115 protein-coding genes, 3 tRNA genes and 4 pseudogenes are annotated in these 113,860 nt (G+C 51.0%); 54 read left to right on the plus strand and 68 right to left on the minus strand.

The window, feature by feature from the left end:
- Positions 1-267 precede the first annotated feature (267 nt).
- The 16 genes from HV314_RS15145 to HV314_RS15215 all read right to left on the minus strand — a co-directional run bounded on the left by HV314_RS15145 (position 268) and on the right by HV314_RS15215 (position 8,569).
- Complete coding sequence (locus HV314_RS15145) at positions 268-1,098, minus strand: antitermination protein (RefSeq protein ID WP_057064561.1); 831 nt, start codon at positions 1,096-1,098, stop codon at positions 268-270.
- Positions 1,095-1,235, minus strand: coding sequence for a YlcG family protein (locus HV314_RS15150; RefSeq protein WP_001568781.1), 141 nt, complete (start codon positions 1,233-1,235; stop codon positions 1,095-1,097). Before HV314_RS15150 ends, HV314_RS15145 begins: the two co-directional genes overlap by 4 nt.
- Complete coding sequence (locus HV314_RS15155; protein WP_128612441.1) at positions 1,232-1,840, minus strand: recombination protein NinG; 609 nt, start codon at positions 1,838-1,840, stop codon at positions 1,232-1,234. Before HV314_RS15155 ends, HV314_RS15150 begins: the two co-directional genes overlap by 4 nt.
- A 2-nt stretch (positions 1,841-1,842) precedes the next feature.
- Positions 1,843-2,049 (minus strand): hypothetical protein, encoded by a 207-nt coding sequence (locus tag HV314_RS15160; protein ID WP_048233510.1) that lies wholly within the window; start codon positions 2,047-2,049, stop codon positions 1,843-1,845.
- Positions 2,049-2,651, minus strand: a complete 603-nt coding sequence (locus HV314_RS15165; RefSeq protein WP_181546030.1) for a DUF1367 family protein — start codon at positions 2,649-2,651, stop codon at positions 2,049-2,051. The genes HV314_RS15160 and HV314_RS15165 overlap by 1 nt, the downstream gene beginning before the upstream one ends.
- 139 nt (positions 2,652-2,790) lie before the next feature.
- Complete coding sequence (locus HV314_RS27400; RefSeq protein ID WP_071524449.1) at positions 2,791-2,958, minus strand: hypothetical protein; 168 nt, start codon at positions 2,956-2,958, stop codon at positions 2,791-2,793.
- Positions 2,959-3,327: 369 nt separating this feature from the next.
- Positions 3,328-3,867: a hypothetical protein gene (locus HV314_RS15170; RefSeq protein ID WP_442778811.1), complete on the minus strand. Its 540-nt coding sequence runs from the start codon at positions 3,865-3,867 to the stop codon at positions 3,328-3,330.
- A gap of 10 nt (positions 3,868-3,877) precedes the next feature.
- Positions 3,878-4,153, minus strand: a complete 276-nt coding sequence (locus tag HV314_RS15175) for a hypothetical protein (RefSeq protein WP_181546032.1) — start codon at positions 4,151-4,153, stop codon at positions 3,878-3,880.
- A gap of 1 nt (position 4,154) precedes the next feature.
- Entirely contained in the window at positions 4,155-4,757 is a 603-nt protein-coding gene (locus tag HV314_RS15180) for an ead/Ea22-like family protein (protein WP_181546034.1), read from the minus strand.
- Positions 4,754-5,035, minus strand: coding sequence for an antitoxin (locus HV314_RS15185; protein WP_086550266.1), 282 nt, complete (start codon positions 5,033-5,035; stop codon positions 4,754-4,756). The genes HV314_RS15180 and HV314_RS15185 overlap by 4 nt, the downstream gene beginning before the upstream one ends.
- Positions 5,032-5,574: a hypothetical protein gene (locus HV314_RS15190; RefSeq protein ID WP_181548131.1), complete on the minus strand. Its 543-nt coding sequence runs from the start codon at positions 5,572-5,574 to the stop codon at positions 5,032-5,034. Before HV314_RS15190 ends, HV314_RS15185 begins: the two co-directional genes overlap by 4 nt.
- Positions 5,571-5,882, minus strand: a complete 312-nt coding sequence (locus tag HV314_RS15195) for a hypothetical protein (RefSeq protein ID WP_075847203.1) — start codon at positions 5,880-5,882, stop codon at positions 5,571-5,573. Before HV314_RS15195 ends, HV314_RS15190 begins: the two co-directional genes overlap by 4 nt.
- An 18-nt stretch (positions 5,883-5,900) precedes the next feature.
- A complete protein-coding gene (locus HV314_RS15200) occupies positions 5,901-6,650 on the minus strand; it encodes an ATP-binding protein (protein ID WP_075847201.1) in 750 nt (249 codons plus the stop codon).
- A 2-nt stretch (positions 6,651-6,652) separates the two neighbouring features.
- Positions 6,653-7,579 (minus strand): DnaT-like ssDNA-binding domain-containing protein, encoded by a 927-nt coding sequence (locus tag HV314_RS15205; RefSeq protein WP_326928831.1) that lies wholly within the window; start codon positions 7,577-7,579, stop codon positions 6,653-6,655.
- Between the two features lie 188 nt (positions 7,580-7,767).
- Positions 7,768-8,307, minus strand: coding sequence for a toxin YdaT domain-containing protein (locus tag HV314_RS15210; RefSeq protein WP_119174322.1), 540 nt, complete (start codon positions 8,305-8,307; stop codon positions 7,768-7,770).
- Between the two features lie 31 nt (positions 8,308-8,338).
- Positions 8,339-8,569, minus strand: a complete 231-nt coding sequence (locus tag HV314_RS15215) for a transcriptional regulator (protein WP_016156233.1) — start codon at positions 8,567-8,569, stop codon at positions 8,339-8,341.
- A gap of 129 nt (positions 8,570-8,698) precedes the next feature.
- Between HV314_RS15215 and HV314_RS15220 the strand changes: the two genes are divergently transcribed.
- From HV314_RS15220 to HV314_RS15230, 3 genes are all read left to right on the plus strand, one after another.
- Positions 8,699-9,382, plus strand: coding sequence for a LexA family transcriptional regulator (locus HV314_RS15220; RefSeq protein WP_119174323.1), 684 nt, complete (start codon positions 8,699-8,701; stop codon positions 9,380-9,382).
- Positions 9,383-9,526: 144 nt separating this feature from the next.
- Positions 9,527-10,351, plus strand: a complete 825-nt coding sequence (locus tag HV314_RS15225) for a hypothetical protein (RefSeq protein WP_119174324.1) — start codon at positions 9,527-9,529, stop codon at positions 10,349-10,351.
- Positions 10,348-11,166 (plus strand): DUF3037 domain-containing protein, encoded by an 819-nt coding sequence (locus tag HV314_RS15230; protein WP_119174325.1) that lies wholly within the window; start codon positions 10,348-10,350, stop codon positions 11,164-11,166. The genes HV314_RS15225 and HV314_RS15230 overlap by 4 nt, the downstream gene beginning before the upstream one ends.
- Positions 11,167-11,203: 37 nt before the next feature.
- Here HV314_RS15230 and HV314_RS15235 read toward each other — a convergent pair whose 3' ends face one another.
- Positions 11,204-11,410, minus strand: coding sequence for a hypothetical protein (locus HV314_RS15235; RefSeq protein WP_029139561.1), 207 nt, complete (start codon positions 11,408-11,410; stop codon positions 11,204-11,206).
- Positions 11,411-11,648: 238 nt separating this feature from the next.
- Between HV314_RS15235 and HV314_RS15240 the strand changes: the two genes are divergently transcribed.
- The 11 genes from HV314_RS15240 to HV314_RS15285 all read left to right on the plus strand — a co-directional run bounded on the left by HV314_RS15240 (position 11,649) and on the right by HV314_RS15285 (position 19,152).
- Entirely contained in the window at positions 11,649-11,921 is a 273-nt protein-coding gene (locus tag HV314_RS15240; protein ID WP_181546036.1) for a hypothetical protein, read from the plus strand.
- Complete coding sequence (locus tag HV314_RS27405; RefSeq protein WP_275149545.1) at positions 11,914-12,039, plus strand: hypothetical protein; 126 nt, start codon at positions 11,914-11,916, stop codon at positions 12,037-12,039. Before HV314_RS15240 ends, HV314_RS27405 begins: the two co-directional genes overlap by 8 nt.
- The gene (locus tag HV314_RS15245; RefSeq protein ID WP_181546038.1) at positions 12,036-12,221 is read left to right on the plus strand and encodes a YebW family protein; all 186 of its coding nucleotides are present in this window, start codon (positions 12,036-12,038) and stop codon (positions 12,219-12,221) included. Before HV314_RS27405 ends, HV314_RS15245 begins: the two co-directional genes overlap by 4 nt.
- A gap of 9 nt (positions 12,222-12,230) precedes the next feature.
- Positions 12,231-12,389, plus strand: a complete 159-nt coding sequence (locus HV314_RS15250) for a YdaE family protein (protein WP_181546040.1) — start codon at positions 12,231-12,233, stop codon at positions 12,387-12,389.
- A 139-nt stretch (positions 12,390-12,528) separates the two neighbouring features.
- Complete coding sequence (locus HV314_RS15255) at positions 12,529-15,357, plus strand: RecE family exodeoxyribonuclease (RefSeq protein WP_181546042.1); 2,829 nt, start codon at positions 12,529-12,531, stop codon at positions 15,355-15,357.
- Between the two features lie 11 nt (positions 15,358-15,368).
- The gene (locus HV314_RS15260) at positions 15,369-16,454 is read left to right on the plus strand and encodes a RecT family recombinase (RefSeq protein ID WP_151532624.1); all 1,086 of its coding nucleotides are present in this window, start codon (positions 15,369-15,371) and stop codon (positions 16,452-16,454) included.
- A 34-nt stretch (positions 16,455-16,488) separates the two neighbouring features.
- Positions 16,489-16,833, plus strand: coding sequence for a hypothetical protein (locus tag HV314_RS15265; RefSeq protein WP_151532623.1), 345 nt, complete (start codon positions 16,489-16,491; stop codon positions 16,831-16,833).
- The gene (locus HV314_RS15270; protein WP_151532622.1) at positions 16,826-17,533 is read left to right on the plus strand and encodes a hypothetical protein; all 708 of its coding nucleotides are present in this window, start codon (positions 16,826-16,828) and stop codon (positions 17,531-17,533) included. Before HV314_RS15265 ends, HV314_RS15270 begins: the two co-directional genes overlap by 8 nt.
- Positions 17,520-17,762, plus strand: coding sequence for a DUF4060 family protein (locus HV314_RS15275; RefSeq protein WP_001237028.1), 243 nt, complete (start codon positions 17,520-17,522; stop codon positions 17,760-17,762). Before HV314_RS15270 ends, HV314_RS15275 begins: the two co-directional genes overlap by 14 nt.
- A 63-nt stretch (positions 17,763-17,825) precedes the next feature.
- Entirely contained in the window at positions 17,826-18,098 is a 273-nt protein-coding gene (locus HV314_RS15280; RefSeq protein WP_151532621.1) for an excisionase, read from the plus strand.
- Positions 18,067-19,152, plus strand: a complete 1,086-nt coding sequence (locus HV314_RS15285; RefSeq protein ID WP_001129310.1) for a tyrosine-type recombinase/integrase — start codon at positions 18,067-18,069, stop codon at positions 19,150-19,152. Before HV314_RS15280 ends, HV314_RS15285 begins: the two co-directional genes overlap by 32 nt.
- A 336-nt stretch (positions 19,153-19,488) precedes the next feature.
- Here the strand turns inward: HV314_RS15285 and HV314_RS15290 are convergent, their stop codons facing one another.
- Genes HV314_RS15290 through yobA form a run of 3 tightly spaced genes read right to left on the minus strand, consistent with a single transcriptional unit; the run spans position 19,489 to position 21,098 of the window.
- Positions 19,489-19,827, minus strand: coding sequence for a YebY family protein (locus tag HV314_RS15290; RefSeq protein ID WP_181546044.1), 339 nt, complete (start codon positions 19,825-19,827; stop codon positions 19,489-19,491).
- Positions 19,828-19,847: 20 nt separating this feature from the next.
- Positions 19,848-20,720 (minus strand): copper homeostasis membrane protein CopD, encoded by an 873-nt coding sequence (copD, locus tag HV314_RS15295; protein ID WP_181546046.1) that lies wholly within the window; start codon positions 20,718-20,720, stop codon positions 19,848-19,850.
- 3 nt (positions 20,721-20,723) lie between these two features.
- Complete coding sequence (gene yobA, locus HV314_RS15300) at positions 20,724-21,098, minus strand: CopC domain-containing protein YobA (RefSeq protein ID WP_080858671.1); 375 nt, start codon at positions 21,096-21,098, stop codon at positions 20,724-20,726.
- A 143-nt stretch (positions 21,099-21,241) separates the two neighbouring features.
- Here yobA and HV314_RS15305 point away from each other — a divergent pair, with 143 nt between their 5' ends.
- The 3 genes from HV314_RS15305 (at position 21,242) to exoX (ending at position 22,921) form a co-directional block, all read left to right on the plus strand.
- On the plus strand, positions 21,242-21,472 hold the full coding sequence (locus HV314_RS15305) for a DNA polymerase III subunit theta (RefSeq protein ID WP_003034925.1): 231 nt from the start codon (positions 21,242-21,244) through the stop codon (positions 21,470-21,472).
- A gap of 106 nt (positions 21,473-21,578) precedes the next feature.
- Entirely contained in the window at positions 21,579-22,235 is a 657-nt protein-coding gene (locus HV314_RS15310; protein ID WP_016156222.1) for a carbon-nitrogen hydrolase family protein, read from the plus strand.
- A 23-nt stretch (positions 22,236-22,258) separates the two neighbouring features.
- Positions 22,259-22,921: an exodeoxyribonuclease X gene (exoX, locus tag HV314_RS15315; protein WP_016152773.1), complete on the plus strand. Its 663-nt coding sequence runs from the start codon at positions 22,259-22,261 to the stop codon at positions 22,919-22,921.
- On the opposite strand, the gene ptrB is transcribed toward exoX, so the two are convergent.
- The 4 genes from ptrB to yebG form a co-directional block, all read right to left on the minus strand.
- Positions 22,903-24,978: an oligopeptidase B gene (ptrB, locus tag HV314_RS15320; protein WP_181546048.1), complete on the minus strand. Its 2,076-nt coding sequence runs from the start codon at positions 24,976-24,978 to the stop codon at positions 22,903-22,905. The genes exoX and ptrB overlap by 19 nt on opposite strands.
- A gap of 86 nt (positions 24,979-25,064) precedes the next feature.
- The gene (locus tag HV314_RS15325) at positions 25,065-25,724 is read right to left on the minus strand and encodes a tellurite resistance TerB family protein (RefSeq protein WP_016156220.1); all 660 of its coding nucleotides are present in this window, start codon (positions 25,722-25,724) and stop codon (positions 25,065-25,067) included.
- Between the two features lie 101 nt (positions 25,725-25,825).
- Positions 25,826-26,179, minus strand: coding sequence for a protein YebF (yebF, locus tag HV314_RS15330; protein WP_016152770.1), 354 nt, complete (start codon positions 26,177-26,179; stop codon positions 25,826-25,828).
- A gap of 121 nt (positions 26,180-26,300) precedes the next feature.
- A complete protein-coding gene (yebG, locus tag HV314_RS15335; protein ID WP_181546050.1) occupies positions 26,301-26,591 on the minus strand; it encodes a DNA damage-inducible protein YebG in 291 nt (96 codons plus the stop codon).
- A 132-nt stretch (positions 26,592-26,723) separates the two neighbouring features.
- On the opposite strand from yebG, the gene purT reads away from it, so the two are divergent.
- A complete protein-coding gene (gene purT / locus HV314_RS15340; protein WP_181546052.1) occupies positions 26,724-27,902 on the plus strand; it encodes a formate-dependent phosphoribosylglycinamide formyltransferase in 1,179 nt (392 codons plus the stop codon).
- Between the two features lie 66 nt (positions 27,903-27,968).
- Here the strand turns inward: purT and kdgA are convergent, their stop codons facing one another.
- Together kdgA and HV314_RS15350 are read right to left on the minus strand one after the other, a co-directional pair.
- Positions 27,969-28,610, minus strand: a complete 642-nt coding sequence (kdgA, locus tag HV314_RS15345) for a bifunctional 4-hydroxy-2-oxoglutarate aldolase/2-dehydro-3-deoxy-phosphogluconate aldolase (RefSeq protein WP_181546054.1) — start codon at positions 28,608-28,610, stop codon at positions 27,969-27,971.
- Positions 28,611-28,644: 34 nt separating this feature from the next.
- Positions 28,645-29,760 (minus strand): annotated as a pseudogene (locus tag HV314_RS15350) (dihydroxy-acid dehydratase domain-containing protein); the annotation flags it as partial.
- On the opposite strand from HV314_RS15350, the pseudogene HV314_RS27635 reads away from it, so the two are divergent.
- Positions 29,746-29,826 (plus strand): annotated as a pseudogene (locus HV314_RS27635) (hypothetical protein); the annotation flags it as partial. The pseudogenes HV314_RS15350 and HV314_RS27635 overlap by 15 nt on opposite strands.
- Positions 29,823-30,974 carry an IS30-like element IS30 family transposase gene (locus HV314_RS15355; RefSeq protein WP_001254932.1) on the plus strand — a complete coding sequence of 384 codons (1,152 nt, stop codon included), beginning with the start codon at positions 29,823-29,825 and terminating at the stop codon, positions 30,972-30,974. The pseudogene HV314_RS27635 and the gene HV314_RS15355, both read left to right, overlap by 4 nt.
- Here the strand turns inward: HV314_RS15355 and HV314_RS15360 are convergent.
- Both HV314_RS15360 and zwf read right to left on the minus strand, forming a co-directional pair.
- Positions 30,975-31,679, minus strand: a pseudogene (locus HV314_RS15360) (dihydroxy-acid dehydratase domain-containing protein); the annotation flags it as partial.
- Between the two features lie 232 nt (positions 31,680-31,911).
- Positions 31,912-33,387 carry a glucose-6-phosphate dehydrogenase gene (zwf, locus tag HV314_RS15365; RefSeq protein WP_003034896.1) on the minus strand — a complete coding sequence of 492 codons (1,476 nt, stop codon included), beginning with the start codon at positions 33,385-33,387 and terminating at the stop codon, positions 31,912-31,914.
- Between the two features lie 368 nt (positions 33,388-33,755).
- On the opposite strand from zwf, the gene HV314_RS15370 reads away from it, so the two are divergent.
- Together HV314_RS15370 and pyk are read left to right on the plus strand one after the other, a co-directional pair.
- On the plus strand, positions 33,756-34,625 hold the full coding sequence (locus HV314_RS15370; RefSeq protein ID WP_019076523.1) for a MurR/RpiR family transcriptional regulator: 870 nt from the start codon (positions 33,756-33,758) through the stop codon (positions 34,623-34,625).
- Between the two features lie 118 nt (positions 34,626-34,743).
- Positions 34,744-36,186, plus strand: a complete 1,443-nt coding sequence (gene pyk, locus HV314_RS15375) for a pyruvate kinase (protein ID WP_046276423.1) — start codon at positions 34,744-34,746, stop codon at positions 36,184-36,186.
- A 45-nt stretch (positions 36,187-36,231) separates the two neighbouring features.
- On the opposite strand, the gene lpxM is transcribed toward pyk, so the two are convergent.
- From lpxM to znuA, 3 genes are all read right to left on the minus strand, one after another.
- A complete protein-coding gene (lpxM, locus tag HV314_RS15380) occupies positions 36,232-37,203 on the minus strand; it encodes a lauroyl-Kdo(2)-lipid IV(A) myristoyltransferase (protein ID WP_181546056.1) in 972 nt (323 codons plus the stop codon).
- 119 nt (positions 37,204-37,322) lie between these two features.
- Entirely contained in the window at positions 37,323-38,642 is a 1,320-nt protein-coding gene (mepM, locus tag HV314_RS15385; protein ID WP_016152763.1) for a murein DD-endopeptidase MepM, read from the minus strand.
- Positions 38,643-38,657: 15 nt separating this feature from the next.
- Entirely contained in the window at positions 38,658-39,602 is a 945-nt protein-coding gene (gene znuA / locus HV314_RS15390) for a zinc ABC transporter substrate-binding protein ZnuA (protein WP_019076521.1), read from the minus strand.
- A gap of 78 nt (positions 39,603-39,680) precedes the next feature.
- Between znuA and znuC the strand changes: the two genes are divergently transcribed.
- The 5 genes from znuC to roxA all read left to right on the plus strand — a co-directional run bounded on the left by znuC (position 39,681) and on the right by roxA (position 44,720).
- Positions 39,681-40,436: a zinc ABC transporter ATP-binding protein ZnuC gene (znuC, locus tag HV314_RS15395; RefSeq protein WP_016152761.1), complete on the plus strand. Its 756-nt coding sequence runs from the start codon at positions 39,681-39,683 to the stop codon at positions 40,434-40,436.
- A complete protein-coding gene (znuB, locus tag HV314_RS15400) occupies positions 40,433-41,218 on the plus strand; it encodes a zinc ABC transporter permease subunit ZnuB (protein WP_016152760.1) in 786 nt (261 codons plus the stop codon). Before znuC ends, znuB begins: the two co-directional genes overlap by 4 nt.
- A 153-nt stretch (positions 41,219-41,371) precedes the next feature.
- Positions 41,372-42,043 (plus strand): two-component system response regulator PhoP, encoded by a 672-nt coding sequence (gene phoP, locus HV314_RS15405; protein WP_003846709.1) that lies wholly within the window; start codon positions 41,372-41,374, stop codon positions 42,041-42,043.
- Positions 42,043-43,506 carry a two-component system sensor histidine kinase PhoQ gene (gene phoQ, locus HV314_RS15410; protein WP_016152698.1) on the plus strand — a complete coding sequence of 488 codons (1,464 nt, stop codon included), beginning with the start codon at positions 42,043-42,045 and terminating at the stop codon, positions 43,504-43,506. The genes phoP and phoQ overlap by 1 nt, the downstream gene beginning before the upstream one ends.
- 92 nt (positions 43,507-43,598) lie before the next feature.
- Complete coding sequence (gene roxA / locus HV314_RS15415; RefSeq protein ID WP_016152697.1) at positions 43,599-44,720, plus strand: [50S ribosomal protein L16]-arginine 3-hydroxylase; 1,122 nt, start codon at positions 43,599-43,601, stop codon at positions 44,718-44,720.
- 104 nt (positions 44,721-44,824) lie between these two features.
- Here roxA and pepT read toward each other — a convergent pair whose 3' ends face one another.
- On the minus strand, positions 44,825-46,051 hold the full coding sequence (gene pepT, locus HV314_RS15420) for a peptidase T (RefSeq protein WP_016152696.1): 1,227 nt from the start codon (positions 46,049-46,051) through the stop codon (positions 44,825-44,827).
- 250 nt (positions 46,052-46,301) lie between these two features.
- Here pepT and potA point away from each other — a divergent pair, with 250 nt between their 5' ends.
- Positions 46,302-47,438, plus strand: a complete 1,137-nt coding sequence (gene potA / locus HV314_RS15425) for a spermidine/putrescine ABC transporter ATP-binding protein PotA (protein WP_016152695.1) — start codon at positions 46,302-46,304, stop codon at positions 47,436-47,438.
- Positions 47,422-48,285, plus strand: coding sequence for a spermidine/putrescine ABC transporter permease PotB (gene potB / locus HV314_RS15430; RefSeq protein ID WP_181546058.1), 864 nt, complete (start codon positions 47,422-47,424; stop codon positions 48,283-48,285). The genes potA and potB overlap by 17 nt, the downstream gene beginning before the upstream one ends.
- Before the next feature lie 502 nt (positions 48,286-48,787).
- On the opposite strand, the gene HV314_RS27640 is transcribed toward potB, so the two are convergent.
- On the minus strand, positions 48,788-48,964 hold the full coding sequence (locus tag HV314_RS27640) for a YnfU family zinc-binding protein (protein ID WP_213083733.1): 177 nt from the start codon (positions 48,962-48,964) through the stop codon (positions 48,788-48,790).
- 153 nt (positions 48,965-49,117) lie between these two features.
- Here HV314_RS27640 and HV314_RS15435 point away from each other — a divergent pair, with 153 nt between their 5' ends.
- Positions 49,118-49,351, plus strand: coding sequence for a hypothetical protein (locus HV314_RS15435; protein WP_029139493.1), 234 nt, complete (start codon positions 49,118-49,120; stop codon positions 49,349-49,351).
- Positions 49,352-49,370: 19 nt separating this feature from the next.
- On the opposite strand, the gene HV314_RS15440 is transcribed toward HV314_RS15435, so the two are convergent.
- Positions 49,371-57,953 carry a GH36-type glycosyl hydrolase domain-containing protein gene (locus HV314_RS15440; protein ID WP_181546060.1) on the minus strand — a complete coding sequence of 2,861 codons (8,583 nt, stop codon included), beginning with the start codon at positions 57,951-57,953 and terminating at the stop codon, positions 49,371-49,373.
- Between the two features lie 156 nt (positions 57,954-58,109).
- On the minus strand, positions 58,110-58,274 hold the full coding sequence (locus tag HV314_RS15445) for a YnfU family zinc-binding protein (protein ID WP_175299807.1): 165 nt from the start codon (positions 58,272-58,274) through the stop codon (positions 58,110-58,112).
- Between the two features lie 318 nt (positions 58,275-58,592).
- On the opposite strand from HV314_RS15445, the gene HV314_RS27645 reads away from it, so the two are divergent.
- Positions 58,593-58,709, plus strand: coding sequence for a YnaM/YnfT family protein (locus tag HV314_RS27645; protein ID WP_350185928.1), 117 nt, complete (start codon positions 58,593-58,595; stop codon positions 58,707-58,709).
- 261 nt (positions 58,710-58,970) lie between these two features.
- Here HV314_RS27645 and HV314_RS15450 read toward each other — a convergent pair whose 3' ends face one another.
- The 4 genes from HV314_RS15450 to cspE (HV314_RS15465) all read right to left on the minus strand — a co-directional run bounded on the left by HV314_RS15450 (position 58,971) and on the right by cspE (HV314_RS15465) (position 60,066).
- A complete protein-coding gene (locus HV314_RS15450) occupies positions 58,971-59,144 on the minus strand; it encodes a GnsA/GnsB family addiction module toxin (RefSeq protein WP_016152691.1) in 174 nt (57 codons plus the stop codon).
- Between the two features lie 206 nt (positions 59,145-59,350).
- Positions 59,351-59,581 (minus strand): hypothetical protein, encoded by a 231-nt coding sequence (locus tag HV314_RS15455; RefSeq protein WP_019076503.1) that lies wholly within the window; start codon positions 59,579-59,581, stop codon positions 59,351-59,353.
- 73 nt (positions 59,582-59,654) lie between these two features.
- Complete coding sequence (gene ymcF, locus HV314_RS15460; RefSeq protein ID WP_181548109.1) at positions 59,655-59,843, minus strand: cold shock small protein YmcF; 189 nt, start codon at positions 59,841-59,843, stop codon at positions 59,655-59,657.
- Between the two features lie 10 nt (positions 59,844-59,853).
- Complete coding sequence (cspE, locus tag HV314_RS15465; protein ID WP_181546062.1) at positions 59,854-60,066, minus strand: transcription antiterminator/RNA stability regulator CspE; 213 nt, start codon at positions 60,064-60,066, stop codon at positions 59,854-59,856.
- A gap of 1,340 nt (positions 60,067-61,406) precedes the next feature.
- On the opposite strand from cspE (HV314_RS15465), the gene HV314_RS15470 reads away from it, so the two are divergent.
- Complete coding sequence (locus HV314_RS15470) at positions 61,407-62,492, plus strand: FUSC family protein (protein WP_047359316.1); 1,086 nt, start codon at positions 61,407-61,409, stop codon at positions 62,490-62,492.
- A 203-nt stretch (positions 62,493-62,695) separates the two neighbouring features.
- On the opposite strand, the gene HV314_RS15475 is transcribed toward HV314_RS15470, so the two are convergent.
- The 3 genes from HV314_RS15475 to cspE (HV314_RS15485) all read right to left on the minus strand — a co-directional run bounded on the left by HV314_RS15475 (position 62,696) and on the right by cspE (HV314_RS15485) (position 64,038).
- Positions 62,696-62,866 (minus strand): hypothetical protein, encoded by a 171-nt coding sequence (locus HV314_RS15475; RefSeq protein ID WP_223307937.1) that lies wholly within the window; start codon positions 62,864-62,866, stop codon positions 62,696-62,698.
- 342 nt (positions 62,867-63,208) lie between these two features.
- Positions 63,209-63,397 (minus strand): cold shock small protein YmcF, encoded by a 189-nt coding sequence (gene ymcF, locus HV314_RS15480; protein WP_094761497.1) that lies wholly within the window; start codon positions 63,395-63,397, stop codon positions 63,209-63,211.
- A gap of 428 nt (positions 63,398-63,825) precedes the next feature.
- The gene (gene cspE, locus HV314_RS15485; RefSeq protein ID WP_005127641.1) at positions 63,826-64,038 is read right to left on the minus strand and encodes a transcription antiterminator/RNA stability regulator CspE; all 213 of its coding nucleotides are present in this window, start codon (positions 64,036-64,038) and stop codon (positions 63,826-63,828) included.
- 552 nt (positions 64,039-64,590) lie between these two features.
- Between cspE (HV314_RS15485) and HV314_RS15490 the strand changes: the two genes are divergently transcribed.
- Positions 64,591-64,803 (plus strand): KTSC domain-containing protein, encoded by a 213-nt coding sequence (locus HV314_RS15490; protein ID WP_016152687.1) that lies wholly within the window; start codon positions 64,591-64,593, stop codon positions 64,801-64,803.
- Positions 64,804-64,942: 139 nt separating this feature from the next.
- Here the strand turns inward: HV314_RS15490 and HV314_RS15495 are convergent.
- Positions 64,943-65,050 (minus strand): annotated as a pseudogene (locus HV314_RS15495) (antitermination protein Q); the annotation flags it as partial.
- Between the two features lie 238 nt (positions 65,051-65,288).
- Here HV314_RS15495 and potC point away from each other — a divergent pair.
- Both potC and potD read left to right on the plus strand, forming a co-directional pair.
- On the plus strand, positions 65,289-66,068 hold the full coding sequence (potC, locus tag HV314_RS15500) for a spermidine/putrescine ABC transporter permease PotC (RefSeq protein WP_003030794.1): 780 nt from the start codon (positions 65,289-65,291) through the stop codon (positions 66,066-66,068).
- Between the two features lie 27 nt (positions 66,069-66,095).
- Positions 66,096-67,142 carry a spermidine/putrescine ABC transporter substrate-binding protein PotD gene (gene potD, locus HV314_RS15505; protein WP_046274797.1) on the plus strand — a complete coding sequence of 349 codons (1,047 nt, stop codon included), beginning with the start codon at positions 66,096-66,098 and terminating at the stop codon, positions 67,140-67,142.
- Between the two features lie 51 nt (positions 67,143-67,193).
- Here the strand turns inward: potD and cobB are convergent, their stop codons facing one another.
- The 5 genes from cobB to lolC form a co-directional block, all read right to left on the minus strand.
- Complete coding sequence (cobB, locus tag HV314_RS15510; protein WP_016152685.1) at positions 67,194-68,015, minus strand: Sir2 family NAD+-dependent deacetylase; 822 nt, start codon at positions 68,013-68,015, stop codon at positions 67,194-67,196.
- A gap of 15 nt (positions 68,016-68,030) precedes the next feature.
- Complete coding sequence (gene nagK, locus HV314_RS15515; protein WP_016152684.1) at positions 68,031-68,942, minus strand: N-acetylglucosamine kinase; 912 nt, start codon at positions 68,940-68,942, stop codon at positions 68,031-68,033.
- A 141-nt stretch (positions 68,943-69,083) separates the two neighbouring features.
- Positions 69,084-70,328: a lipoprotein-releasing ABC transporter permease subunit LolE gene (gene lolE / locus HV314_RS15520; RefSeq protein WP_181546064.1), complete on the minus strand. Its 1,245-nt coding sequence runs from the start codon at positions 70,326-70,328 to the stop codon at positions 69,084-69,086.
- Positions 70,328-71,029: a lipoprotein-releasing ABC transporter ATP-binding protein LolD gene (gene lolD / locus HV314_RS15525; protein WP_003832278.1), complete on the minus strand. Its 702-nt coding sequence runs from the start codon at positions 71,027-71,029 to the stop codon at positions 70,328-70,330. Before lolD ends, lolE begins: the two co-directional genes overlap by 1 nt.
- Complete coding sequence (gene lolC, locus HV314_RS15530; RefSeq protein ID WP_003030806.1) at positions 71,022-72,221, minus strand: lipoprotein-releasing ABC transporter permease subunit LolC; 1,200 nt, start codon at positions 72,219-72,221, stop codon at positions 71,022-71,024. The genes lolD and lolC overlap by 8 nt, the downstream gene beginning before the upstream one ends.
- A gap of 261 nt (positions 72,222-72,482) precedes the next feature.
- On the opposite strand from lolC, the gene HV314_RS15535 reads away from it, so the two are divergent.
- The 3 genes from HV314_RS15535 to ldtC all read left to right on the plus strand — a co-directional run bounded on the left by HV314_RS15535 (position 72,483) and on the right by ldtC (position 78,226).
- Positions 72,483-73,547, plus strand: a complete 1,065-nt coding sequence (locus HV314_RS15535) for an acyltransferase family protein (protein WP_181546066.1) — start codon at positions 72,483-72,485, stop codon at positions 73,545-73,547.
- 118 nt (positions 73,548-73,665) lie between these two features.
- Positions 73,666-77,112, plus strand: a complete 3,447-nt coding sequence (gene mfd / locus HV314_RS15540) for a transcription-repair coupling factor (RefSeq protein ID WP_016152681.1) — start codon at positions 73,666-73,668, stop codon at positions 77,110-77,112.
- Positions 77,113-77,260: 148 nt separating this feature from the next.
- Positions 77,261-78,226 (plus strand): L,D-transpeptidase LdtC, encoded by a 966-nt coding sequence (gene ldtC, locus HV314_RS15545; protein WP_016156209.1) that lies wholly within the window; start codon positions 77,261-77,263, stop codon positions 78,224-78,226.
- Positions 78,227-78,310: 84 nt separating this feature from the next.
- Here the strand turns inward: ldtC and bhsA are convergent, their stop codons facing one another.
- Complete coding sequence (gene bhsA, locus HV314_RS15550; RefSeq protein WP_029139491.1) at positions 78,311-78,568, minus strand: multiple stress resistance protein BhsA; 258 nt, start codon at positions 78,566-78,568, stop codon at positions 78,311-78,313.
- 243 nt (positions 78,569-78,811) lie between these two features.
- On the opposite strand from bhsA, the gene comR reads away from it, so the two are divergent.
- Positions 78,812-79,447: a TetR family copper-responsive transcriptional repressor ComR gene (comR, locus tag HV314_RS15555; RefSeq protein WP_016156207.1), complete on the plus strand. Its 636-nt coding sequence runs from the start codon at positions 78,812-78,814 to the stop codon at positions 79,445-79,447.
- A 255-nt stretch (positions 79,448-79,702) separates the two neighbouring features.
- Positions 79,703-81,883, plus strand: a complete 2,181-nt coding sequence (locus tag HV314_RS15560) for a TonB-dependent siderophore receptor (RefSeq protein WP_181546068.1) — start codon at positions 79,703-79,705, stop codon at positions 81,881-81,883.
- Positions 81,884-81,940: 57 nt separating this feature from the next.
- On the opposite strand, the gene HV314_RS15565 is transcribed toward HV314_RS15560, so the two are convergent.
- The 8 genes from HV314_RS15565 to hinT all read right to left on the minus strand — a co-directional run bounded on the left by HV314_RS15565 (position 81,941) and on the right by hinT (position 87,985).
- Entirely contained in the window at positions 81,941-82,480 is a 540-nt protein-coding gene (locus tag HV314_RS15565) for a glycine zipper 2TM domain-containing protein (RefSeq protein ID WP_003030814.1), read from the minus strand.
- A 167-nt stretch (positions 82,481-82,647) separates the two neighbouring features.
- Entirely contained in the window at positions 82,648-83,952 is a 1,305-nt protein-coding gene (ndh, locus tag HV314_RS15570; protein ID WP_016152676.1) for an NADH-quinone dehydrogenase, read from the minus strand.
- A 236-nt stretch (positions 83,953-84,188) separates the two neighbouring features.
- On the minus strand, positions 84,189-84,731 hold the full coding sequence (gene ycfP / locus HV314_RS15575) for an alpha/beta hydrolase YcfP (protein ID WP_003030817.1): 543 nt from the start codon (positions 84,729-84,731) through the stop codon (positions 84,189-84,191).
- Between the two features lie 21 nt (positions 84,732-84,752).
- A complete protein-coding gene (nagZ, locus tag HV314_RS15580; RefSeq protein ID WP_047359323.1) occupies positions 84,753-85,778 on the minus strand; it encodes a beta-N-acetylhexosaminidase in 1,026 nt (341 codons plus the stop codon).
- Between the two features lie 10 nt (positions 85,779-85,788).
- A complete protein-coding gene (gene thiK / locus HV314_RS15585) occupies positions 85,789-86,613 on the minus strand; it encodes a thiamine kinase (RefSeq protein WP_181546070.1) in 825 nt (274 codons plus the stop codon).
- A complete protein-coding gene (lpoB, locus tag HV314_RS15590; RefSeq protein WP_016152673.1) occupies positions 86,594-87,235 on the minus strand; it encodes a penicillin-binding protein activator LpoB in 642 nt (213 codons plus the stop codon). Before lpoB ends, thiK begins: the two co-directional genes overlap by 20 nt.
- A 13-nt stretch (positions 87,236-87,248) precedes the next feature.
- Entirely contained in the window at positions 87,249-87,623 is a 375-nt protein-coding gene (locus HV314_RS15595; RefSeq protein ID WP_019076489.1) for a YcfL family protein, read from the minus strand.
- A gap of 2 nt (positions 87,624-87,625) precedes the next feature.
- Positions 87,626-87,985, minus strand: coding sequence for a purine nucleoside phosphoramidase (gene hinT / locus HV314_RS15600; protein WP_016156204.1), 360 nt, complete (start codon positions 87,983-87,985; stop codon positions 87,626-87,628).
- 348 nt (positions 87,986-88,333) lie between these two features.
- Between hinT and fhuE the strand changes: the two genes are divergently transcribed.
- A complete protein-coding gene (gene fhuE, locus HV314_RS15605; RefSeq protein WP_181546072.1) occupies positions 88,334-90,520 on the plus strand; it encodes a ferric-rhodotorulic acid/ferric-coprogen receptor FhuE in 2,187 nt (728 codons plus the stop codon).
- Positions 90,521-90,617: 97 nt separating this feature from the next.
- Here fhuE and HV314_RS15610 read toward each other — a convergent pair.
- Positions 90,618-90,693 (minus strand) — tRNA-Asn (locus tag HV314_RS15610).
- Positions 90,694-90,853: 160 nt separating this feature from the next.
- On the opposite strand from HV314_RS15610, the gene HV314_RS15615 reads away from it, so the two are divergent.
- Both HV314_RS15615 and HV314_RS15620 read left to right on the plus strand, forming a co-directional pair.
- Positions 90,854-92,341: an EmmdR/YeeO family multidrug/toxin efflux MATE transporter gene (locus HV314_RS15615; RefSeq protein ID WP_049040618.1), complete on the plus strand. Its 1,488-nt coding sequence runs from the start codon at positions 90,854-90,856 to the stop codon at positions 92,339-92,341.
- A 99-nt stretch (positions 92,342-92,440) separates the two neighbouring features.
- Positions 92,441-92,516 (plus strand) — tRNA-Asn (locus tag HV314_RS15620).
- Between the two features lie 42 nt (positions 92,517-92,558).
- Here the strand turns inward: HV314_RS15620 and cbl are convergent.
- Positions 92,559-93,509, minus strand: a complete 951-nt coding sequence (gene cbl, locus HV314_RS15625) for an HTH-type transcriptional regulator Cbl (protein WP_181546074.1) — start codon at positions 93,507-93,509, stop codon at positions 92,559-92,561.
- 101 nt (positions 93,510-93,610) lie between these two features.
- A complete protein-coding gene (gene nac / locus HV314_RS15630; RefSeq protein ID WP_016156200.1) occupies positions 93,611-94,528 on the minus strand; it encodes a nitrogen assimilation transcriptional regulator NAC in 918 nt (305 codons plus the stop codon).
- 60 nt (positions 94,529-94,588) lie between these two features.
- Here nac and HV314_RS15635 point away from each other — a divergent pair, with 60 nt between their 5' ends.
- From HV314_RS15635 to HV314_RS15655, 5 genes are all read left to right on the plus strand, one after another.
- Positions 94,589-94,741, plus strand: a complete 153-nt coding sequence (locus HV314_RS15635; protein ID WP_181546076.1) for a hypothetical protein — start codon at positions 94,589-94,591, stop codon at positions 94,739-94,741.
- A 113-nt stretch (positions 94,742-94,854) separates the two neighbouring features.
- Positions 94,855-94,930, plus strand: a tRNA-Asn gene (locus tag HV314_RS15640).
- Positions 94,931-95,143: 213 nt separating this feature from the next.
- Positions 95,144-96,460 (plus strand): shikimate transporter, encoded by a 1,317-nt coding sequence (gene shiA / locus HV314_RS15645; protein WP_181546078.1) that lies wholly within the window; start codon positions 95,144-95,146, stop codon positions 96,458-96,460.
- Between the two features lie 118 nt (positions 96,461-96,578).
- Positions 96,579-98,033, plus strand: a complete 1,455-nt coding sequence (locus tag HV314_RS15650) for an AMP nucleosidase (RefSeq protein WP_016152657.1) — start codon at positions 96,579-96,581, stop codon at positions 98,031-98,033.
- A 15-nt stretch (positions 98,034-98,048) separates the two neighbouring features.
- Positions 98,049-99,827, plus strand: a complete 1,779-nt coding sequence (locus HV314_RS15655) for an aminopeptidase P family protein (protein WP_181546080.1) — start codon at positions 98,049-98,051, stop codon at positions 99,825-99,827.
- Between the two features lie 55 nt (positions 99,828-99,882).
- Here HV314_RS15655 and ptsG read toward each other — a convergent pair whose 3' ends face one another.
- The 6 genes from ptsG to pabC all read right to left on the minus strand — a co-directional run bounded on the left by ptsG (position 99,883) and on the right by pabC (position 105,883).
- Positions 99,883-101,316: a PTS glucose transporter subunit IIBC gene (ptsG, locus tag HV314_RS15660; RefSeq protein ID WP_181546082.1), complete on the minus strand. Its 1,434-nt coding sequence runs from the start codon at positions 101,314-101,316 to the stop codon at positions 99,883-99,885.
- A 293-nt stretch (positions 101,317-101,609) separates the two neighbouring features.
- Positions 101,610-102,407: a metal-dependent hydrolase gene (locus HV314_RS15665; protein WP_181546084.1), complete on the minus strand. Its 798-nt coding sequence runs from the start codon at positions 102,405-102,407 to the stop codon at positions 101,610-101,612.
- A 10-nt stretch (positions 102,408-102,417) separates the two neighbouring features.
- Positions 102,418-103,422, minus strand: coding sequence for a DNA polymerase III subunit delta' (gene holB / locus HV314_RS15670; RefSeq protein WP_016152653.1), 1,005 nt, complete (start codon positions 103,420-103,422; stop codon positions 102,418-102,420).
- A complete protein-coding gene (tmk, locus tag HV314_RS15675; protein WP_016156195.1) occupies positions 103,419-104,060 on the minus strand; it encodes a dTMP kinase in 642 nt (213 codons plus the stop codon). The genes holB and tmk overlap by 4 nt, the downstream gene beginning before the upstream one ends.
- Positions 104,050-105,072, minus strand: a complete 1,023-nt coding sequence (yceG, locus tag HV314_RS15680; protein ID WP_046274793.1) for a cell division protein YceG — start codon at positions 105,070-105,072, stop codon at positions 104,050-104,052. Before yceG ends, tmk begins: the two co-directional genes overlap by 11 nt.
- A 1-nt stretch (position 105,073) precedes the next feature.
- Positions 105,074-105,883 carry an aminodeoxychorismate lyase gene (gene pabC / locus HV314_RS15685; protein WP_181546086.1) on the minus strand — a complete coding sequence of 270 codons (810 nt, stop codon included), beginning with the start codon at positions 105,881-105,883 and terminating at the stop codon, positions 105,074-105,076.
- A gap of 343 nt (positions 105,884-106,226) precedes the next feature.
- Between pabC and HV314_RS15690 the strand changes: the two genes are divergently transcribed.
- The 6 genes from HV314_RS15690 to HV314_RS15715 all read left to right on the plus strand — a co-directional run bounded on the left by HV314_RS15690 (position 106,227) and on the right by HV314_RS15715 (position 112,234).
- Positions 106,227-106,769, plus strand: a complete 543-nt coding sequence (locus HV314_RS15690) for a fimbrial protein (RefSeq protein WP_047359328.1) — start codon at positions 106,227-106,229, stop codon at positions 106,767-106,769.
- 77 nt (positions 106,770-106,846) lie between these two features.
- Positions 106,847-107,518, plus strand: a complete 672-nt coding sequence (locus HV314_RS15695; RefSeq protein ID WP_046274796.1) for a fimbrial biogenesis chaperone — start codon at positions 106,847-106,849, stop codon at positions 107,516-107,518.
- A gap of 40 nt (positions 107,519-107,558) precedes the next feature.
- Entirely contained in the window at positions 107,559-110,132 is a 2,574-nt protein-coding gene (locus tag HV314_RS15700; protein WP_115190700.1) for a fimbria/pilus outer membrane usher protein, read from the plus strand.
- Positions 110,133-110,145: 13 nt separating this feature from the next.
- Entirely contained in the window at positions 110,146-111,153 is a 1,008-nt protein-coding gene (locus tag HV314_RS15705) for a fimbrial protein (RefSeq protein WP_181546087.1), read from the plus strand.
- Between the two features lie 11 nt (positions 111,154-111,164).
- Complete coding sequence (locus HV314_RS15710) at positions 111,165-111,698, plus strand: fimbrial protein (RefSeq protein WP_151222765.1); 534 nt, start codon at positions 111,165-111,167, stop codon at positions 111,696-111,698.
- 14 nt (positions 111,699-111,712) lie between these two features.
- Positions 111,713-112,234 carry a fimbrial protein gene (locus HV314_RS15715; protein WP_181546089.1) on the plus strand — a complete coding sequence of 174 codons (522 nt, stop codon included), beginning with the start codon at positions 111,713-111,715 and terminating at the stop codon, positions 112,232-112,234.
- Between the two features lie 56 nt (positions 112,235-112,290).
- Here HV314_RS15715 and fabF read toward each other — a convergent pair whose 3' ends face one another.
- Together fabF and acpP are read right to left on the minus strand one after the other, a co-directional pair.
- Positions 112,291-113,532 carry a beta-ketoacyl-ACP synthase II gene (gene fabF, locus HV314_RS15720; protein ID WP_016152642.1) on the minus strand — a complete coding sequence of 414 codons (1,242 nt, stop codon included), beginning with the start codon at positions 113,530-113,532 and terminating at the stop codon, positions 112,291-112,293.
- Between the two features lie 85 nt (positions 113,533-113,617).
- Entirely contained in the window at positions 113,618-113,854 is a 237-nt protein-coding gene (gene acpP / locus HV314_RS15725; RefSeq protein ID WP_000103754.1) for an acyl carrier protein, read from the minus strand.
- Positions 113,855-113,860: the final 6 nt, after the last annotated feature.

Raw genomic sequence — 113,860 nt, forward strand, 5'->3', positions numbered from 1 at the left:
AACCGCTGACATCACGGGAAGCAGCGGCTAATAGGCACGGTCAAAGTTTTACTTATAGTTATTCGTCAAATATTGCATGAATGAAAAAACACATCAAACGCAAAAATTGAACACTTTTGGACAATGAGCTGAACACTCACGCTCCAGAAACGCAAAAGCCCCACGGTGTTATCCGCGGGGCTTGAAACGAAGGCATTAACCCATCGTTGGGATAAAATTAACACAGATTCGGGAAAAGTAAATAGCTGGAATTAACTTCCATAACCGTTATCGTGTTATTTGTTTCAGTTGGTTTTCTGCCCATGCCTCTTCAATATCGAATTTCGTAATCAGCTGATCATAGAACGGTTTAACGGACTTCTTCCACGTATCCAGGCTGATTACATCCGTAATCTGGCAAACAGCTGCGTGGGCCTCAGTTGACGGGATGCGCTCATATCCGCGACCGCCACAGCGCTTGCAGGTGCTGAATACTGGAACGCCTTGCTGCTTCGTTTCCTTCTGATTCACCGCTTTCCCACGGCCACGGCAATCACTACATGCGCAACTGATGGCTTTTTTCCCTTTGCACTGAGGACAGAGAACGCGCGTTATCTCTTTTACCTCACGCCTGTTTTGGTGCTGCGAAGGTATCACCTTCAAACCAAACGCTTTTGATGCCTTAATGATTTCTTTTGCATGTGCCGGCGTATTGGTTTTCATACTGAATACCTCAGCATCAATAAAGCCCTCACCGTTGCAGCAATCGCACCGTTTTACACTGGCTGCGCTGCGGGAATAATCCTCAAATGCGAAGGTGGCCAACTGGTGCATCACCTGAGGCTTAACCCCGAAATCCAACTTACGCAGCGCGGCAACCTTGTCACATTTGGTCATCGCGTACTCAGCCAGCAGTCCGATAGCCCGATCCCGGTCGTTATTGCTTATGCCCATCTTGCCGAGGAAAGCACTGTACCCCATAGCAGCGCGTTCCTGAGTCATGCCTATTGCCGCCATGATGTCGGTACCGGTCAGTGAATCGGAGGCGGTAGCGCGCGGAGAATCGCTAATCAGCGTGGATTTTGCGAAGTGGTATTTCACTGTGTTTTCAAGGTTCATAGCGCTTCTCCAGCATAAGTTTTCACGTAATTCTTCAGTATTCGGTAGTCCGTCAGCACAGAGCCGGGAAAGTGATATAAGCGCAATCGTTGCCAACGAACGCGGAGGTGATCGGCAAAATAGGATTCAAATGTCATGCAGCCTCCCTGCTCTTAATTAATCCACGGCGAAGCGCGCTGTAGTGCTTCCTAATGGTTTCGAGTTCTTCGATGGTGTATCGGTGTGGGACGTTATTGTTTTCGAGTGCCTCGACGCGCTCAGGCCCAATTTTCTCGATAAGGCCAAGGCGGTACTGCTGCTGATTGCCCGACAACTGCACGTTACAGTGGTGGCACTGTTTACTGATATTGTCTTCGTGATAGCGAAGATGTGATGCCTTACCGCGTGAGCGGTAGTGACCTGCTTCCCACTGGACGGTTTCGAACGTCCCGCAGCTGATGCATGGCTGATTGGCATCACGCTCGCGAATATAGTCATTGACGACACGCTGCGTTAAATCCTCCCAGTGCTTCAGCGGCTTAACCGCTGCTTTGCGCTGGCGCCAGGCTGCGCGCTCCTTTTTCTCAGCGGCACGCTGTTTGGCAGACTCTTTGCGCTGCGCATCTTCCCGAGCCTTTCTTGTCTGCTCTTTACCGACTGCGCTGGCACACTCATAACCACACACAGTTTGCGTATCGCGCACAGGATGGAACCACTGGCGGCATTCTTTGTTGGCGCACTTCCGGCGCGGTAACTTAGCCATAATCACCCCCAGACCTTTTGTCGAAAGGTTCTTGGTGTACGCGCCGGATGCTCGCATTCAGGTAATTTTGCACTGACAGTCCAGGTTATGTTGTCGCGATTAAGGCTGCGTTCTACCGTGGCGCCACGGCGGCGGTAACTTGCCACCAGTTCGTCGGCCTGCTCGGTTGTGCATTCGTGATGGTGGAACCAGGAAAATTTCATCGCCATCACCCCGCAAAGCTCATAAGCTGTGCAGCGGCGTTTTCCGCTTCTCGCTGCGTCTTGAATGCCCGGGACAATACCCAGCGCCACAGAACATCGAGCGCTGCTTTGTACAACTGCTGGAACTCGGTTTCGTCCATGTTGGCAAAGGCTATGCTGCGGGGGTGTTTACGAAGAGTTCCGTCAGGTAGTTGAATTGCGTCGTAGTGGCCGGCCTCGACAATTACCCAGGCACGGTACGCGTCAAAGGATTTACACAGGCTGATCCCATTGGTAATTCGGCGACTGGCTACCTGCTCCAGATACTGCTCGGCAGCATCCAGCAGTGCGCCTTCGTTTCCACCAAATGCCGCGAGGAATTTAGCGTACCCGGTCACCAATTTACGTTCGTTGGAAGAAATTGCCCCGCCGGTGGGTTCCCAGTATTCGAAACCGAGATTGAGTAACGCGAAGAAGCGACGATGAAAGGCCGGGTTGCGTACCTGACGAAATTCGGCTACCAGTACGGCGCCGAGTTTGATTTTTGATTGCAGAACATCGCTGGTCTCCGGCGTCGCGGGGATCAGGATTCCTGATTGATGCTTAATGAGGTGTAGTTCGTGCGCCATGGTTCTCTCCGTGGCGCATCAAGTCGTCAGTTGTTCAGGCTGACACTGACATTATGTACAGTTGATAATGGAAAATCAATGCAAGAAAAAACCCGCCGTAGCGGGTTTAATTTTGATGGTGAGTGCTATTTATTGATAACTATTTCTGGCAAACCTTCTTGGACTTGCTGATAGAGCCATCATTACAAACAAATTTTTCACCCGAACAATGCGATATTCCGCCTTTCTTACCTGAGCATGGCTTGTTTGCTGCCGTTGCTGTAAGTGAAAAAAGTGACACCAATAAAACAACAAGAACTTTCTTCATATCCCTATTCCCATCAGTAAAAGTAAGTGAATCGTAGCAGGGATCGATGAAGCGAAAAAGAAAACCCGCCGTAGCGAGTTATATTGTCGATATGGGAATTCACATATCGCTTGTATGGCAGGTTATATCAATCACCAGAGTCTACGAGCTTTTGCATAGCACCTGCGTAACGGGACATGCCGATTTCCAATGCTAACCTCACGTCCTGCTGAGGTGCTGCTGCGAGCATAGCCCTGTATGTCGGGTTAATGGCATCATGTTCGTTCATTGCTGCCCATCCTGCTTTATTCATAGCCTCCGTTGGCTCTTTTGGAACCAACTGCCAACCATCCGGAGTTACCGGAGAGTTGCCAGCCTGGAGAATAGATTTCAGCGCTGCCCTTGGCATTGCCGACCAGGCAAGAAATACGTCTGACCTGTCGACATCTTCTGTCGGGAGAGTTTTTCTATTTCGTCCAGCGCATCACTTAGCTTCTGAAATGCGTCGTCTGGAACAACGTGGCACTCTTCGCCATCAACATCTTGCTGACAGCTATCATCTGCGAGTTCGAATGCGGCCCCGCAAACATTGAGCAGCATTTCAATAACGCGACGGTGTTCTGCTGTTACGCAATTCTCCGGCACCACCTGCGCTGGCGGGGTAGTGTAGAGTGGAATTACCGCATCTCCCATTGGCTGAGACAGACACTTAAGGTGAAGCTCACCCATCTTTGCATAAGCCAGAGTTTCCTCAGCGGCATAAAGCACAGGCTCAGCATTCAGGACTTCATCAATCACCTTGACAGCATCAGCCATTGCGTAGCCGAGATTACCGCCGTCACTTTGCGCTGATGCTTTGCTGAGTACTTCGCGTATCTGGTGCAGGCGATCGAGTGATACAGGACCGTGCGCCGGGTGGTTAGTTGTCATGGGTTAGTCCTCACCAGAGATACTGTAGACAGGTTGCTTTGAATGCTCCGCGAACACCTTCACGCGATTCGTAGTAGTAGGTTGAGTAGCCAGCGCGCGGAACTGCCTTCACCCACTTGTAGGCGCAAAACTCGGCCTTATCGAAGCGTTCTCGCTCATATTCTTCAATCTCACCCTGGCGAATGGCTTCGTCGATAAGCTCAGCCTTACTGACTTCTGCGTGGGCCATGAGCGTTACGCATTCGTCACTCTTCAGTAGTTGCACTACAAAGTTAACGTTTTCCATCTCACTCCCCCTTCACGCCAATGCCAACGGCGGCGCGTTCAGCTTCACTTTGTTCCCAAAACCACTTGTGAAGCGCCATCAACTCTTCGTCAATAGGTGCATATTCGCGGTCGAAATATGCCTGTGCATCCTTTTCATCTTCGCTGGGTAACTCGCCTGGCCCCCACAGCGTGTTATAAATCCATGCCAACGCGGTCGTTGCATTACCGGTAGCCTGCCACTCAATAATCGCAGCTTGCATGACCAGAATGTTTTTCCCGATTAACAGGTCCAGTTCTTTGTGTCGGTTGCGGATGTATGCATTCTCTATCTGTAATTCAGTATTGCGCTTCTCTGTGGATTCCAGCTCATCCAGTAGCGCCAGCACATCAGAGTCGCCTGATTCGAATATCGTTACGCGTGATGCTGAGTAATGAGCATCACCCGGGCTTCTTCCTGGCGCATAATGCGCTCCGTTATCGTCGTAAGTACAACCTGAACATGCGTACATAACAGCACCGGCAGATGCCCTTGCTATCGTCATAACAGCGTCGCAAATATGGCATTTCGGTACTGGTTGCAGTGAATAGCGTTCACGCAGTGCCTGTTTGTCGATGTTGCTCATTGGGCTGCCTCCTGGAGACCGATAGCCTCTGCAATTTGAGCTAATACTTCTGCTGATTCTCCGCTTTCCCCAACCGGTTTATTCATCCAGTCAAACGATACCAAGCGACCCGCTTCGACTACTCCGATATTGAAGTCATCACTGCCTTGCATCTTAAAGCCGTGCTTAATGGCCTTGTCACGTTTGTCGAATTCGACACAATCAGATGTGTACTCGATTCCACCTCCGTTTTCGTTGCACCAAAGGTATTGCTGAATGACGATGTATGACTTACTCATAGCGCTGCTCCCTGTCGTAACTGGGCGGCGAACGATGCGGAGTCCTCGGCATGTTGTTCAAGCCAATCAACAAGAGAACCCATGTCCGTTACTGCCGGATTATCCAAAATGCTTTCGTAAACTCGCTTAGATTCCTGCGCCCGCGCTTCAGCCAGGACAGCTTCGGTTGCCGGGGTTGTGTCGAGAGCCATGTCAAGATGACGCCACATATCCCAGACGCCGCCCGTGCCAATGGTTTTCTTCGAAGGAGTAATGCAGGCGATAAATTCGTTATCAGCGCCTTTGTTCATCATGTATTCAGACACCAAACATGATGACGCAGCCTTCAGCGCCGCATTCTCCGCCGCCAACTCCCTGCACTTGCTCTCTGCGTTAGCGAGCTGTACTGCCGTGGATGCTTCTGATGCTTGCCATGCCCACCATGCAACCTGCATATCCCAGGCCATGTACTCGCCATCAGAGTTTTTGCATACCCGGTAATCAATCAAGTCGCCGAAACGAGCCTTAATGGCTTGCTCAAATTTTTCTCTGCTGCTCATGCTGATGCCCTCCCGTAAAACGCCAGAACCCGCTGCATAGCCGGACTTGTGCGGCAAACTGAAGTAACCATGTTTTTTCTCGTGTTCTGTTTGATCTGCTTAATGTTCAACTCCCCGCCGGGCTGAAGTGAATAGACCGGGCGATGCGGTTCGCCAGTACGGATAACTACCGCTTTGCGTGTCAGGTGAAGCAGCAGGTTATGTGCTTTCTTGCAGTCGCATCCCAGAAGGTGCTGAACCTGACGAGGCGTTATGGTCTGGTTAACCCGAAGGAAATCGACGATTGCCCACAGTGATTTGCTTGCCATAGTGATTTTCCCTCGAGGTTATTTAACGATCCGGAGATGGCTAACGTTCTTGCGGTAGCTGCCCCAGTCAAAGTTCACCCACATCCCGCCATCCATCTGGAGGCGATCGATAACCCGTGCACCCAACGCGCCGAGAAGTTCGTCGTGGTTCAGATTCGTCAGAACACCAACCGGACGCATCGACGACAGCCGACGGTCGATAACCTGATTCAGGATGACTTTCTCACCGCTGCTTCCGCGCTGAATACCGACCTCGTCCAGTACCAGCAAATCGACTTTGCAGAGGTCATCCAGAAGTGAAGCCTCTGACTGGCCACCGTCGTAGCACTCGCGAACACGCAGCATCAGGTCAGGGATTGTCACCACCAGCACTGATTGGCCACCGGACAGGAGATGATTTCCGATCGCTGCCGCCAGATGGTTTTTCCCGGTACCAGGACCGCCACTGAACACGAAGCTCGCAAAGCCAGCCCCAAAGTTCTGCGCGTAGCTTTTCGCCATGGTGTAGGCCTTTCGCTGTTGCTCTCCGGATACTTCGTAGTTGGCGAACGTGCAGCTGCGGTGCAGGCTTTGAATTCCTGAGCGGCCGAAGATTTTCTCTGTGCGCGCTTTCTGATTCAGCTTGTCCAACTCTTCGCAATGTTTCAGGCCTTCTTCCCGCTGCCACGCCAGCAGCTCTGCTGCGCTGGTGAACTTCGGCTGAACGCCTGGCGGAATGAGTTTTTTCAGGCGCTCAAGAGCGCTGCCGGAATTAACAATGTTTTTCACCGTTACCCCCTGAATCCGGTTGGGATGGTTTTATCTGGCTCAGAAATTCGGTTGGGATCTCGCTGTCCAACATGGACGGTCCTTTGGCCGTGACCACGCGATTGCAACAGACTGTTGGCAAAGGTCTGCTCCCAAGCCAACTGGTGTTTAACCTTGCCGTCAGGTATCCAGTAATCACGGAATTGCTGAAGTTCTTCAGCGGTGTAACCCGGCTCAGTGCCGACGTTCTTACCCCAGAGCGCAGCCTGACGCACGAAGTCTGGAGACGGGGTCCATGAGTCAGTGATCGGAAATTTACCCAATGGGCCAAAATCCAGACCGGGCCCCAAATCCTCGTTCTGAGGTTTGGGAGGGATAGCTGGCAGAGGTGGGTGATTTCCAGAAATATCATCCCCAGAATGACTTCCGCCCGCGCGTTCTCTCTCTGGGTTTAGATCTTCTCTTCTCTTCTCTTCTCTGCGGTTACGCGTTACGTTACTAATAACGTTACTCGTTACGTTACTTTCCTGGAGTTTTTTTCGTTCACGAAACTCCTTCTGGCGCTGCGCATTTGTCTTGGCCGTAGCTGAGCGCATATCACCTGACGTATTGTATTCATTGAAGTTTGGAAGAATGACGCAGTTATTCTCCGCATCATAAATGGCCCAGCCTACGGTTGATAATGCAGCCCCAAAACCGGGTACTCCGACAATATCATCGATATCAGACAGGTCTGCATTTTCAAATACACCGTTACGCGAGTGTTCATTTGCCGCAGACCAAAACGTTACTAGTAACGACACCGTAACGTTACGGGTTACGTTACGCGTTACAACGTCTGATAACGTGGTGTTATGCGAAAGTGTGAACATTTTTCCCACCTCCGGTGAACGCTCCAGTATTCGCGCAATTCCGTTCACCTTCGGGCTGGTGACCAGTGATGTACGCATCTTTATCCAGTCCCCGGCCATTAAGTCCTCCTGAAGAATAATTAAGGGAAGATTTATCCAGTCGCGGTCCGACACGCTGGCAAAACAATTTGTGGTTAGGCATACTTACCCCGCAATGATTTCGCAATGAATTGCACCAGAAAGCCGTTGGTGTTCGCGCACCGCGGCTTTCGCCATTTTTGAACCGGTCATATAGCCCCCAGCATCATCTGCACCATCTCCATCAGTGGACCGGTTAACCCAGGGTCAACGCGATACATCTCCACGATCCCCTCGCTCAACTCTTTCAGCTTCTGATGACGTGGCGCATCCATTGCGACGGCAATCTTCGCTTCGCTGGTTTCTTTCTCCAGCCTTGCCAGGCGGGCCATAACGTTATCTTCTGGTAGCAGGCGGTTGCGGAACTCAATCGGCAGAACCGCGAGGATTGCCGGAGTCAGCTGGCGGACGTTCTCGCGGTATCTTTCACTGTTGAAATGGTTATCCAGGAAGCGGAAAAACTTCTGACGCTGTCGGCTGAGATCATCAGGGAAAGTGATCTCGTCCCCCCCTTGCGCCAGGTACTCTTCGATGATCAGAGCAGAAACGACATCCTGACCATCTACACCCGCCCATGAGCGAACGGCATCACGAATATCTTCATGGCTAGGTCCCTTGCACGCTTGAGCACGATTTATCACCGCCTGCTGCGGCGATCCTGTATCCTGGTAAAACGTAAGTGATTGCATAGTGCAGTCCCTTGATGGTTAGCGCCGCCGGTCAGGCGGCTGAATGTGGATGCGGAAACAATTCAGGAAGGTCGGGACGGAATTCATGAGCTTGAATCTGTCCTTCGCTTGCCTTTACCAAAACAGGAACATGGATCGGGGAGATTTGTTTTTTCCCATTTAACCAGTCACAGACCGTGGATTGGGCCTTACCACATCGCTTCGCTAGCTCTTTCTGACTACCGGCGATTGCAATCGCTTTTTCTACAGCAGGGTTTTTCATAATCGCTCCTTCTATCAATTTAGGTTGATTATGTTTATCGCTTTAACGAATGTCAATCGCCTATGCGATTTTTTGCTTATTAATCGCTGTGGCGATAATATTTATGAAGGTTAATAGGGGGTATCTTTAATGAGTTTTTCTGAGCGATTAGATCGCGCAATGAATGAGGCGGGTTATACACAGGGCAAGCTAGCTAAGGCAGTTGGCATGGCACAGTCAAGTGTTAACAAGCTGCTAAATGGTGCATCAAGCTCAAGAAAAACGGTCGAGATAGCTTCTGTTCTCAATGTTCGCCCTGAATGGCTTTCCACGGGATCCGGACCGATGCGTAACGATGGCCAGCTACCGCCTCCCATTACAGCGACAAAAGAAGACTCAAACATATTCAGAGTTGACGTACTTGACCTGACATTTAGCGCGGGCCCAGGTTCTTTCATGATCTCTGAGTTCGTGGAGGTGCTGCATGCCATCGAGTTCACTACCGAACATGCGCGATCGCTTTTTGGAAACCGCGCTCAGGATGACGTAAAAGTAATGACGGTAGACGGGGATAGCATGAACCCAACCATACGGTCTGGTGACCGCCTGTTCTTCGATATCTCAGTAAGAAATTTTAAGGTGGATGGCGTTTATGCTTTTGTGTTCGGCCAGCACTTCCACGTAAAGCGGTTGCAGATGCAGGGGTTACAGCTGGCGGTGTTATCAGATAACCCTGCGTATAAAGATTGGTATGTGACAGAAGAGACACAGGATCAGCTGTATATCATGGGCAAAGCGTTGATCCACGAGTCGATAGCTTATAACAAGCTTTGAGTCAGCAGCACGCAACCTAGCTACAGGAAGCATGGGTAAGGCTGTTGTTCGGGGCTTGCAGCCAAGAAGGGCAATAAAGCTTAAGTTCATCGCTGCAATGAAGCGACCGGTGGAATTTATCACTAATCAATTAGTGGAATAAAAATGGAAGAAGACTCGCAACCTGAAAAGAACATTACCATTCAAGAACCCTTGTTTAGTCTTGAGATTGTGGACTATAAGCCAGCAATGGGCACAGCTCACCTAAGGCATACAGTTATGGCCTCAGACGGTTTAGAGTATGCAATAAAAGGGGTTTCTGATGGTGATGCATCCGCTTTGACAGGGATTCCCCACCCAAAGCAAATTCCAGCATCAGAGTGGCTATGTACTAAACTTGCTGAATTTAGTGGGCTTCCGACACCGGCCTGTAGGGTTTTGATTGACCCAGATACAGGAGAGCATTTTTTTGGATCAAAATATGACCTGGCTGCCATGAGTAAGCCACAAGAAGAAATTAACTTTGCCGCTGAATTGATGTCAGGACCTTCTATTCTACGGAAGCAAGTATGGTCAGTTTACGCCTTCGATCAGTTCGTATTTAATATTGATAGGCATATTGGTAACTATCTGTACACTAAGAACCGATATGGAAGCCTGACTATCCAAGCCTTCGATTTCAGCCTTGCCGCTATGGTTATGGGTTGGCCGAACAAAACCGACGCAGCCCTAATACCAATGGGATACAACACTACAAACTGCTGGCAGGCGGTCAAACAGTTGACATATAATGATGTTTCGTGTAAAGCACCTGCGGAAGCTGTGTTGGATAAACTATCCAGAATCAGCGCTAGCACGATAGAACGGATTTTTGAAGACATGCCGGAAGCATGGATCAATCCTTTGCAGAGGGATGCTCTGTTAACCTGGTGGTCAAGCGACGGCAGAATGAAACGAATCGACACTGTTAGAGGGGAGGTGCTGAAATGAATACATATAAATACAGTATTGTCAGAATAACACCGAACCCTGTCCGCGCCGAGACAATCAACGTTGGCCTTGTCGTCATGAAGCCATCTGGTCCTGATGTGCGCGTCATAGAAACCCCTGCCAAACTAAAAGCTATTACAAATGATTTTGGGCTTGAAGCATTAGAGAATAGCCAGAAGCAGCTGGAGACTATTTTAACTTCTGGCTTAAGCATCGAGCAGGCTTCTCTCTTTTTCCAAGGTAGCTTTGCCTTGTCAAGCGTAGGCACATTTCATGCTGCCAACGAACGCGAGTATGAGTTAAAAATCAATGAGTTAAATAAATTATTCATAACACCTGAGCGCGCGAAGAAAAGAACTGAAGTTTCTCAAAAAAGAATTATTACCGAACTTAAGGATAGGTTTGAAAAAGAAGGAGTTATGGGTAAGAACCTCAAGGAAATTAGCGAGCATAAAGTGGTTCAGGGGTATCCGCTTTCTGAATCTGAAGGTCTTTATGCTGAACTCTTACTAAAAAATGGAATTTATCATTTAACTGAAACCTTAGATCTACGGATTTCCAATAACCGCCAAAAAATGGGTGAGTCAGCGTTTAAAGCTGTGACAATAAACGCAGCTAAGACCAAATGGAATAACTGCGTTAAGACTTTTGTGGTTTTTGCTGCTGATACACCTCAGGAAAAAGCACACTCTCAGCAGCTCAACTTGGTTGGAGGTTATGCTGACAATGTCTTCAACTTGCTAAGCAGCGAAGACATGGCTAAATACTACGATCATATGTTAGTCGCTGCTGGGAAAAGCCTGAATTTTAACTAACAAACTATTGCCAACACCCGGCCACCCCGCCGGGTTTTTACTGCCCTTTCCTCACGAACTCCGCCGCATCCCGCAATACACCTTTGTGAATCATATTGCCCACGGTTTTTCGCTTCGCTTCCAGTCGATCGACAATTGCCTCACAGTCAATCACCACACCGTCGATTATCAACTCAACAACCGCCCCACCAATCTCACCAGCTATGAAAGCTGCGCGATCTTCCAGCAATTCATCACGTGACATATCCATACCTAAGCCCATAGCAATACCCTGTTTGGTGTTTTTTTGAGCATATTACGCATTTCATACAAAAATAAATCGCTTTATAAATCAAATAATAATCGACAAAATCACAATATTATCGTTTAAGCGATTGATAAAATAAATCGCCTTAGCTATCATCATCCCATCGCGAAACACTAAGCGCATCAAGTTCAAACGTTCCGCCAGCCTGGCGACAAGGGCAAACGAGGGGATTGAGATGAAAATTGATTTAGACATCAAAGCTCAGGGAGTTGACGTTTCAACCAGCGGCTATCGCGATTTTGTTAACGCCGAAATTCGCGGTGTTGAGCTTGAAGATCTGCTGGAAGGGATTGAAGACAATGACCTGTTCTTCGCTATTGATCTGGAAGATTACATCGACTGGGCTGATACCAACAGCAAGTTGGCGGATATTCTTGGCCGTCTGTCTGCCGATGAAATCATTGACTGGCTTCGTGATAACGGGCACCTGGAGACTGATAATGATTGATTTTGCACGTAAACCGGCCCGACAGCAGGCCGTTCGCGGGAATGCTTTTACGGCACCATTTCGATTCTTTTGGCATGTCATGAAAGGTTGTATCACCAAAAAGGAAACCAGCAAATGAGTACGCTTTTCGCACTCGTTCTGACTGTCGCAATGACCAACGGTGATTATCACGACGTGATTCTCGGCGTCTATGACAACCAGCAGGAATGCCAGTCAGCTGCTATTGAACAGAAAGTTAACGGTGAATGCTGGCCTGTTGATGGAATCATTCGCAATGGTGAATGGCCAGCATCGCATTAAGGAGGGCAAATGCAGACCAAATGCGGTTATTGCGGCAAACCGGTTGAACCGGAAGAAGTAATCAAAAGCACCCTTCTCTATCGCAACGGCTCACAGCTGGCGCGCAAAGAGAAAGAGTATTGTTCCAAACGTTGCGCTTCTTACGACCAGATGGCGCACGAAGGCTAACGTAAAACCCGCGCAAGGCGGGATCTACGTCCGGTGCCACCGACCAAAGTTACACCGGAAACAACATCAAAACCAAAGTTAACCCAATGGGCGCTATCAATGGTCCGGGGATTCTAACACCCAAAAATGAGGATCTCACATGGAATTCTTTAATGTGGTTAAAGCCACTCAGAAATCCGGAAAGAAAGATGCAGTGGTCTGGTTCACTGCAAAAACTGAGGCTCGCGCCAACCTGCAGCTGGACGTTGCGCTGGAAGATGCTGGCATCGAAACCGGCCGCGGCAAGGATTACGCCAAACCAATTCGCACTGATTTCCCTGTGTACAACGACCTGCCAGAAGAAGGCGAGGTTGATTTCACCTGGTGCGATCGTTACGAACTGGCCGAAGACCAGCGCACCTGGAATGTTAAACCACAGGCTGAAGATGAGTCTGTCGACGACGCGGATACTGAAGACAGCGCCGCAGAAGAATCTCAGCAGACAGAGCAGCCAAACCTGATCGTCGTTGCCACCCTGCCATTTCGTCAGCGCGTACTGGCTCAGTTCATCGGTGATGGTGAGTATCTCTATCACGTCGATGCCGCGCAGAAAAATGAGATTGTCCGCCTTGAGATGGACACTGATGACACGTACATCCAGAACCTGCTGCTAGCTGCTGAGAATGTGGAATCATTCAAAGAAGCCATTGAGCACGATATTCATAAAGTCGTGAATGCCGTTAAGAAAGTCTTCCCTGTCGACGGTAAAAAACCGGAGCTGGCAACAGTTATCCAGTTCCTGACGGTGTGGTTCAAAACTGAATACATCGATCGCGGCCTGCTGGTCAAGGAATGGCAGAAAGGCAATCGTGTAACAACCATTAATCGCACACCTTCAGGTGCGAACGCCGGCGGCGGAATTATCTCTGACCGTAAATTCCCGCAAACCATTCTCGGTCTGGAGCATGAGATTGCTCTGGCGCTACGTGCCCGTGACCGCGAATTTGATATTTACAACGTCCCTCTGGATATAGAACTGCAGGCAAAATCCATTATGAATAAGATGGACGATCCCGAATGGTTGGCGACTCGAGAGAGGTTCGTTTCAATTCCTGGTGGCCTGGGCTACTCACGTGCCTGCATCATCGCAACAGTAAAAACCACACCAGAAGGACTTTATGCTGATCCTGTAAAACACCAAGAATATTTGAATAGAGTACTGACGGAAACCGACCACGCCAACCCAGATCCATTGCTCGTTGATATAGCCTGCGGTCGTTCGTCTATGCCTGTACCTATGAAACAGGAAAAAGTAACGGCCGAAGAGGTAAACAAAATTCTTGCAGCTTCCCGCGGCGAATATGTCGAGGAGATTAGTGACCCTACAGACCCGAAATGGATCACAGAAGACCTCGCATTAACCGCCCAACAAATAGATGACCGTTCACCACTTAATGAGGAAACCACCAGCAATGTGCAGATGGAAGAAACTGTCAGTGATGAAGAACAGGCTGGTGATGAAGTGCAGTCAGGCGAAAGCAGTCTGGAAACTGGTGAAGAGTCACATACCGGCCAGCAAGCCGATGTAAACCAGAATGCAGATTCTGTCGCCCAAAACAGCGATTCTGTAAACCAAACCGAACCAGTTGCGGCACAAATCGAGCCAGAATCTCATTCTGACGAACCGGCTGTTGTTTACCCTGCTTACTTTGAGCCAGGCCGCTATGAAGGGTTGCCGAACGAGGTTTATCACGCGGCAAACGGTATCAGCTCTACCCAGGTGAAAGACGCACGTGTTTCGCTGATGTACTTCAATGCGCGCCACGTAGAGAAAACCATTATCAAAGAACGCTCTCCTGTTCTGGACATGGGTAACCTGGTACATGCGCTGGCGTTACAGCCAGAGCAGCTCGATGAAGAATTTAGCGTTGAACCCGTAATTCCGGAAGGCGCATTTACCACCACGGCAACGATCCGCGCGTTTATTGATGAGTACAACGCCAGCCTGCCAGCGCAACTGAGCGCTGACGATATCAAAGCTTTGCTAGAGGAATACAACGCCGCTCTGCCTGCTCAGATATCGTTGGGCGGTTCAGTCGAGGAAACTGGCCAGAGCTACATGTCACTGCCAGAAGAGTACCAGCGTATCGAAGCGGACCAAAAGCAGACCGCTACGGCGATGAAAGCATGCATCAAAGAATACAACGCCACTCTGCCTGCTCAGGTGAAAACCAGCGGTAGCCGTGATGCATTACTCGAGCAACTGGCAATCATCAATCCTGACCTGGTTGCACAGGAGGTGCAGAAGCCCCAACCGCTGAAAGTGTCCGGTACTAAAGCAGATCTGATACAGGCCGTGAAGTCTGTTAATTCGGACGCCGTCTTCACCGACGAACTGCTGGATGCGTGGCGCGAGAACCCGCAAGGGAAAGTGCTGGTCACCCGCCAGCAACTGAATACCGCGCTGGCCATTCAGAAAGCCCTGCTCCAGCACCCAACTGCAGGCATGCTGCTCCAGCATCCGAGCCGCGCCGTTGAGGTGAGCTACTTTGGTTTTGACGACGAAACCGGTCTGGAAGTCCGCGTTCGTCCCGACCTTGAGATCGATCTAGACGGCGTTCGCATCGGTACCGATCTGAAAACCATCAGTATGTGGAACATTAAGCAGGAAGGTTTGCGCGCCAAACTGCACCGGGAAATCATCGACCGTGACTACCACCTGAGCGCCGCCATGTATTGCGAGACCGCAGCGCTGGATCAGTTCTTCTGGATTTTCGTCAACAAAGACGTGAACTACCACTGGATCGCCATCATTGAGGCATCAACCGAACTGCTGGAACTGGGCATGCTCGAGTACCGCAAGGCGATGCGTGCTATCGCTACCGGCTTTGACACTGGCGAGTGGCCAGCGCCGATCACCGCTGATTACACCGACGAACTGAACGACTTCGACCTGCGCCGCCTTGAAGCGCTGCGTACTCAGGCATAAGGGGAATGAAGATGCAAAACACTAACGTAACTGTAGCTGACCAGAACGCAGTGATTAACTCCAACGTGGCCCTGTTTGATTCCCAGTATCTGAACGCCATCAGTGCGTTTGCTCAAATAATGGCGCAGGGTGCAGCGACAGTCCCCAGACACCTGCAGGGAAATCAGGCTGACTGCATGGCAGTAGCGATGCAGGCGGCACAATGGCAGATGAATCCCTTTGCAGTAGCGCAGAAAACGCACCTGATTAACGGCGTTCTCGGATACGAAGCGCAACTGGTAAATGCCGTTATTTCACGCAGCGGCGTGCTGGCAAACCGCTTTGAATACGAGTGGTACGGACCATGGGAAAAAGTAGTCGGGAAATTCCAGATTCGTAAAGGCGACAAAGGAGAATACCGTGTTCCTGGCTGGACCCTTGCTGACGAAACGGGCATTGGCATCATCATCCGCGCAACGCTGAAAGGTGAAGATCAACCGAGGGAACTTGATCTGCTACTAGCACAGGCCAGGACTCGTAATTCAACGCTTTGGGCTGACGACCCTCGCCAGCAGCTCGCTTATCTCGCCGTGAAACGCTGGGCAAGACTGTTCTGCCCGGATGTAATTCTCGGCGTATATACCCCTGATGAACTGGATGATCGCCGTGAAGAGCGAGAAGTTAACCCAGCTCCAGTGCAACACGTTAGCCTGTCTGAAATTTCAGGTGACACCGTCACAACCACGCAGAGCGCGCAGGAATCGTCAGCAAATATCGACTCACTGGCTGATGATTTCCGCGAACGCATTGATGCTGCACAGGATGTAGACAGCGCAAAAGCGGTTCGGGCGGATATCGAAAGCGCGAAGGCTACGCTCGGTTCCGCCCTGTTCACTGAACTGAAGAACAAGGCAGTGAAGCGCTACTACCTGGTTGATTCACGTAACAAGGTTGAGGCCGCGATCAACTCCCTGCCGTCTCCGGATGAACCGGGCGCAGCAGAACGATTCGCCGAAGTTGAGCGCGTGCTGGCAACCAATAAGCGTCACATGGGCGACGAGCTGCACGATCAGTTCAGCATCACCCTGGCGGATATGAAACCGGAATACGTGGCCTAAGGGAGGCGGGAGGGTTCGCCCTCCCGGTAACGACATGAGTAAATCTTTAAACGCACGCTGCATTCGTCGCTGGGAAATTGAGTTCAAAGGCCGTTGCGATTCGAAAGTAAGCCCTTGGTGGCGCAAACACCACCTCCGCGGTTACATCCGGGAATGCGCCCTGACAACTGCCGATTGCATGGTTGAGCGTATGGCTGAGGACAACGCTCTGGTTGATTTTCAAGGTAATGGTCGCGGCTGGTCACCTGAGTTTTCAGCGTGGTACGGCGAGCGCCGTGCGCAGTATAGAAAAGAAGCGTTGAGCTACCTCAATGAAGATGCCAGCAACGACGAGATCGACGAAGAGATTCAGAACGAGCTGGAGGCCTGGAATGACTGAGCGTGGAATGATTTTTAACGGTGAAATGGTTCGCGCCATTCTCGACGGTCGTAAAACCCAGACGCGGCGTGTGATCAAACTCTTCCATGAGCGCGGCATGCTGAATCCGGTAGTTCGCGGGCGCAATGGCGAAATTTCATCCGTCTCTTGCAGGCTTGCTCCGATGCTGTGCCCGTTCGGTCAGCCGGGTGATCGTATCTGGGTTCGGGAGACATGGGGCGTAGTCAGCCACGAACTGGATGAAGATGGCCGCATCCAGCCATGGAACCCTGACCGCTCTGCTACAGCGATTCACGAAATGCCGTTTGGCAATGGCTATTACTCTGGTCACGCCATCTATGCCGCGGATGGGGAATTTACCTGGGGTGATGACGATGGCTATGAGGATGGTCGTTCGTGTTGGAAACCGTCTATCCACATGCCACGCGCAGCCTGCCGCATCCTACTGGAGATTACCGACGTGCGAGTGGAAAGGTTGAACAGCATCAGCCAAGAAGATGCGCAGGCTGAAGGCATGGAACTTACCGGATGGCGGCCAACCTACTCAGACCCCGATAGCGGCGGCGATGTTTGGACTCCATATGACAATTTTGCACAGTTATGGTCGTCCATCTACGGCGAAGGCAGCTGGTTGGCTAATCCGTTGGTCTGGGTTATTGAGTTTAAGCGTATCGAAGGAGGTGACCATGCGACTAATTAACCGTGGAAATCAGCAATCCCCATTAGCGCGCCAGGCATGCGACATCGCACTAGCAACCCACCAACAACGATACGGCGACTATGGCCGCAGCAAGATGAAAGAGACGTACACGGTGAGAGTTGAAGGCGTGAAGGTCTGGGTGGAAGTAGTGAACCGCAAGGCCAGCTACGTGGCCACGGCGATGACAGGTATGCGCCGACTGCGTGCGCTGCCGGGTCAGGTTTCTTGATAACGATATTTCATTAACAGTTTTCCGGCAGCTCTATAATGAGTTGCCGGATCCGGAGGTAGTATGGCCAAGCTTCTTAATCTGCAGGAATGGGCGAATTCAACTTACTCAACCCCGCCGTCTCTTTCAACACTTCGCCGCTGGGCGCGGGAGGGGCGCATTTACCCTGCTCCGGAACTTCACGGCAAAGAATATAAGGTTAAGCCTGACGCCATCTATGTGGATCCGAGCAAGAAGAACCTTCGCCCCAAATCAAAACGCTTAGCGCTGCCAACTGGCGGCACTCTACTGGAGAGACTGACTCATGGCGAAAAGGCCAGTACGTTACGACGCTAACCTGCCCCGTAACCTGACCTATCGTAAAAGAGACAGGCTTTATAGCTGGCGAAACCCGATTACCGGTCAAGAATTATCTCTTGGCCGGATCGACAGAAAGGACGCCATTTCTCAGGCCATCGAGGCCAACAACTACATCGACCAGAATTACCTTCCGTCAGCGCTGCTGGACCGTATAAAGGAAACACCAACATTTACGGTGAAAGCGTGGCTCGAGCGCTACGAAGTAATTCTTGAGCGAAGAGAATTGAAACCCAACACGATGAAGGTCAGGCGCAATCAGATCGCCACTATCAGTGATGAATTCGGACGTATGCCGCTATCGGCGGTCAGCACAAAGGACGTATCTACTTTCCTGGAGAGTTACATACTCTGCGATAAGAAGAGCATGGCCTCAGGCCTGCGATCGGTATTGTTGGATATTTTCAGGGAGGCGATCGTCGAGGGACATATTGAAAGGAACCCGGCAGAGCCGACAAGGACGCCGACACCAAAAGTGAAGCGAGAGCGTCTTTTGCTCGAGCAGTTTGAGATAATAAGGGATGCCGCAACTGCTCATTCTGGATGGGCTGCAAATGCATGTGACCTGGCGCTGGTCACCGGGCAGAGAAGAGAGGACGTATCGCTGTTCAGATTCAGCGATATCAGAGATGGAAGATTGTTTGTCACGCAGGAAAAGACAGGTCACAAATTGGCGTTGCCACTTGATTTGCGACTGGACTCTGCTGATTTGGTATTGCAGGATGTTATCGACCGTTGTCGTAAAAACAACCCGTCAGACTTCATGCTTTATTCTGCGGTAAGGCGTGGTGGCAGGAAGCCTGGTCCGTTAACTCCGGACGGAATCACCCAAGCATTTTCTGATATCAGGGATTCTACAGAGTTAAAGTTTGGCCCCAACCCTCCCCCATTCCATGAGATCAGGAGCTTGGCGAGCAGACTGTATGAAAGGGAGCGCGGAGAGGATTTCGCACAGAGACTGTTGGGGCATAAAAATTTAACAATGACCAAAAAATACCTGGACGCACGCGGTGCAGAATATGTTATGGTTTAGACAGGATATGGAAATTTCGAGTAATTTTCGTGGGATTTCGTGATAGCACCGAAAAAACCCAACGAAAACAAGCACATAAAAAGAGACCGAATACGATTCCTGTATTCGGTCCAGGGAAATGGCTCTTGGGAGAGAGCCGTGCGCTAAAAGTTGGCATTAATGCAGGCTAAGTTACCCTGCTATTTAAGAATAGATGACAGCGCCAGGTTTTCCAGTCCGCGACTAAAGTGGCCTGAAAAAAAGGACGATTGTCACACATCCAAACGTAAAAACCGCAAGTTCTCCTGAGCGAGCCTTGCGGTTTTTTATTGGAAATCAGAACGCTACATCTGACAATTAGCAGAGCTTTTCTGCACGCTCAACAAACGGTGCGAGGCTCATTTTTTCGCCCGGTTTCGCCGGGTCGTCAATCTGGATAATCTCGATTGGCTTCGCCGTAGTTTTCCCACTCTCTACCTGCTGTCTGGCAACATCATTCAATGGGTATTGCACCAGCGTACTGGGATTGATGACATACAGCGCGTTACCCGGACGGCAGGTCAGCATCACCTCTTCCCGATTAAACGCCCACTTATCTTTGCCAACCTCAAAACGGCTGACGGTGATGACCTGTGGCGCAGCCAGCGCGGCCCCTGAACTTGCCAGTAGTAATAACGAGATAAAGATTTTTTTCATGCGTTTTGCCAATCCATCAATCAGAAAGGTTCGAGGGTTGCAAACAGGCTGACAATCGCCAGCACAACGGCCCCAATTCCCCATTCCAGCTTAGTCATCCAAACAAAATAGAGTGTCATACTGCTGTTATCCTGCCGCATGCGTGGTACCAGAACATACCGATTCACCAGCGCAATCGCCACCATTAGCATCACCAGAGCACCTTTTAACAAAAGCAGTTGCCCGTAAGCCATGTGCCAGGGAACAGAAAAACCAACAATAAACAGCGCATTCATGATACCGGTAAGTAAAACTCCGATAACGAAAAGATGCCCGTAGCGGGAGAAACGCATCATAGTATTGATGGCCTGTTCCCGCCAGCGGCCTTGCGCCATTTGCATACAGTAAAGTACGGGCAGCAAACCGCCGAACCAGGCGGCAGCGCATACCAAATGCAAGGCGTGGTTAACCTGCTGGATTGCACCAGCGATACCGCTATGCAGCGTCGCGTGTCCGACGCCAGCCAGCAAAATAAACTGCGCAATCGTCAGCATTAACAGCAGTCGCGGCATGCTGCGCGGTACTATAATTACCACCACCAGCGTGACCAGCGCGAGGATAATCTGCCATAACCAGACGCCGCCAAACTGCGTTTGCAACACGGCACCCCATATGTCACTAGAAATAACATCCCGCCAGCCTGAGCCCATTAAACCACCCTGGATCGCCAGCATCAGCGTCGCGCTAATAAAGCTCCACGCTGCGGCATGTCGTTGCAGACGCAAAAAACGACGCATCATTAAACGACGAACCGAAACGGGAGCCAGCCATGCGCCGTAGAGCGCACAGCCAAACACCAGCATCAACGTGGTAAAATGGATAAACCGTAGTGCAACCCAGGTAAATTCCAGCATCGGTTATTTCACGCTAAAGGTATATTGCCCCTTTGTCTTATGACCATCCACGGAGACGACGTGCCAGTCGACAGTATATTTTCCGGCCTTAAGCGTTTGAGCAAGTGGAATAATCAGTTGTGTTTTGTCCTGTTCACTGCGCGATGCCTTACCCGTTTTGATCTGTTCTTTGTTTGGGCCTGTCAGCGTTGCGCCGCTGAATCCCGGCTCGACACCTTCAGAGAAATTCAGCGTCAACGCCTGAGGAGATACCGCAACATCGGCATTAGCCGCCGGGCTTTGTTTTGTCAGGTGAGCATGAGCCAGGGCGGCGGGAGTTGCCAGAAGGCTGGCGAGTACGATGAGAGCGTTGCGAAGCTTAGATGCAGATGAAGCCATTTCAACTATTCCTTTTTGTTATGTCTAATCTATAGAGAATAACCTTCTACAATGATCGAGTCGAGAATCATCATTTCGGTCTTGCCATTAATGCACACTCTTAGTAACTTTGCGCGCCGAAAGACAGAGAAAAGGAGAAGCCCATGAACATCAATCTGGCCAAACTTGAGCAAGCTGAAATGGATAAGGTCAATGTTGACCTGGCCGCGGCGGGTGTCGCATTTAAGGAGCGATACAACATGCCGGTTGTTGCCGAAGTCGTTGAGCGTGAACAGCCCGAACATTTACGCGACTGGTTTCGGGAAAGACTGATCGCGCACCGTCTGGCATCCGTTTCCCTTTCACGTTTACCCTACGAGCCTAAAGTTAAATAAAACTTATATTACGTTACGATTCCTTACATGATGCCTGCTACAGTATAAGTATATTCTTAATCTATACTTTAAAGATGGTTGTAGACACTATGAAAAGGAAATCATTATGTCACACTGGAAAATCGCAGCAGCACAGTACGAACCTCTTCAAACCTCAGTTACCGAACATGTCGCGCATCACCTGCAATTCATTCAGGCAGCCGCTCAATGCCAATGTGAATTGCTGGTTTTCCCCTCCCTTTCCCTGTTGGGTTGTGTTGATGAGAATGACGCGCTCCCTGCCCCACCCGATGAAGCGTTGTTAGAACCTCTCGCGCATGCTGCCGTGACTTATCGCATGACGATTATCGCGGGGCTATCGGTAGAACATAACAATCGGTTCGTAAAAGGTATCGCGCTTTTCTCTCCCTGGATGACCTCCCCCTTAACGTTTCACCAGAGCCACGGGGCCTGTATCGCCAGACAGCAAAATGCCATCAGCGTTGTGGATAGCCAGCCGGAAGGTATCGATATCGACCCGGCGTACTCGCTATTCACCAGCAGTCAGTCTGTCAGTGAGCCCGAATTGCTCTCCTCCACATCTCGTCTACAGAGTTTCTCGCATAAATTTGCCATCGCGGTATTAATGGCCAATGCGCGTGGCAGCAGCGCGTTATGGGATGAGCAAGGTCGATTGATTGTTCGCGCAGACAGCGGTTCCTTACTCTTAACCGGTCAACGCACGCCACGGGGTTGGCAAGGTGATATCATTCCTTTACGCTAATCGTTTTGGGTCAGGAGCATGGCATGTTGCGCATAATAGATACAGAAACCTGTGGTCTGCAGGGAGGCATTGTTGAGATTGCTTCTGTCGATGTGGTTGACGGAAAAATAGTCAATCCTATGAGCCACCTGGTGCGTCCTGACCGCCCCATCAGCCCTCAGGCGATGGCAATTCATCGCATTACGGAAGCGATGGTGGCCGATAAGCCGTGGATTGAAGATGTCATCCCCCAATATTACGGCAGCGAATGGTACGTGGCGCACAATGCAAGTTTTGATCGCCGCGTATTACCCGACATGCCCGGGGAGTGGATTTGCACCATGAAACTCTCCCGTCGTTTGTGGCCAGGAATCAAATACAGCAACATGGCGCTGTATAAATCCCGCAAGCTGAGCGTTCAGACACCAGCTGGCCTGCATCATCACCGTGCCCTATACGACTGCTACATCACCGCGGCACTGCTGATCGACATCATACAAACGTCAGGCTGGTCAGCAGAACAGATGGTCGATATTACCGGCCGTCCTGCGTTACTTACTACTTTCACTTTCGGCAAGTATCGCGGAAAACCTGTATCAGAAGTGGCTGAACGCGATCCGGGCTATCTGCGCTGGTTATTTAATAACCTCGACAGTATGAGCCCGGAGCTGCGCTTAACGCTGAAACACTATCTGGATAACGCCTGAGCAGATGCCTGTCCAGGCAGTGTCCCCTGCGCCAGTCCGATCAAAAACGCGTATTCCAGGGCCACGCCTTCGTATGATTTAAAACGCCCGGATTTTCCGCCATGCCCGGAATCCATATCCGTGCAGAGTAACAGCAGACGATCGTCCGTTTTCAGCTCGCGCAGTTTTGCCACCCATTTTGCCGGTTCCCAGTATTGCACCTGGGAGTCGTGTAATCCCGTCGTAACCAGCAGATGAGGATAAGCTTGCGCTGTAACATTGTCATACGGGCTGTAGCTTTTCATGTAGGTGTAATACTCTTCGTCCTGCGGATTCCCCCACTCTTCAAACTCACCGGTCGTCAGGGGAATGGACTCATCCAGCATCGTGGTCACCACATCGACAAAAGGCACCTGCGCAATGACGCCATGGAAGAGTTCCGGGCGCTCATTAATGGCAACACCCATTAACATTCCTCCGGCGCTCCCCCCCATGCCATAACACAGCGAAGGCGCGCCATAACCCATTTTTAGCAGCGCGTCGCAGACGTCGAGGTAGTCATTGAAGGTATTTTTCTTGAGCAGAAACTTACCGTCTTCGTACCACTGCTGTCCTAACTCGCCGCCGCCACGCACATGAGCAATGGCATAAACAAAGCCGCGATCCAGTAAGCTCAAGCGGCTGCTGCTGAAATCGGCGTCCATGCTGGCGCCATACGAGCCATAGCCGTAGACCAGTAACGGGTTTTTCCCTTTCAGGAAATACTTTTGATGGTAAACCAGCGAAACCGGAACCTCGGTGCCATCACGCGCGGTGATCCAGACGTGTTCGCTACGGTAGTTCGCCGCATCAAATCCTGGGACCTCCGTCTGTTTGAGTACGCGACGCTCTCCGGTGTCCATATCCAGTTCAAACAGCGTGTCCGGTGTGGTCATGGAGGAATAGCCATAACGCAGGCGCGATGTCTCAGGTTCTGGATTATAGGCAAGCCATGTCACATACGCCGGATCATCAAAAGCGATACCGACCACTTCGCGCGTTTTACGATTAATCTGTCGCAGGCTGGTTAAGCCCCGCTGACGCTCTTCCACCACCAGCCAGTCTGTGAACAGCGTAAAGCCCTCCAACATGATGCTGTCGCGCGGCGGGATCAGCGTCTCCCAGGCTTGTTCATCACGCACACGGGTACGGTACAGGCCGAAATTTTTACCCTGACGGTTGGAACGCAGATAAAACGTATGCTGATAGTGATCGAGGCTGTACTCGTGATCTTTACGTCGCGCTAAAAAGACTAACGGCTCGGCATCCGCCAGTTCTGCGTCAAGCAGCAAAACCTCACTGGTGGTCGCGCTGGCGATATGAATAACCACATAATGTAACGAGGTGGTTTTATGCAGACTGACATAAAACATGTCATCGGCTTCTTCATACACTAGCTCATCCAGTGATGACGGCGAGCCGACGGTATGCCGCCACACTTGATATGGGAGCAGCGTCTTTGCGTGTTTGCGCACGTAATAGAAGGTTTGCGAGTCATTCGCCCAGACCAGATCCGCTTCAACGTTTTCCAGCACTTCCGGATACCAGTTGCCGCTTTGCAGATTGCGAAAACGCACGCCATATTGCCGACGAGAAAGATAATCTTCGGCCAACGCCATAATGGTGTTATCCGGAGATATCGCCAGTCCCCCCAGCGTATAAAACTCACTGTGGGCCGCGCGCTGGTTACCATCCAGCAAGGTGTCCCATTCATCCCACTCTTCACTGAAGGCAGACTGACGTTGATAAATGGCATATTCGCACCCCGGTTCATAAATATGCCGGTAGCGATAACCATTCTTCACATAGGGGGCGGAAGCATCCTGAGGCGGGATACGGTCGATAATCTCTTTCAGGACGCGATCCTGCAATGCCTGCTGTGAGGCCATAATCTGGCGGCCATACGCATTTTCTTGTTGCAGATAATCCAACACTTCTGGCTGCGAGCGGGTGTCATCTCGCAGCCAGTAATAATTATCAACACGGGTATCGCCATGATTCGTCATGGCGTGGGGGATACGAGAAGCTTTTGGTAGCATGTCATTGTTCTTTTGCTTAAACATCCTATAAGGGTGGCAAAAGACAGCAATGATGCAAGCGAAACATGCGCCTTAACGGTAAGTAATTAACCTGGTAAAGCCTGTTTTTGTTCCTTGAGATCCTGTTCAATGCCTTCACGAACATCCTGCGGGATCTTCAACGCATCGCCCAGCGCGTTCAGATAGCTACGCTCCATAAAGTGGTCGATATCAATCGCCGCACAGCTCAGGAAGTAAATTTCCAGCGCCTCTTCTTCGTTGCGGATCCCTTGTGCCAGGCGCTGAGGATCTAACGGTTGTTCAATCGCACGTTCGATCAGAACGCGGCCCTGCTCTTCCACGCCTGCTTCACGAAGTTGCTGCTCAATGGCGGTACGTTCTTTGGCATCAATATGACCATCGCTTTTCGCCGCAAAAACCAGCGCCAGGATCAGTCGTTCGGTTCGCTCATCCAGCGGCGAGCTTTGTGCACCGAACTGCGGCTCACCCTGATGCGCCGCGCGAACCTTATCCTTGTATTTGTTCCATAATACGGTACCGGCAACCGCACCGCCGCCCACCAGAAGCGCGCTGGTGCCATATTTACTCAGTAATTTCCGTGAAGATTTGTTGGCAACCAGTAATCCTGCCAGACCGCCTAACGCGCCGGGAACCAGAAGTTTACTCAGCCCTTGCTCACCAGAAGATGACGCGGAAGATCCTTTTTGCCCAAGAAGAGATTGAAGTTGATTCAGCCAGTTAGCCATGTTGCCCCTCAAGTACAGACGAATAATCATCAAAGCGTACCCGAGGGGATGTCAGGAAGTGTTCAGGTCATCAAAAGAAGTGCAAATACATTCTACCTTCGTTACTGCGACTGATACTCCGCCGTTCCGGCTTTGCAGTCGACTTTTACCTGGTAGTGAATATCCGCGCTTTTACCGCGAACCGTGAGGGGAACTGACCATTTCCCATCTTTACCCGTAATATCGGGCGTGTTGACCCAGGCGACAGGATCGGCTTGCCCGACGCGTTTTTGATCGTCAGCCCAGCGCGCGATGCGATTTTGCTGATAATCACGTTTCACGCTCGCCGCGATACCGTCAGCATTCAGTCCTTCGCACTTGGGGAACTGAACTTTCTTGCTTTCCATATTTGCCGCAAATACAGATACGCTGGCAGATAACAACAGCAGGCTCAACAACGCTCTTTTTTTATACATTCTTTTCTCCTTAATCTCCCCTTCGTCCTTCAGGTTGCCTGTTGCAACGTGAAAAGACGTCAGGGATTGCACAATGATTCAGGGAAAAGCATGGTACAAAACGTCAGGAGCGCAAGTCGTTTCAGGCAGCCTGAGTATCATCCTCAGCGTGCGCATCGTTTTCGACCGCCTGCGGAGAGGGCAGCTTGCCGTTTTTCAGAATGGCGCTCAGCACATCTTTCTGCTCAGCCAGCCACAGGGAAAGCGCTTCGCGCTGCTGGTCTTCCAGCGCTACCGGCGATTGCTCCAGCCATGTGTCGAGCAAATCTGCTGTATCAAGCATTTTGTCATACGCATCGGCTTCCTTTTTGCTGGTAAACGACATTTTTTCCTCACCTTCCCGAATGACTACGTATTTAACTTCAACCGCCATTTTTGCAGCCTCTTAAATTACCTGTATTTATGTACAGTATATTCTTTTTGCGCCTTGAAATCAACCTGGTAATAAAGACAGACGCAAACGTTTTCGTATATACTGCGCCCAGATAAAACAGGGGATTAATTTATGACGTTATTAGGCACAGCGCTGCGTCCCGCAGCAACGCGAGTGATGTTATTAGGTTCAGGTGAACTGGGTAAAGAGGTAGCGATTGAATGCCAACGCCTGGGTGTGGAAGTCATTGCCGTGGATCGTTACCCCGACGCGCCAGCCATGCACGTTGCCCATCGCTCATACGTAATCAACATGCTGGATGGCGATGCTTTACGCCAGCTCGTCGAGCGTGAAAAACCACATTATATCGTGCCGGAAATAGAGGCGATTGCCACGGATATGCTGGTAAAACTGGAACAAGACGGTCACAACATCGTGCCGTGCGCCCGAGCGACGCAGTTGACCATGAACCGCGAAGGAATCCGTCGTCTCGCCGCCGAAGAATTATCTCTACCGACCTCTTCTTACCGCTTTGCTGACAGCGAAGCCCGCTTTCGCGAGGCCGTCGCCGAAATCGGCTATCCCTGCATCGTGAAGCCGGTAATGAGTTCCTCCGGTAAGGGACAGAGCTTTATTCGTTCCGCCGATCGACTCACTGAAGCCTGGAATTATGCTCAACAAGGCGGCCGAGCAGGTGCCGGACGCGTTATCGTCGAAGGCGTAGTGAATTTTGATTTTGAAATCACCCTGCTTACCGTCAGCGCCGTTGATGGCGTACATTTCTGCGCACCGGTAGGACATCGTCAGGAAGATGGCGATTATCGCGAATCCTGGCAGCCGCAGCAGATGAGTGAACTGGCGCTGGCTCGAGCGCAGGAGATTGCCCGTCAGGTGGTGCTGGCGCTGGGTGGCCACGGTCTGTTTGGGGTAGAGCTATTTGTCTGCGGTGATGAGGTGATTTTCAGCGAAGTTTCCCCTCGCCCTCACGACACGGGTATGGTGACCTTGATTTCGCAGGATCTGTCTGAGTTTGCCCTGCATGTACGCGCATTTCTCGATCTGCCGGTTGGCGCAATCCGTCAGTATGGGCCTTCTGCTTCCGCCGTTATTCTGCCGCAGCTTACCAGCCAGAATGTCACGTTTGATAACGTACAGGCCGCTGTGGGCACAGGTATGCAAGTCAGATTCTTCGGCAAGCCAGACATCGACGGGAGCCGTCGTATGGGCGTTGTGCTGGCCACAGCGCAGAGTATTGAAGACGCGGTGACACGCGCGAAAGACGCGGCGGCACAGGTGAAAGTCGCAGGATAAAAAACGGGCCAGATGGCCCGTTTCAGACTCGCAGGCCCGGTAATGATTACCGGGCATTTTGCGTTATTACAGCTTCGCGCCTTCTACTGCTTCACGAGCCAGCTTGGTAATGCGTGCGTAATCGCCAGCTTCCAGGGCATCTGCCGGAACCAGCCAGGAACCACCGATGCACAGCACGCTTTTCAGTGCCAGGTAATCACAGTAGTTCGCCGGAGAGATACCGCCGGTTGGGCAGAAACGGACCTGAGAGAACGGACCCGCAATTGCCTGCAGCGCTTTAGTACCGCCGTTGGCTTCCGCCGGGAAGAATTTGAACTCTTTCAAACCGTAGTCCATACCCAGCATCAGTTCAGACACGGTGCTGATGCCTGGGATCAGCGGAATAGTGCCTTCAGTTGCAGCTTTCAGCAGCGGCTCGGTCAGGCCCGGGCTGATAGCAAACTGCGCACCCGCTTCAGTGACTTCAGCCAGCTGTTGTGGATTCAGTACGGTACCCGCACCCACGATAGCGTCGGGAACTTCTTTTGCGATCGCGCGAATGGCATCCATCGCACATGCGGTACGTAAGGTCACTTCCAGAACGCGCACGCCCCCTGCAACCAGCGCTTTTGCCATTGGCACCGCGTGTTCCAGTTTATTAACCACGATAACCGGTACAACCGGGCCAGTGGTCAGGATTGCTTCTGCACTTGTCTTCCAGTTTTTCATCAGAGTTTTCTCTCGCCTGATTACAAAATAAGTCTTAAAAAGTGATACAGGTTGCGCCCTGCTCCGCACCGGACAGCTTTTCACGCAACGCGCTGAACATTTCACGTCCCGTACCCACGCGCGATGCGCTGAGATCAGGAATGTGTGGCTGACGGGAGGCAAGTTCCTCTTCATCCACCAGCAGCGTCAATTCACCTGTCTGTCCATTCACACGAATGATGTCGCCATCGCGTACTTTTGCCAGCAGCCCGCCATCATAGGCTTCCGGGGTTACATGGATTGCTGAAGGCACTTTACCTGAAGCACCTGAAAGTCGTCCATCGGTAACTAACGCAATTTTGAAACAACGGTCCAATAATACACCAAGTGGCGGCATGAGTTTATGTAATTCTGGCATTCCGTTCGCTTTTGGTCCCTGATGGCGCACAACCACCACGCAATCCCGGTCAAGCAGACCGGCATCGAACGCGGGTAACACATCATGCTGACTTTCAAAGACGACTGCTGGTGCTTCAATAATCTGGTTTTCTACCGGTACCGCCGACGTTTTCATCACCGCACGCCCGAGGTTACCGCTCAGCACTTTGGTGCCGCCGTGGTGGGAGAATGGTTGGTCAAAGGTGGCGATCACGTTGCTGTCCAGAGACTTCACCGCCCCTTCGCGCCAGTCCAGTTCACCCTCGTTAAGCCACGGTTCCATGGTGTAGCGGGATAAACCGAATCCGGCAACGGTGTTCACATCTTCATGTAGCAGACCCGCATTAAGCAGTTCACGCATTAACACCGGTACGCCACCCGCCGCCTGGAAGTGGTTAATATCTGCTGGACCATTCGGGTACAGACGCGCCATCAGCGGCACGATATCGGACAGATCGGAGAAATCATCCCAGTTAATCAGAATCCCGGCCGCACGCGCCATAGCCACCAGGTGCATCGTATGGTTGGTAGAGCCCCCGGTCGCCAGCAGCGCCACAATACCGTTCACTACCACTTTTTCATCGATCATTTTACCGATCGGCATCCATTCATTGCCATTGCCGGTCAGGCGTGTTACCTGACGGGCTGCAGCCGCGGTCAGCGCTTCACGCAGCGGCGCATCAGGATGTACAAATGAGGAGCCAGGCAGTTGCATACCCATAAACTCCACTACTGTAGATTCAATTGGTCAACGCAACAGTTATGTGAAAACATGGGGTTGCGGAGGTTTTTTGAATGAGACGAACATTTACAGCAGAGGAAAAAGCCTCTGTTTTTGAACTATGGAAGAACGGAACAGGCTTCAGTGAAATAGCGAATATCCTGGGTTCAAAACCCGGAACGATCTTCACTATGTTAAGGGATACTGGCGGCATAAAACCCCATGAGCGTAAGCGGGCTGTAGCTCACCTGACACTGTCTGAGCGCGAGGAGATACGAGCTGGTTTGTCAGCCAAAATGAGCATTCGTGCGATAGCTACTGCGCTGAATCGCAGTCCTTCGACGATCTCACGTGAAGTTCAGCGTAATCGGGGCAGACGCTATTACAAAGCTGTTGATGCTAATAACCGAGCCAACAGAATGGCGAAAAGGCCAAAACCGTGCTTACTGGATCAAAATTTACCATTGCGAAAGCTTGTTCTGGAAAAGCTGGAGATGAAATGGTCTCCAGAGCAAATATCAGGATGGTTAAGGCGAACAAAACCACGTCAAAAAACGCTGCGAATATCACCTGAGACAATTTATAAAACGCTGTACTTTCGTAGCCGTGAAGCGCTACACCACCTGAATATACAGCATCTGCGACGGTCGCATAGCCTTCGCCATGGCAGGCGTCATACCCGCAAAGGCGAAAGAGGTACGATTAACATAGTGAACGGAACACCAATTCACGAACGTTCCCGAAATATCGATAACAGACGCTCTCTGGGGCATTGGGAGGGCGATTTAGTCTCAGGTACAAAAAACTCTCATATAGCCACACTTGTAGACCGAAAATCACGTTATACGATCATCCTTAGACTCAGGGGCAAAGATTCTGTCTCAGTAAATCAGGCTCTTACCGACAAATTCCTGAGTTTACCGTCAGAACTCAGAAAATCACTGACATGGGACAGAGGAATGGAACTGGCCAGACATCTAGAATTTACTGTCAGCACCGGCGTTAAAGTTTACTTCTGCGATCCTCAGAGTCCTTGGCAGCGGGGAACAAATGAGAACACAAATGGGCTAATTCGGCAGTACTTTCCTAAAAAGACATGTCTTGCCCAATATACTCAACATGAACTAGATCTGGTTGCTGCTCAGCTAAACAACAGACCGAGAAAGACACTGAAGTTCAAAACACCGAAAGAGATAATTGAAAGGGGTGTTGCATTGACAGATTGAATCTACAACCATCTGGTTAGTGTTCGCTGTGCCGTAGAACGTACAGGTACCCGGAGCGTGATAAGACGCCGCTTCGGATTCAAGAAGCGCCATACGATCGACTTTACCTTCAGCATACAGCTGACGGATACGCACTTTTTCTTTGTTCGCCAGACCGCTCGCCATCGGACCGGAAGGAATAAAGATAGACGGCAGATGACCAAATGACAGCGCAGCCATTACCAGGCCCGGGACAATTTTGTCGCACACGCCGAGGAACAACGCGCCGTCGAACATGTTGTGGGAAAGGCCCACTGCAGCAGACATCGCAATCACTTCACGACTGAGCAGCGAAAGCTCCATCCCATCCTGTCCCTGGGTCACACCGTCGCACATTGCAGGTACACCGCCAGCAACCTGGCCTACTGCATTGGCTTCATGCAGTGCTTTACGAATGATGGCCGGATAGTGTTCATACGGCTGATGCGCGGAAAGCATGTCGTTATAGGAGGTAATGATCGCGATATTGTTACGCAGCATGCTTTTCAGCGAGGCCTTATCGTCCGGCTGACACGCAGCAAAACCATGCGCCAGGTTACCGCATGCCAGTTGCGAGCGATGAACGGTAGTTGATTTCGCTTGTTCAATACGGGCGAGGTAGGCGGAACGTGTGTCACGAGAACGTTCGACGATACGTTGTGTTACGCGTAACAAATTCGGATTCATAGAGGCTCCTAAAATTTATCTGTCAGAGCGTTGGATCAACAATGTGTTTCAGTTGGGTAAAAATAGCTGAATCGCTTGTTGGCCGTAGCTCAGGGGCAAAATCGTTTCAGGCAGTGTAATAAAAAAAGCCCCGCGGGTGAATCCACGCGGAGCTTAAAAGTGCAAAAATTATTCTACAATCTGTGTTAGATCATGTTACCGGTAAAATAACACCTATGGGCTAGATGATATTTTACTCGAATTCGTTCCAGGAACGACCATCTCGGGTAATCATCGCCACAGAAGCAACCGGGCCCCAGGTCCCTGCCTGATACGGCTTCGGCGCGTCGTTGTCCATCGCCCAGGCTTCGGTAATTGAGTCGACCCACTTCCATGCTTCTTCAACTTCATCACGACGCACAAACAGCGCCTGTATTCCGCGCATTGTTTCGAGCAGCAGGCGCTCATAGGCGTCGGCAAGGTGCGTCTGGTTGAAGGTTTCGGAATAGCTCAGATCAAGCTTGGTAATTTGCAGATTATGCTTGTGATCCAGACCCGGCACTTTGTTCAGTACCTGGATATCGACACCTTCATCAGGCTGCAAACGGATGGTCAACTTGTTCTGCGGCAGATCCTGCCAGGATTCTCTGAACAGATTCAGCTCAGGCGTTTTGAAGTAAACCACCACTTCAGAGCACTTCGTCGGTAAACGTTTACCGGTACGCAGGTAGAACGGAACTCCCGCCCAGCGCCAGTTATCGATATCCACACGGATCGCCACAAACGTTTCCGTGTTGCTGCTCTTGTTCGCGCCTTCTTCTTCCAGATACCCCGGCACTTTTTTGCCCTGGGCAAAACCCGCGGTGTACTGACCGCGAACCGTTTTTTCACGTACGTTCGAACGATCGATACGACGCAGCGATTTAAGTACCTTCACTTTTTCATCACGAATGCTGTCGGCGCTCAGATCGGACGGCGGAGACATCGCAATCATGCACAGGATCTGCAGCAGGTGGTTCTGAATCATGTCGCGCATTTGACCTGCCTGGTCAAAATAGCCCCAACGGCCTTCAATACCCACTTCTTCCGCCACGGTAATTTCTACGTGATCGATAGTGCGGTTATCCCAGTTGTTCACAAACAGGGAGTTGGCAAAACGCAGTGCCAGCAGGTTCAGGACCGTCTCTTTGCCAAGATAGTGGTCGATACGATAAACCTGACACTCTTCGAAATACTCGCCGACCTGATCGTTGATTTCACGGGATGTTGCCAGCGACGTACCCAGCGGTTTTTCCATCACAACACGGGCTGGTTTAGCATTCAGCTTTGCTTCACCCAGGCCTTTGCAGATCGCGCCAAAGGTGCTCGGCGGCATCGCGAAATAGTTAATGGTGGTACGTGATTTTTGATCCAGCATTTCGCCCAGACGGCTAAACGCGGCGGTGTCATTGACGTCCAGATTACAAAACTCCAGACGACCGCTGAGAGTCTCCCACAAACCTTCGTCGATTTTTTCTTTCATGAAGGTTTCGAGCGCTTCACGCACAACCTTGGTATAGGCTGCTTTGTCCCAGTCGGCACGCCCTACCCCAATGATACGGGTTTCCGGGTTAATCTGGCCGGCCTTTTCCAGTTGATACAGGGAAGGCAGCAATTTCCGCCGCGCCAGGTCGCCCTTCGCGCCGAAAATGACCAGGTCACATGCCTGGGCTGTTTGCGTTACCGCCATGTCATTCTCCTCAATTAAGTGCCTGGTGCTTTTGCCAGACACTGGTTGTAATTTTATTACAGTGCACTGTACTGCTTTTACGTGAATCCGGAAACCGTAAACGCTTATCCAGCCGTGCTGTTACCGCGAACAGTCGCTTTATGGGCGTTTGTCGTCGCAAATTGGACAAAAAAGTCATCTTTTTTCGTACCCCTGAAGACGTAAGAAAACCCGACTCCGATCATGTAATGAAAAAAAACAACAACTATTCTGTCCATTTTGCCCCGTTGCTGCATTAGCAGGGGTAATATCTATACACGAAATTATGCCCCGATTTCTCCGTATCATTGAAATCGTTTTTGCCCATGACCCATGAGTCTACCTACATCATGAATATGCTGGAAAAAATCCAGTTAAAACTGGAACAGTTGAGCAAGTCAGAGCGTAAAGTTGCCGACATTATTCTTGCCTCTCCCGAGCGGGCAATCCATTCAAGCATCGCCACACTTGCTGTGGAAGCCAATGTCAGCGAACCGACGGTGAACCGTTTCTGTCGCAGCATGGATACCCGCGGCTTCCCTGATTTTAAACTGCATCTGGCGCAAAGTCTGGCAAATGGCACCCCATATGTTAATCGCAATGTGGATGAGGATGACAGCGTAGAATCTTACACGGGGAAAATCTTCGAGTCAGCGATGGCAAGCCTCGACCACGTCCGCCAGTCTCTGGATAACGCAGCGGTAAACCGGGCAGTAGATTTATTAACTCAGGCGAAAAAAATTGCCTTCTTTGGCCTCGGTTCTTCTGCCGCAGTGGCGCATGACGCAATGAATAAATTTTTCCGGTTTAACGTACCGGTAATCTATTCCGACGATATTGTTCTGCAACGCATGAGTTGCATGAATTGTAGCGACGATGACGTCATTGTGCTTATTTCTCATACCGGAAGAACCAAAAGTCTGGTGGAACTGGCGCAGTTGGCGCGAGAAAATGACGCCATGGTTATCGCCCTCACCTCTCCCGGCACGCCACTGGCGCGTGAAGCAACGCTGGCAATTACTCTCGATGTACCGGAAGATACTGACATTTATATGCCCATGGTCTCTCGACTTGCTCAACTGACCGTGATAGATGTGCTGGCTACAGGATTTACTTTGCGCCGTGGGGCAAAATTTAGAGATAACTTGAAGCGTGTCAAGGAAGCGCTCAAGGAATCGCGTTTTGATAAAGAATTACTCATCAAGAGTGATGACCGCTAAAAGCAATAACAATGTTCTACCCTTTTATCATCCGGGTCGTTCATTTACCGTTAAAATTTGAGAACGACCGGATTAATGTTCACGCAACACCAAGTTGTTTCAGTCAACGGAGTATTACATGTCCAGAAGGCTTCGCAGAACCAAAATCGTTACCACGTTAGGCCCGGCAACTGACCGCGATAATAACCTTGAAAAGATTATCGCCGCGGGTGCGAACGTCGTACGTATGAACTTTTCTCACGGCTCTCCAGAAGATCACAAACTGCGGGCGGATAAAGTCCGTGAAATTGCCGCAAAACTGGGACGTCATGTAGCTATTTTGGGTGACCTGCAGGGACCTAAAATCCGCGTATCAACCTTTAAAGAAGGTAAAGTATTTCTTAACGTTGGCGACAAGTTCCTGTTAGACGCCAACCTCGGCAAAGGCGAAGGCGACAAAGAAAAAGTCGGTATTGATTATAAAGGACTGCCTGCTGACGTCGTCCCGGGCGATATCCTGCTGCTCGACGACGGTCGCGTACAGCTTAAAGTGCTGGAAGTTCAGGGCATGAAAGTCTTCACCGAAGTTACCGTCGGTGGCCCGCTGTCCAACAATAAGGGCATTAACAAACTGGGCGGCGGTCTCTCTGCTGAAGCCCTGACCGAAAAAGACAAAGCCGACATCGTCACCGCTGCGCAAATCAGCGTTGACTATCTGGCCGTCTCCTTCCCGCGCTGCGGCGAAGATCTGAACTATGCCCGCCGTCTGGCGCGCGACGCTGGCTGCGATGCGAAAATTGTCGCCAAGGTAGAACGTGCAGAAGCCGTCTGCGACCAGAATGCGATGGATGACATCATCCTTGCCTCCGACGTGGTGATGGTGGCGCGTGGCGACCTGGGCGTTGAAATTGGCGATCCTGAGCTGGTAGGTATTCAGAAAGCGTTGATTCGCCGCGCACGTCAGCTGAACCGTGCGGTCATTACCGCCACGCAGATGATGGAGTCGATGATCACCAACCCAATGCCGACCCGTGCGGAAGTGATGGACGTGGCTAACGCCGTCCTCGACGGTACCGATGCCGTTATGCTCTCTGCAGAAACTGCAGCAGGTCAGTACCCGGCTGAAACCGTCGCGGCTATGGCACGCGTCTGTTTGGGTGCTGAGAAGATCCCGAGCATCAATGTTTCTAAACACCGCCTTGACGTGCAGTTTGATAACGTTGAAGAAGCGATTGCCATGTCAGCGATGTATGCCGCTAACCACCTGAAAGGGGTCACCGCTATCATCACAATGACGGAATCCGGTCGTACTGCGCTGATGACTTCACGTATCAGTTCTGGTCTGCCGATTTTCGCGATGTCTCGTCATGAACGTACGCTGAATCTTACTTCCTTGTATCGCGGCGTCACCCCAGTTCACTTTGACAGCGAAACTGACGGCGTCGTTGCCGCCAATGAAGCAGTGAATCTGCTGCGCGATAAAGGCTATCTGGTTTCCGGCGACCTGGTCATTGTGACGCAAGGCGATGTCATGAGCACCATTGGCTCAACGAATACCACGCGTATTCTGACCGTCGAGTAACGCCCCGTTTGATGTAAAAAAGCCTCTCGTTTGAGAGGCTTTTTTTTATTTCTTCGGATAAAGATCTTTACGCTTATAAGGCTCAATTTCACCAGGTTTACGCGTCTTAAGCAGTTTTAGAATCCAGGTGTATTGCTCGAGATGCGGCGCCACAAAGATTTCCACTTCTTCGTTCATTCGTCTGGCAATGGTGTGGTCATCCGCCGTCAGGATGTCATCCATCGGAGGACGAACCTGAATCGTTAAGCGATGCGTTTTCCCATTGTATACCGGGAACAGCGGCACCACACGGGCGTGACACACCTTCATCAGACGGCCAATTGCCGGTAACGTGGCTTTATAGGTAGCAAAAAAATCCACAAACTCGCTGTGCTCAGCGCCATGGTCCTGATCCGGCAGGTAGTATCCCCAATATCCCTGACGTACAGACTGAATAAACGGTTTGATGCCATCATTACGCGCATGCAAACGACCACCGAAACGACGGCGTACCGTGTTCCAGACATAATCGAATACCGGATTTCCCTGATTGTGGAACATCGCAGCCATTTTCTGTCCCTGGGAAGCCATCAGCATCGCTGGGATATCTACACCCCAACCATGAGGAACCAGAAAAATCACTTTTTCATCGTTGCGACGCATCTCTTCGATGATTTCCAGACCCAGCCAGTCGACCCGATGCTGAATTTTTTCCGGGCCGCGAATGGCGAGTTCCGACATCATGACCATCGCCTGAGGTGCAGTCGCAAACATCTCATCGACAATAGCTTCACGCTCAGCTTCGCTGCGCTCAGGAAAGCAGAGGGATAAATTGATCAGTGCTCTGCGACGCGAGCTTTTTCCCAGCCGCCCAGCCATTCTTCCGAGCTTTGCCAGAATTGGATCGCGAAATGATGCCGGCGTTAACGAAATACCTGCTATCGCCGCCACGCCCAGCCACGCCCCCCAGTAGCGCGGATGGCGAAATGATTTGTGAAACTCGGGGATATATTCAATATTCTTTTTTTTCGTTTCCATGCTCTTCCAGTGTCTGGTACGGCGAAAAGTAGATCTGCTGATAGTGTAGCGGCGCGCGATGCGCCGTACAAAATAAAAAAGCCGGCACGCATAGCGTACCGGCTCTGTCAGCGTGTTAATTAATCGAAACGCAACTGAGGAACAACCTCTTTCACCTGTGCCAGGTAATCGGTACGATCCGAGCCGGTCAGACCTTCTGTGCGCGGCAGTTTCGCCGTCAGAGGATTCACTGCCTGCTGGTTGATCCAGACTTCGTAGTGCAGATGCGGACCCGTTGAACGCCCGGTATTGCCAGACAGCGCGATACGATCGCCACGTTTCACTTTTTGTCCTGGTTTGACCAACAACTTACGCAGGTGCATATAACGCGTGGTATAGGTGCGACCATGACGAACCGCAACATAGTATCCGGCTGCGCCGCTGCGCTTCGCTACAACCACTTCGCCATCACCCACCGACAGCACCGGCGTCCCCTGCGGCATCGCAAAGTCGACACCTTTGTGCGGCGCAACGCGTCCGGTCACCGGGTTCAGACGACGCGGGTTAAAGTTGGAAGAGATGCGGAACTGCTTAGCCGTCGGGAAACGCATAAAGCCTTTCGCCAGTCCGGTACCGTTGCGGTCATAGAACTTACCGTCTTCAGCACGGATTGCGTAATAATCTTTACCTTCAGAACGCAAGCGTACGCCCAACAGTTGGCTCTGCTCACGCTTACCGTCCAACATTTCACGAGACATCAGTACCGAGAACTCATCACCTTTTTTCAGTTTACGGAAATCCATCTGCCACTGCATGGCCTTAATCACTGCGCTGATTTCAGAGCTGGTCAGTCCGGCATCTTTGGCACTGGCGACAAAACTTCCGCCCACGGTGCCTTTGATTCGGCTGTTAACCCAATCGCCCTGCTGCATTTCGCTGCTCATTTTGAAACCCGTCGCGGTGCGATCGTAAGTACGGGTTTCACGACGGGAGACTTCCCAGGTCAGGCGCTGCAAATCACCTTCCGCGCCTAACGTCCAGGAAAGTTGCTGACCAATTTTCAGGTTACGCAGTTGTTTGTCGGAAGCCGCGAGTTGGCTGATGTCACCCATATCAATGCCGTACTGATTCAGAATACTGCTCAGCGTATCGCCCGTGGAGACGACATACTCATGCACGCCGGCTTCACCAGACGTTTTGTCATCCAGTTCATCCTGTGGGATGGCTTCGTCTTCCTGAGCGGCCTGATCGATAGGTTCGCTGGCCTCAGGCAATAGTGAGCGAATCTCGCTTTTTTCCAGCTCGATAGTTTTGACGATGGGTGCAGAATCAGGATGGTAAACATAGGGCCGCCAGACAGCGACGGCCAATGTCAGTACGGTAAGCGACCCCAGCATAACGCGATGGGGCCGCGGCAGATTATTAAATGCCAGAGCGACAGAGCGGGCTATCTGTTGCACGTAATCACTTCCTCATTAATCTCCTTTCAGGCAGCTCGCATACTGGTTGGCTAATTGGTTCAAAAACGCTGAATAGCTTGTTTTACCCAGTTTGATATTCGTTCCGAGCGGATCCAACGTTCCCATTCGAACGGATGTCCCTCTCGCGACGGCTTCAACGACCGCTGGCCTGAACTGTGGCTCAGCAAAAACGCAGGTTGCTTTTTGCTCAACCAACTGTGTTCTTATTTCATGTAAACGCTGCGCACCAGGTTGAATCTCAGGGTTCACGGTAAAGTGACCAAGCGGTGTTAGTCCGTAGTGTTTTTCGTAGTAGCCATAGGCGTCATGAAAAACGAAGTAACCTTTTCCCTTGAGCGGCGCGAGCTCGTTACCTACCTGCTTATCGGTTGCGGCTAATTGTGCCTCAAAATCCTTCAGGTTGGCGTCAAGTTTGGCTCGACTTTGCGGCATAAGTTCCACTAATTTTTCATGGATTGCAACCGCTGAGGCCCGTGCTATCTCTGGGGAAAGCCAAAGATGCATGTTGTAATCGCCGTGATGGTGATGCTCGTCACTTTTTTCACTGCCGGCATCATTATGTCCATGATCGTCATCATCGTCGTCAGCACCTTTCATGAGTAACGGTTTCACGTCATTGAGCTGCGCAATCGTTACCTGTTTTGCATTAGGAATATTCTTGACTGATTTTTCCATAAACGCTTCCATCTCAGGTCCAATCCAAACGACTAAGTCCGCGCCCTGTAAGCGTTTTACGTCTGAAGGACGCAATGAGTAATCGTGTTCGGAAGCCCCGTCAGGCAGCAGAACCTGGGTGTCAGTAACCCCGTCAGCAATGGCTGAAGCGATAAACCCCAGTGGCTTAAGAGAAGCCACGACAGCGGCATTTGCCGACTGTGTTGCACTACCCCAAAGAGCAGCGGATAATGCTGCGAAAAGAAGCGTATTTTTATGTAACATAATGCGACCAATCATCGTAATGAATGTGAGAATTGTGATATTATAACATTCTATAACTTCTGCAAGACTAAAATTGATATGACGACTTTGGTTTCACTGGAAAATGTCTCGGTCTCTTATGGTCAACGCCGCGTCCTCTCTGACGTATCGCTTGAACTTCGACCCGGTAAAATATTGACGCTTCTCGGCCCAAATGGTGCCGGGAAATCTACGCTGGTGCGCGTTGTATTAGGGCTGGTAGAGGCTGATGAGGGAGTTATCAAGCGTAATGGTCGATTGCGGATTGGCTATGTGCCGCAAAAACTGTACCTCGATACGACGCTTCCGCTGACGGTAAGTCGGTTTATGCGCCTGCGTCCCGGCACCAAAAAAGAAGATATCCTTCCGGCACTGAAGCGTGTTCAGGCCGGACATCTGATGAATGCGCCGATGCAAAAACTCTCTGGCGGGGAGACACAACGCGTCCTGTTGGCCCGTGCTTTATTGAATAAACCTCAGCTACTGGTGCTTGATGAGCCAACCCAGGGCGTGGATGTCAATGGGCAGGTCGCACTGTACGATCTTATCGACCAGTTGCGACGTGAACTGGATTGCGCCGTACTGATGGTTTCTCATGACCTGCATCTGGTGATGGCAAAAACCGATGAGGTACTGTGCCTGAACCATCATATTTGTTGTTCTGGTGCGCCGGAAGTGGTTTCCATGCACCCGGAATTCATCTCAATGTTCGGACAACGCGGTGCCGAACAACTCGGAATTTACCGTCATAATCATAATCACCGCCACGATTTACAGGGTCGTATCGTCTTACGCCGGGGAAATGGTCACTCATGATTGAATTGTTATTACCCGGTTGGTTAGCCGGGATCATGCTGGCCTGTGCTGCTGGCCCGCTCGGCTCGTTTGTGGTCTGGCGTCGAATGTCTTATTTCGGTGATACGCTGGCCCACGCTTCGCTACTGGGGGTCGCCTTTGGCCTGCTGCTGGATGTAAACCCTTTCTATGCGGTCATCGTCGTCACTTTGTTGCTGGCAGGCGGTCTGGTATGGCTGGAAAAACGCCCACACCTCGCGATCGATACTTTATTGGGCATTATGGCCCACAGTGCACTGTCATTAGGGCTGGTTGTCGTCAGCCTGATGTCCAACATCCGTGTAGATCTGATGGCCTATCTGTTTGGTGATTTGCTCGCCGTGACGCCAGAAGATCTTATCTCCATCGCCATTGGGGTGGTTATCGTTCTGGCGATTTTGTTCTGGCAGTGGCGCAACCTGCTGTCGATGACCATCAGTCCGGATCTGGCATTTGTGGATGGCGTGAAACTGCAACGCGTTAAGCTTCTGCTGATGCTGGTCACAGCATTAACTATTGGCGTGGCGATGAAATTTGTCGGGGCATTAATTATCACCTCACTGCTTATTATCCCTGCGGCAACCGCCCGTCGCTTTGCCCGTACGCCAGAACAGATGGCAGGGGTTGCCGTTGGTGTGGGAATGATAGCGGTTACAGGCGGGCTGACCTTCTCGGCCTTCTATGACACCCCGGCAGGTCCTTCCGTGGTGCTGTGTGCCGCGCTGCTGTTTATCTTCAGCATGATGAAAAAACAGGCGAGCTAATGCGTATTTTAGCCGGATGGAGGCTATTGCCTTATCCGGCTTTTTATTTCATGAGCGAAATGCTTCCCTTCCCGCGGTTTATTAAATGTTTATCCCCACAGCCACATAATCAGCGTTAAACTATTTATACCGTTATTTTAGGGAGAAACGATGATGCGCGTACTGGTTGTCGAGGATAATGCTTTATTACGCCACCACCTCAAGGTTCAGTTACAGGATTTAGGGCATCAGGTGGATGATGCAGAAGATGCGAAGGAAGCGGACTATTATCTGAATGAACATCTGCCGGATATCGCGATCGTTGATTTAGGACTCCCCGATGAAGACGGTTTGTCATTGATCCGCCGTTGGCGCAGCAATGAGGTTTCGTTGCCGATTCTGGTGTTAACCGCGCGTGAAGGCTGGCAAGACAAGGTGGAAGTACTCAGCGCCGGAGCCGACGATTACGTCACCAAACCGTTTCATATCGAAGAGGTGGCTGCACGCATGCAGGCACTGATGCGTCGCAACAGCGGTCTGGCATCGCAGATTATCTCTCTTCCTCCTTTCCAGGTGGACCTCTCTCGGCGCGAGTTATCCGTCAATGATGAAGTTATCAAGCTCACGGCGTTCGAATACACCATTATGGAAACACTTATCCGTAATAACGGCAAAGTGGTCAGTAAAGATTCGCTCATGTTACAGCTTTACCCGGATGCCGAGCTGCGTGAAAGCCACACCATTGATGTTCTGATGGGGCGTCTGCGTAAAAAAATACAGGCGCAATACCCGGATGATGTTATCACCACCGTGCGTGGCCAGGGATATCTTTTTGAACTGCGCTAATGAATAAATTATTGCGTCATTTTTTCCCGTTATCACTGCGGTTGCGCTTTTTACTGGCAACCGCGGGCGTGGTATTGGTGCTTTCGCTGGCCTACGGCATGGTTGCCCTGGTGGGCTACAGCGTCAGCTTTGATAAAACAACGTTCCGCCTGCTGCGGGGTGAAAGTAACCTGTTCTATACCCTGGCAAAATGGGAGAACGGTAAGATAAACGTCGAGCTGCCTGAGAATCTCGATATGCAAAGCCCAACAATGTCGCTGATCTATAACGAAGACGGTGAGTTGTTGTGGGCGCAGCGCAATGTTCCCTGGCTGACGCACAGTATCCAACCGGAATGGCTAAAAGCGAACGGTTTTCATGAGATTGAAGCCAATGTAGATGCCACCAGCACCTTACTGGGCGAAGATCACTCCGCTCAGCAGCAGCTAAAAGAAGTCAGAGAAGATGACGACGATGCCGAAATGACCCACTCGGTCGCCGTGAACGTCTACCCCGCCACTGCCAGAATGCCACAGTTGACCATAGTGGTTGTCGATACCATTCCTATTGAGCTAAAGCGCTCGTATATGGTCTGGAGTTGGTTTATTTATGTGCTTGTCGCCAATCTGTTGCTGGTCATTCCGCTGTTATGGGTAGCCGCCTGGTGGAGTCTGCGGCCTATCGAATCGCTGGCGCGTGAAGTCCGTGAGCTTGAGGAACATCATCGAGAGATGTTAAACCCCGCCACCACGCGCGAACTGACCAGCCTGGTCCGCAATCTTAATCGACTTTTAAAAAGCGAACGCGAGCGCTACGACAAATACCGTACGACGTTAACAGACCTCACCCACAGCCTGAAAACACCGCTGGCGGTATTACAGAGTACGCTCCGCTCGATGCGTAATGAAAAAATGAACGTAAGCGACGCGGAACCCATCATGCTGGAACAAATCAGCCGTATTTCCCAGCAGATTGGCTATTACCTGCATCGCGCCAGCATGCGTGGCAGCAGCGTGCTGCTTAGCCGCGAACTGCATCCAGTCGCGCCGTTGCTGGATAAACTCACCTCGGCGCTAAATAAGGTGTATCAGCGTAAAGGCGTGAACATAAATCTCGATATCTCACCCGAAATCAGTTTTGTGGGCGAACAGAACGATTTTGTCGAAGTAATGGGCAACGTGCTGGATAACGCATGTAAATATTGTCTGGAGTTTGTCGAGATTTCAGCGCATTTGTCCGAGGATCAGCTACACATTCTGGTTGAAGATGATGGTCCTGGTATTCCGCAAAGCAAACGGGAAGTGGTGTTTGACCGTGGACAGCGTGTCGATACGCTACGACCAGGGCAAGGCGTTGGACTGGCGGTGGCGCGAGAAATCACCGAACAGTATGACGGGCAGATTATTGCAGGCGATAGCCTGCTGGGTGGCGCGCGCATGGAAGTTATTTTTGGCCGCCAGCAGCCGGGGCAGATAGACGAGTAATCGCCGCATGTAATAAATATGTACTGATTTCCCGCTTGCGGTTAAGTATCCGTTATAATCGGTTGCAGATACCAGCCTGCGGGATGCTCATTATGGAATACCAACTCACACTTAACTGGCCCGATTTTCTTGAACGCCACTGGCAGAAACGCCCGGTGGTCTTAAAACGCGGGTTTAACAACTTTATTGATCCACTCTCTCCTGACGAACTGGCTGGACTGGCAATGGAAAGCGAAGTCGACAGCCGACTCGTCAGCCACCAGGACGGTAAATGGCAGGTTAGCCACGGTCCGTTCGAAAGCTATGATCATCTCGGCGAGAACAACTGGTCGCTGCTGGTACAGGCGGTCAATCACTGGCATGAGCCAACCGCCGCGCTGATGCGCCCGTTTCGCGAACTGCCGGACTGGCGGATTGACGATCTGATGATCTCCTTCTCTGTCCCCGGCGGCGGCGTTGGCCCACATCTTGATCAGTACGATGTGTTTATCATTCAGGGAACCGGGCGACGTCGCTGGCGCGTGGGCGAAAAACTGCAGTTGAAGCAGCACTGCCCTCACCCGGACCTGCTGCAGGTCGCCCCGTTTGAAGCCATCATCGATGAAGAGCTGGAACCCGGCGATATCCTGTACATCCCACCAGGATTCCCGCACGAAGGCTATGCGCTGGAAAACGCCATGAACTATTCGGTCGGTTTCCGCGCGCCGAATACTCGCGAGCTGATCAGCGGCTTCGCCGATTACGTTTTGCAACGTGAGCTGGGCAGCACGTATTACAGCGATCCTGACCTGCCGCCGCGCGATCATCCGGCTGACGTTCTGCCGCAGGAAATGGACAAGCTCCGTGAAATGATGCTTGGACTGATTAATCAGCCGGAACATTTCCAGCAGTGGTTTGGCGAGTTTATATCTCAGTCTCGTCATGAGCTGGATATTGCTCCACCGGAGCCGCCGTATCAGCCAGACGAAATTTACGATGCCCTGAAGCAAGGGGATGTGTTAGTGCGTCTGGGCGGATTGCGCGTATTGCGCATCGGCGATGACGTCTACGCCAACGGTGAGAAAATTGATTCACCGCATCGCCCTGCCCTGGAAGCGCTTGCCAGCCATATTGTTCTGACGGCCGAGAACTTTGAAGATGCGCTGGAAGATCCGTCTTTCCTTGCCATGCTTGCCGCACTGGTTAACAGCGGATACTGGTTCTTCGAAGGATAATACGAACGTTGCCTGATGCGACGCTAGCGCGTCCTATCAGGCCTTCTGGAGTGAAATACTGTAGGCCGGATAAGCAAAGCGCTATCCGGCATCTATCGGTAAATTTACTGCTGCTTTGCGGTTAACTCCGCAATACGTACAATCACCCGCACCGCTTTTTCCATTCCTTCCAGGGTTACAAACTCATGTTTACCATGATAGTTGTAGCCTCCGGTGAACAGATTCGGACACGGTAATCCCATAAACGACAGCTGCGCGCCGTCGGTGCCGCCACGAATAGGTTTCAGCACCGGCTCAATATCGCAATCGCGCATCGCCTTCTGGGCGATATCCAGCACATGCGGATGCTCAATCACTTTTTCGCGCATATTGTAGTAGCTGTCTTCAATCACCAGTTCGATATAGCAATCCGGGTGTAACCCTTTGCCGACCTTTTTGGCGATCTCCATGATCTTGCGTTTGCGCGCTTCAAACTGCTTGCGGTCAAAATCACGGATGATGTAGTGCATATCCGCCCGATCGACCGTCCCTTTCATGCTCGCCAGATGATAAAAGCCTTCGTAGCCTTCCGTCGTTTCCGGGCTTTCGTCTGCCGGAACCTCAGCATGAATACGAGCAGCCAGCGACAGCGCATTCACCATCACCCCTTTTGCGGTACCGGGATGGACATTGTTGCCGACAATTTTGATATTAACCGACGCGGCGTTGAAGTTTTCAAATTCCAGCTCTCCCACGCCACCGCCGTCAACGGTATAGGCCCACTGCGCATCAAATGCCGCAACGTCAAAATGCTTCGCCCCTTTACCTACCTCTTCGTCCGGCGTAAAGGCCACGCGGATATCACCGTGCGGAATATCTTTTTGGATGAGCACCGCCAGCGCAGTCATGATTTCCGCCACGCCAGCTTTATCATCCGCGCCCAGCAGCGTTTTACCATCTGTGGTGATCAGCGTCTGGCCCAGAAGTTGATGCAGCACCGGGAACATCACCGGCGACAGAACTTCATCACCAATGCCTAACGCAATATCGCCGCCGCGATAGTTTTCAACGATTTGCGGATTAACGTTTTTACCGCTGAAATCCGGTGAGGTATCCACATGGGAAATAAAGCCGATCGCGGGAATATTGCCAGCAACGTTAGCGGGCAACGTGGCCATCAGCGTCCCCTTTTCGCTCAGTGAAATGTTAACCAGCCCCATCTCTTCGAGCTGTTGTTTGAGCAGTTGTAATAATTTCCACTGTCCTTCGGTGCTGGGTACCTGCCGCACGCCCGATTTTGATTGGGTGTCCAGCGACACGTAGTGTAAAAAACGCTCAAGTAGTTTATCCATGCAGTCACCCTCACTTTTTGTGACAACATTATCAATAAGCAACAAAAGACAAATATTGCGTCAGGTCACTTTTATCCCCGCAAGTGAGAATATTTCGCCCTGACATCCCCTCTGACTATAGGGCTAAGTCAGTAATTCGCAACAAGGATTGGCGATTACCATGGTTTGCCGTAGAATAACGGCCCTCATTAAGAGTCATCAAGGTGGTTAACCACGAACCCCGCAGCGGTCAGCCATCCGTTGCGTTTACATGGGACAGAGTAAAAAATTGAATAAACAACCGCGTTCGCTTTCTCCACTGGTGCAATTAGCGGGAATTCGCAAAAGTTTCGATGGCAAAGAGGTGATTTCCAGCCTGGATTTGACCATCAATAATGGCGAGTTTCTCACGCTGCTTGGCCCCTCTGGCTGCGGTAAAACAACCGTTCTTCGCCTGATTGCCGGTCTGGAAACGGTTGATTCCGGTCATATCATGTTGGACAACCAGGACATCACTCACGTTCCTGCGGAAAACCGCTACGTGAACACCGTCTTCCAAAGCTATGCGTTATTTCCCCACATGACCGTTTTTGAGAATGTGGCCTTTGGCTTACGCATGCAAAAAACGCCCGCAGCCGACATTCCTCCCCGCGTTACCGAAGCTCTGCGCATGGTGCAGCTGGAAGAGTTCGCCCAGCGAAAACCGCATCAACTCTCCGGTGGACAGCAGCAGCGCGTCGCGATTGCCCGAGCGGTGGTCAATAAACCCCGTTTACTTCTGTTAGACGAATCTCTCTCTGCGCTGGACTACAAACTACGCAAGCAGATGCAGAACGAACTGAAAGCGCTGCAACGTAAGCTTGGTATCACCTTTGTCTTTGTCACTCACGATCAGGAAGAGGCGCTGACCATGTCAGACCGTATCGTGGTGATGCGCGATGGCAAGATTGAGCAGGACGGTACGCCGCGCGAAATCTACGAAGAGCCGAAAAACCTGTTCGTCGCTGGGTTTATCGGTGAGATCAATATGTTTAACGCGACGGTGATAGAACGTCTGGACGAACAGCGCGTTCGTGCTAACGTTGAAGGTCGTGAGTGCAATATTTATGTCAACTTCGCGGTGATTCCCGGGCAGAAGCTGCACGTCCTGTTACGCCCTGAAGATCTGCGCGTTGATGAAATCAACGACGACAATCATATCGAAGGCCTGATCGGCTACGTGCGTGAACGCAACTACAAGGGCATGACGCTGGAGTCGGTTGTGGAACTGGAAAATGGCAAGATGGTGATGGTCAGTGAATTCTTCAACGAAGACGATCCTGACTTTGACCACTCTCTCGACCAGAAAATGGCGATTAACTGGGTAGAAAGCTGGGAGGTCGTACTGGCTGATGAAGAACACAAGTAAATTCCAGAGTGTGGTGATCGTCACCATTGTCGGTTGGCTTGTGTTATTTGTCTTTCTGCCCAACCTGATGATCATCGGCACCAGCTTTTTGACCCGCGACGACGCCAATTTCGTCAAAATGGTCTTTACGCTGGAAAACTATACACGCCTGCTCGATCCGCTCTATTTTGAGGTACTGATTCACTCCCTCAATATGGCGCTGATTGCCACGCTCGCCTGTCTGGTGCTCGGCTATCCGTTTGCCTGGTTTTTGGTAAAACTGCCGGAAAAAGTGCGTCCATTGCTGCTGTTCCTGCTGATTGTTCCGTTCTGGACCAACTCGCTTATTCGCATCTACGGACTCAAAATATTCCTCAGCACCAAGGGCTACCTCAATGAATTTCTGTTGTGGCTCGGCGTTATCGATACCCCCATTCGCATCATGTTTACCCCCAGCGCGGTGATTATCGGCCTGGTGTACATCCTGCTGCCGTTTATGGTGATGCCGCTCTATTCCAGCATTGAAAAACTCGATAAACCGCTACTGGAAGCCGCGCGCGATTTGGGCGCCAGTAAACTTCAGACCTTCACCCGCATCATTATTCCGTTAACGATGCCGGGAATTATCGCCGGATGCCTGCTGGTTATGCTGCCCGCAATGGGGCTGTTTTACGTTTCCGATTTAATGGGCGGGGCGAAAAACCTGCTGATTGGCAACGTGATTAAAGTTCAGTTCCTGAACATCCGCGACTGGCCGTTCGGTGCAGCCACCAGCATTACGCTGACCATCGTCATGGGTCTGATGCTGCTGATCTACTGGCGCGCCTCCCGCTTGCTGAACAAGAAGGTTAGCGACATTGATAGTTAACCGATATTACCTAAAAAGTTAAAATAATCATGGCATGCAGTTTACCCTCAAGTAAACTGCATGCCAGGTCACGAACGGGGATAAGATTTGTAAAATCAGAAAGGAATTGTAAACGCGCAAAAATATGCCGTCATGATACGCATGAATTTATTATCGATATTCAAGAAATTGTCTTCTGGATTCATCATCTTCAAGGTACTCAAATGAGAGAAGGCGAATTTTGGTAAGGTTATAAAACCACTCGCAATCGTTTCGTTGAATAATTTCGCCAGGCTTGAAACATATTCCGGATGCTTCCCGGATAATCGCATATTTACCATTATTAAACCTGGCCCTGTGGATACAGAAAGATTGACCAACCTGCCCATGACAGCTGTTCGAAAGGATATGTCCTTCAATAAAAATAGATTTTTTAGATTTCATCATCATATCCTCTCAAACTGCAGTACAGGAGCAATATTGTCATTTCCCAACATCACTCACGTTAGGTGGCAGAAGCCGATCAGCCGCCGATACACCAGCATTCTGATGGTCTGAACAACAGCCCGCAGGCAGGGCACTCCAGAACCGCATCTTTTCTTAGTTTACCTGCTTTCTGATCGGCTCTGTATGCGCATACCGGGCAGGCAACATGCACCGGTCTTTCTTTAAAGTGCCTGAGTCCTTTTGTATAAGACATAAATAATTCTCTGAGGAACACAGTAATTATTATACGCCTTAATATAAAAATAACTGGCTTAAGTTATGTTAATTTATGATTAAATCAGGATATCAGATATTGAAAATTAAACGTCTGATTTATGATATAATACCCTTCCGTGAGAAATTTATCATGAAATCAGAAGACACCCTTGACTGGTACCCGGCCCAGTTGCCACCAGTGAAAATTATTCTTGGCGAAGCCGTGCTGGCAGTCGGCAAACAGGGCCGACCTATTAATACCCGAACTTTGCTGGAATACCTTCAGGTCATGCAGGACAAGCAAAAAAAACGAGATGACAAAATCGCCATGCAGACAGCGATTGAGGTTCTCAGGGATAATCAGCGCATTAACGGCAGACGTTAATGCGCGTCCGGACTCAGTATCAGTTCTGAATAATCTCAACCGTATGGTTTTGTCCATCATCCCGCAGCGGTATTCTGTCATCAGGGAGGAGAGCACCATCCAGTGTAACGCGATATTCTGCATCGCCGCGTGAGACACTAATCTGATAATGGCTTTCGCCATATTGATAAGCCATAGAAAAAGACGGCCACCCATCCGGCAACCGGGCATGAACCGTAAGATCAGCACCGGAACGTTTTATCCCCAGTAATTCCTCGGTAAGTAAACGCCAGGCCCAGCCTGATGAACCGGTATACCAGCTCCATCCGGCACGTCCGATATGGGGAGCGACGCTGTAGACATCAGCGCTCATGACATAAGGCTCGGCTTTATAAATCCCGACTGAGTTCGCATTCAGAGTATGATTTATCGGGCTGAGCATGGACCAGAGTTGCCAGGCACGTTCGGCATTCCCCATTCGGGCAAATGCCATCACAGCCCAGATAGCGCCATGTGTATACTGCCCTCCGTTTTCCCGCACACCAGGCAGGTAGCCCTGTATGTAACCCGGATTTGGACCGTGCCCATCGAAAGGCGGCGTTAATAGTTTTATCAGTCCCCCCTCGCTATCCACAAGGTGCTTATCCAGCGCCTGCATGGCCTTTGCGCACCGTCCCGGGCTAGCGGCCCCGGACAATACTGACCAGCTCTGGGCAATCGCATCGATCCGGCAATCCTGTGATGCTTTCGACCCCAGGGGAGTACCATCGTCAAAATATCCACGCCGGTACCATTCACCATCCCAGGCGTGGGCTTCGAGATTGCTTTGCAGGCGCACAGCCTGTGAACGGCACATTGAGGCGACGCTTTCATCCAGCCTGCGATCAGCCAGCGCCGCAAACCGCTGCAAAATGTCGAACAGAAAGAAGCCCAGCCAGACGCTTTCACCCTTGCCGTCGATCCCCACCCGGTTCATGCCGTCATTCCAGTCACCCGCCCCCATCAGCGGCAGACCATGCTCCCCGAACTGTTGTCCATACTTAATGGCTTTGACGCAGTGTAACCAGAGAGTCTCTTCGGTACCGCTGATCACCGGCGTATCATAGGCAGACTCTTCACCAGGCTGAAGCGGACGTCCCTCCAGATAAGGAATACGTGTTTCCAGTACATCCATATCCCCCGTCGTTTCAACATAGTGGCAAACGGCAAGCGGAAGCCACAGATAGTCATCGGAACAGCGCGTGCGCACCCCGTTGCCGTGTGGCGGGTGCCACCAGTGCTGTACATCACCCTCAATAAATTGCCGTGATGCACACAGGATTATCTGTTCTCTCATCCGGTTCGGATCAGCATGGCTCAGCGCCAGCGTATCCTGCAGTTGATCGCGAAAACCAAATGCGCCGCCGGACTGGTAGTAACCGCTGCGAGCCATCAGGCGGCAGGCTACCGTCTGGTACAATAGCCAGCCATTCACCAGTAAATTTACCGATGTGTCGGGGGTGTTAACCACGATTTTATCGAGCACATTGTGCCAGTGGTTGTGAACCCGGTTCAGCTCCTCGCGGACCGTCTCCTCATTCATATAACGGGCAAGCGTCTCCTGAGCTCGAATATGATTCTCCTCTGCGCCGAGGATAAAAATAAACGTCCTCTGATCGCCATCAATTAATGTTACCGCCGATTGTACTGCCCCGCAGGGATCCAGACCGGCGCCCGTTTTACCTGAAAGCCTGCGTAGCTTCATGACCGACGGGGCGTGCAGAGAACCATTACGACCGATAAACTCCCGGCGGTCCCCGGTCAACGAACAGTCATTACCGCTGACGGCAAAAAAGGCAGTACGACCGCTACCGTTATCGCCATAAAAGTTGTTCGCCAGCACTCCACAGCCGCCAGGTGGTCTGGCCGCATGTGTCACAATGTGAGGGGCTGAGCGAGTTCGTGTTCCTCCGAGCGTCCACTCCACATAGCCGGTGACGGAAAGTTTGCGTGTCCGCCCCGAAGAGTTACTGAGCGTCAGGAGCGCCAGTTTAACCGGCGCCTCTTCGGCAACCAGGACCGTCAGCTCGCTGTCTATACCATTCTCTCGATGGGCAAACACGCTGTAACCGAAACCATGGCGGGTCAGGTAATCACCATGTCCGCGAACAGGTAAAGCCGTCGGTGACCAACACTCACCACTCTCTTCATCGCGCAGATAAAACGCCTCGCCGCTGCGATCGCTCACCGGATCGTTCTCCCACGGTGTCAACCGGTATTCATGTGCATTCTCATACCAGGAGTAGGCCTGTCCCGCCTCTGAAATCACAGTGCCAAAACGGGCATTTGCCAGTACGTTTGACCAGGGAGCCGGTGTCTGCGCATCTTCCCGCAGGACAATCTGATATTCCCGACCATCCTGAGAAAATCCACCGTACCCATTGAAATGGCATAACTGACTGATATCGGGGCTCCAGTCCGTATGTTGATTACGCTCGCGCACAGCTCGTGGAATGAGTGCTCTGGCCTGAGGTTTCAGGGTATGAGTACGCTGATTAAGCTGCTCATTGATACTGCCTGTGCGGTCATCAAGATAAAGACAGGCCACGCTCATCAAAAGCAACTTATCCTCAGCAGAGAGATGCTCGCCATTACGAACAAAAATACCGCCCGTTTTGTCCAGCAGACTGGCTTCAGACCCGGCATAAATTAAGTCCATAATCTGATTTTGTAAGCCCTGCTGGTAGCCGCCGGGACTGTTATTCAGGATAACCAAATCAACATCCAGTCCTTTCTGTCTCCAGTAACGGTGCGCCTGAATCAGTGTGGTCACTGAGGCAATACTTTCCTCGCTGGTAATACTGAGCAGCACTATCGGCAGATCGCCTGAAATTGCCCAGCCCCACAGACCGGACTGACCACGCCGGTTGCGGCTGATCGCCTGGCCTTCGGCGCGCAGCTCCTGGACAGGGTAAAGCACCGCGCTGGCAAGACGATTAAACAAAGTGGCATCATCTTCACTGGCGTTCATCTGGCGTAATACCACCAGACTGTGAGACCAGGCCAGTTCAAAGACGCGATCAGCGATAGGGTAATCGCGGTATTTTTCCAGCAACGCCAGGCTCTGCTGGCGGGTCTCACTGATGCCATAAATGATATCAATCGTGACCGGCTGCCCCGGCTGCAGAGTGATGGCGTGGCGTATTGCCAGGATCGGATCCAGCACTGACCCCGACGTATTGCTGAGCGCCCCGCCTGCCTTTATTGCCTGGGCATCCGCAGGGTTTCTGCCACGACCAAGAAATTTTGCCCTGTCTGTTTCAAACGAAACGTTATGACGGTTATCGCCATGCACCACCATCATGTGAAACAGGCAGGGACTCGCTTCACCCGGAGAACGCGGGCGCCGATGGCAAAGAATAGCGTCACGCTCAGGATCCAGTTCCGTCTGAATAAACAAATTGCTAAATGCCGGGTGTGCCAGATCGCTGGCTTCAGGTGCCAGTACTACTTCGGCATAGGTTGTCAGTTCCAGAGAGCGAGGCTGGCGACCACGATGAATCAGTGTGAGCCGTCGCAACTCAATATCATCCTCCGGGGAGATCACAACCTGAGTTTTGACGCTGAGCCCATCGAAAGTACGTCTGAATTCAGCACTCGCATCGGTGAATATCACTTCCTCGTCATGCCCGCTGGTGTGGGCTGTCGGTTGCCAGGTATTGCTCGACACATTCCCCGTCTGTATATCGCGGATATAGCAGAATGCTCCCCAGTTATCGCGGGTGGTATCACTGCGCCAGCGCGTGAGCGCAATATTATTCCAGCGACTATAGCCGCCGCCGCCCGTGGTCAACATCAGATGATAATGGTTGTTGGACAGCAGTTGAATATCCGGGGCCGGCGTGTCCACGCCATAGAAAATACGGGGTTCATAGCGAACGGGTTTGACCCTGCCCTCATGAGATTCAAAATGACGGCGCGGACTGTACAGATCGACCGCATCCGGCACGCGTTCCTGTAACAGCAGGCTCGCTGAGCGGAAGACCGTACTGGACATGAAGCGTTCAGTCATCGGGGCGTCAAGTAGCACATGAGCCAGCGCCTGAAACGCCATGCCCTGGTGATGCGCCATCCAGGACTGAACCACCGCATAGAGCTGACCGGTTGCGAGGCGTGAGGGAGTATAGTCCAGCGCTTCATAAAAACCGTATTCACCATGTGCGCCATTTTTTTGCAGCCTGATCAGGTTCTCACAGGCTTTCTGTGGCGAGACCATTAACGCCAGCAGTGTGGCGTAAGGGGCGACAACCATGTCATCAGCAAGCCCCCTGCGCAGGCCGAGACCCGGCACACCAAATGCCTGATATTGATAATTATGCTGAACATCAAAAGCATGATAACCAGACTCTGAAACGCCCCACGGTACTCCGCGTTCTTTCCCCCAATGAATCTGGCGCATAACCGCCGACTGACTCATTTCATCAAGCAGGCTGCCAGGCCAGGTGGGCATTACCAGATTCGGCATCAGGTATTCAAACATTGACCCGCTCCATGACATCAGGGCGGTTTCATTGTCAATGGTGGTGAACAATCGCCCCAGCGCGTACCAGCTTTTAAGAGGTAGCTGATTAGTGGCAATGGCAAGAAAGCTGGTCAGGCGGATTTCAGACGGCAGAAGATCGTAGTGGCTCTTGTCAGGCATATTCGTGTCACAGTTATAGCCAACACTGAGCAGACTGGTTGCTTCGCTGTACAGAAAGGCGAAATCCATCCGGGCATGCTCATCCAGCCGTTGTTCAAGTTCAGTGATAATATTGAGTCGCATCCGGGCCTGCTCCATCGCTGACGCCGGGGGGGTTCCTACACCAGTAAATGTTGCGCGGGCAAGCTCGCACAAAGTCGGCAGCGTCTGTTCGTTCCAGGATGCAGGTAACCAACCAAGCAGCAGCGACCACTCATGGCAAAGCTGAACCAGTTGATGCTCCAGATGTCCTGCCCAACGCATCTGAAGAGGAGATCCCTGATGGCATAGCGTGTTCAGGTGATTGCACTGGGTGCGCATATTTTTCAGCTCGCTGAAAAATGTCTGCGGAGAGAGCGACACCGCGCTCAGGCAGTGTTTTCGCAACAACCGCAAGCTGTCAGGCGGGTTCTGACCCCACTGTTTTTCCAGAATATCCAGCGTATCATTCAGCCCTGCCAGTATCTGTTGGCGGTTTAAAACTGGCTGATGACGCATGGCGGACAGCCCTGCACGCAGGGTCAACAAATGCCCTGCCATGTTGCCGCTGTCGACGCTTGAGATATAGCGTGGGCTGAGGGGGGCCAGCGTACGAGTGTCATACCAGTTGTAGAGATGGCCCCGGTAGTGCTCCATTTTATCCATTGTGTCGAGCGTGAGCGATACGCGCCGGAGCACTTCCCCGCCGGGCAGGTAGCCAAAGTCCCATGCCGTCAGGTTAGCCATGAGGGAAAGGCCAATATTGGTAGGAGAAGTTCGATGGGCCACCGTCGGCTGCGGTATTTCCTGGTAGTTATCAGGCGGAAGCCAGTTCTCTTTTTCTGTGGCAAAGGTTTCAAAAAACGCCCAGATTTCACGGCTTGTCTGGCGCAACAGCTGTTTTTGTTCCGGATTGGGCGAAAACACCTTACGCGCAGGCTGGCGACTCAGCCAGCTCATCAGCAGCGGTGCCACACACCATAACAAACCGGTCGGCAACGCAATCCCCAGCAGTTGTGGAGCAAATTGTCCGGTCAGTATTATCAGCATCACACCACATACAACATTCAGCCACATCGCCTGATAAAAACGCGCGACAGTGGGTCCGGCCTGATTGCTGTCCTGGCTGTGGCTGACCCACTGGCTGAGGTGACGCCTGCTGATCCCCAATCGCCATAACGTCACGGCGATCGCTTTTAGCGAATATCCGGCTTCGTGCGGCAGTATCGCAAAATTAAGGCCGATACCTGACAAACGCTTCAGCGCACCCGCCCCTACCAGTAACAGATGCGGCTTCAGGCGGCGACGCAGAGGTTTATGCAGCAGGTCATGGGTGATGCAGAGGATGGTTGGCAACAGCCATATCAGCGACAGTACGCCCAGCCAGTAAACCGGATTAGGTACCCCGAGCAGGGTGAAGAACAGCAATACCAGTAATGAAGGGGCGACCAGACTGCGACGCAGATTATCGAGTAATTTCCAGTAAGAAAGCGCGGTCAGCGGATTCCTGGTCCGGGTTCCATCGGCTCTTCTGACACGTGGTTTCAGCCAGTTAAGCAGTTGCCAGTCACCCCGGATCCAGCGTGAACGGCGTGCAACATCCGACAGATAATTATTCGGGTACTGTTCATAGAGTAACACCTCACTCAGCAGACCCGAACGTGCATAGCATCCTTCGAGTAGATCATGGCTGAGAACCAGGTTTTCCGGGCAGATGTTGGCAGTGGCCTGCATAAAAATGTCAACATCGTAAATCCCTTTCCCCACGAACGATCCTTCCCCAAAAAGGTCCTGATAGATATCCGAAGACATCATCGAATAGGGATTATTGCCCGGTATGCTGCTGCGCATGGCGGCGTAACGTCCCTGGCCGTTGCGTGGTATCTCCTCCGCAAGGCCGGGTTGTAAAATGCCAAATCCTTTGACAACCCTCTGGCGTACCGGATCATACTCTGGCGTATTCAGCGGATGCGCCATCGTCGCGACCAGTTTGTGCGCCGTATCGCGCGGCAGCACCGTATCACTGTCCAGGGTAATGACGTATTTAATATGGCCCGGTAAAAGGTTAGCAGGCATGTCTGCAACGCTGACGAATTGTGTCCCCGGATAGCGCAACCAGCTGTTCAGTAACGCCAGTTTTCCCCGCTTGCGTTCATAGCCCATCCACGTTCCTTCCGCGGGGTTCCATTCAGGCTGGCGGTGTAGCAGGTAAAAACGTGGGCGGCTGGAGGGATAGCGGCGATTCAGCGTCTGCGTATCGGCGATCGCCTGTCTGAGCAGCATCTGGCTTTCCGGCGAGGGTTCATTTGCAGAATCAGCGAAATCAGTGAGCAGCGCAAACCTGAGATTTTCGTTTTCATTCCCCAGCCAGCAGACTTCAAGACTGGTGAGGAGTTGGCTGAAACTTGCGTGGCTGGTCAGCATGCAGGGGATGACTAACAGGGTGGCGCTGTCAGGGGGAATGCCGGTTGAGAAATCCATCCGCGGCAAGGGGCGAGGAACGCGAAAACGGGTGGTGGCGTCACTGAGTAAATCGCTCATTAACTGAGTTACAGCGATAATCAGAGGGAATATCACCGCGATCAACAGCCAGTCTGCGCCCTGCATGGCTGTTTCATGCAAAATTGCCGCGGTCGTTGCGGTTGTCAACAACGCCAGGCTTCCAAGCCATGACAGCAGGGTTATTCTGTTGAAACTGTGCCGCAAGCGCATGAGCCTTGAGGTGTCTGCTAACAGATGAATTTCCAGCGCCTGCCGACCTTCGCCTGCGAGATAATAACCAACATGATATTCCAGTGTATCGGGAGCACTGTTTCCTGAAAGCGTCAGCACCCTGTCAGCAACTTCAGGCTCGCTGAGACCACTGTCTCTGGCCAGGACCTCAACAACGTGCCGGTAATGATCCCGGGTATTGAAGTGCATCCGAGGATAGATACCGGCAGGATCATTGCGTAATGCCTGTTCGACGACACTTATCGTTTCGGCGAAATCAGCCCAATCCGTTTCACTCAGTAATCGCAGACCCGCGATACTGTTACTGACAGATAGCTGGCTGGCGGCAAGCTGTTGATTGAAATTATGTATGAGAACGTCGGTGGTGATCCCCTGTTCCCTAAGGCACTGATCAACCCAGGTCAGAGGTAACGACAGCGCATTGCCATGCCCCTGCAGACGCCGCACCAGCTCTGCGACAAAGGCACTGGTTAACGTAGGTCGGGAGCGTGCCATATCGGCAACCACCATGATTAAATCGCCAGGGGCATTCTCTGCACATCCGAAAATCTTTGTTATCCACATATCAGCCAGCGTTCTGTCCTGCTGCGCTTTGATCACTTCGATACTGATACGACGAAGATTTTCAATCAGCGCCAGGCGCAGCATTCCCGGTAACGCCCAGACTTCACCTAATGTCAGCGGGGTCACCTGTTGATAGGCTGTGAGATAGCTGGTCAGGCTGGCGGCATCCCAGCGCCCGTCACCGTGAGCAATGGCCTCTGATGCAATATTGTAAATTCGTGGGCAATTCAGCGGCGACATCAGCGACGGGAGACCTTTACCAAAGCTTTTCGGCAAGTGCTGGCGGACCGTGCGGATTTGTTCCTCAATCAGATAATAATTGTCCAGCAACCACTCCCCGGCAGGCATGATACTGGTCTTTTTACCCGTGTTAAGCTCATAACAGCTTTGGGTAATGATGGCCTCATTCTCGCCGAGTCTTTTTAGAAGATAATAAGGATGTTTATCCGGCGATAATTTATGGGTCCGTGCGAGCTTCTGACCGTAGCGTTCCATCTGGGCGGTCGAAAAGAGTTCTGACTGCAGAGTGCTTTCACCGGCAGGATCGTTCGCCGAAAACGTTACGCTTTCGGTAGCATTCATCGGAATATGGGAGCGGTTAAACCACGCCCTGGGGTTCATTTTCATAGCATTGCTCTGATGCAGAGTTAGCATGCAGGAGCAGTTGCGAAATCAGTTCAGAAACGTTCTCTCAGGATGGGCGTAAGGCATCAGGGATTTAACAGCTGCCGGGATTTGACTTAAGTATAGAACACCGGGTTTAGGTGCAACTAAGTGTCAGGGTTATCGTGGTGAAACAAACAGTGTTTTACAGCCAGGGCACAGCATTGTCTGCTTAAGGCGAATTTTAGAAATAGATTGGGATGAACGTAAGCCGCAGGCCGGGCAGATGACAGTAGTCGTCGATACGCCGCCGAGGTACTTCATTGCGTAATCGATGAGAGACATGATGATTACCCTTTCGATGAATGAGATTCACTGTACCACGTTTGGATAAAATTTAACCATTTAATTTATCTTCCTATTTTTTATCCAAAAGGGGGATATCACAGGGTAGATGACGACGTTTGCCAAGATAGATATTTGCAGCCACAGGGGCCGTTGAGACCGTTGCTCCGCCACTCTTCGATACGGCTCTCTGCAGTCCGCTCTGGTATACAATCACCCGCTTCGATATTTCTTCCGGGAAATACTATGATATTTACCCTGAACTTTTCCTTTATGCCTTAGTCTAATAATCAAATCCATCTGAAATGAAGAAAATTTATGATTACCAGCCTTTCATTGGTATTTACCGTCATTACCGCTCTGTGCATTATGTTGTTTGCTGCGGTAAAAGTAGGAGTTGGGTTATCTAACAATCCCGACCGAAATGATAATTAACCCATTCGCAGGCTACTACGTCATCCCACTCCCCTCAATGTGATACCCACTGACCACGAAATATTCGACAAGTGCATTCCCTGCCCTGAGCCAGCAGTAGCCCGATAGCGCGGGCTGGCATCGGAAAGGCCCCATTAAAAAGTCAGGCCTTGTCTCTATGGTTAAAAATGAAGGTTTTGACAACATCCAAATTTTTTGACAGCAATAAAAAAGCATTACCTTTTAAGATAATGCTTTTCATTCAAGCTGGGTTTTTAACGATTAGATCAATGTAATTTTAATATCATAGCTTTCAAGCCCAGTCATTTTTTCACGAGCAGTAAACTGGATGTCGGAAACTTCTTTTCCTGTCTTTTTTTTGAGTTCAACAATTTTTTTTGTAATGAATTCAGAAATATCCGCTTCAGTTTTTGTTTTTAACTCTTCGACGTTCATTATTTACCTCTCTTGATCTCTAACGTATCAACGCCAAGTATGTAACATTCCCCGTGGAGCACTTATAACAGCGCTGACATGTTTAAAAGATAGAATGGAAAGACTCAATAATCAAGAGGTTGCAGTGCAATCTTCATACAAGAAAAGCGCAAAAAACCTGCAAACCACTGGACTACTATCTCGGTCGGTAAAGAAACAATCAGATGTCACTTCAAAAGCTTCGATGCTGCCTCGAGAATCTCTTCGGAACTGACATCGCGATCAGAGGCAACATAAACTATTTTATGGTCTCCTGTCAGAGATGGAAATCCTGCTGACATCACGGACAGGTGTGCTTTTTCCCCATTGGGAAACTCACGCATTATTGAAGTAATTCCCTTCATTACGGATACAACAACTGCCGGTTCTGAGTTAAAAAAAACGATTACTTTTTTCATAATGATACCGTGATGGTTCGTACAGAGATGAACGGTTTAGCATACAAAAAAGGCTCCATAAGGAACCTGAACTTTATTTTCTAAAATCTAACGAAGTCTGACCAGAACGAATGTATAGCGCAACATTGTCAAATGTAATCATTATCGATTTGCAAAAAATACATTTTGCTCCGAAAGGATTTTTTTCAGTAACATCAAAGCTCGACGTTCTGTACTGAGATCCGCGGCAACACGGGCATCTGAAGTGAATATGATGTGTAATAACAGTTACCTTATACAACCACGACATTAACTGCTGAGGGGCCTTTAGGTCCCTGTTCAACACTAAACTTAACTTCCTGATTCTCATTCAGCGTCTTGAAATCGTTACTCTGGATAGCAGAAAAGTGTACAAACACATCTTTACTGCCATCTTTAGGGGTGATAAACCCAAAACCTTTTTCAGGATTGAACCATTTAACTAAGCCAGTCATTTTATTAGACATAATTATTACCTTTCTTGAGTAAGCCCTTGGGCAGAATGGTCCGAAAAAAATCATCAGAGAGAGAAGCTAGCAAGGAAATCTCAACAGGAACAAGAAATAAAATTATTACAGCGACTGCTTTAGATAAATTCGTTACAAACCAAGAATTCATTAACGCATGATTAACCAAACATAGCAAGATTTAGTTTTATAGGGAAATCGCACATGATTCTTATCATAAAAATGAATTTAAATAGCTTAAATCGAAAATTATGTCATGCTGCTTAAGACCTTTATCTATCACCCTAAGTTTTCAGGGATTTTGACTCACGGAAGAGTCGTATTTCCTCCATCTCAGCATAATATTTAGCGTCTACCACGAAATTTCCGAGCATGTCAGAGAGAATTACAACGTCAGCTCCGGCTGTTTTGCTTTTGGCAGGAACGGCAAGATTTCCGGTGTGCTTTGCGGCATGCAGACGAGGGCAAGATTTGTTGCATCGGTGCGCAGCCGGCAAAGAGTGACAGACAGGATAGAAAAAGCCGCATATGGCTGCCTGGGTTATATTTATCAGTAGATTGATCGCGTCTTAATGCCCGGCTGACACTAAGCTCACCATAACAATGCAAAAATCCTATTGTTGGTGCAAACGCACCGTCATAGCGCATCACTGAAACAATATGAAACAATCAAACAATCAATGCCCATGCTTTTTTGTTTGTTGTTGACATTTAAATCTGCCATTAATTAGGAACCGAATCTGTGGAGGATATTTATGCTCAAACTTTTCCATTACCATTCTCAATACTGGATATTTCTCGCACTTGCACTTTCTGTTTACGTAGTTGCTTTTCGATAACACATGAATAGGTTGTGTACTGCTTCCATCTAATGTAGCCAGAACTTATATCCCATGAGCTTTGGTCCGGGCCTTAGCTCATCAAAGTGCATATGTTATAAATATAATGATACCGTTGCTGATATAAAGCCGTGCACAGACACCATCTAACCTGTTTTGCTTAGCCTTATAACAACCTGAAAAAGAAAACGTTTTAAACATGCTAACCAGTATTTTGGAAGCCCACAACTTTTTAATATCTGTCAAAGTCAACATGTTGAATTTAAGTCAGAGGCCACTCAAGATTTGTAGAACCGCTTACCACCATAATGCCAAATCCAAAGATAATGTGGGTATTAAAAATTACGTCTTCTTTCGCTACTGCATTAGCAATTGATTAACAATAACCTATGTCAGGCATCGCCCTCCTTTTTTATAAGTTAAAAAAGTAAGACGAGATTATTTTTTCAGTGTATATCTGAATATTCTTTATAATTCTGTCTATGTTAAAGATTTTAACCAATGAAAAACAATATTTTTTCCATTGAACGGAATAAACCGATAAGTCCTTTAGAACTTAAGATTTACCGCAACTATCGTGTAGTTCATGGGATCCGTATTGCTTTAGCATTTGTTATAACTTTCTTACTGATAAGAATGTTGAATTTACCAGACCACTCCTGGCCCCTGATTACACTGGTTGTGGTCATGGGACCAATTAGTTACATGGGCAATGTGATACCCAGGGCACTTGAACGTATGGCGGGAACTGTAGGGGGTGCGATTTTGGGGATCATCGCATTACACATTGAAATGTACTCTCTCACTATGATGATGCTGTGGTGTGGATGCGCAGCTTTCCTTTGTGGTTTTCTGGCCATGAGTAAACGTCCCTATGCCGCATTATTGATTGGTATCACGCTGGCGGTTGTCAGCAGCGCTCCTGCAGGAGACTTACAAACAGCATTGTGGCGAAGCACCAACATTATTATAGGATGCATTCTGGCGATGTTGTTTACCAGCATTTTTCCCCAAAGAGCATTCATTAACTGGCGTATACAACTTGCTGACTTTCTTTCTGATTATCTAAAAATAACAACAGCGGGAGTCTCCCGAAACGTTCTTGCGCCCCCGAGAATGGCCAAACTTCAAACGCGAGCGCTGAATAATGTAGTAAAAATGCGCAGCCTTATTACACCAGTAAATAAAGAAACAAAGATTGCGAAGAGTCTACTTGAAGATATTCAATCGATAACCCGCGATATGATAGCGGCGCAAAAATTTCAGATAAATGCCCACTGGGCATCCCGTGGCAGTCGATTTCTCATTTTGAATACTCACACTCTGTCAGATATGGAACAAATGACCCGTAGCACCCTCAACACCCTCGCACATGCCTTGCATGAAGGAAACCCAACGCCGATAGCATCAAATAGCGAGCATCTTCTCGAAATTACTAAAGAGTTGCATTGTCTTTTACTCGCCAATGAGGGCGAGGAAATCATTGAAAGCGCCGTTCACGGATATGTTTGGTTGAGCATTCAGCTTGCTATCCAACTTGAAGCACTATCAACCCTAATCACAAAAGCGCTTACAGAAAATAATTAATTTCAATGTCAATCGACAAATATGTAATCATTATTGCCTCACACCGTCCAGATATCACAACCTATCTTTTAGTAATGAAAAAGGCCCATTCTATTGTGTGGGCCAGAAAAGAAGAGTTTTGCACTACCAGGCTGGATGCCTCTCAGTAGGTCTTTGATTGAGAGACCATAATCCGTGATCACCGTAGGTGATTTATAACTCGTTTACAGAACAGATTTTTTCCTGATAAATATCAATATTTCTCTTATCTCATCGGCCTTTTGACCGTGCAAGGCATGACTTTTCCGTTCGATCAAATCAATGATATTCCCTGTCGTAACCCTTTTTCCATTTTCAAGTAGCTGGATAACTGTTTCACCAATTTCCTGGGCCATAATATGGTTTTGTATGATTCTCAATGCGTTGCCCTTTATATGGTTATTAGTAATACCGTTACACATCAGACATGATGTTAATAGCAAAACAAAAAATACAATTCTTTGCCCAACTTACTTGTATGTTGCACGGATAACCCTGAAATGACAAAACCCCGTTAGAACGAGGTTTTTATTCATGGTGTAACCATAGAGGATCAAACCCTCGTCTCCTGCAAGTTCAAAAGTCGCCCGCTCAATTCGATGAGGTAGTAGCAGACTGACGGCCCTTGTTGGACTTAAACCAGTGCCTGGCAATGATAATGAATCTTGCCACCTTAACTGGAAGGTCAGAGCCAAATGTTACTTTCGCAACACCTGTTCATTTGATTTACTGGAAATATATGGCGCATAGTTATCAGGTGTGATCATTGATGATTTACAAAAAATACACTTTGCACCAAAGGGATTTTTCTCAGTCACATCAAAATGGGAAGTTCTGTACTGTGACCCATGACAACAAGGGCACTTAAAATAAATATGGTCGGTCATGATGTTAGCCTTTATTTGCTACAACACTCACTACCGCAGTGATATCCAAAAGATCTATTTAACTAATAATTTCTCTTGGTTTTCAGTATCAGGTTACAACTCACTATTAAAAGCAATAAAAAATAAATATTTCTTATCAGTTCACATGAGGAATCTAAAATAATATAATTTTCTTTATATTATAGCACCAGCGATTTTTGGGATGTTGTTAGCTTTTACGAATGCACTTAAGCGTGCAAGAAAAACTACAGAGGTAAAACAACAAATGACATTTATAAAATAATCATTTCAACTGTTCTACCCAATGATTAGACTCAGACATCTGTTCAGCTTTATGTTGACAGATGTTGAGTTTCTGAAAAACTAATATATCTACTCAGGCATTCACCGTCTTCGCTATCGTATATTAGTTTACATCAGGAAAAATATCAGGCAGCTACAACGTTTTCAGCTGACGGCCCTTTTGCACCAGCAGTAATGCTGAACTCAACTTTTTGGCCTTCATTCAGCGTTTTAAAGCCACCACTCTGAATAGCAGAAAAGTGTACAAACACATCTTTACTACCATTGTCAGGGGTAATAAAACCAAAACCTTTAGACTCGTTAAACCATTTTACTAAACCAGTCATTTTATTAGACACAGGTAATTCCTTAAATTCTATGTAGCCTTACGGCGAAAAGGGCTTCGCACACAATCTAATTAGCAACGATAAGAAGGCTCAAAAGAAAGGATTATCTGTGGATAACGCTTGAGATGAGAACTGCTTTACTAAACCGCTTTAATGGGTCTGTGTACCTAACCAACCCCTCATTAATCACACACCCCACAAACAATAGCAAGTTATTTTTTCATTTAATTTTTCGCAAAATCTTAGAAATGGAAACTGAGACAGCATAATCAATGAGTTCTGTTCACTAGCAATAACATACAGCCGGTCGCCCCCCGGATAACGAAAAACAAAATAAAATATATTTATCAGTCACTTAAAGAAAAGCCCGTTTCAATCCGTAAAAATCCAGCAACGAATTTTCGTGCTATTTTTCGCAGTTCAGGAAATTAAAGCAACAAAGAAAATCATTTCATCCAACCAGTAAACTCTGAAACAACCATAACATTTACAAAACTATGCTCCTTTTGTTTCATATCAGTGTATTATCAGAGAAGGAAAATTAAAAAATTTGAAGGAGAAAAAATGCAACGACAGGCAATGATTTCATCAAAAATAAAATTTATTGGTTACTACCCATTAGAAAAGATACTGGAGATTGGGTTCGTAAATTCTTCAACTTTCCAGTATGTGGGCGTTCCTGAAAGCATCTATAACTCTTTTCTCACAGTGCAATCTAAAGGCCGTTTCTTTGACGGTGTCATTAAAGGTAAATTCTTGTGTCGTAAAACAGGGTGATTCAAGAAATTTACGCTGTAGATAGCGTAAAACGCCGTTCTGGTGTTTTCTGTTTTTTGTTACCACCGGGCCAGGAAATTGATATCCAAAAAACCACTATTCCCGTCAATTTCGTTACCCTTCGTTAAGCATGCTCCCTGCAGCGTTCACAGGTTTCAAACACTGGGACGCCATGCTCTTTCGTGGCTTTGCAGTCAAGTACCTCCTCTTTACCACCACAGCGGTAGCGTGCGCTAATTGTTCCCTGAACCGATTGCTATACCGACACTCGCAGTCAGCAATTAGTAAAGCTGGTCATTTAAATGGCCTTTTTTTCCCGATCATCCTAAAAATTGTTGTAAAATTCGCGGCCTTAGTGATAGCGGCTTCTTTTTGGCTATCTGTTTTGGCGGGAAGTTTTGGAGAGATTTTGGAGAAGAGAAAAAGTTGATTATTTTCAATACTCTGAAAACATCGCGCCTTCTGAACAAGAAGGTGAAACGCGAATGATCGGTCGGCTGCTCAGAGGCGGTTTTATGACCGCCATCTACGCGTATCTGTATATCCCAATCATTATTTTGATTGTGAACTCCTTTAACAGCTCGCGCTTTGGCATCAACTGGCAGGGTTTTACCACCAAATGGTACGGCCTGCTGATGAACAACGATAGCCTGCTACAGGCAGCGCAACACTCGCTGACGATGGCGGTGCTATCCGCCACGTTTGCCACGCTGATCGGCTCACTCACAGCGGTTGCACTGTACCGCTACCGTTTTCGCGGTAAACCGTTTGTCAGCGGCATGCTGTTCGTGGTGATGATGTCGCCGGATATCGTAATGGCGATTTCTTTGCTGGTGCTGTTTATGCTGATCGGCATTCAACTGGGTTTCTGGTCACTGCTGTTCTCGCATATCACTTTTTGTCTACCTTTTGTGGTGGTGACGGTTTACTCACGTCTGAAAGGTTTTGATGTACGAATGCTTGAAGCCGCCAAAGATCTCGGCGCCAGTGAAGTGACTATTCTGCGCAAGATTATACTGCCTCTGGCAATGCCTGCAGTGGCTGCCGGCTGGTTGTTGAGCTTTACGTTGTCGATGGATGATGTCGTCGTGTCGTCCTTCGTTACCGGGCCTGGTTATGAAATTTTGCCGTTAAAAATCTACTCAATGGTAAAAGTCGGCGTATCACCAGAGGTGAACGCGCTGGCGACCATTTTGTTGGTTCTGTCGCTGGTTATGGTGATTGCCAGCCAGCTTATTGCACGTGATAAAACCAAGGGCCGCTAAGGCCCTTAATTCAGGGGACGTTAAATGATGAAAAAATGGTCACGCCACCTGCTCGCGGCGGGTGCTCTGGCACTGGGCATGAGCGCCGCTCACGCTAATGACAACAACACGCTCTATTTCTATAACTGGACCGAGTATGTCCCGCCTGGGCTGCTGGAGCAGTTCACCAAAGAGACCGGCATTAAGGTTATCTATTCGACCTACGAGTCGAACGAAACCATGTACGCCAAGCTCAAAACCTATAAAGACGGCGCATACGATCTGGTGGTTCCGTCCACCTATTACGTCGATAAAATGCGCAAAGAAGGCATGATCCAGAAGATCGACAAGTCGACGTTGACCAACTTCCACAACCTCGATCCGGAAATGCTCAACAAGCCATTCGACCCCAACAATGACTACTCTATCCCGTATATCTGGGGTGCGACGGCCATTGGCATCAATAGCGATGCCATCGACCCGAAAACAGTAACCAGCTGGGCCGATCTGTGGAAACCGGAGTACAAAGGTAGCCTGCTGTTAACGGATGATGCGCGAGAAGTGTTCCAGATGGCGCTGCGCAAGCTGGGATACTCCGGCAATACCACCGATCCTAAAGAGATTGAAGCCGCCTATAACGAATTGAAGAAGCTGATGCCTAACGTCGCGGCATTTAACTCTGACAACCCGGCCAACCCGTATATGGAAGGCGAAGTCAATCTGGGGATGGTGTGGAACGGCTCCGCGTATGTTGCGCGTCAGGCAGGTACACCGCTGGAAGTGGTATGGCCGAAAGAAGGTGGGATTTTCTGGATGGACAGCCTGTCTATTCCAGCAAACGCAAAAAATAAAGAAGCTGCGCTGAAGCTGATTAACTTCCTGCTACGCCCGGACGTGGCGAAAGAAGTCGCGGAAACCATCGGTTATCCGACGCCAAACCTGGCAGCACGTAAGCTGTTAAGCCCTGAAGTCGCGAACGATAAAACCCTCTACCCTGATGCAGAAACCATCAACAAAGGGGAATGGCAGAATGATGTCGGTTCCGCCAGCGCTATCTATGAAGAGTATTATCAGAAGCTGAAAGCAGGACGCTAATTCGGCGTTGTAAGGAATGCCCGATGGCGCTGCGCGTATCGGGCAAAAAAATCACAGTCCTTTCAATAATTTCTCAACAAACTCAGGCACCACCTGGCTTGCCGGACCGTAATACTTCTCTTCAAACTCGCTTCCTACCTGGCTCGGTTCGAGATTTAGCTCTACCGTATGCGCCCCATGTAGTCGAGCTTCATGCACAAACCCCGCTGCCGGGTATACATGGCCCGATGTACCAATCGCAATGAACACATCGGCCATTGCCAGTGCCATATAAATTTCATCCATGCCCAGCGGCATTTCACCAAACCACACCACGTGCGGGCGCAGCGGCGCCGGAAACTGGCAACAATGGCATTTATCTTCCGCAGTCACATCGCCAGTCCACTCCAGAATCTGCCCGCTTTGCGAACAGCGAACCTTGAGCAGTTCGCCGTGCATATGGATTACGTTCTGGCTGCCCGCACGTTCATGTAGGTTATCAATGTTCTGCGTCACCAGTAAAAAACGGTCGCCCAGCTCGGCTTCGAGTTTTGCCAGCGCGATATGCGCCGCGTTAGGCTGGATTTCTGATTGTTGCAACTGATGACGACGGGCGTTATAAAACGACTGGACCAGTTGCGGATTACGACTAAATCCTTCCGGAGTCGCAACGTCCTCTACCCGATGTTCTTCCCAGAGACCATCCGCCGCGCGAAAGGTTCGAATTCCTGACTCAGCGGAGATTCCCGCTCCCGTCAGTACCAGCACTCTTGGTTTTTCCATCAATTCAGGCACCACTCTGTCTCTGAAAAAGATTCGTTGACGCAGGCGATCGCGCATATGGCGTTTATTTTTACGAAAGCGGCTTAACCGATGACCCCGGCGCGACAGCATAACAACCTCTTTGTATTAATCGGTAAGATGTAGGAAAGCGGCTCCGCGCATCCCGCCCGCATCACCGTGTCGCGCCTGCTCAATACGCGGCACCCGGGCAACCGGCAGCAGATGACGTGGCAGTCGGTCCGCCAGTTGCGTCGTAATAGCGGTAAAATTCGACAAGCCTCCGCCAATCACCACCAAATCAGGATCGACGATAGTCAGGATATTCCCAAGGCACACCGCCAGCAAATCCAGATAGCGTTCAACATGGGCACGTGCTTGTTCATCACCCTGCTCCCACAGCGCGATAATTTCACGGGCATCCAGCGATTGATGGTAATAATGCTGATACAACCATGCAAATCCACCGCCGGAAAGATAGCTTTCGATGCATCCCAGTTGACCGCACCCGCAGCGGCGCAATGGGAAATCAAAGCCCATCAACGTCAGCGCATCGACTGGCAAACGGATATGACCAAACTCGCCGGTGATATAGCTGCGCCCGGTGATGGATTTCCCGTTAAGCACCAGACCGCCGCCAACACCGGTGCCGAGGATCAACCCCATCACGAGTGGATATTGGGTGAACTCGTCATCCCAGGCTTCGGAGAGGGCAAAACAGTTAGCATCGTTATCCAGACGCACATCGCGGTCAAGGCGAGCGCTGAGATCGGCGCGGAGCGGCTTACCACTGGCAGCAGGAACGTTGGCCGCATACAGCGTGCCGTCTTCCGTTTCCGGCATGCCAGGAATGCCGATGCCTACCGAACCTTTAACGCCGAACCGCTGGTCCGCTTCCGTCACCAGATTGCAGACCGCATCAAGGAAAGCGTCATAGCTGTCGCGAGGCGTAGGGACGCGTGTTTCCCATTGCAAACGACGTTGCTTATCAAACACGCCCAGCGCAATTTTGGTCCCGCCGATGTCAAATCCGTAATACATCACCGCTCCTTGATACACGTCATCCTTCAAGATGCCTTGGGGTTGGCTGCGCCCTCCCCCTCCAGTCACATCGTTATCTATGCTCGTGGAGATTTCGGTTTGCCGCCTTACCGCCGCATGAATGCTTTCGTGTATATATTGTTATTGGCCGCTAAGTACTCTCGCAGGATCAATATTGCTGGCGCGACGCGCCGGATACCAACTTGCCAAAAGACTCAGCACGAGTGCTGTCACCAGCACGTAAATCACATCCAGCCAGTGTAATTCCGATGGCAGGAAGTCAATGAAATAGATATCGCCGGACAGGAACTGATGGCCGATAAGAGCTTCAATCCCGTTAATGATCGGCGTCAGTTGCAGCGAGACAACCACCCCAATGACGACGCCTATCAGGCTACCGAACAGACCCGCCAGCAGGCCGTACCAGACAAAAATGGCACGGATAAGGCCATCTTTAGCCCCCAGGGTTCTTAATACCGCAATATCGCCGCTCTTGTCTTTTACCGCCATCACTAACGTGGAAACGATATTAAAACAGGCCACGCCAATCACCAGCACCATCGCCAGATACATAATGGCGCGGATCATCTGGATATCGCGATACATATAACCGTAAGTACCGATCCAGCTCTTAATGTACACATAGTTATTGGTGACTTCACCCGCGTCTCGCACCAGCTTATTGGCGTTAAACACGTCGTTCACTTTCAGCGCGATCCCGGAAACGCTGGATCCCATATCCAGGTATTGCTGCGCATCTTCCATTGGGATCATGGCAAAACTGTGATCGAGCTGACCGCTCAGTTGCAGGATCCCCGTGACGTGCAAACGCACGCGTTTAGGCTGCTGTAACTTATGATCCGCACTGGCGTTAGGGATCATAATCGATATCCAGTCGCCCTGCTTCACCTTCAGCGCATCGGCAATTCCCTTACCAATAATGATTTGTTGCTCACCCGCTTTGAAATTATCCCATGCGTGGTTTTGCACAAACGAGGGTAGCGCGCTTAAACGCTGCTCCTGCTGCGGATCAACGCCCTTCACCTGCACTGCGCGTAGGTTCGCCCCACTCTCCACCAGCCCGGTAAAGTTAATATAAGGCGCCGCAGCAGCAATGCCTGGTACCTTCTGTACCTTGTCAAGCGCTTCCTGCCAGTTGTTCCACGGCTGGTTCACGGCTTCAATCTCACCGTGCGGCACCACGGCCAGAATACGGTTGTTAAGCTCACGCTCAAATCCGTTCATGGCGCTTAAGCCGACGATCAACACCGCGACGCCTAACGCAATGCCAACGGTGGAAATCACGGAGATCAACGAGACCATGCCGCCGCGCCGCCGACCACGGCTAAAACGCAGACCAATCAATAACGATAAAGGCGAAGCCATTACTCAGCTCCCATCAGGCTCAGTTCAGCCGTCAGGCGACCATCGCGCATTTCAAGCTGGCGGCTCATGCGCTTCGCCAGTTGCAGATCGTGTGTCACCACCAAAAATGCCGTGCCCTGAGAGCGGTTCAGCTCACCCAGAAGCTCGAAAATGCTGTCCGCGTTACGCGCATCAAGGTTACCCGTTGGCTCATCCGCCAGTACCAGGCGCGGGTTATTCACCAGCGCACGAGCAATGGCCACGCGCTGGCGTTCACCGCCTGAAAGTTCAGACGGGCGATGGCTGGCACGATGGTCCAGCCCTACTGCTTTCAGCATATCCCGTGCGCGCTCGGTGATTTCAGCCGGTTTTTTCTTGCCGATCAGCAACGGCATCGCCACGTTTTCCAGCGCGGTAAAGTCCGGCAGCAGATGGTGGAACTGATAAATGAAGCCCAGCTTCTGATTGCGCAGTTCCGCTTTCGCCGCCGACGAGAGTTTGCTCATCGGCTGACCGCTAAAAATGACATCGCCGGAAGTTGGCGTATCCAGCCCGCCTAACAGATGCAGCAACGTACTCTTACCGGAACCGGAGCTGCCGACAATCGCCATCATCTCACCTTCACCGACGCAAAAACTGACATCGTGCAGTACATCGGTCTGCACTGTGCCTTCCTGATAGCGTTTGCACAGGTTGTCGCATTGCAACAGGATCTTATTCATAACGTAAAGCCTCAGCGGGTTGAGTGGCGGCAGCGCGCCAGGAAGGATAAAGCGTAGACAGCAGCGCGATGGCCATCGCCACCAGCGCAATGACGATAACCTGCAGCGGCTCAATGGCGACCGGCAGCGCAGCCCCATCCAGAAGCACACCGATAATTGGCATCAGGTTGTTCAGTTGACTGGCGAGTAATGCGCCCAGCACCGCGCCCAGCAGCGCGCCGATAATCCCGGCACTGGCCCCCTGAACCATAAACACCATCATTATCTGCCGCGGCGTCAGCCCCTGCGTTTGTAGAATCGCCACTTCCCCTTGCTTCTCCATTACCATCAGACCCAGCGAGGTAATAATATTAAATGCCGCCACCGCCACGATCAGGCTAAGCAGCAGCCCCATCATGTTTTTCTCCATACGCACGGCCTGGAACAATTCCCCTTTGCGCTCGCGCCAGTCCTGCCATTTGGTACCTTGCGGCAGCGTTTGCTGGCTCAGCGTATCAACCTTTAACGGTTCGTTGAGCCACAGACGCCAGCCGGTAATATTGCCCACCGGGTAACGCATCAAACGTGACGCATCCTGGATGTTGGTCAGCATCTGGTAGCCGTCGACTTCGCTGTTGGCGGCGAAGGTGCCAATTACCGTAAACAGACGCTGGCTCGGCAGACGCCCCATAGGGGTAAACTGGCTGGCTGAGGGCACCATCACGCGAATTTGATCGCCACGATTAACACCCAGTTGCCCGGCAAGCTGCTCTCCGAGGATGACATTATACTTACCCGGCTGCAGATCTGTTTGCTTCACATTGACCAGATATGGCGTTAATGGATCTTTTTGCGCCGGGTCAATACCCAGCATCACGCCGACTGCCACGCTACGCGCACTTTGCAGTACCACATCCCCCGTGGTTATCGGTGCAACGCGGTTGACACCGTTCAACACCACCGCTTTTTCCGGCAGCTGTTGCGGGTTTAGGGAACCCTGTTCAGACGAGAGGACGGCCTGAGGCATCAGGCCAAGAATATTGTTTTGCAGCTCGCGCTCGAAACCGTTCATCACCGACAACACCGTAACCAGCGCCATTACCCCGAGAGTAATGCCAATGGTGGAGAGCCAGGAAACGAAGCGACCGAAGCGATCTGCTGCACGCCCACGCATATAACGTAGGCCGATGAATAGAGCGACAGGTTGGTACATGAAATCCGTCTGGTTGCTGTTAGCAAAGTCACGAGTATATAAGCGAAAGCGGAATGGGTAAATGACTGAACCGTAAGTGTTCGTCAGCACTATTCTTAAAAGTATAAATAAATCAAACCGCTAAAGTTGTCCCTCTCCCCTGCAACCCTGATCCCTGACTTTTATCCTAAAAAAACAAAATGCAGACAGTTACGCATTACAGCGCACGGCGGGTTGCGCAGGATGGCAGGCTATTGCAATCAATATGGATGCGCCGTCTCAATGAATAAAAAAGAACTATGGATTAATCAAATCAAGGGGTTATGCATTTGCCTGGTAGTGATTTACCACTCAGTGATCACATTTTACCCGCACCTCACCACCTTTCAGCATCCACTGTCAGAGGTGTTGAGCAAATGCTGGATTTACCTCAATTTGTACCTGGCACCGTTTCGCATGCCGGTGTTTTTCTTTATTTCGGGGTATCTGATCCGTCGCTACATCGATAACGTCCCGTGGACAACCTGCGTGGATAAACGGATCTGGAGTATCGCCTGGGTGCTGGTGCTTTGGGGAGTGGTGCAATGGCTGGCGTTGGTGGCGCTCAATAACTGGCTCGCCCCGCAGCGCGATCTGACCCATGCCGCCAACGCCGCTTATGCGGATTCGATTGCGGGTTTTACCCACGGGATGCTGACCGCCAGCACCAGCCTGTGGTATCTGTACGCACTGATTGTCTATTTTGTTCTGTGTAAAATTTTCAGCCGTTGGGCGATGCCGCTGTTAGCGTTATTTGTGGCGCTGAGCGTGGCGATCAATTTTTTCCCGACCCCGTGGTGGGGAATGAACAGCGTGATTCGCAATTTGCCCTGGTATAGCCTCGGCGCATGGTTTGGCGCAACGCTGATGGCGTGGATCAAGGAGGTGCCCCTGCGCCGTCATGCGGTCATTGTTCTGGGTAGCACAATCGTCGCCGTCGTCGCGTGGCTGGCAAATGTCTCGCTATTGCTTTCTCTCCTTTCCATTGTGTTGATCATGAAGCTGTTTTATCAGTTCGAGCTCCACTTTGGCATGCGCGCGTCCAGTCCGTTAAGCGTGATTGGCGCCAATACCATCGCCATCTACACCACACACCGTATTCTGGTTGAGCTGTTCAGCTTAACGCTTATCCCCAAAATCAATCATGCCGCCTGGCCTGCATACGCGGAGCTGGCCCTGCTACTGGCGTATCCGTTCGCCTGTCTGCTGCTGTGCACCCTGTTTGGCCTGCTGGTGCGTAAGATTTCACAAAAAACCGTGGCCGATCTGCTCTTTTCCCCGCCCTCTTTATCGCTCGCCTCGCGCTAACCCCTACGCGCTTTTTGCCCCCATTCGGGGGCGAATCAATTTGCTTATGAGAAACGATCACGGATAATAAAGAACATTGCTTATCAGATGTATATCTAAACGAGATCCTGACAACCGAATGCCTGAACAACATCGTTACACGCTCCCAACGGGCGCTTCCGATCAGCGCCAGTTGGGTGAGCTTACGGGTGCCGCCTGCGCAACGCTGGTCGCCGAAATCGCCGAACGTCACGCGGGTCCAGTGGTGCTGATCGCGCCGGACATGCAAAATGCTTTGCGTCTGCATGATGAAATTCGTCAGTTTACAGACCAGATGGTGATGAACCTGCCCGACTGGGAAACGCTTCCCTATGACAGCTTTTCTCCCCATCAGGAGATTATCTCCTCACGGCTCTCCACGCTGTATCAACTGCCCGCCATGCAGCGCGGCGTACTGATCGTTCCGGTAAATACGCTGATGCAGCGTGTCTGTCCGCACAGCTATCTGCACGGTCATGCGCTGGTCATGAAAAAAGGCCAGCGGCTTTCGCGCGACGCCTTGCGCGAACAGCTGGACAGTGCTGGCTATCGCCATGTTGATCAGGTCATGGAACACGGCGAATACGCCACGCGTGGCGCATTGTTAGATCTGTTCCCGATGGGCAGCGAATTGCCTTATCGTCTGGATTTCTTTGATGACGAAATCGACAGCCTGCGTCTGTTTGATACTGACACTCAGCGCACGCTGGAAGAAGTCGATGCCATTAATTTGCTGCCCGCACACGAATTCCCGACTGACAAAACGGCCATTGAGCTGTTCCGTAGTCAGTGGCGTGATACGTTTGAGGTAAAACGCGACGCCGAGCATATTTATCAACAGGTCAGCAAAGGCACGTTACCTACGGGGATTGAATACTGGCAGCCGCTGTTTTTCAGCGAGCCGCTGCCGCCGCTGTTCAGCTACTTCCCCGCCAATACGTTGTTGGTAAATACCGGCGATATCGAGACCAGCGCAGCACGCTTCCAGGCCGATACCCTGTCACGCTTTGAGAATCGCGGTGTTGATCCGATGCGCCCGCTTCTGCCACCGGAATCGCTGTGGCTGCGGGTTGATGAGCTGTTTTCTGAACTTAAACGCTGGCCGCGTGTTCAGCTGAAAACCGAGAGTCTGCCGAAGAAAGCGGCGAATACCAACCTCGGGTTCCAGAAGCTGCCGGATATCGCCGTTCAGGCACAGCAAAAAGCACCGTTAGATGCATTACGTAAATTCCTTGAAGGCTTTACCGGTCCGGTAATTTTCTCGGTGGAAAGTGAAGGACGCCGGGAAGCGCTAGGCGAACTGCTCGCCCGCATCAAAGTCGCGCCGAAGCGGATATTGCGACTCGACGAAGCCGTAGACAACGGTCGTTATCTGATGATTGGCTCAGCCGAGCACGGCTTCATCGATAGCAAACGCAATCTGGCGCTGATTTGTGAAAGCGATCTGCTCGGTGAACGTGTGGCGCGTCGCCGCCAGGATTCTCGTCGCACCATCAACCCGGACACGTTAATTCGTAACCTCGCGGAGCTGCATCCCGGTCAGCCAGTGGTGCATCTGGAGCACGGCGTCGGTCGCTATGCCGGTATGACCACGCTGGAAGCAGGCGGCATTACCGGTGAATACCTGATGCTCACCTATGCCAACGACGCCAAACTGTATGTGCCGGTGTCGTCGCTGCATCTGATCAGCCGCTACGCCGGCGGCGCGGAAGAGAATGCGCCGCTGCATAAACTGGGCGGCGATGCCTGGTCACGCGCCCGACAGAAAGCCGCTGAGAAAGTCCGCGATGTCGCGGCAGAGCTGCTGGATATTTATGCCCAGCGCGCAGCGAAAGAAGGCTTTGCCTTTAAGCATGACCGTGAACAGTATCAGCTGTTTTGCGACAGCTTCCCGTTTGAAACCACGCCCGACCAGGCGCAGGCGATCAACGCGGTACTCAGCGATATGTGTCAACCGCTGGCCATGGACCGCCTGGTGTGTGGCGATGTCGGCTTTGGTAAAACCGAAGTCGCGATGCGTGCCGCCTTCCTCGCCGTAGAGAATCACAAGCAGGTTGCCGTGTTGGTACCGACCACCCTGCTCGCTCAGCAGCACTTCGACAACTTCCGCGACCGCTTTGCCAACTGGCCGGTACGCATTGAGATGCTGTCCCGTTTCCGTAGCGCCAAAGAGCAAGCGCAGATTCTGGAGCAGGTTGCCGAAGGTAAAATCGATATTCTCATCGGCACTCACAAACTGCTGCAAGCGGATGTGAAGCTAAAAGATCTGGGGCTGCTGATTGTCGATGAAGAGCACCGTTTCGGCGTTCGCCACAAAGAGCGTATCAAGGCAATGCGCGCGGATGTGGATATTCTGACTCTGACAGCAACGCCAATTCCACGCACGCTCAACATGGCGATGAGCGGCATGCGCGATCTGTCGATCATCGCCACACCACCCGCTCGTCGTCTGGCGGTCAAAACCTTCGTGCGCGAATATGACAACCTGGTGGTACGCGAGGCTATCCTGCGTGAAGTTATGCGCGGGGGACAAGTTTATTATCTCTTTAACGACGTCGAAAATATCCAGAAAACCGCTGACAGATTAGCGGAACTGGTGCCGGAAGCGCGCATTGGTATCGGCCACGGGCAAATGCGCGAGCGCGAGCTGGAACGCGTGATGAACGATTTCCACCACCAGCGTTTTAACGTGCTGGTGTGTACCACCATTATCGAAACCGGGATCGACATTCCCACTGCCAACACCATCATCATTGAACGAGCTGACCACTTCGGTTTAGCGCAATTGCATCAGCTACGGGGTCGTGTGGGACGCTCACATCATCAGGCATACGCCTGGCTGCTAACGCCGCACCCAAAAGCGATGACCACCGACGCACAAAAACGCCTGGAAGCCATCGCCTCGCTGGAAGATTTAGGTGCAGGTTTTGCGTTGGCGACCCACGACCTCGAAATTCGTGGCGCTGGGGAACTGCTGGGCGAAGATCAAAGTGGCTCCATGGAAAGTATCGGTTTCTCACTGTATATGGAGCTGCTGGAAAACGCTGTCGATGCGCTCAAAGAAGGGCGTGAACCGTCGCTGGAAGATCTCACCAGCCAGCAAACCGAAGTCGAACTGCGCATGCCATCGCTTCTGCCGGATAACTATATCCCGGATGTCAACACGCGACTGTCGTTCTACAAGCGCATTGCCAGTGCGAAAGGCGAAACCGAGCTGGAAGAAATTAAGGTCGAGCTGATAGACCGTTTTGGCCTGCTGCCCGACCCGGCCCGGACGTTGCTGGATATTGCCCGTTTACGCCAGCAGGCGCAGAAACTGGGGATCAGAAAGCTCGAAGGCAATGAAAAAGGCGGTACTATTGAGTTTGCCGAGAAAAACCACGTTAACCCGGTCTGGCTAATTGGTTTACTGCAAAAACAACCGCAACACTTCCGTCTGGATGGTCCAACACGCCTGAAATTCATGCAGGAGTTGGGCGAGCGTAAAGCACGGATCGACTGGGTTCGCCAGTTTATGCGCCAGCTTGAAGAGAACGCCGTAGCCTAGCGTCAAGCCGGGTGAGTCCTCCACTCACCCGGCCTGATGAATTTACAAACTCTTTGCACTTCCCTGCACTTCCCGACACTGCAAACCGCCATAATTCTTGTTTACTTTTACATAATAAAAACCACGTAAAAACAATGGATTTATGGTGATGTTAAACAATAAACGACTCTCTCGTTGGTTAGCATTTTTTACGCTTGCCGCGACCTTCGCGTTAGCACTTCCGGCCCAGGCAAATACCTGGCCGCTGCCGCCACCGGGAAGCCGCGTGGTGGGTCAGAATGCCGTTCACGTTGTCGAAGACAATGGCGGTTCTCTGGAAGCGATTGCGAAAAAATACAATGTCGGCTTTCTGGCGCTGCTACAGGCCAACCCCGGCGTTGACCCTTACGTACCACGTCCGGGCAGCGTGCTGACTATTCCGTTACAAACCCTGCTGCCGGATGCGCCACGCGAAGGCATTGTTATCAACCTCGCCGAACTGCGTCTTTATTATTACCAGCCAGGGACAAATTCGGTGACCGTGTATCCTATTGGTATTGGCCAGTTAGGCGGTGACACGCTGACGCCCACAATGGTAACCACCATCTCTGATAAACGTGCCAACCCGACCTGGACGCCTACGGCAAATATCCGCGCGCGATACAAAGCGAACGGGATCGACCTTCCTGCCGTGGTGCCTGCCGGGCCGGATAACCCGATGGGCCATCATGCCATTCGCTTAGCGGCATACGGCGGTGTGTACCTGCTGCACGGAACTAATGCTGACTTTGGCATCGGAATGCGCGTCAGTTCCGGCTGTATTCGTCTACGCGACGGTGATATCGAAACTCTGTTCCGTCAGGTGAAGCCAGGAACCAAGGTCAATATTATCAATACGCCAATCAAAGCATCTGTTGAACCTAACGGCGTGCGCCTGGTTGAAGTACACCAGCCGTTGTCCGAAAAAATCAATGACGACCCGCAATTGCTGCCGATCGTGCTGAACGCATCCATGCAGACGTTTAAGAATGCGGCGCAAACGGACTCTGCCGTCATGGAACATGCGATGGAGATTCGCTCAGGCATGCCGGTCGATGTCACCCGTCATCACGACGTTGCTCAACAACCGCTGTAATTCAGCGCATAAAAAACCCCCGCTGGATTTTATTCCGCGGGGGTTTTTTATTTAACTCGCAGTGGCATTGCGATGGGTTAAATCTTATTTGTAGATAACTGCAGTCCCGTGGAGGGTGTTAGGACCGGTAACAGAAGTAATACGGAAAGACTTCGCCCCCATCTCATCCGCTTTCTGCGCCAGTTGATCTTCCAGAGAACCTAAGTTAGTCCCCGCATTCGCAGAAATAGTACCGACTTTCTGTTGGCCCGCAGGTGTGGCCTGAACTTCAACGGCAGCAAAGCTTGCAAATGAGAGTGAGCTAAGAACAGCAGCAACAAACAGAGTTTTTACGTTTTTCATGATAGTGACCTTTAGCAGATGAATGTGTGTCGCAAAGATTAACTTAACGATCGATAGGTAAATCATAGATGTGATCCAGGTCACACGTCAACATTTTTTTATAATGATCGTTATATAAAATACAAAGAGCTTATTTTTCATATCAATAGCGTTAAATTATTTTTATCGCTAATCCGCTGGAGTGTGCAGTCGAATATTTTTATAATGGTTATTCAATAAACCCAACAAAGGTACATCGGCGCCATGACAACTGAAATGACAGGTTGTGCTAAAAAAAGCCGTGGCCGACCAAAAGTGTTCGACAGGGAAGCCGCGCTTGATAAGGCCATGACACTCTTCTGGCAGCACGGGTATGAAGCGACATCGCTCGCCGATCTCGTAGAAGCAACCGGCGCAAAAGCGCCCACGCTGTATGCGGAGTTCACCAATAAAGAGGGGTTGTTTCGTGCCGTACTGGACCGCTACATCACCCGCTTCGCGGCGAAACATGAAGCCCAGTTATTTTGTGAAGAAAAAAGTCTTGAGTGCGCGCTGGAAGACTATTTCACCGCAATAGCGACCTGCTTTACCAGTAAAGACACCCCGGCGGGATGTTTCATGATTAACACATCCGCGACACTGGCGGCCTCTTCCCGGGATATTGCGCACACGGTGAAATCCCGCCATGCAATGCAGGAACAGACGCTTACCCAGTTCCTTCACCAGCGCCAGCAACGAGGCGAAATTCCGGCCCATTGCGACGTGCAAAAACTGGCCGAATACCTGAACTGTATTTTACAGGGTATGTCGATCAGCGCCCGTGAAGGCGCGACGTTTGAAAAACTGATGCAGATCGCACACACGACTCTGCGACTGTGGCCTGAACTTATCAAAGTTTAACCTTTTCCCGCTATTTTCCCCGCAGTACTGACACCACCGGGAGCTGATTAAGCCCCCGGTTAGATTTCCGCGGATTACCCCTACATTATTCAGTGTTTTCATCATCTTATCCGATCATTTTTTGTAAAATGTATTGATAACAACAATTATTATCAGCAATATTCGCATTTGTTTTAACACCTGTTTCACAATGTAACCATCGGTTTCTCTACCGCCATAACAAAAACAGATCGACTCTTTTTAAAAGGAATACGAATGCATAAGCGTCTCTGGGTGCTCAATCCTCTCTTGTTGTCTTTAACTCTCCCAGCCATCGCGGCTGAGGAAGATAACCTCATCGTCAGTGCCAACCGTAGTCAACGCACCGTGGCAGAAATGGCACAAACGACCTGGGTTATTGAAGGAAGCGAGATTGAACAGCAGGTTCAGGGGGGGAAAGAGTTCAAAGATGTTCTTGCTCAGTTAATCCCAGGAATCGATGTCAGCAGCCAGGGGCGCACAAACTACGGCATGAATATGCGCGGTCGTGCCATCGTAGTACTGATAGACGGTGTCCGTCTGAACTCCTCGCGTACTGACAGTCGCCAACTGGATTCTATTGACCCGTTTAACATCGCACACATTGAAGTCATCTCAGGTGCAACCTCACTGTATGGCGGCGGCAGTACCGGTGGGTTAATCAACATTGTCACCAAAAAAGGCCAGCCGGAGCGTGAAGTAGAACTCGAACTGGGGAGTAAAAGCGGCTTCAATAACAGTAACGATCATGATGAACGCGTTGCCGCGGCGGTGAGCGGAGGAACCGATCGCGCTTCCGGGCGCATGTCCGTCGCGTATCAACGGTTTGGCGGCTGGTATGACGGCAATCACGATGCCCTGATGCTGGATAACACCCAAACCGGCCTGCAGCACTCCGATCGTCTGGACGTGATGGGCACCGGAACGATTGAGCTTGACGACAACCGTCAGTTACAGCTGGTTACGCAGTATTATAAGAGCCAGGGGGACGACGATTACGGACTGGATCTTGGCGAGAACATGTCCGCCGTGACGGGAAACAGTAAGGCTTATACCAGCAGCGGACTGAATTCCGATCGTATTCCCGGCACCGAGCGTCATCTGATCAGCCTGCAGTATTCAGACGCGGATTTCTTCGGCCAGAACCTGGTCAGCCAAATCTATTACCGTGACGAATCGCTGAAATTCTACCCCTTCCCTACGCTAAGCAAAGGCAAGGTCACCAGTTTCTCCGCATCGCAGCAGGACACAGACCAGTTTGGTGCCAAAATCACCCTCAACAGCCAGCTGATGGACAACTGGGAGCTGACGTGGGGTGTCGATGCCGATCACGAAACCTTCGATTCCAATCAGAAATTCTTCGATCTGGCCTGGTCCCTGCCCTCCGGCGGTATGGACAACCGAACCGCTTATACCACCGGGCGTTACCCCGGTTACAGCATCACCAACTTCGCGCCTTTCCTGCAGAACAGCTATGACATTAACGACATCTTTACCCTCAGCGGCGGTGTGCGCTATCAATGGACCGAAAACAGGGTGGATGATTTCGTTGGTTATGCCCAACAACAGGGAATTGCCACCGGCCTGGCAAACTCCGCCGATACCATTCCTGGCGGTAAAACCGATTACGATAATTTCCTGTTTAACGCCGGTATCCTCGCCCACCTGACCGACCGTCAGCAGACATGGTTTAACTTCTCTCAGGGCGTGGAGCTTCCGGACCCGGGGAAATATTACGGTAACGGCACCTATTCCCTGGTTGGCGATCATTACCAGCTCCAGCGCAGCGTCAACGTGGCGGACTCACGCCTGGAGGGGATTAAAGTTAACTCCTACGAACTGGGATGGCGCTACACTGGCGACAGTCTGCGCACGCAGCTGGCCGCTTACTACTCTACTTCGGATAAATCGATCGTTATCAACCGCAGCGATATGACCATTAACGTCCAGCCCGACGATCGCCGTATTTATGGCCTTGAAGGTGCGGTGGATTATTTCATTGCGGATACGGACTGGAGTCTGGGCGGCAACTTCAACGTCATTAAATCGGAAGTGAAGCAAAACGGTAAGTGGCAGAAATGGGATGTCACCCTGGCTTCCCCGTCCAAAGCCACCGCGTGGGTCGGCTGGGCACCTGAACCGTGGACATTGCGCGTACAGAGCCAGCAAACATTTGATCTGACGGACGCCAGCGGCAATAAGCTGGACGGCTATAACACGATGGACTTTATCGGCAGCTATCAGCTCCCGTTGGGTAAACTGACCTTTAGCGTAGAAAACCTGCTGAATGAAGAGTACACCACGCTGTGGGGACAACGTGCGCCACTGCTGTACAGCCCAACCTACGGTAGCCCGTCACTGTATGAATACAAGGGCCGGGGCCGCACCTTTGGTCTGAACTACGCCTTAACCTTCTGATAAAAAAAGCCCCCCAGCCTGAGCGAATGGGGGGCTAATGTTCAGGATAATGCTATTTTACGCTTTGTTATTTAGTACCAACTGTCCGTTGTTATCCAACGGAATTTGCGCGCCGGGGTCCTTATCCATACGGATTTTCCCCTGCTGATCGCCAATTTTGTACGTCACGTCGTAGCCCAGCATTTTTTCAGATTTGTCATACACCGTTTTACAACGCTGCTGCGTAGTAGTGTACGTATCATTTTCTTGCATCGAACCCTGGATCTGGTTACCTGCATAACCGCCGCCTAAAGCACCGGCCACGGTAGCAATATCTTTACCGCGTCCGCCGCCAAACTGATGGCCGATAACGCCACCAGCAACCGCACCCAGCACGGAACCCGCGATACGGTTTTCATCTTGTACCGGCTTACGGTGCGTGACCGTCACGTTCCGACACTCCTGGCGTGGTGTTTTTACCGACTCTTTAATCGGTGTTGCAGAGACAACTTGTGCATACTGTGGGCCACGCTCGAAAACGTTAAGACTGGCCACCGCTGCAACACCCAGCGCAGCAGCTACGCCAATCCCTATACCCGCCAACATAGATTTATTCACGGGACTTCCTCCTTTTTTGCTATTAGCAACAACTTTGCAACAGAAGGTAAGGAATGCCAATCAGATTACGGATGAAAATAGCACGAGGAGGAGCGAAGGCAGGATGATTCGGAGAACTCTGAAGGAAGGCGCCGGATAAGTACAATCATCCGACGCCATAAGCCGTATTAATGCAGTTTCAGACGCGGGCGGATCACCCGGTTAATGCTGCCAACCAGCATCATCAGACCGGTTTTAAAGTAACCGTGCAGAGCAATCTGGTGCATGCGGTACAGTGAGATGTACACAAAGCGCGCAATACGCCCTTCTACCATCATCGAACCACGGGTCAAGTTGCCCATCAGGCTACCCACGGTAGAGAAGTTAGAAAGTGAAACCAGAGAGCCGTGGTCTTTGTACTGATACGCTTTCAGCGGCTTGCCGTTCATCTGCGCCAAAATGTTGTTCATTGCGCAGCTTGCCATCTGGTGCGCAGCCTGAGCGCGCGGCGGCACAAAACCACCTTCCGGGCGAGCGCAGGAAGCGCAGTCGCCAATCGCGTACACGTCGGGATCGCGCGTGGTCTGCAGAGTCGGCTCAACCACCAGTTGGTTAATACGATTGGTTTCCAGACCGCCAATGTCCTTCATAAAGTCTGGCGCTTTGATCCCCGCAGCCCACACCATCAGATCGGCTTCAATGTACTCGCCATCCTTGGTATGCAGTCCGCCTTCATCAGCGCTGGTTACCATCGTCTGGGTCAGTACGCGTACGCCCAGTTTGGTTAACTCATTATGCGCAGCACTGGAAATACGCGGCGGCAACGCAGGCAGAATACGCTCACCGGCTTCTACCAGCGTAACGTTCAGCGCTTCGTTGGTCAGCCCTTTGTAACCATAGCTGTGCAGCTGTTTTACCGCATTGTGCAGCTCGGCTGAGAGTTCAACCCCCGTCGCACCGCCGCCGACAATGGCGATATTTACTTTGCCATTAGCGCCCAGATTCGCGGAATACTTCAGGAACAGATTCAGCATCTCCTGGTGGAAACGACGCGCCTGATGCGGGTTATCCAGGAAAATGCAGTTTTCTTTGACGCCCGGCGTATTGAAATCGTTGGAGGTACTACCCAACGCCATCACCAGCGTGTCATACGGGACTTTGCGCTCAGGAACCAGCAGCTCGCCCTTCTCATCGCGCAGCTCGGCAAGAGTAATGGTTTTCGCTTCGCGATCGATATCCACCACCGAACCCAACTGAAACTGGAAACCGTGGTTACGGGCATGCGCCAGATAGCTCAGCGCATCCACGCCTTCGTCCAGGGAACCCGTCGCGACTTCATGCAGTAACGGTTTCCATAAATGGCTGTGGTTTCTGTCCACCAGCGTGATTTTGGCCTTTTTCTTGCGCCCCAGCTTTTTACCCAGCTGCGTCGCCATTTCCAGTCCGCCAGCACCGCCGCCGACAATCACGATTCTTTTTAATGGTGTAGTCAACGTGACCCCCTTAAATTTATTAACCAATTGTTAATTAAAAGTTATAGGCATAGCCTTTAATTAACAACAAGTTACGATAATGAAAATGTTCTTCGAGAGTGAGAATAACACGAACGGTGCATTGGTCATACCAAAATTGATGTGTATCAAGTTTTGGTGCTGAAAAGATAGACAACACGAACTTTAAGAACAAAAAAACCAGCCCGAAGGCTGGTTATTTACACGTTCATTGAGGATTAACCTAACGTCTTGAACGCTTTGATGCGCTGCAAATGCGGGGAGATATTCTTAAACTTGTGCGTCTGCTCTTCGTCCCAGACTATCTCGTAAAAGTGATGCAGCTCTTCTGACGAACGCTGACTATTGAGCGCTTCATCATGACGTGACAGGATCACCAGGCAGCGATCGCGATTCTTTTCGCGGAAATTGGTCACGCATTTTGTCGCGATATCGGCATACTCTTCAGGCCTGTCGATTTTTCCTTCCATGTTCTCATACGGGAACAGGTTGGGATTAAACACTACCTGACGAATATCACACAGGAAACCAATCCGTTCAGCCCAATATCCCCCGAGCCCCACGCCACAAATCAGCGGACGGTCGTCCACATTAAGCTGCAGCATTTTGTCCACTTCTTTCAGTAGATGCTGCATGTCATGTTTAGGATGCCGCGTACTGTAGCTAATCAGCCTGACATCCGGGTCGATGAACTGCAGCTGCAACACCTTTTCGTGGTTGCCCGGGCTGTTAGAGTCAAAACCGTGTAAATAGATAATCATCGCATCCTCGCCAAACTTGCGTTAATGACCTGCTTTCTCTTCCTGCCAGCGCTCATGAAGCTGGTTGAGCTGGGCGCTTACCGTCTTCCAGCGTGCCGAGTCCATCAGTTCCTGACGTGAAAATGAACCTTTATGATACAAACGTGTAACACGTTCTGCATTGATCGGCGACAGATTATCTAACACACTGACCGCGCCTTTACGATTATTGCAGACCAGGATCATATCGCAACCCGCATCCAGCGATGCCTGACCACGCTCCGCATAGCTTCCCATAATCGCCGCCCCTTCCATCGACAAATCATCGGAGAAAATGACGCCATCGAAACCAAGCTCCTGACGCAGCACCGTTTTCAGCCAGTGTGGCGAACCGCTCGCCGGACGCGGGTCCACGTCACTGTAGATGACATGCGCAGGCATAATGGCATCGAGTTTGTTTTCCGTAATCAACGTCTGGAACACGGACATATCTTTTGCACGAATTTCGGCTTCTGAACGTGGATCGGTTGGGGTTTCTTTATGCGAATCCGCCGTCACTGCCCCATGCCCGGGGAAATGTTTACCGGTAGTTTTCATGCCAGCAGCATGCATACCGTCAATGAAGCGGGTCGCCATAGCCAGCGCTTTCCGCGGATCGGCATGGTAAGAACGTTCGCCAATCGCCGCGCTGATATGCCCCACATCCAGCACCGGCGCAAAACTTATATCTATATCCATTGCGATCATTTCGCTGGCCATTAGCCATCCGGCGTCCTGAGCCAGATTGCCGCCTTCTTCCAGACCGTGCAGCGCCGCAAAGGATTGGGCCGCGGGCAGACGCGTAAATCCTTCGCGAAAACGCTGTACCCTGCCGCCTTCCTGATCTACCGCCACCACCAGATGATTGCGTGATGCCGCGCGAATCTGGCGCACTAATTCACGCAACTGTTCCGGGTCATGATAATTTCGGGTAAAGAGGATCAACCCACCTACCAGCGGATGCGCCAGAATCTCGCGCTCTTCAGCGTCCAGCTCATACCCTTCGACATCCAACATTACTGGGCCCACACTGCTCTCCTTATCCTTTCATTATTAGCTGCCGCCAGGTTTCATCGGCCAGCCTGATAAATTGTCGATCGCCGGTTTGTCGCCAGCGATACTCAAACCACCCCGCTTTCAGCATTATGACCCAGGGCCGCCATCGTCTGACCTGCCGCCACAGCGCGTTTTGTTCAATGTGCGCTCGTTGGGCGTAGGCGCTAACCAGCCGTTGGTGCTGAGATTCGTCGTTGACCCAAACCGCCGCCAGCTCCAGAGCGATATCACCGTCTCCGGCATATTCCCAGTCAATCAGCCGCAGCCCTGATGCTGTACGTACGATGTTGTCACCGTGGACATCCATATGCAGAGGTCCCAGACGCAAAGGTCGAGGCTCACCGCTTTTCCTGAGTCGCTTCAACGCTCGCAACCAGCATGGCGTACGACGCGCCGGATCGCCACACTGCCAGTACTGTTCGAGTAGCGGCAGCAGACTGATTCGCCAGCCCAATTGGGGTTGTTGGTGCAGATGATACAATAAGCCAGCGAGTTCGTCGGCGTCCGGCAATCTGGATTCTACCTTACCGTGAAAAAAGTCGACCGCCATCCACCCACGTATATAAAAGCGGGGGCGCGGCGCAAGGCTTTCAGGCAGGTGCTTTAACGCGTGATAGTGGCGTAAGAAATACGATTCCGGCGCGTCAGGGTCGTGATGACAGCGCAACACTAAGCGGTGGGTATCGTGTTCGATGATGCAGCTCCCGCCGCTCAGACCGCTCTGGTTGGCTACGACGGGATGATACTGCGGGAAATAGCGCGACAACACCTCGTCGCGCGTTAGCCAGTTATTGTTGCTGTACGGCACCTTTACCTGACCAGATTATCTCGCCAGTTTGTACCAGCATTAATTGCATTTGCAGCGCCGGCGAATTGACGTTGCCGGAGGCGCTGGAATAGAGCACATACTGTGCGCCAACGTTACGGGCGATACCAATCGCTTTGCTGCGCGTTCCCAGACTGTCGTTCGGCGACAGACCTAACTGCTGTTTGGCGACAGCCAACTGCTGGGCGGAAACAAGGGTAAACTTGCCGTTATTCGCCAGCGCGTTCCTCAAGGTCTCGGTGGCTTCACCGGCGTTCAACGAGCCGTTGGTCCGGTTATTCACGCTATCAACCAGCAGAACGCCTCCCGCTTTGACGCCGTCAGCCTGCAGCATTTTACCGACCATCGGCTGCATAGCCCCGTTCCAGTCATAGTGACGTTGACGTGGCGTCGGCTGCGCCGTTTGGTCCTCGTGCTCAATCGGACCCGGCTGCTGCGGTATGCTTGGCACCGTTGGTACAACCGGCACCGGCTGTTGCGGCTGCGCGGGCTGTTCCGGCACTGGCTTCACTTCCTCTACGGGTGCGGGCTCACGTTGCGCCACACAGCCAGAGAGAAACATCGCCAGCGCGGCAATCAGTGCGTAGCGATTCATTTTGATCATCAAGATTCACCCCTTACAAATAAAGATAAAGTCTAACCTTGTGCGCCCCCAGAAAATTGGCGCTGCCGTACAGCGTCACCGACGAATGAGCCGGGATAGTCACGCTGCGTGGCGCTTCCAGAGGATGCATTTCCAGTCCTCTGGCGTCATACCAGTAAAACCGATAATGAACGGTAACGGGTTCTTGTCTTTCGTTATAAAGTCGCGAGGATGCTGAGGCCTGAATATCAGACGTGGTTAACGTCGGCTGTTCTGCTGTAATGCCCGACGCCAGAATCGTTGATTCCATCACCAGCGACTGTTCATCACTTACCGGAATTTCAGGATGTGCCCGACAGCCAGCCAGTAGCAGCAAGCTCAGTGAAAGTGCAATGCATCCTCTGGTCATGCTTAGAGACCTTTATGCGCAAGCATTGGACCCAGCGCACGTCCACCCAGCAGGTGCATATGAATGTGATACACCTCCTGACCGCCGTGACGATTGGTATTCATAATTAAACGATACCCATCCGCAGCAATGCCTTCCTGCTCGGCGATTTTCGCCGCTACGGTGATCATGCGACCCAACGCCTGCTCGTGTTCCGCCGTCACATCGTTGACGGTCGGGATCAGGACGTTAGGAATGATCAGAATGTGCGTAGGTGCCTGAGGGGAAATATCACGAAACGCAGTGACCAGTTCATCCTGGTACACGATATCTGACGGAATTTCACGACGGATAATTTTGCTGAATATAGTTTCTTCTGCCACGACGTTTTCCTTTTTCATTAACAGCCCAAGCGTTATGCCATGCTACGCCGGGTCACTCTGCGAGTATAGAGTATGAGCGAGTTACTCACGCTCTTTCAACTTTAACCCTCGATTTTTTAAGCAAAAAGCCCTGCCACTGCTGTTCTTATAACCATTTCCCGTCGCTATTGCTTAAGCATAGTACTGAAACAACATTTCACTTATGCCGTAGCATCTGTTTACACATTGAATGTGAATGCGTATATTTCGCATTTGTATTCGCGTGCGAACTTAATAATTTACAACCAAAAAGTTCATCGCAACCTCAGTGATTCAAACTTAATATTAATAATTATCAAGGACTTTTCGATGTCTTTCACAACACACAACGGGGATGACCAACGCCAACCTGGGCTTGCCCCTTCTGTACTGGCAGCCTGCATCACGTTAGCACTATTGCCTTCCACCAGCCTCGCAGCCCCTGCTGAAGAGACGGTTATCGTTGAGGGCTCTGCTCCAGCTACATCCAGCGAGGAGCAGGATTACAGCATCAAATCAACGACTGCTGGCACCAAAATGCAGATGACGCAGCGCGATATTCCGCAATCAGTCAGTATTATCAGTCAGCAGCGCATGGAAGATCAGCAACTGCAAACGCTGGGCGATGTCATGGACAACACGTTGGGGATAAGCAGAAGTCAGGCGGATTCAGATCGCAGTAGCTATTACTCTCGCGGATTTCAGATTGATAACTATATGGTCGATGGGATTCCGACCTATTTTGAATCCCGCTGGAATCTCGGTGATGCCCTTTCCGACACGGCCCTTTTTGAGCGTGTCGAAGTGGTCCGTGGCGCAAACGGGCTAATGACCGGGACGGGTAACCCCTCAGCGTCGATTAATATGATCCGTAAGCATGCCACCAGCCGCGAGTTCACCGGTAATGTTTCTGCGGAATATGGCCGTTGGAATAAACAACGATATGTGACCGATCTTCAAAGCCCGCTCACGGCAGACGGCAACGTGCGCGGGCGCATCGTGGCGGGCTACCAGAATAACGACGCCTGGCTTGATCGCTACAATAGCGAAAAAATGTTCTTCTCCGGGATTGTCGATGCCGATCTGGGCGACACCACCAGCCTGTCTGCGGGTTATGAATACCAGCGCATTGATATCAACAGCCCAACCTGGGGTGGATTGCCGCGCTGGAATACCGACGGCAGTAAAAACAGCTATGACCGCTCGCGCAGCACTGCGCCGGACTGGGCGTACAACGATAAAGACTTCAACAAAGTGTTTGTCACCATCAAGCAACGTTTTGCCGATACCTGGCAGGCGACCATGAATGCCACCCACTCCGAGGTCAAGTTTGACAGTAAAATGATGTACGTCGATGCCTATGTCAATAAAGCCGATGGTACGCTGATTGGCCCGTATGGCAGCTATGGTCCGGGCTATGACTACGTCGGAGGTACCGGCTGGAACAGCGGCAAGCGTAAGGTAGATGCCGTCGATCTGTTCGCCGACGGCGGTTACGACCTGTTTGGTCTTCAGCATAATCTGATGCTGGGCGGCAGCTACAGTAAACAGAATAACCGTTACGAAAGCGCGTGGGCGAACGTATTCCCTAACGAAATCGGCAGCTTCTATACCTTCGATGGTAACTTCCCGGAAACCAACTGGAACCCGCAGTCATTGGCCCAGGACGATACCACGCACATGAAATCGCTCTACGCCGCAACACGTATTTCTCTGGCCGACCCGCTGCATTTGATTGTCGGCGCGCGTTATACCAACTGGCGTATCGACACCCTCGCCTACAGCATGGAACAAAACCACACCACGCCGTATGCGGGCCTGGTGTATGACATTGACGATAACTGGTCTACCTACGCCAGCTACACCTCAATCTTCCAGCCGCAGAACAAGCGCGACAGTTCCGGTAAATATCTCTCCCCAATTACCGGCAATAACTATGAACTTGGCCTGAAGTCCGACTGGATGAACAGCCGTTTAACCACCACCCTCGCGGTGTTCCGCATTGAACAGGATAACGTGGGCCAATCAACCGGCGTACCAATTGCCGGTAGCAATGGCGACACGGCCTATAGAGCTATGGATGGAACGGTCAGCAAAGGGGTCGAATTCGAAGTTAACGGTGCGATCACCGATAACTGGCAGATGACGTTCGGCGCGACACGCTATGTTGCTGAAGACAACGAAGGCAATGCGGTAAACCCGAACCTACCGCGTACAACAGTAAAACTGTTTACCCGTTATCGCCTGCCAGCCATGCCGGAACTGACCGTGGGCGGTGGGGTTAACTGGCAGAATCGTGTTTATAGCGATACGGTCACGCCGTATGGCACATTCCGCGCGGAACAGGGAAGCTACGCCCTGGTCGATTTATTCACCCGCTATCAGGTGACGAAAAACTTCTCTGTGCAGGGTAACCTCAATAACCTGTTCGATAAAACCTACGACACCAATGTCGACGGATCTATCGTCTATGGCGAGCCGCGCAACGTCAGCGTCACCGCCAGCTATCAGTTCTGATTCGAAACACATCACGCTCCACCTGCTCGTCAGGTGGATGCACTGGACTGAGAAAACAAAAAGCCCGCTTAAGTTTCTTAAGCGGGCTTCTTAAATATGGCTCCTCTGACTGGACTCGAACCAGTGACATACGGATTAACAGTCCGCCGTTCTACCGACTGAACTACAGAGGAATCGTTGTGGAGGCTTATCTTAGCGGCGAAAAAAATTTTGTCAAACCCCATTTCCCCGAATAAGTTTCAATTGATGCTTCTCTCGACAGTTTGTTGCATTTCCAGACATTTTAAATGGAAAAAACTTTGCAGCTTTTTGGATTCTCCCTCATCATTTGAAATGAGGTTTCAACTTTCTTCTTTAAGGTCCACTTTGAACGTCTCCGCTGCCTTACGCCAGGTCGCTTCCCGCACGCCCTGGTATGCCAAACGCAAGAGTTATAAGGTTCTCTTTTGGCGCGAAATCACTCCGCTTGCGGTCCCCATTTTTCTGGAAAACACCTGTGTACTGTTGATGGGCGTACTGAGTACCTTCCTTGTTAGCTGGTTGGGAAAAGAAGCAATGGCTGGCGTTGGTCTCGCCGACAGTTTCAATATGGTCATCATGGCGTTTTTTGCCGCCATCGATCTGGGAACCACGGTGGTGGTAGCATTTAGCCTGGGAAAACGAGATCGTCGACGGGCAAGGGCAGCAGCCAGACAATCGCTGGTGATCATGACGATTTTTGCTACCGTGCTGGCAGCGGTCATTCACTATTTTGGTGAACAGATTATTGACGTTGTCGCCGGTGAAGCAACCCCCGATGTTAAGGCCTTGGCACTCACCTATCTGGAACTAACGGTGCTCAGCTACCCGGCGGCAGCCATTGCTTTGATCGGTAGCGGCGCACTCCGCGGAGCCGGAAATACCAAAATTCCGCTGTTGATTAATGGCGGTATGAATATCCTAAATATCATTATCAGTAGCATCCTGATCTACGGGGTCTTTTCCTGGCAAGGGCTGGGATTTGTGGGGGCAGGACTCGGGCTGACCATTTCACGCTACATCGGTGCGTTCGCCATTATCTGGGTGCTGATGATTGGTTTTAATCCGGCGCTGCGTATTCCCTTCAAAAGCTATTTTAAGCCGCTCAATCTCGCCATTATCTGGGAAGTTATGGGGATCGGTATTCCGGCAAGTATTGAGTCAGTGCTATTTAATGGCGGTAAACTGTTAACGCAAATGTTTGTCTCCGGCATGGGAACCAGCGTAATTGCCGGAAACTTCATTGCATTTTCCATCGCCGCGCTCATCAACCTGCCGGGGAATGCTTTAGGCTCCGCGTCGACAATCATTACCGGCAGGCGTCTGGGAAATGGTCAGATTGCCCAAGCGGAAATCCAGTTACGCCATATATTCTGGCTCTCAACAATCGGCTTAACCGCCATCGCCTGGCTAACCGCCCCCTTTGCCGGCGTTATGGCCTCATTTTATACCCACGATCAGGATGTAAAAGAGGTCATAGTCATCCTAATTTGGCTCAATGCAGCGTTTATGCCGATATGGGCAGCATCCTGGGTGCTACCATCAGGGTTTAAGGGCGCACGTGATGTGCGTTTTGCGATGTGGGTATCGATGTTGGGCATGTGGGGCTGTCGCGTTGTGGCGGGTTACACCTTGGGAATTGTATTAGGATGGGGCGTAGTCGGCGTTTGGTTAGGGATGTTCTTCGACTGGGCCGTGCGCGCCGCGTTATTTTACTGGCGTATGGTTACAGGCCGCTGGTTATGGAAATACCCTCGCCCCGAGCGTGAAAAGTGCATAAAACAACCGGTTGCGTCTGAATAAGCGGCGAAATGGGGAATATTTCAGCAAACGATCGCATTTATCTATTCAGGCTTTGACAACGCTGAGTGGCATCGCTAATATTCGCCTCGTTCACACGATTCCTCTGTAGTTCAGTCGGTAGAACGGCGGACTGTTAATCCGTATGTCACTGGTTCGAGTCCAGTCAGAGGAGCCATATTTAAGAAGCCTGCTTAGGAAACTAAGCAGGCTTTTTGCATTATATCTGATAATCAATCACGGCTTCATCTGGCTCCATCGCCTGGCGCTTGATTTCATCGACGGATAACCCTGCGTTGCATAGCTCAATAAATCGCCAGACATAGTTGCGCTGCAGTTGCCCGCGTTTCAGGCCCAGCCAGACGGTATTTGCATCAAATAAGTGCCGGGTATCCAGACGGGTTAAGCTCCCCTCCTCCTGCTCTCCACTGGATTGTTCTGCCACCAGCCCGATTCCCAGCCCCAGCGACACATAGGTTTTAATCACATCCGAGTCCTGGGCGCTGAGGATAATATCCGGCACTAACCCTTTACGGGCAAATGCCTCATCGATACGGGAACGCCCCGTAATCCCCTGACGATACGTAATTAATGGCCACTGGGCGATAGATTCCAGTGTGAGAGGAGACGTTTTCACCAAGGGATGATCGTGAGGAACAAGCAGGCTGTGGTGCCAACGAAACCAGGGAAAAGCTACCAACAGCGGATCGCTGCTCAGTCGCTCGCTGGCAATCCCGATGTCTGCCCCACCGTTTTGCAACAGCACGTCAATCTCCTGCGGTGTACCCTGGATCAGTTCCAGACGCACCTCAGGGAAGAGCTCACGAAAGGCTTTAATCACCGCGGGCAGGCTATAGCGTGCCTGTGTATGCGTGGTGGCAATCGTCAGTACACCGGACGTGTCATTGGTAAACAGATCCGCCAGTCTGCGAACGTTGCTGGCCTCATTCAGAATACGCTCGGCAATAACCAGCAAGGCTTTGCCCGGTTCAGTCATGCCCAGCAGGCGTTTACCGCGACGGATAAAAATCTCAATGCCAAGTTCATCTTCAAGTTCACGAATATGTCGGCTGACTCCCGACTGCGAGGTGTACAGTATATTCGCGACTTCCGTCAGGTTGTAATCCTGACGGGCCGCCTCGCGGATTATTTTAAGTTGCTGGAAATTCACTTTTCGCTCCGGGCACATCAGACATTACGCTATTGTTAAAGTCTGATGCCCGGCATAACAAATAATAAAAACCCGCATCTTATTCCTGGAGGGAATAAGGTTTAGCTGACCAGCTGTAGCTCGCGGTTTTCCAGTGCCGGACGGCTTACCAGCGACAACAGGATCTCCTTCACGGCCTGTGCCTGCGGCGATAAGCTCCCTCTGGCTGAGACGTTCAGCGATAATGGCAGATTCATCGACGGGGTTGTTATCCGCGCCATCCAGCCGTTCGCTGCATTACATAATGAACGGGCCGCTGACTCAGGCAACACTGTGACGCCCATCCCACTGGCGATGGCAGCCGTTAAGGTGGCGATAGATTCAATTTCGCCAATCACTTTGGCCGTCAGGCGACGAAGCGAAAAAGCTTCATCTACACGCAGGCGAACTGCGCTGTAATCCCGTGGCAAAAACAGATTCATCTGCGCCACCGCGGCTAAATCGACGCTTTGCCCCGGGCAATCACGCGTCCCGACCAGGTACAGATCCTCTTTAAGCAACGGTTGACTGCTGATACCCGCCACGGGTGAGCGCTCGTAGAGCACCGCCATGTCTAAATGCCCGCTGAGCAGCTTGTCATTCAGCACCGCCCCACTGTTTTCATGCAAATAGACCAGCACATCGGGCAGCTCTGCTCGTACTGTCTGTAATAACGGCATAGTGATGGCTGACGCCGCCGTCCCCGGTGCCAGGCCAATAGAGACCTGTCCCCCCAGGGTCTGACCTACGTTATTGACCGCAAGTTGTGCCTGCTCGCACTGGCGTAAAATCGTCCGCGCATGGGCATACAACACTTTCCCCGCTTCCGTCGGTGTGACGCCGCGTTTGGTGCGAATCAGCAGTTGCTGATCCAGTTCGCCTTCCAGCGTAGCAACCTGCTGGCTCAGCGCAGGTTGCGCGATATGCAACACTTCCGCTGCCTGGGTCAGGCTACCAATATCGACGATTTTCACGAAATATTTCAGTCGTCTGAAGTTCATTTTGCCTCCTGTCGGAATACCAGAACCCGTGCTGGCAGTCATTAAATTCAGGATTGCAAGATGCTTGCCAGTTTAGCCAGCAGCCGTGTTTTACGGCTAAAACCGCGTAAAGTCAGGATCAAAGGTGAAGAATGGACTTTTTGCACACCTGAACCTCTCATTCTGGCTGCCCTGGAAGAGGTAGACGCGCACCAGAATGGGGCAAAAGCATAAAAAGACGGAAAGATCGCCGCTTTGCTGATTTTGTCAGCAAACGAACGCACAAATGTATTTCCCCCTTTGACAAGCCTCATCGCCCTCGCTAATATGCGCCTCGTTCAAACGATTCCTCTGTAGTTCAGTCGGTAGAACGGCGGACTGTTAATCCGTATGTCACTGGTTCGAGTCCAGTCAGAGGAGCCAAATTTAAGAAGCCTGCTTAGGAAACTAAGCAGGCTTCTTGCTTTTCTGTTTTTCATTCATCTTATTTTTCATGTAGCCCTCTGGTGAGGGAGATAATCGTTTTCTCTTCCCGTCTGTCGCGGTAATCTCATAACGGTCGTTAATATATCGACTGCAATGTGTGTAGCCCAATTCAAATACTAATAACTAAAAGACAGTACAGACAGGATAACTATGGATTCCACTCTCACCTCCACGGGTCCCCAAGAGGACGTCTCTTCGCTTCATCGTGCCCGACGCGCTGCGCTTGGTAGCTTCGCTGGCGCCGTGGTCGACTGGTATGATTTTCTGCTTTATGGCATCACCGCCGCACTGGTCTTTAATCGCGAGTTCTTCCCGCAGGTTAGCCCGGCAATGGGAACACTTGCCGCATTTGCCACCTTTGGCGTCGGATTTTTGTTCCGTCCGTTAGGCGGGGTTATCTTCGGCCACTTTGGCGATCGCCTTGGCCGTAAACGCATGCTGATGCTCACCGTCTGGATGATGGGGATTGCCACTGCGCTGATAGGGATTATTCCTTCTTTTGACACTATTGGCTGGTGGGCCCCTGTGCTGCTGGTGACGCTGCGCGCCATTCAGGGATTCGCCGTTGGTGGTGAATGGGGCGGCGCGGCGTTGCTCTCGGTCGAAAGCGCGCCGAAAAATAAAAAAGCCTTCTACAGCAGTGGCGTTCAGGTCGGTTACGGCGTCGGACTGCTGCTTTCTACCGGTCTGGTCTCACTGATTAGCTCGCAAACTACCGATGAGCAGTTCCTGAGCTGGGGCTGGCGTATTCCGTTCCTGTTCAGCATCGTACTGGTTTTGGGCGCGTTGTGGATGCGTAACAGAATGGATGAATCAGCCGAATTCGAACAGCAACAGCAGGAACCGCAACCCGAGAAAAAGCGGTTACCGGTGGTCGAGGCGTTAATCCGTCATCCAGGCGCATTCTTAAAAATTATCGGCTTGCGCTTATGTGAACTGCTGACGATGTATATCGTCACCGCGTTTGCCCTTAATTACTCTACGCAGAACCTGGGCCTACCCCGCGAGCTGTTTCTGAATATCGGTTTGTTAGTGGGAGGACTGAGCTGTCTGACCATCCCCTGCTTTGCCTGGCTTGCCGACCGCTTTGGTCGACGGCGCGTGTACATTACCGGTGCACTGGTCGGTACGCTGAGCGCCTTCCCGTTCTTTATGGCGCTGGAAGCACAGTCTATTTTCTGGATCGTGTTCTTCGCGATTATGTTGGCCAATATTGCGCACGATATGGTGGTCTGCGTACAGCAGCCTATGTTTACCGGTTTGTTTGGCGCAAGTTATCGCTACAGCGGCGCAGGCGTTGGCTATCAGGTGGCAAGTGTGGTTGGCGGTGGTTTTACCCCTTTCATTGCTGCAGCACTGGTAACATTCTCGGGCGGAGACTGGCACAGCGTGGCCATTTATCTGATGGCCGGGTGTCTTATTTCCGCCGCCACTGCATTGCTGATGCGGGATAAGCAGCACAGTTAAGCCCTGATGCGAAGGTCATTCGACCTTCGCACAATCTTCCTCAACGTCTGACTTTTGTTTCATATTCCTGTGACATACTATCGGGAGAGCAGTACATCTGTGGAACAAGGAGACAGACATGAACAATAAGGGCTCCAGCCTGACCCCAACTCAGGCACTGGATAAACTGGACGCGCTGTACGAGCAGTCGGTTAAAGCACTGCGTAGCGCCATTGGTAAGTACATTGAAACAGGGACGCTCCCTGACATAATTGCCCGCCATAATGGTCTTTTTGTTTACCCATCGCTTTGTGTCACCTGGGATGGCAGCGCCACCAATCCCCCGAAAACCCGCGCCTATGGCCGTTTTACCCATGCGGGCAGCTATACCACTACGATCACCCGTCCGTCGCTTTTTCGTCCCTATCTTGAAGAACAACTCACGCTGCTGTATCAGGATTATGATGCGCATATCTCCGTCGAACCGTCGCAGCATGAAATCCCTTATCCCTATGTGATCGACGGTTCTGAACTGACGCTCGACCGCTCAATGAGCGCCGGATTAACGCGCCATTTCCCCACTACCGAGTTGTCACAAATTGGCGATGAAACAGCCGATGGTACCTATCATCCGGCGGAATTCTCCCCGTTGTCGCACTTCGACGCCCGACGAGTAGATTTTTCGCTCGCACGACTGCGTCACTACACGGGAACGCCGGTTGAACATTTCCAGCCATTTGTGCTGTTCACCAACTACACCCGCTATGTCGATGAGTTCGTGCGCTGGGGTTGCAGCCAGATCCTCGATCCGAACAGCCCCTATATCGCGCTGTCATGCGCGGGCGGGATCTGGATCACCGCTGAAACGGAAGCTCCGGAAGAGGCCATCTCCGATCTCGCCTGGAAGAAACATCAGATGCCCGCCTGGCATTTAATCACCGCCGACGGTCAGGGGATCACGCTGGTCAATATCGGCGTTGGCCCGTCTAACGCCAAAACCATTTGCGATCATCTGGCCGTCCTGCGCCCTGACGTCTGGCTGATGATTGGACACTGTGGCGGCCTGCGCGAAAGCCAGGCGATTGGCGACTATGTTCTGGCCCACGCTTATCTGCGTGACGACCATGTGCTGGATGCCGTACTACCGCCGGATATTCCGATTCCGAGCATTGCGGAAGTACAACGCGCACTGTATGACGCCACCAAAGAAGTCAGCGGCATGCCCGGCGAGGAGGTGAAACAGCGCCTGCGTACCGGTACCGTCGTCACCACCGACGATCGCAACTGGGAGTTACGCTATTCCGCTTCTGCGCTGCGTTTTAACCTCAGTCGCGCGGTGGCTATTGATATGGAAAGCGCCACCATCGCCGCCCAGGGCTACCGCTTCCGCGTCCCTTACGGCACGCTGCTGTGCGTTTCCGATAAACCGCTGCACGGCGAGATCAAACTGCCTGGTCAGGCCAACCGTTTTTATGAAGGTGCCATTTCCGAGCACCTGCAAATAGGTATCCGGGCAATTGATCGTCTGCGTGCTGAAGGCGATCGACTGCACTCCCGTAAATTACGTACGTTCAACGAACCGCCGTTCCGTTAAGGCCTGAAGGTAACTATGCACAACTCAACTCCTCTTTCCGCTCTGCGCAACCTGCTGTTAGCGCAAGGGCTGGATGGCATGATTGTTCCGCGCGCCGACGCTCACCAAAGCGAAGATTGTACACCGCATGACAATAAGCTGGCCTGGCTGACCGGTTTTAGCGGCTCCGCTGGTCTCGCGTTGGTCCTGCGCGACCGCGCATTAATGTTTGTCGATGGACGCTATCAGGTCCAGGTGCGCAATGAAGTCTCGTTGGATGATTTTGAAATTCACCATTTACATGACGAACCGCTGGCCGACTATTTGCAGTCTCACGTTGCTGCGGGCGCGCGTATCGGTTTTGAACCGTTGCTGATGGTCAACAGCCAGTTTGAAGCACTGTCGGCGACCCATTGCGAGCTGGTGCCTCTTGAGCAAGATCCTTTCGACCAGGTATGGCTTGACCGGCCGGCAGCACCCTGCGGCATCATTCATGAAATGCCCATTGAAATCAGCGGGGAAAGCAGCACACAAAAACGTGCCCGCGTCGTGGATCTGCTCACGCAACAACAGGCCGACGTTCTGGCGATCACGCTGCCGGATAACATTGCCTGGCTGCTGAATGTGCGCGGTTCCGATCTGCCAATGGTGCCAGTGCCGTTTTCGTTCGCCCTGCTCCATCGCAGCGGCGAGCTGGAATGGTTTGTGGATAGCAACAAAACCCAGCAGCTCCCTGCTGCACTGCTGAATACGCTCACGCTGGCCCCACAAGAGAGTTTTCTTGCCCGCTGCCAGCAGTTGGCCAAAGGGAAACGCTTTTTGGTCGATAAAGACTACGCCCCGGTCGCGCTGCGTTTTGCCATTGTAGAACACGGTGGCGAGGTCTTATGGGCACCCGATCCCATCACCTTGATGAAAGCGCACAAGAATGACGTTGAACTGGCGGGCTATCGGGAATGCCATGAACAAGATGGCGCGGCCTGGGTTAACTTTCTGGCATGGCTTACGCATGAAGTTCCCTTGCGCGAAGCGGCAGGCAATCCGGTCACTGAGCTGGAAGCGCAGGCCAGGCAACTGGAATTTCGCCAGCAGCAGCCGGGATTTATCGAGCAAAGCTTCAACACGATTTCGGCCTCAGCCAGCAATGCCGCAATGTGCCATTACCATTCCAGCGAAAAAACCAATACGCCCATTACCTCTCAGGCCATGTATCTGAATGATTCCGGCGGCCAGTACCATAATGGTACGACGGATACAACGCGCACCCTCGCGTTTGGTCCACAGGATCCGCAGCGTCGTCTGCATTACACCGCTGTGTTAAAAGGCTTTTTGTCGCTTATCTCGCTGCAATTTCCCAGCGGCACTCAGGGTCATCAGCTGGATGCCTTTAGCCGTCGGGCGCTGTGGGATCTGGGTCTGGATTTTGATCACGGTACGGGACACGGCGTAGGCCATCAGCTCCTGATCCATGAGCAGCCCCATCGCATTGCCAAAAAAGTAAACCCCTGGCCCCTGGTTGCGGGCAATATCATTACCATCGAGCCGGGTTATTATCTGGCCGGAGAATATGGGATCCGTATTGAGAATCAGGTGGAGATTATCAACAGTCGTCCTGGCTTCTGTCGCTTCTCAACGCTGACGCTGGTGCCGATTGATTTAAGTCTGGTTGAACTGAATCTGCTAAGTGAGGCTGAAAAGCAGTGGATTGATGATTACCACCAGCAGGTCAGAGAGACGTTATCCCCACGCGTGAACGCAGAGGCTCGTCCGTGGTTGTTCGCCGCCACTGCGCCGATTCGCGTTCAGGCTAATTAATACATTAAAAAAGGCAGCCCGCAGGCTGCCTTAATTCTCCCCAACTTTTTACTGCTTAGCTGTGACGGATGTACTCATCCATTTCAGTTTTCAGGTTATCGGACTTAGTACCGAAGATAGCCTGAACACCGGAACCCGCCACTACAACGCCCGCCGCACCCAGTTTCTTCAGGCCAGCCTGATCCACTTTGGCAACGTCAGCGACGCTGACACGCAGACGAGTGATGCACGCATCGAGGTTAGTGATGTTTTCTTTACCGCCGAATGCCGCAACCAGGGCCGGAGCCATTTCGCCGGACGCACCCGCTTTGGTGTCTTCGGTAGCATCTTCACGACCCGGAGTTTTCAGGTCCAGCGCTTTGATCAGCACACGGAAGATGGTGTAGTAAACAATCGCATAACCGATACCGACAATCGGGAACAGCCACAGTTTGCTGCTGTTACCGGACAGAACGATAAAGTCGATCAGACCGTGGGAGAACGACGTACCGTCACGCATACCCAGCAGGATACAGATCGGGAATGCCAGACCAGCCAGAATTGCGTGGATGATGTACAGGATCGGTGCCACGAACATGAACGAGAACTCGATCGGTTCGGTAATACCGGTCAGGAACGAGGTCAGCGCCGCGGAGATCATGATACCGCCCACTTTCGCGCGGTTTTCTGGTTTAGCAGAGTGCCAGATAGCGATAGCGGCAGCCGGCAGACCGTACATTTTGAACAGGAAGCCACCAGACAGTTTGCCCGCAGTCGGGTCACCCGCCATATAGCGAGGGATATCGCCGTGGAATACCTGGCCCGCAGCATTGGTGTATTCACCGATCTGCATCTGGAATGGAACGTTCCAGATATGGTGCAGACCAAACGGCACCAGGCAGCGTTCAATGAAGCCATAGATACCGAACGCTACGACCGGGTTCTGGTATGCAGCCCACTGGGAAAACGTCTGAATAGCAGTCCCGATCGGCGGCCAAATGAAGGACAGAACCACACCGGTGAAAATAGCGGCCAGACCAGAAATGATAGGAACGAAGCGCTTACCCGCAAAGAAGCCAAGATACTCAGGCAATTTGATACGGTAGAAACGGTTGAACATATACGCTGCAATCGCACCGGAGATAATCCCCCCGAGAACACCCGTATCAGCAAGGTGTTTAGCTGCGATCTCTTCAGCAGGTAAACGCAGAACCAGCGGCGCAACAACAGCCATGGTCTTAACCATAATGCCGTAGGCAACAACGGATGCCAGTGCAGATACGCCGTCGTTATTGGTGAAGCCTAACGCGACACCGATGGCAAAAATCAGCGGCATGTTTGCAAAAACAGAACCGCCTGCTTCTGCCATTACGTGCGATACAACGGCTGGCAGCCAGCTGAAGTTAGCGGAACCGACACCCAGCAGGATACCTGCAATCGGGAGTACGGATACCGGCAGCATCAGCGATTTACCGACCTTTTGCAGGTTAGCAAATGCATTCTTAAACATAATTGAGAGTGCTCCTGAGTATTTGTGCTTTTCTACGTTCTCACGCATTAGCGAGGGGGGAGAACCTCGCCGTGTACAGGGCATCTAAGTACCCTTTATTTATTACACAGAGTAAAATAATTCAGTTTGTTTTTGTTTGACGGCTATCACAATTCAGTCGTGGATGGCCGTAAAATCCGCACATTCCGATAAAATGCGTTTCTGAATGTGTCAAACCGGTTATTCACCGCCCATTTTGAGGCGGTGAACTTTACTCGCTTTGCTTATTAATTACGAGCTTTAAAAAAAGTCAGTTAACGAACGGATTGCAGGCGAGAAGCGTCGATGTGAAACAGGCGGGCAAAGTTATCAGTGGTTGCCTGCGCCAGTTCTTCAACGGCAACACCTTTCACTACGGCCATATACTCCGCAACGTCACGGGTCATGGCAGGCTGGTTCTCTTTTCCACGATGCGGTACAGGCGCAAGGTAGGGAGAATCCGTCTCAACCAGCAACCTATCCAGAGGAACATAGCGGGCGGCATCACGGAGCTGATCTGCGTTACGGAACGTGACGATGCCGGAAAACGAGATATAAAATCCGAGGTCCAGTAATTTGCCCGCCGTTTCTCTGTCTTCTGTAAAACAGTGTAGTACGCCACCACAATCCGTCACTTTTTCTTCGCGCAGAATAGACAGCGTATCGGCCCGCGCATCGCGGGTATGTACGATAACTGGCTTGTGTAACTCACGGCCAATCTGAATATGATGGATAAAAGATTCCTGCTGGCGCACCTTTGTTTCCGGCGTATAGAAATAGTCCAGCCCGGTTTCCCCCATCGCCACAACGCCCTCTTCGGCGGCAAAACGGCGCAGATCTTCAACATCATAGGCTTCATCCTGATTTAACGGATGCACGCCGCAGGAGAACACCACATTGTCACGTTCACCGACCAGTTCGCGCATACTGCGGTATCCTGGCAGAGTGGTCGCGACGGCAAGACAGAATTTCACATCGCGTGCGGCTGCTTTCGCCAGCACGTCATCCACGTCCTTATGCAGAGATTGATAATCCAGGCCATCAAGATGGCAGTGTGAGTCGACTAAAAACATAATGTCTCTCTCAAAGATGGGGAACAGGCAGTACGGTGCCTGGTTGCAGGTAATGCTCAATACGCAGGATAAGATCGGTTAACACCAGTTCACGGTTTACGCCTGTTACGTTCAGCAACTGCTGACGGCAATGACAAACGTCACCGAGTATCGCCTGTATCCGGGCGACGGATAACCGTTCTGCGATAGAAGATATCAGGTCCAGCGCATCAGGATTGGTTAAATGGGAAACCCCATACGGACGCTTCAAGGCATCCGTCAACAACGTTGCCAGCCAGTGTAAACGGGCGGCGGCCTGATCGTGGTTTAACGCCGCGAGCAGGATATACCAGTCACCTGCGTTTAATGTGTTTGCCAGTGCCGCACAAAAATCTGTGCGATGCGCCCAGCTTTCAGCCTGTAACAACGAGAGTGCCGCACCAGGCGAACCCGCGCTCAGGCGTAATGCGCTCAACAGAGCTTCTGGAGATGCGGTCACTTCGCGGGCGAGCCAGGAGATTGCGTACGACTCAGCCGGCGGCGCAAGATGGTGTAACCGGCAGCGGCTGCGCAATGTCGCCAGCAATCGCGCAGGCTCTGTGCTGGCGAGGAAAAACCAGGTTTGTGCTGGCGGTTCTTCCAGCGTTTTTAGCAGAGCATTGGCAGCAGCATCAGTTAACTGGGCAGCATCAGGGATCCACACCACTTTCGCACCGCCAAGGCGTGAATGCTCGTACAGCTTTTCACTCACTTCACGTACCGCATCAACCCCCAGCGTGCTTTTGCCTTTTTCCGGCAGCAGCGAATAGTAATCAGGATGCGTCCCCGCCTGCATCAATTGACAGCCCCGGCAGTGTCCGCAGCTTTTATGCCCTTCCGGCTGCTGGCACATTAAATAGCGACTGAGCGCGTAAATCAGCGCGTCGTCACCCATTCCGGGTAATGCCTGAATCAGTAACGCATGGTGACCACGACCCGCCTGGTAGCTGGCTACCAGTTTTTCAAAATCTGGCCGTAACCATGGGTACCATTTCATGCGCCCTGCTCCTGCACCCACTGGGTGATGGTATTGCGGATATCAGCCATCACAGCTTCCAGCGGCTGCGTAGCGTCGATGGTACGAATGCTGGCATCTTTGGCAGCCAGTTCAAGATAGCGCGCGCGGGTGCGATTAAAGAAATCGAAAGATTCCTGCTCAATACGATCCAGCTCGCCGCGCGCACGGGCACGCTTCAATCCGACTTCTGGAGTCACGTCCAGATAGAGCGTCAGGTCCGGGCGAAAATCACCGAGCACAGCATCGCGCAGGGTTGCCAGCATGTTTTGATCGATGCCGCGTCCGCCCCCCTGATACGCCTGGGTCGACAAATCGTGACGGTCGCCAATTACCCATGCGCCTTTTGCCAGCGCAGGTTTAATAACGGTTTCGACCAGCTGTACGCGCGCGGCGTAAAACATCAGAACTTCAGCTTTGTCAGTGATGACCTCGTCACCCACCGACTTAATGTCCAGCACCAGACTTCTTAGTTTCTCCGCGAGCTGAGTTCCCCCCGGTTCGCGGGTAAAAACCATGTCACGAATACCGAGTTGCTCAAGTGTCTCTACCACCACGTTACGCGCAGTGGTTTTTCCGGCGCCTTCCAGGCCCTCGATGACGATATAGTTACTGCCCATTTTTTTCCTTAAGCACTTTCAGGTAATCCTGCACGGACCGGTTGTGGCTGGCAAGATTGGTGTTAAACGTGTGACCGCCTTTACCGTCAGCCACGAAATAGAGGTACGGCGTTTTTGCCGGATGCGCCGCGGCCTGCAATGAGGCCTCTCCCGGCATGGCAATCGGGCCAGGCGGCAACCCCGTAATGGTATAGGTGTTATAGGCGGTCGGGGTATCTAAATCCACACGCGACAACTTGCCATTATACCGTGACCCCATCCCGTAAATCACCGTCGGATCGGTCTGTAAACGCATGCCAATCCGTAAGCGGTTAATAAAGACGGAAGCCACCTGGTCACGCTCGCTGGCAACCGCAGTCTCTTTTTCGATAATAGAGGCCATGGTTACCAGCTGATTTTTGTCCTGATAAGGCAGGCCTTCAGCGCGCCCTTCCCAGACCGAGTCTACCGCTTTAACCATTTTCTGATGCGCGCGTTTTAGCAACGCCACGTCGGTTGTATTGGCGGTATACATCCAGGTATCTGGCCAGAACCAGCCTTCTACCCATTGCGGGTTCTCCAGCTTCAGCGCCTGAGCAACGGTCTCGTAATTATCATCGCTCAGCGTATGTTTGATGTACGGGGCGTCACGAAGCTGTTTGAGGTAGTCGCTCAAACGCATCCCTTCAACCAGACGTAACGGGAACTGCGCCTCTTTACCGCTTTCCAGCAGTTGCAACATGTCCCGGACTGTCATGTCGGGCGTAAAACGGTAGGTTCCGGCTTTAAAATGCGACAGTTCGGGTTCCACACGCAGCAGCCACTGGAACACACGCGGACGATTGATGATTTTTTCGCGATAAAGTTGCTCGCCCAGCACCAGACGCCCGGTGCCTGCCTTCAGGGAAAAAATAGCCTCTTCTTTGATGAGTAGCGTACTGTTCGCCAGTTGGCGAACTTTCCACGCGCCGAACCCGGCAGCGATACCCATCACTACCAGCAACAATAATAAAACGCCTAACAATTTCTTCATGCTAATCAGACAACTCACACAGTGGGGCTAAATATTGGTAAAGTTCGCGCGACGGCCAGCGTTGGCCCTCAAATTTTTGCACCGGAACAATCGGCATCAGTGCATTGCAGATAAAAACTTCGTCCGCATCGACCAGCGTCTCAAGGCGAGCGGCAACTTCCGCCACCCGATATGGCGAAGCGGCGAGCTGCCTGATAATGTGCTGGCGCATAATACCGTTAACGCCCGCCTGATCAAGACACGGTGTAAACACATCCATTCCCCGGCGCCAGAATAAATTCGCGGCACAGCATTCCGTAAGCCACCCTTCGCTGTCAAGGACCAGCGCCTCATCGGCGTTTGTCTGCTCAAGATGAGCGCGGATCAGCACCTGTTCAAGGCGATTCAAATGTTTGAGACCCGCGAGATAAGGATTACGTCCCAGCGGAACCGGGCTAAGCGCAAGGGTTGCGCCCTCGGCTTTCCAGCAGGCGTAATGCGTGGGGTATGAGGAGGTGCTGATTATTCGCGTGGGCTGCACGCAACCTACTGTGCTATAGCCACGCGTACCGACCCCACGAGTAATAATGACTTTAAGCACGCCGTCTTGCTGTGTGCGCGCAACAAGACGCATTTCCTCCGCTAACGTAGCCCAGTCGAGAAATGGGATCGCGAGCCGCGCACAGGCTTTTTCGAGACGAGCTAAATGGGAAAAAAACAACGTAATATTCCCATGAATAATACGTGACGTTGTAAAACAACCATCCCCAAAGAGCAGTCCACGATCGTTTACCGCCACGCGCTCAATCGGCTCACCATTGATAAGATACATTCACCCTCCGAATTTTATATCTCAGATTGTCAGGTGAAGGCAGGGTTCGCAAGCATTTTATCGGCATCATTTATGTTTTCCGGAACGAACACCAACAGAACAATCTATATCATATCAACGTCATCGAGACGAAATACCCCAATAAAAAAAGATATACGTAAACAGGTTAAATACAAAAAACAAATACAATACTAAATTTTAATGTATTTAGAAAAAATGAAATCAATCTTAAGATATTATTTGTGTTAATACCTATTACATTACGGCATACTTCCAGCATATATTTACGTTAAGGTAAATATATATCAATTAATTTTTACATCAATTCAAAGGGATTTTTATAATGAAAGGAAAATTGGCTGCTGTCGCGTTTTTGGGTTTTATGGGTGTCGCATCTTCTGCAATGGCCCAGGATGGTCAAGTAAATTTCACCGGTAAAATTATTGAAGCAGGTTGCCAGATTAACGGCTCCGTTACCAGCACCCAGAACGTTAAACTGGGCGAAGTAGCTAAAACTGCATTTACCAACGCCGGCGATACGGCTGCGACCACTAAATTCTCTATGGTACTGTCCGCCTGTCCGGCAGATCTGCTAGGTAAACCCGTCGCTGTAAAATATGACGGTACTCCTGATATAACCGATAACGATTATCTTCAGTTGACCAACTATGGTAACACAGGCGTAGCGGATGGCGTAGCTATCCAGTTACTGAACACTGATGGCACCCCATTAGCGCTGGGGACTGCTTCTAATGCAGTCACTATCAATGCTGATGCAGCAGCAGAAACTGAACTCGACTTCTTTGCCCGTTATATTTCAACAAAATCAGCTGTCACCGCTGGTGATGCAAACGGTACGGTCAACTTTACTCTGACTTACAACTAATTGCGCTGAAATTAATCCCCATCATTAGTAATTAACTAAGCCGGGTTGCTCCGGCTTTATTCTTCGAGGTAGAACACATGAAGAAATCTATTCCTTTTACTGTCGCGGCGCTGCTACTAGTAATGAGTTCCGCGCAGGCCGGGATTATTGTCGGTGGAACACGAATTATTTACAAAGGCGATAAAAAGGAGACCTCGATTAGCGTTAAAAACCCGGATAAAACCTCTTATTTAATCCAGTCCTGGAGCGACACGGGGGAAAAAAACGGTGATAAAACGCAGTTTATGATTACCCCACCACTTTTTCGCTTAGGCCCGGAGCAGGAAAACACGCTGCGTATTATTCGCGCTGGTGGCAACCTTCCTGAAGATAGAGAATCATTGTACTGGATGAATATCAAATCCATCCCAGCGACCGAAAAAAATGACAGCGCGAACACGCTGCAAATTGCCGTAAAAACACGCATTAAATTGATCTATCGGCCGCAATCGCTGACTGAACAGCCTGAAAAATTCACCGACAAACTGACCTGGCAGCGCAGCGGCAATTCAGTCACCGTTACCAACCCAACACCGTACTACATGAACTTTAGCTCCGTCAAAGTGGGCGGCAGCACGGTGAAAGACGCCAGCTACGTCGCACCAATGAGTCGCGCCACTTTTACCCTTCCAGCAGGTGCCAGTGGTGATATCAGTTGGGTCATTATCAATGACTTCGGTTCCGCAGGAGCGGAACACCGCTCGCGTTAATTATGGCGCAAGGTGATTACTCCGCCGAAAGGACATCGGAATGAATGCAAATAGTATTAAAAAAAACATGAAATTTAGCCGATTAGCGTGGTTTATTGCGCTACAGTGTATGCTGCCAATTTCTCACTCCGCGATGGCTCGCGATTATTTTAACCCTGCACTGTTAGGGATTGATGGGCCAGGAAAAGAGTTAACGGACCTCTCAGCCTTTGAAGAAGGCATCGGTCAGTTACCCGGTACTTATCGTGTTGACGTGATAGTCAACAAAACCTCAGTAGGTGTGCGTAATATTGACTTTGTGACACACAAAAATGCACAGGGTGAATCCACCTTGCAGCCTTGTTTGAGTATCGATATGCTGCGCGAGTTTGGTATCCGTACTGAGGCATTCCCACGATTAGCCGCCAACGGCGACTGCGCTAACCTCTCTGCAATTCCCCAGGCCAGCGCAGAATTTGCATTTGAGCGCCAGCAATTGCTGTTTTCTATTCCTCAAGCCGCCATCGATAACCTCGCACGAGGCTACATCGCCCCAGAGCGGCTCGACGCAGGGATTAATGCTCTACTGCTCAACTACAACTTTACCGGTGCGGATACCCAAGCGCGCACTAACGACATGAGCGATTACGAAAGTTATTATTTGAGTCTCCAGCCTGGGTTAAATATCGGTTCCTGGCGCATTCGCAACTACAGTACCTGGAATCGTGACGTCAATGACGGCAACGCTCAGGAAAGCTGGGATTCACTCTATACCTATGCCCAGCACGACGTTATTTCGCTTAAAGGCCAGTTAACTCTGGGCGACAGCACCGCGCCTTCAGATATGTTCGACAGCGTGCCATTTCGCGGTATACAGTTAGCTTCAGATGATGACATGTTACCCGACAGTCTTCGCGGATATGCACCCGTGGTAAGAGGCATTGCGCGAACAAATGCCCAGGTCGTTATCAAACAGAATGGCTACACCATTTACCAGAGTTATGTCTCCCCCGGTGCATTTGAAATTACCGACATGTACCCAACCGGCAGCAGCGGTGACCTTGATGTCACCATCAAAGAAGCTGACGGCAGCGAACAGCATCAGACTGTGGCATTCGCCTCCCTCCCCGTTCTACAACGTGAAGGTCGTCTGAAATACAACCTGACCAGCGGACAATATCGTCCGTATGACAGCGATATTGATAAAGAGATGTTTACTCAGGCATCGGTCATTTATGGTCTTCCGGATGGATTTACGGTCTATGGTGGTGGGCAGTTCTCGCAACACTACCAGTCACTGCTCTCCGGGTTTGGTAAGAACTTCGGTACGTTAGGTGCAGTTTCCCTTGATGGAACCCAGGCTTGGTCAACACAGAAAGATCAGGATAAAGAAGGAGGTCAGTCCTGGCGTATTCGTTACAGCAAAAACATCCTCGCAACCGGTACGAATATTTCCATTTCAGGCTATCGCTATTCGACCTCAGGCTACTACACCCTACAGGAAGTTCTCGACACCTGGCGTGATGATGAATGGCGAACCAATAATCATCGCCGCCGTAATCGGGCCGAATTTCAGCTCAACCAGAATATAGGTGAAAGCCTGGGTTCGCTGTCATTGAATGCGATAAGTGAAGATTACTGGAACAGCGATCGTCAGATGCAATCCATTGGCGTGGGTTACAGCAACAACTGGGCTGGCATCTCCTGGAACCTCAACTATAGCTATAACCGTAATACCACCGATAACAGTAGTAGCAGTCGTAACTATGAGCATGAAAAGATATACAACGAAGATCAGGTGTTCTCGCTCAGCATGAATATCCCTCTTGATCGTTGGTTAAGCAACAGCTACGCAAACTATGGTTTCAATACCAGCAAAAAAGGCGATACCAGCCATACGGTCGGCTTGAGCGGCTCAGCGCTGGAAGAACGTAACCTGAACTGGAATGTGCAGGAAAGCGAAACTAATCATGGTGAAGGCAGCGGTGGTTACGCTAGCCTGGATTATCAGGGAACCTACGCACGCCTTAACTCTGCCTACAGCTACGATCATGACCAAAAACGCGTGAGCTACGGTATTGAAGGCGGAATGGTGGCCCATGCCCACGGTATCACACTGAGTCAGGCGCTCGGTGAAACCGCTGTACTGGTAGAAGCGCCGGGAACGGAAGGGGTAGCGATAAACAATCAGAACGGTGTTAAAACCGATTTTCGGGGTTATACCGTCGTTCCGTATGTTTCGCCTTACCGCGAAAGCACAATCTCGTTGAACACTGAAACACTCCCCGAAGACGCAGATATTGAACTGACGACCCAAACAATCACCCCTACCCGTGGTGCAATAGTTCGAGCGCATTTTGATACTCGAATTGGCAAACGCGTGCTGATGACTTTAGTTCGTAGCAACGGTGAGAACGTTCCATTCGGTGCAATGGTTACGGACAGCAGTACACCAAATACATCTGGTTCCATTGTGGGTGATGGCGGTATTGTCTACCTCACGGGGATGAAAGACGCGGGTACAGTCACAGCAAAATGGGGACGTGGAACGAATGAGCAGTGCCAGGCGCAATGGCAATTACCGAACAGTGCGCCGACTAGTAATATCATTGTAGTCAAAGCAAACTGCCGATAACAGGAAATAATATATGAAGAAGCTATTAACCATTGTGACCCTGACTGCGAGTTGCTTATTGAATATTACACCGGCATTGGCAGATTATGTCTCCAGAGTCGACTGGGGTACCATGAATTATGTGCTTGCTCCTTTGCATATCCCTGCTGCGGTTGGTGGTGTAAGCGGCTGGACTGACAGAGGCTCAATTTTAATGTATACCCTCCCTTATAGTAATCGGGATGCCTATATAGACCTGACAGTTAATGGCACTCTGCTAGGTGATGGCGTTACCTGGGCTACGAATAATCCTGGTATCGGGGTGCAATATCTTGTTGCTGCTCCCAGCACATTAGGGATTGTCTTAAATTCTTTGGAAAGCATAACCGCACCTAACTATCCCCTGTATCTAACGAAGACTAGCGGTTCGGGAACATACAGTGTCGGCGGTTACTACCACCTCAAGTATCGCTTGGTCAGATTACTTGAAAAAGTACCGGCGGGAAAAGTAACCACTCTGCCTAATGTAACGCTAAACATTCATAATGGGTCTGCGACTGGAGTATCGCCACTCACGAAAAGCTCCGGACTTATTCTGTCAGGTATATATTCAAACATTCCGATTGATGCATGTACTATTGTTGCGCCAAGCGAAATTAAGCTTCCGAACTTATATGGCAATCAATTGCAAAATGGTGCACAAAACGTTATTCAAGCACCAAAAATTTCTTTAAATTCTTGCCCTGGCGCTGTTGATGGTATTTCTTATCGTTTCACTGCTGTTTATGGAACCCATAATGCAGCAAATGGTGTGTTAAACACCATGACTGGGCAAGGCTATGCAAGCAATGTTTATATACAACTGCAAAATACGGATGGAACACCGCATCCGGCGAATAGCGCTATTGCAATCAATAATTATGACGGTTCCGGTAATTATGACATCCCTGATTTTAAAGTGGGATATTTTATTGATAATACCGAAACTGTCACTGCCGGTATTGTAAAAACAGCTATTGAGCTTCAAGTAACCTATAATTAAAAGGACTGCGTATGAAAATTATCAATGGAAAAACAGCGACAATATTTATTCTGGCCTGCAGTGGATTATTTTCTGCCACCAGCCAGGCGGCGGGCCAGGCGGTGAATATTGACATTACCGGGCAGGTTATCGCATCACCGTGTGTGGTTAACAGTAGTAATACTTCTCTTGCCGTCGATTTAGGTACGTCCATTCAAGCTAACGACCTCGCGACCGCCGGCAGTGCAACAGCATGGAAAGACGTTATCTTAAAATTAACCAACTGCCCGGCATCAACCAGCTCTTTCACTGTGTCGTTTGCTGGAACCGCAGACACAGACCCGGATTTCTACCAAAACACGGGCACTGCGACCAACCTCAAACTAGAACTCACCGATAATGCCGGTAACGCTGTATACAAAAATGGTGCTTCTCTTGCCAACGTCACGATTCCCAGTGCTACCCACGCCTATGACCTGGAAATGCGCGCCCGTGCAGTATCCAAAGGTAACGTGATGCCAGGTACTATCGTCGGCCAAGTACAAGCTACCTTTACCTACCAGTAATTCAGGATGGGAAAATGGTGCAACAGATAAACAAAGTGCTGCCTGCTTTGGCCTGTTTGTGGGCAGTAAGCGGCATGCAATCCGTACAAGCTACGGACATCAATCTGAGTGGTACTGTCGTCGCTTCCGCCTGTACAGTGGATACTAACACGGTCGATCAGACGGTTAATTTCGAACAGGCGCGCGCCGTTGATTACCCTAATATCGGTGATACCAGTGAATGGCAGGACTTTGAGCTAACGCTTTCTGCCTGCCCTGCATCAACAACAAAAGTAACCGCCCTTTTCAGTGGCGAAGTAGACAATGACGATGCCACCAAGTTTGCGAATACTCAGGGTGATGCAAGCGGAATGGCATTGCAAATAATGACGCGAGATCATCTCACCGAGATCTCACCAGGAGCTGTTTATCAGGTTAGCATTGATAGCAGCCATAACGTCGTGTTTCCACTTTCAGCAAGAATGTACACGCCAACCGGCCAGGTAACAGCGGGTGAGTTTCGTACTACCGTACAGCTCACCTTCACCTATCAGTAAACACAAGAAAAAAAAGCGGAGCGCCTGGGCGCTCCGCTTTTTTGCAGTGTAAATAACTAAACGCGTTTAAAGATCAACGAACCGTTAGTCCCGCCAAAGCCGAAGGAGTTACACAGTGCGTACTCCAGACCACTAACCTGACGCGCTTCGTGAGGTACGAAGTCCAAGTCACAACCTTCATCCGGGTTATCCAGGTTGATGGTTGGCGGAATAGCCTGATCGCGCAGCGCCAGGATAGAGAAAATAGACTCTACCGCGCCCGCCGCACCCAACAGGTGTCCGGTCATGGATTTAGTGGAGCTTACCATCACACGGCTTGCCGCATCGCCAAAGACAGATTTCACTGCCTGAGTTTCGGCTTTATCGCCAGCAGGAGTAGACGTGCCATGCGCATTGACATAGCCGATCTGACCCGCTTCGATAGCCGCATCGCGTAGTGCGTTGACCATTGCCAGCGCAGCACCCGCACCGTTTTCAGGTGGTGACGTCATGTGGTAAGCATCGCTGCTCATGCCAAAACCAACGACTTCAGCATAGATTTTTGCACCGCGCGCTTTCGCATGCTCGTACTCTTCCAGTACCACCATGCCTGCGCCGTCGCCCAGCACAAAGCCATCACGCTCTTTATCCCACGGACGGCTTGCCGCTTGCGGGTTATCATTACGTGTAGACAGCGCACGTGCCGCGCCAAAACCACCCACACCCAGCGGGGTACTGGCTTTTTCTGCACCACCCGCAACCATCGCGTCTGCATCGCCGTATGCAATGATACGTGCTGCATGACCAATGTTATGCACACCTGAAGTACAGGCGGTCGCAATGGAGATGCTTGGCCCTTGCAGGCCGTACATGATGGTCAAGTGACCTGCCACCATGTTAACAATCGTTGACGGAACGAAGAACGGGCTGATCTTACGTGGACCGCCATTCACCAAAGAGGTGTGGTTTTCTTCGATCAATCCGAGACCGCCAATACCAGAGCCGATAGCGGCGCCAATACGGTGAGCGTTCTCTTCCGTAATTTCGAGACCAGAATCCTGCATGGCCTGAACGCCAGCGACAATTCCATATTGAATGAAAGCATCCATCTTGCGCTGTTCTTTGCGCGAGATAATGTCTTCACAGTTAAAATCCTTTACTAAGCCAGCAAATTTCGTTGCATAGGCGCTAGTATCGAAATGGTCGATCAGGCTGATGCCACTCTGACCGGCAAGGAGAGCTTTCCAGGTAGACTCTACGGTATTGCCGACAGGAGACAACATGCCCAGTCCGGTCACAACTACACGACGCTTAGACACGGTTGTCCTCCAGGGAGGGAAAATAATTCAAGTGGGATAAAAAGATAAAACTCAGGCGGTCGAATGACCGCCTGGAGATGTTCACTTACGCCTGGTGGCCGTTGATGTAATCAATGGCAGCCTGAACGGTAGTGATTTTCTCAGCTTCTTCGTCCGGAATCTCAGTATCAAACTCTTCTTCCAGAGCCATTACCAGCTCAACGGTGTCAAGAGAATCTGCGCCCAGGTCTTCAACGAAGGAAGCATTGTTGGTTACTTCTTCCTGCTTAACGCCCAGCTGTTCGCCGATAATTTTCTTAACGCGTTCTTCGATAGTGCTCATACTCTT

This window comes from Citrobacter sp. RHBSTW-00887 (assembly GCF_013728095.1).
Lineage (GTDB): Bacteria > Pseudomonadota > Gammaproteobacteria > Enterobacterales > Enterobacteriaceae > Citrobacter > Citrobacter braakii.

What these genes read in the sequence shown, in the direction of transcription:
- HV314_RS15220 (WP_119174323.1), top strand. Translation starts at nt 8,699, where the DNA reads ATGAGTTTTTCTGAGCGATTAGATCGCGCAATGAATGAGGCGGGTTAT.
- lolD (WP_003832278.1), bottom strand. Translation starts at nt 71,029, where the DNA reads ATGAATAAGATCCTGTTGCAATGCGACAACCTGTGCAAACGCTATCAG.
- HV314_RS15305 (WP_003034925.1), top strand. Translation starts at nt 21,242, where the DNA reads ATGAACATCAATCTGGCCAAACTTGAGCAAGCTGAAATGGATAAGGTC.
- pabC (WP_181546086.1), bottom strand. Translation starts at nt 105,883, where the DNA reads ATGTATCTTATCAATGGTGAGCCGATTGAGCGCGTGGCGGTAAACGAT.
- kdgA (WP_181546054.1), bottom strand. Translation starts at nt 28,610, where the DNA reads ATGAAAAACTGGAAGACAAGTGCAGAAGCAATCCTGACCACTGGCCCG.
- HV314_RS15355 (WP_001254932.1), top strand. Translation starts at nt 29,823, where the DNA reads ATGAGACGAACATTTACAGCAGAGGAAAAAGCCTCTGTTTTTGAACTA.
- HV314_RS15535 (WP_181546066.1), top strand. Translation starts at nt 72,483, where the DNA reads ATGAATAAAAAAGAACTATGGATTAATCAAATCAAGGGGTTATGCATT.
- HV314_RS15150 (WP_001568781.1), bottom strand. Translation starts at nt 1,235, where the DNA reads ATGACATTTGAATCCTATTTTGCCGATCACCTCCGCGTTCGTTGGCAA.
- HV314_RS15180 (WP_181546034.1), bottom strand. Translation starts at nt 4,757, where the DNA reads ATGAGCAACATCGACAAACAGGCACTGCGTGAACGCTATTCACTGCAA.
- HV314_RS15160 (WP_048233510.1), bottom strand. Translation starts at nt 2,049, where the DNA reads ATGGCGATGAAATTTTCCTGGTTCCACCATCACGAATGCACAACCGAG.
- HV314_RS15185 (WP_086550266.1), bottom strand. Translation starts at nt 5,035, where the DNA reads ATGAGTAAGTCATACATCGTCATTCAGCAATACCTTTGGTGCAACGAA.
- ymcF (WP_094761497.1), bottom strand. Translation starts at nt 63,397, where the DNA reads ATGACCGACCATATTTATTTTAAGTGCCCTTGTTGTCATGGGTCACAG.
- lolE (WP_181546064.1), bottom strand. Translation starts at nt 70,328, where the DNA reads ATGGCTTCGCCTTTATCGTTATTGATTGGTCTGCGTTTTAGCCGTGGT.
- HV314_RS15635 (WP_181546076.1), top strand. Translation starts at nt 94,589, where the DNA reads ATGCTTGCCAGTTTAGCCAGCAGCCGTGTTTTACGGCTAAAACCGCGT.
- HV314_RS15435 (WP_029139493.1), top strand. Translation starts at nt 49,118, where the DNA reads ATGAAATCAGAAGACACCCTTGACTGGTACCCGGCCCAGTTGCCACCA.
- roxA (WP_016152697.1), top strand. Translation starts at nt 43,599, where the DNA reads ATGGAATACCAACTCACACTTAACTGGCCCGATTTTCTTGAACGCCAC.
- HV314_RS15475 (WP_223307937.1), bottom strand. Translation starts at nt 62,866, where the DNA reads ATGGCCCAGGAAATTGGTGAAACAGTTATCCAGCTACTTGAAAATGGA.
- HV314_RS27645 (WP_350185928.1), top strand. Translation starts at nt 58,593, where the DNA reads ATGATTACCAGCCTTTCATTGGTATTTACCGTCATTACCGCTCTGTGC.
- HV314_RS15285 (WP_001129310.1), top strand. Translation starts at nt 18,067, where the DNA reads ATGGCGAAAAGGCCAGTACGTTACGACGCTAACCTGCCCCGTAACCTG.
- HV314_RS15275 (WP_001237028.1), top strand. Translation starts at nt 17,520, where the DNA reads ATGCGACTAATTAACCGTGGAAATCAGCAATCCCCATTAGCGCGCCAG.
- HV314_RS15650 (WP_016152657.1), top strand. Translation starts at nt 96,579, where the DNA reads ATGAACAATAAGGGCTCCAGCCTGACCCCAACTCAGGCACTGGATAAA.
- HV314_RS15715 (WP_181546089.1), top strand. Translation starts at nt 111,713, where the DNA reads ATGGTGCAACAGATAAACAAAGTGCTGCCTGCTTTGGCCTGTTTGTGG.
- purT (WP_181546052.1), top strand. Translation starts at nt 26,724, where the DNA reads ATGACGTTATTAGGCACAGCGCTGCGTCCCGCAGCAACGCGAGTGATG.
- yceG (WP_046274793.1), bottom strand. Translation starts at nt 105,072, where the DNA reads ATGAAGAAATTGTTAGGCGTTTTATTATTGTTGCTGGTAGTGATGGGT.
- HV314_RS15190 (WP_181548131.1), bottom strand. Translation starts at nt 5,574, where the DNA reads ATGAGCAGCAGAGAAAAATTTGAGCAAGCCATTAAGGCTCGTTTCGGC.
- HV314_RS15270 (WP_151532622.1), top strand. Translation starts at nt 16,826, where the DNA reads ATGACTGAGCGTGGAATGATTTTTAACGGTGAAATGGTTCGCGCCATT.
- HV314_RS15615 (WP_049040618.1), top strand. Translation starts at nt 90,854, where the DNA reads ATGAGGTTTCAACTTTCTTCTTTAAGGTCCACTTTGAACGTCTCCGCT.
- HV314_RS15690 (WP_047359328.1), top strand. Translation starts at nt 106,227, where the DNA reads ATGAAAGGAAAATTGGCTGCTGTCGCGTTTTTGGGTTTTATGGGTGTC.
- HV314_RS15165 (WP_181546030.1), bottom strand. Translation starts at nt 2,651, where the DNA reads ATGGCGCACGAACTACACCTCATTAAGCATCAATCAGGAATCCTGATC.
- zwf (WP_003034896.1), bottom strand. Translation starts at nt 33,387, where the DNA reads ATGGCGGTAACGCAAACAGCCCAGGCATGTGACCTGGTCATTTTCGGC.
- HV314_RS15710 (WP_151222765.1), top strand. Translation starts at nt 111,165, where the DNA reads ATGAAAATTATCAATGGAAAAACAGCGACAATATTTATTCTGGCCTGC.
- cobB (WP_016152685.1), bottom strand. Translation starts at nt 68,015, where the DNA reads ATGCTGTCGCGCCGGGGTCATCGGTTAAGCCGCTTTCGTAAAAATAAA.
- potB (WP_181546058.1), top strand. Translation starts at nt 47,422, where the DNA reads ATGAAGAACACAAGTAAATTCCAGAGTGTGGTGATCGTCACCATTGTC.
- nagK (WP_016152684.1), bottom strand. Translation starts at nt 68,942, where the DNA reads ATGTATTACGGATTTGACATCGGCGGGACCAAAATTGCGCTGGGCGTG.
- HV314_RS15560 (WP_181546068.1), top strand. Translation starts at nt 79,703, where the DNA reads ATGCATAAGCGTCTCTGGGTGCTCAATCCTCTCTTGTTGTCTTTAACT.
- lolC (WP_003030806.1), bottom strand. Translation starts at nt 72,221, where the DNA reads ATGTACCAACCTGTCGCTCTATTCATCGGCCTACGTTATATGCGTGGG.
- HV314_RS15250 (WP_181546040.1), top strand. Translation starts at nt 12,231, where the DNA reads ATGCAGACCAAATGCGGTTATTGCGGCAAACCGGTTGAACCGGAAGAA.
- HV314_RS15225 (WP_119174324.1), top strand. Translation starts at nt 9,527, where the DNA reads ATGGAAGAAGACTCGCAACCTGAAAAGAACATTACCATTCAAGAACCC.
- HV314_RS15470 (WP_047359316.1), top strand. Translation starts at nt 61,407, where the DNA reads ATGAAAAACAATATTTTTTCCATTGAACGGAATAAACCGATAAGTCCT.
- HV314_RS15705 (WP_181546087.1), top strand. Translation starts at nt 110,146, where the DNA reads ATGAAGAAGCTATTAACCATTGTGACCCTGACTGCGAGTTGCTTATTG.
- HV314_RS15665 (WP_181546084.1), bottom strand. Translation starts at nt 102,407, where the DNA reads ATGTTTTTAGTCGACTCACACTGCCATCTTGATGGCCTGGATTATCAA.
- ptsG (WP_181546082.1), bottom strand. Translation starts at nt 101,316, where the DNA reads ATGTTTAAGAATGCATTTGCTAACCTGCAAAAGGTCGGTAAATCGCTG.
- exoX (WP_016152773.1), top strand. Translation starts at nt 22,259, where the DNA reads ATGTTGCGCATAATAGATACAGAAACCTGTGGTCTGCAGGGAGGCATT.
- phoP (WP_003846709.1), top strand. Translation starts at nt 41,372, where the DNA reads ATGCGCGTACTGGTTGTCGAGGATAATGCTTTATTACGCCACCACCTC.
- HV314_RS15440 (WP_181546060.1), bottom strand. Translation starts at nt 57,953, where the DNA reads ATGAAAATGAACCCCAGGGCGTGGTTTAACCGCTCCCATATTCCGATG.
- HV314_RS15235 (WP_029139561.1), bottom strand. Translation starts at nt 11,410, where the DNA reads ATGTCACGTGATGAATTGCTGGAAGATCGCGCAGCTTTCATAGCTGGT.
- HV314_RS15445 (WP_175299807.1), bottom strand. Translation starts at nt 58,274, where the DNA reads ATGTCTCTCATCGATTACGCAATGAAGTACCTCGGCGGCGTATCGACG.
- HV314_RS15280 (WP_151532621.1), top strand. Translation starts at nt 17,826, where the DNA reads ATGGCCAAGCTTCTTAATCTGCAGGAATGGGCGAATTCAACTTACTCA.
- pyk (WP_046276423.1), top strand. Translation starts at nt 34,744, where the DNA reads ATGTCCAGAAGGCTTCGCAGAACCAAAATCGTTACCACGTTAGGCCCG.
- HV314_RS15205 (WP_326928831.1), bottom strand. Translation starts at nt 7,579, where the DNA reads ATGCGTACATCACTGGTCACCAGCCCGAAGGTGAACGGAATTGCGCGA.
- HV314_RS15215 (WP_016156233.1), bottom strand. Translation starts at nt 8,569, where the DNA reads ATGAAAAACCCTGCTGTAGAAAAAGCGATTGCAATCGCCGGTAGTCAG.
- HV314_RS15245 (WP_181546038.1), top strand. Translation starts at nt 12,036, where the DNA reads ATGAGTACGCTTTTCGCACTCGTTCTGACTGTCGCAATGACCAACGGT.
- ycfP (WP_003030817.1), bottom strand. Translation starts at nt 84,731, where the DNA reads ATGATTATCTATTTACACGGTTTTGACTCTAACAGCCCGGGCAACCAC.
- HV314_RS15325 (WP_016156220.1), bottom strand. Translation starts at nt 25,724, where the DNA reads ATGGCTAACTGGCTGAATCAACTTCAATCTCTTCTTGGGCAAAAAGGA.
- yebF (WP_016152770.1), bottom strand. Translation starts at nt 26,179, where the DNA reads ATGTATAAAAAAAGAGCGTTGTTGAGCCTGCTGTTGTTATCTGCCAGC.
- tmk (WP_016156195.1), bottom strand. Translation starts at nt 104,060, where the DNA reads ATGGGCAGTAACTATATCGTCATCGAGGGCCTGGAAGGCGCCGGAAAA.
- HV314_RS15695 (WP_046274796.1), top strand. Translation starts at nt 106,847, where the DNA reads ATGAAGAAATCTATTCCTTTTACTGTCGCGGCGCTGCTACTAGTAATG.
- HV314_RS15595 (WP_019076489.1), bottom strand. Translation starts at nt 87,623, where the DNA reads ATGACCAGAGGATGCATTGCACTTTCACTGAGCTTGCTGCTACTGGCT.
- pepT (WP_016152696.1), bottom strand. Translation starts at nt 46,051, where the DNA reads ATGGATAAACTACTTGAGCGTTTTTTACACTACGTGTCGCTGGACACC.
- HV314_RS27405 (WP_275149545.1), top strand. Translation starts at nt 11,914, where the DNA reads ATGATTGATTTTGCACGTAAACCGGCCCGACAGCAGGCCGTTCGCGGG.
- yebG (WP_181546050.1), bottom strand. Translation starts at nt 26,591, where the DNA reads ATGGCGGTTGAAGTTAAATACGTAGTCATTCGGGAAGGTGAGGAAAAA.
- ptrB (WP_181546048.1), bottom strand. Translation starts at nt 24,978, where the DNA reads ATGCTACCAAAAGCTTCTCGTATCCCCCACGCCATGACGAATCATGGC.
- bhsA (WP_029139491.1), bottom strand. Translation starts at nt 78,568, where the DNA reads ATGAAAAACGTAAAAACTCTGTTTGTTGCTGCTGTTCTTAGCTCACTC.
- znuC (WP_016152761.1), top strand. Translation starts at nt 39,681, where the DNA reads ATGACGACTTTGGTTTCACTGGAAAATGTCTCGGTCTCTTATGGTCAA.
- acpP (WP_000103754.1), bottom strand. Translation starts at nt 113,854, where the DNA reads ATGAGCACTATCGAAGAACGCGTTAAGAAAATTATCGGCGAACAGCTG.
- HV314_RS27400 (WP_071524449.1), bottom strand. Translation starts at nt 2,958, where the DNA reads ATGAAGAAAGTTCTTGTTGTTTTATTGGTGTCACTTTTTTCACTTACA.
- HV314_RS15155 (WP_128612441.1), bottom strand. Translation starts at nt 1,840, where the DNA reads ATGGCTAAGTTACCGCGCCGGAAGTGCGCCAACAAAGAATGCCGCCAG.
- HV314_RS15310 (WP_016156222.1), top strand. Translation starts at nt 21,579, where the DNA reads ATGTCACACTGGAAAATCGCAGCAGCACAGTACGAACCTCTTCAAACC.
- lpoB (WP_016152673.1), bottom strand. Translation starts at nt 87,235, where the DNA reads ATGATCAAAATGAATCGCTACGCACTGATTGCCGCGCTGGCGATGTTT.
- znuB (WP_016152760.1), top strand. Translation starts at nt 40,433, where the DNA reads ATGATTGAATTGTTATTACCCGGTTGGTTAGCCGGGATCATGCTGGCC.
- HV314_RS15195 (WP_075847203.1), bottom strand. Translation starts at nt 5,882, where the DNA reads ATGGCAAGCAAATCACTGTGGGCAATCGTCGATTTCCTTCGGGTTAAC.
- HV314_RS15455 (WP_019076503.1), bottom strand. Translation starts at nt 59,581, where the DNA reads ATGAAAAAAGTAATCGTTTTTTTTAACTCAGAACCGGCAGTTGTTGTA.
- phoQ (WP_016152698.1), top strand. Translation starts at nt 42,043, where the DNA reads ATGAATAAATTATTGCGTCATTTTTTCCCGTTATCACTGCGGTTGCGC.
- HV314_RS15210 (WP_119174322.1), bottom strand. Translation starts at nt 8,307, where the DNA reads ATGCAATCACTTACGTTTTACCAGGATACAGGATCGCCGCAGCAGGCG.
- fhuE (WP_181546072.1), top strand. Translation starts at nt 88,334, where the DNA reads ATGTCTTTCACAACACACAACGGGGATGACCAACGCCAACCTGGGCTT.
- HV314_RS15230 (WP_119174325.1), top strand. Translation starts at nt 10,348, where the DNA reads ATGAATACATATAAATACAGTATTGTCAGAATAACACCGAACCCTGTC.
- HV314_RS15255 (WP_181546042.1), top strand. Translation starts at nt 12,529, where the DNA reads ATGGAATTCTTTAATGTGGTTAAAGCCACTCAGAAATCCGGAAAGAAA.
- HV314_RS15175 (WP_181546032.1), bottom strand. Translation starts at nt 4,153, where the DNA reads ATGGAAAACGTTAACTTTGTAGTGCAACTACTGAAGAGTGACGAATGC.
- HV314_RS27640 (WP_213083733.1), bottom strand. Translation starts at nt 48,964, where the DNA reads ATGTCTTATACAAAAGGACTCAGGCACTTTAAAGAAAGACCGGTGCAT.
- cspE (WP_181546062.1), bottom strand. Translation starts at nt 60,066, where the DNA reads ATGTCTAATAAAATGACTGGCTTAGTTAAATGGTTCAATCCTGAAAAA.
- lpxM (WP_181546056.1), bottom strand. Translation starts at nt 37,203, where the DNA reads ATGGAAACGAAAAAAAAGAATATTGAATATATCCCCGAGTTTCACAAA.
- potD (WP_046274797.1), top strand. Translation starts at nt 66,096, where the DNA reads ATGAAAAAATGGTCACGCCACCTGCTCGCGGCGGGTGCTCTGGCACTG.
- yobA (WP_080858671.1), bottom strand. Translation starts at nt 21,098, where the DNA reads ATGGCTTCATCTGCATCTAAGCTTCGCAACGCTCTCATCGTACTCGCC.
- potC (WP_003030794.1), top strand. Translation starts at nt 65,289, where the DNA reads ATGATCGGTCGGCTGCTCAGAGGCGGTTTTATGACCGCCATCTACGCG.
- HV314_RS15240 (WP_181546036.1), top strand. Translation starts at nt 11,649, where the DNA reads ATGAAAATTGATTTAGACATCAAAGCTCAGGGAGTTGACGTTTCAACC.
- HV314_RS15700 (WP_115190700.1), top strand. Translation starts at nt 107,559, where the DNA reads ATGAATGCAAATAGTATTAAAAAAAACATGAAATTTAGCCGATTAGCG.
- potA (WP_016152695.1), top strand. Translation starts at nt 46,302, where the DNA reads ATGGGACAGAGTAAAAAATTGAATAAACAACCGCGTTCGCTTTCTCCA.
- HV314_RS15260 (WP_151532624.1), top strand. Translation starts at nt 15,369, where the DNA reads ATGCAAAACACTAACGTAACTGTAGCTGACCAGAACGCAGTGATTAAC.
- comR (WP_016156207.1), top strand. Translation starts at nt 78,812, where the DNA reads ATGACAACTGAAATGACAGGTTGTGCTAAAAAAAGCCGTGGCCGACCA.
- HV314_RS15265 (WP_151532623.1), top strand. Translation starts at nt 16,489, where the DNA reads ATGAGTAAATCTTTAAACGCACGCTGCATTCGTCGCTGGGAAATTGAG.
- ldtC (WP_016156209.1), top strand. Translation starts at nt 77,261, where the DNA reads ATGTTAAACAATAAACGACTCTCTCGTTGGTTAGCATTTTTTACGCTT.
- holB (WP_016152653.1), bottom strand. Translation starts at nt 103,422, where the DNA reads ATGAAATGGTACCCATGGTTACGGCCAGATTTTGAAAAACTGGTAGCC.
- znuA (WP_019076521.1), bottom strand. Translation starts at nt 39,602, where the DNA reads ATGTTACATAAAAATACGCTTCTTTTCGCAGCATTATCCGCTGCTCTT.
- HV314_RS15490 (WP_016152687.1), top strand. Translation starts at nt 64,591, where the DNA reads ATGCAACGACAGGCAATGATTTCATCAAAAATAAAATTTATTGGTTAC.
- HV314_RS15655 (WP_181546080.1), top strand. Translation starts at nt 98,049, where the DNA reads ATGCACAACTCAACTCCTCTTTCCGCTCTGCGCAACCTGCTGTTAGCG.
- nac (WP_016156200.1), bottom strand. Translation starts at nt 94,528, where the DNA reads ATGAACTTCAGACGACTGAAATATTTCGTGAAAATCGTCGATATTGGT.
- mfd (WP_016152681.1), top strand. Translation starts at nt 73,666, where the DNA reads ATGCCTGAACAACATCGTTACACGCTCCCAACGGGCGCTTCCGATCAG.
- HV314_RS15370 (WP_019076523.1), top strand. Translation starts at nt 33,756, where the DNA reads ATGAATATGCTGGAAAAAATCCAGTTAAAACTGGAACAGTTGAGCAAG.
- HV314_RS15450 (WP_016152691.1), bottom strand. Translation starts at nt 59,144, where the DNA reads ATGAACGTCGAAGAGTTAAAAACAAAAACTGAAGCGGATATTTCTGAA.
- HV314_RS15145 (WP_057064561.1), bottom strand. Translation starts at nt 1,098, where the DNA reads ATGAACCTTGAAAACACAGTGAAATACCACTTCGCAAAATCCACGCTG.
- copD (WP_181546046.1), bottom strand. Translation starts at nt 20,720, where the DNA reads ATGCTGGAATTTACCTGGGTTGCACTACGGTTTATCCATTTTACCACG.
- shiA (WP_181546078.1), top strand. Translation starts at nt 95,144, where the DNA reads ATGGATTCCACTCTCACCTCCACGGGTCCCCAAGAGGACGTCTCTTCG.
- HV314_RS15170 (WP_442778811.1), bottom strand. Translation starts at nt 3,867, where the DNA reads ATGACAACTAACCACCCGGCGCACGGTCCTGTATCACTCGATCGCCTG.
- HV314_RS15290 (WP_181546044.1), bottom strand. Translation starts at nt 19,827, where the DNA reads ATGAAAAAAATCTTTATCTCGTTATTACTACTGGCAAGTTCAGGGGCC.